We start from the raw sequence: 86,544 nt of genomic DNA, 5'->3' as shown, positions 1-86,544 counted from the left end.
GACGCCGCCGGCCCATCAGATCGACCCCATAAGTGTTCACGTGTCCGACTCCTTCTAAGCGGACAGATGTTCACTACCAGGGCGCTGTCAGATCAACATGTGTTCCCTGGCTGCTTACAGCGCACGCGCCTTTTAGTCGATGCTGCCTGTCGAGCCCCATTCCACATGAGCCAGCAGCAGCGCGTAAGCCAGGTCGAGGTCACCGTCGGTGACCGAAATCTGCTCTTCCGCGTCGGTCATCTTGCCGCCCTTGAGCGTCTGCTTCCATGCCATCAGGTGAGGGCCAGCCTTGCTCAGATGCTTGGTGAAGTACCCGTACATCGAGTCGAAGGTGGCCTTGTCGGCCATGTAGGCGGCCAGCACCATCCCGTAGCCGTGGGCTTCGGATACGGTGGAGCACGTGTTGTCATATTTGATCCAGTAACCTTCGACGAGCAGGTGGGTTGGTCATCCGCCTGGATCTCTCAGTACTCCGCCCAGCGAACCAAGGCGCTGGCACGGCGGCAGCATCACTAAAACAGCACTGTCCCTTCCGGCCTCAGCTCTCCAGGAGGCCCGTGTTCAACATTCAGCGAACAGAGTCCCAGGTTCAGTGAATTTCGACATTGACGGTCTGCCACGGCCCCTATACGCCATTCAGCGCGCTGGCCGAGGCAAGACTTTCTGCGCATTGGCCCATTCCAGATTTGCATGGATTGGGCAGGCGCCCGAGTTACCGCACCATTACACTGGTTTGACAGGTGATCCACCTCGACAGATCGCGCGCGCGTGAGGCGCGATCGGAGAAACCGGCCGTAACCAGGCCCGAAGGTTGCTCGCGAAGGCCAAGACACCTAGCGCCCACGGCATTGGGCGAGTCCCGCAGCGACTGGCGAGGAGCCAGCGCCCGCGCGAGGCTCGCCCAATTCCGTCTTCGCTTTTTGTCTTGTCTTGAAAATTGGAGCATTGCCTGTGAACCGTCCCGCCATGGAGGGGCTGCGCCTGAACGCGCCCGCGTACGTGAAAAACGCTCGCCTGATCGCCTGGGTCAGCGAAATCGCCGCCTTGACCGAAGCCGCCGACATCCATTGGTGTGACGGCTCCCAGGAAGAGTACGACCGCCTGTGCCAGCGGCTGGTCGATGCCGGCACGTTCAAGAAGTTGAACCCCGCCAAGCGCCCGGGCAGCTACCTGGCCTGGTCCGATCCGTCGGACGTGGCGCGCGTCGAAGACCGCACCTTCATCTGCAGCGCCAAGAAGGAAGATGCCGGCCCGACCAACAACTGGATGGCGCCGGCCGAGATGCGCACTCTGCTGCAGACCGGCGATCAAGCGCTGTTCAAGGGCGCGATGAAGGGCCGCACCCTGTACGTGGTGCCGTTCTCGATGGGCCCGCTGGGCTCGCCGATCGCGCACATCGGGGTCGAGCTGTCGGACAGCCCGTATGTGGCCGTCAACATGCGCACGATGACCCGCATGGGCAAGCCGGTGCTGGAGCTGCTGGGCACCGATGGTGAATTCGTTCCTTGCGTGCACACGGTCGGTGCGCCGCTGCAAGCCGGGCAGAAGGACGTGGCCTGGCCCTGCAACAAGACCAAGTACATCGTTCACTACCCCGAGACCCGCGAAATCTGGAGCTATGGCTCGGGCTACGGTGGCAACGCGCTGCTGGGCAAGAAATGCTTTGCGCTGCGCATCGCTTCGACGATGGGCCGCGACCAGGGCTGGTTGGCCGAGCACATGCTGGTGCTGGGCGTGACCTCACCCGCCGGCAAGAAGTACCACGTCGCGGCCGCCTTCCCCAGCGCCTGCGGCAAGACGAACTTCGCGATGCTGATCCCTCCGAAGGCACTCGATGGCTGGAAGATCACCACCATCGGTGACGACATCGCCTGGATCAAGCCGGGCGCCGATGGCCGCTTGCGCGCGATCAACCCCGAGGCCGGCTACTTTGGCGTGGCCCCCGGCACCAACCACGAGACCAACCCGAACTGCATGAAGAGTCTCGACCGCGACGTGATCTTCACGAACGTGGCGCTGACCGATGACGGCGATGTCTGGTGGGAAGGCATGGGCGAGGCCCCCGCCCATTGCATCGACTGGCAGGGCAAGGACTGGACGCCGGCGATCGCCAAGGAAACCGGTGCCAAGGCCGCGCATCCGAATGCCCGCTTCACCGTGGCCGCAACCAACAACCCCGCCCTCGACGCCGCTTGGGACGACGCCGCGGGTGTGGCGATCGACGCCTTCATCTTCGGCGGCCGCCGTTCGACGACCGTTCCGCTGGTCACAGAGGCCCGCAATTGGACCGAAGGCGTCTACATGGCCGCCACCATGGGCTCGGAAACCACCGCCGCTGCCGCGGGGCAGCAAGGTGTGGTTCGCCGCGACCCGTTCGCGATGCTGCCGTTCATGGGCTACAACATGAGCGATTACTTCCAGCATTGGCTGGATGTGGGCGCGAAGCTGCAGTCGCAGGGCGCCAAGCTCCCCAACATCTACTGCGTCAACTGGTTCCGCAAGGGCGCTGACGGCAAGTTCGTGTGGCCGGGCTACGGCGACAACATGCGCGTGCTGAAGTGGATGGTCGAGCGCATCGAAGGCTCGGCCCAAGGCACCGAGAGCTTCTTCGGTATCAGCCCGCGCTACGAAGACCTGGAGTGGTCCGGCCTCGAATTCAGCCGCGACAAGTTTGACTCGATCATCAGCGCCGAGCCCGCCGCCTGGGGCGAAGAGCTGAAGTTGCACGACGAACTCTTTACGCAGCTGGCCTACCACCTGCCGCAGGCGCTGAAGGACACCAAGGCGAAGTTCGAAGCGGCCTTGGCCAAGTAAGCCGCTGGTGCCCCTGGCGGGGCGCCGTTGCGGCCGAATGAAGATCGACCCGAGACGGGCCTCACCGAGCGGTGGGGCCCGTTTTGTTTGGGCTCAGGGCCTGGCGGCTGTGGTCACCGCCGGCGCGGTGCTTGCGCCGCTGCTCGCGCCGCCTGAGGCCACTGCCTGCCCAAACTGCCACAGCAAGAAAGCGTAGATGTCGCCCAGCTTGCTGATCTGCTGCTGCGCGGTGCTGCCCACGCCGTGGCCGGCCTGGCCGTCCAGGCGCAGAAGAACCGGGCGGCCGCTGCTGCTGGCGGCCTGCAGGCGTGCGCCGGCCTTGGCGCTTTGCCACACGTCGACGCGCGGGTCGTTCAGCCCGTGCACCAGCATCACGGCAGGGTAGGCCACGCCATCCTGGATCTGGTGGTAGGTGCTCATCTCCAGCAGTGCCTTGAACTCGGCCGGGTCTTTCACCGTGCCGAACTCGCTGATGTTGGTGATGCCGTTGGCCGACTCTTCCGAGCGGATGGTGTCCATCATCCCCACGTCGAAGACTGCTGCGGTGAACAGCTGCGGGGCCTCGGTCACCGCGCGGCCGACGAAGATGCCGCCGGCGCTGGTGCCCCAGATGCCCATGGTCTTCGGCGTCGCGTAGCCCTTGTCGATCAGGTACTTGGCGCTGGCGATGCCGTCCTTCCAAGTGTTAGGTTTGGTCGCCTTGAAGCCCGCGCGATGCCAGGCCTCGCCAAAAGCCCCGCTGCCACGAACGTTCGCGTAGGCCAGAACACCACCACGCTCGAGCCAGGCCACGCCGCGCGGATCGAAGAATGCCTCGATCGACAGGCCGTACGAGCCGTAGCCCACGAGCAGCGTGGGGTGGGGCTCGTCGCGTTTCAGGTCGGCGCGGTGGATGATCGCCAGCGGCACCTGCACCCCGTCGTGGCTGGGCACCATCACTTCGCTCACCGTCAGTTCAGGCGTGCCGGGCGGCACGCGGCGCTGCATCAAGCCGGTGTCTTCCACGGCCTGGCCGGGGCCGGCGGTGCGAAGGATCTTCGGCGGCTCAGTCCAGGTGCTGGTGCCAAGCCAGATGTCGCCGTAAACATGGCTGCGGTCGTCGATCGCGAAGGTGCTGCCTTTCAGGCCGGGGGCCACGTCGATGCCCGGCCGACCTTGCCCTGGAAAGTGCATCACCCGGGTGTTGAAGCCCTCGGCCACCTCGGCATACAGGCCTTGTCGACCGATCATCACGCCTTTGAGCACCCCACGTGCCGGCTCGTCGATGGCCAACTTGGCGCGTTCGATGCCGCCGCCGGCGGCCAGGTTCAAGGCCACCCAGCGGCCTCGCGGCGCACCCTTGTGGGTGCGCAGGTACAGCGTGTCGCCCTGCAGTTGCAGATCGGTCACTGCGTCATCGAAGCCCGAGATCTGCCGCCACGGGACGTTTGGCTTGCCGAGCGCCGCCACCGGTGCCACAAAGAGCTTGCCCTCCGGCACGGTGGTGTCGGTGGTCCGCGCCACCATGAATCGGCTGCTCGCATCGAAGCTGACGCCGGCCACGTCCAGGCGGTCGAGCTTCAGGGTCTTGTTGACCAGGGGGCCGAACAGGGCCTGCGCTTCGCTCTCGGGTGCGCCAGCGCGCACCACGAAAACCGTGCTGTCGAGGAAGGTTTCGGTGGGGGGCGCATCCGCGGGCAAGTCGCGGATCTGGTTGTAGGTGAGGTGCAGGTTGTCTGGCGCCCAGTTCACCAGGCTCTCGTGCACGCGCGGGATGGGTTGGCCCAGCGCCCGTCCCGTGGCCACCTCCATCACGTAGAGCGAGGCGTCTTCCGAGCCACCGGCCGACAAGCCGTAGGCCAGCCGCTTGCCGTCCCACGATGGCACGAAATAGTTGATGGCGTGCGGCACGCCCTTGGCCTTGGTCAGCTCCTCCGGGTCGACCAGCACCTGCTCGGCGCCTTTCAGGCCCACGCGGGTCACGAGCTTGTACTGCGCATGGCCGGCTTCGCGCTTCAGATAGAACAGCCGCTCGCCGGGCAGGCGGACTACGCCGCGCACGGCATCGCCCGTGGCACGCGACAGGGCGTCGACGCGGGCGGTCAGCGCCTGGCGCTCCGGCATGGTGGCCAGCATGCTTTCCGCATAGTCGCCTTGGGCCTTCAGCCAGGCTTGGGTCGCCGCGCTCTTCACGTCCTCGAGGTCGCGGTAGGGGTCGTGCACCGTGACGCCGTGCAGGACCTGGGTCACGTCGCGCACCGGGGTCGGCGGCGGGCCCGCCAGGGCGCTGAGCGAGGCCGCGATGAGGGCGGCGGCCAAAGGGATGGAGCGAAGCGGCATGGGGGTCTCCCGGGTGAGCGCCGTTGGAACATCGTGGCCGGTAGGCCAAGGGCATGGATGTTACGTGGGGCGGTCGCGCGTAGGATGTTCGCGACATCGCCCGGCACCTGATCGCAGGTGCCGCATCCCGCTCGCCCCGCCTTCCTCAACATGCCCGATACCTCTCCCACATCTCGGTCTCCCGTGGCCCCGGAAGGGCTGGCTGCGCGCATCGATGCGCTGTGGGTCTATCCCATCAAGGCATGTGCCGCGGTGGAGATGGACGAGATCCAGATTGACAGCCACGGCTTGATCGCCGGTGACCGGGAGTGGGTGGTGGTCGACGAGCATGGCCACGTCACCTGGCAGGGGGTGCACCCGACCTTGTCTCAGGTGCAGCCCGCGTGGATTGACGGCCAATGGTGGGCGGGCCTGCGGGGCACCGAGGCGCGGGCGCTGGATCCCCAAGGGCGGGACGGCATCGTGCACCTGTGGAACGACCGGGCGAAGGCGATGGAGGTATTTCCTGCCACCGACGCGGGCGACGGCGTGGCGGAGCTGCTGTTGCGAGCCACGGGCGCGCCGCTTCGTCTGGCCCGCCTGGGGCAGGAAGGGCGGAATCGATCAGGTGTGAACCCGCTGCACTTGGTGCATGCCGCGTCGATCGATGAACTCAATCAACACCTGTTGGCCCGTGGCCTGCCGTGCGCCGAGGTCCTGCGCTTCCGGCCCAACCTGTTGATCTCGGGTGTCGACGCGTCGTGCCTGCCGTTCATCGAAGACCACGCAGCCGCGCTTCGCAGTGCAGGCTGGCGGATGCCCATCACCACCCCGTGCGAGCGCTGCGTGGTGCCCGGCATCCACCCAGTCACGGGCGAACAGAGCCCGGAGCTGACGGCCGTGGTGGCCGAGCTCAGTGCCGGGCGGCGCCCCGGCGTGCCCTCATGCTTCGGTGTCTACGGCGCACCGACGCCAGGCAGCCGCCTGCGTCGTGGCGAGCACGTCTGGATCGAGCTGGCCTTTTGAGGCTGAGAGTCTGTCACCCATGCCCGCCTGGCGCGCCAAAACAAGGGACCCGTGTCGTTGCACAGGCTCGTGATAGATCGAGCTGTGGCGGTGCTTGGCGCCCAGTTCGAGGCCCGTTGGGGCTCGACCGGGTGCTTGAGGTTCGGGTGGATATGCGCCAGGCGCACAAGCACAGGCGGCAATCGTCGTTGGCGGGCCGGTCACCGTTTTCGATAATGCGAAAAACAATGAAGCGACGCCTGTTTTCGGGCCAGAAAGCGATATGAACTTCCAGCAATTGCGATCGGTCCGCGAGGCGGTGCGCCAGGGATTCAACCTGACCACCGTGGCGGAGGCGCTGCACACCTCGCAACCCGGCATCAGCCGCCAGATTCGCGAGCTGGAGGACGAACTCGGCATCGAGATCTTCGTGCGGGCGGGCAAGCGCCTCACTGGTCTCACCCCCGCCGGTGAACGTGTGCTGCCGTGGGTCGAGCGCACGCTTCTGGACATCGACAACCTGCACCGCGCGAGTGACGACTTCCGGCTGGGCGACAGCGGCGTGCTCAGCGTGGCGGCCACCCACTCGCAGGCGCGCTACGCCTTGCCTCAGACGGTGCACGACTTCCGTGCCCTGCACCCCAAAGTCCAACTGCAGATGCACCAAGGCTCGCCCCAGCAGATCGCACAGATGTTGCTGACGGGCTCGGCCGAGATCGGAATCGCGTCACATGTACTGGCCGACAACCCTGATCTGGTGGCGCTGCCGTGCTACCGGTGGACGCACTCGGTGGTGGTGCCGGTGGGCCATGCGCTGCTGAGCGGCGAGTTGACGCTCGATCGACTCGCCGAGCACCCGGTGATCACCTACGACACGGGCCTCACGGGCCGCGGCAGCATCGACGATGCCTTCACCCGCGCCGGCCTCAGCCCGCGGGTGGTGCTCACCGCGATGGATGCCGACGTGATCAAGACCTACGTCGAGTTGGGCCTGGGCGTGGGCATCATGGCCTCGATCGCCTTCGACGAAACCCGCGACTCTCACTTGCGCGCCATCGACGCGCGCCACCTGTTCTCGATCAACACCACCAGTGTGGCGGTACGCCGCGGCGGCCTGTTGCGGGGCTTCGCCTACGACTTCATCCAGACTTTTGCACCGCACCTGACCGCCGACATCGTCCAGCAGGCTCAGGCCTCGCCGGCGGGCACCCCGTCTGCGCCGCTGTGAAGCCGGTGTGAAGCCGCTGTGGCCGGGGTGACGCGCGCCGACCCGTCGCCGCGCTGGCGTGCCGCTACCCCGCCAACGCGGCCATCGCGGCCTTGGCCGCGCGAACCGAGGCCCGCGCCTGCATGCGTGTGCGGTGGGCCAGCAGCCGTGGAAATGCCGAAGGGTCGACCTCGTCACCTTCCAGCCATTCGGCGAGGGTGAACAGGTACGGGTCGGCGATGGTGTAGTCGGCCCCCATCACCCAAGGGCCGTCGTGCAGCCACTCGGTTTCGATGCGGGCGCAGCACTCGGCCATGTTGGCCGGCACCTTGCGGCGCATCGCCTCATGGGCCGCGGCGTCATCGGCCCAACGGGCGCCGCGCCGTTTGTGGGCGTGCGCCACATGCACGGTAGCGCACAGGTAGCTGTTGAACTCCTGCAGCCGGGCCAGTTGGAACGGATCGTCCCACGGTGCCAGCCTCGCCGCGGGAAAGCTCTGGGCGATGAACAGCAGCAGCGCCGGCACCTCGGTCAGCGTGCCACGGTGCGTGACCAGCGCCGGCACGCGGCCGCGGGGATTCACCGCCAGGTAGGCCGCGCCGCGTTGCTCGCCGGCAGCGAAGTCGACGCTGCGTAACTGGTGCTCGGCTCCGGCGTCGATCAAGGCGATGTGCACGGCCTGGGCGCACGTGCCCTCTGCGAGATAGAGGGTCCAAGGTGGGAATGTGGGCGTGGCCATGGACCGACTTTAGCGGCACTCACGCCGCAGCGTCTGGGGGCTTGCTGTTGCCTCAGGCCGGCACGGCAAACCGCGTGACCCGTCGCGGCTTGAGGAACACCTTCTTGCCGTTGGCCAGGCCGAGCGAATCCCGCAACTGCAGATAGGCCTCGCGTGACAGCTCGACATCGACATACGAGCCGTCTTCCTCGCGACGAAACTCGATGCGGGTGTTGGGCCCGACGGTCAGTGTCTGGGCCAGCGTGACAGCCCAGGTGCCTTCGTCGGGGTCGGCAACGATGTCCAGCTCGTGCGGGCGCACGTAACTCACCGCTTCGTCGTGCCCTGGCGCCAAGCCCACGCGGCCATGGAACAGGTTCACGTCGCCGAGGAACTTCAACACGAACGGCGTGGCGGGATGGTCGTACACCTCGTCCGGCGCGCCCACCTGCTCGATGCGGCCCTCGTTCATCACGACGATGCGGTCCGCCACTTCCATGGCCTCTTCCTGGTCGTGGGTCACGAACACCGAGGTGACATGCATCTCGTCGTGCAGGCGGCGCAACCAGCGGCGAAGCTCCTTGCGCACCTTGGCATCCAGCGCGCCGAATGGCTCGTCCAGCAGCAGCACCTTCGGCTCGACCGCCAAGGCGCGTGCCAGGGCCACACGCTGCCGCTGGCCACCTGAGAGCTGGTGCGGGTAGCGGCCCGCCAGGGCGTCCAACTGCACCAGCTTCAGCAGATCCAACACCTTCTTCCGGATCGCTTCTTCGCTCGGCCGGGTGGCGCGCGGGCGCACCCGCAGGCCGAAGGCGATGTTCTCGAAGATGCTCATGTGCCCGAACAGCGCGTAGTGCTGGAACACGAAGCCCACATTGCGTTCGCGCACATCGGCGAAGGTGGCATCTTCGCCGTGGAACAGCACCGAGCCAGAGTCGGGCGTCTCGAGGCCCGCGATCATCCGCAGCAAGGTGGTCTTGCCGGACCCCGACGGCCCGAGCAAGGCGACCAGTTCGCCTGAGGGGATGTCGAGGTTGAGGTGGTCGCACACGGCCAGCGAGCCGAAATGCTTGACGAGGTTGCGTACTTCAATGCTCATGGGAAAGCCTCTTCAATGGCTGCGGCTCAGGCGTGTTCGGATCCGGCGGCGGCCTTCTCGCGCTTGACGCGCTGCTCGACCACATACTTCAGGACGAGAGTCACCAGCGCCAGGCCTGCCAGCAACGAAGCGACGGCGAAGGCAGCGGCGAACTGGTACTCGTTGTAGAGAATCTCGATGTGCAAGGGCATGGTGTTGGTCGCACCCCGGATGTGGCCCGAGACGACCGAGACCGCACCAAACTCACCCATGGCGCGCGCATTGCACAGGATCACGCCGTACAGCAGTGCCCACTTCACGTTGGGCAGCGTCACGCGCCAGAAGATCTGCCAGCCGGAGGCGCCCAGCACGCGTGCGGCTTCCTCCTGCTCTTGACCCTGCGCCTGCATCAGCGGGATCAGCTCGCGGGCAATGAACGGGAAGGTCACGAACACGGTGGCCAGCACAATGCCCGGCACCGCGAAGACGACCTTCAGATCGTGGTCACGCAGCCATTCGCCAAACCAGCCTTGCAGGCCGAAGACGAGCATGTAGATCAGGCCGGCGATCACCGGGCTCACCGAGAACGGCAAGTCGATCAGCGTGAGCAGCAGGTTCTTGCCGCGGAAGTCGAACTTCGCGATCGCCCAGGCCGCCGAGACGCCGAACACCAGGTTCAGCGGCACCGAGATCACCGCGGCCAACAGCGTGAGCTGAATCGCGGAAACGGCGTCCGGCTCGGTGATGGCGGCAAGGTAGACATCCACGCCCTTCTTGAACGCCTCGTGGAAGACAGCGGCCAGTGGCACGAACAGGAAGAGCGTCAGGAAGAGACCGGCGATGCCGATCAGCGTCCACCGAACCCATGCCGGTTCGGTGGTGGCCGCGAGCGCCGAGCGCGCGCGGGCTTGGGCCGGCACGACGGGTGCGGAGGCCAGGGTGGTCATGGCAGCGGTCACGGGGTACTCCAACCAAAATTCAGACGCTGGTCGGCTGCGGCTGTCCAGCGTGTGCTTGTCATCTCAACGTCCCTGCCGCTTGCGGGCCCAGGCCTGCACCAGGTTGATGGCCAGCAGCAAGGCGAAGGCGATGACCAGCATCACCACCGCAATCGCCGTGGCGCCGGCGTAGTCGTATTGCTCCAGCTTGGTGATGATGAGCAGCGGTGTGATCTCACTGACCATCGGCATGTTGCCGGCGATGAAGATCACCGAGCCGTACTCGCCCAGCGCCCGTGCGAAAGCCAGCGCGAAGCCGGTGAGCAGGGCGGGCATCAGCGTCGGAAAGATCACGTGCCAGAACGTCTGCAGCCTTGACGCGCCCAGCGTCGCCGCGGCTTCCTCGAGCTCTTTCTGCAGATCCTCCAGCACCGGTTGCACCGTCCGCACCACGAATGGCAGGCCGATGAAGGTGAGCGCCACGAACACGCCCAAGGGCTTGAACGCCACCTTGAAAGGCAGGTACTGGCCGATCCAGCCGTTGGCGGCATACAGCGATGTCAGCGCGATGCCAGCGACGGCGGTCGGCAAAGCGAACGGCAGGTCGACCAGCGCATCGACGACGCGCTTGAAGGGGAACGTATAGCGCACCAACACCCAGGCCACCAGCAGCCCGAACACGGCGTTGATGAGTGCGGCGGCAAACGCCGCGCCGAAGGTGAGGCGGTACGACGCAACGACACGGTCGGAAGTCACCGTGTCCCAAAAGGCCCCCCAGGTCAGGGTGAACGTCTTCAGGAACACCGCCGACAGCGGGATGAGGACAACGAGGCACAGGTACATCAGCGCGAAGCCGAGGGCCAAGTCGAAACCTGGCAGCACACTGTGGCGTTTGAGAAGGGTGCGGGAGAGGATCACGGCAAGGGGGCGCCAACTGCTCAGGGCCTGTTCACACGATGCGAAGGGTCGCGAAGGCCCGCCGAAACGGGCCAATCTAGGCGCAGCGCGCCACCCGCACTCATGTGCGGGCCAGCGCTGCAACGACGGGTGGCCCGTTTCGGCGGGCCTTCCCGAAGGGTTGATGACCACAGAATCCGCATGCGGCGTTGCAAATCCTCGCCGGGTGTCGAACCCGGCTGCGGTTTGCGCCTTGCCTGCGGCTTTGTGGTCATCAACGCGATCCCTTCCAATCGTGTGAACAGGCCCTAGTAGCCAGACGCATGTCGATCAGCGTGCCGCGATGCTAGGCAGCGCGGGCGACCGGAGGAACGAAGCAATACGCGCTTGCTTATGCGTGAGATCGATCAGCGCGCACACGCCAGGGAGTGACGCACCAATGAAAAGCGCGCCCGAGGGCGCGCTGGCAACCATGGTCAGGTCGGGCTACTTCTTCGCGTAGATCGCGTCGAACACGCCGCCGTCGTTGAAGTGGGCCTTCTGGGCCTTGGACCAGCCGCCGAAGACCTCGTCGATCGTGAAGAGATTGACCTTCGGGAAGAGCTTGTCGAACTGGGCGGCCACCTTCGGGTCGATCGGGCGGTAGTAGTTTTCGGCGGCGATCTTCTGGCCTTCGGGTGAGTACAGGTACTCGAGATAGGCCTTGGCCACGTCGCGCGTGCCGCGCTTGTCGACCACCTTGTCCACGAAGGTCACCGGGGGTTCGGCCAGGATGCTGACCGAGGGAACGACCATCTGGAACTTGTCTGGGCCCAGTTCCTTCACCGACAGGAACGCTTCGTTCTCCCAGCTGATCAGCACGTCACCAATGCCGCGTTCGACGAAGGTCGTCGTCGAGCCGCGAGCGCCCGAGTCCAGCACCGGCACATTCTTGAACAGGGCCGTGACGAACTCCTTGGCCTTGGCTTCATTGCCGCCCGGCTGCTTCAGGGCATAGCCCCAGGCAGCCAGATAGTTCCAACGCGCGCCGCCGCTGGTCTTCGGGTTCGGGGTGATGACCTCGATGCCGGGCTTGACCAGGTCGTTCCAATCCTTGATGTTCTTCGGATTGCCCTTGCGCACCAGGAACACGATGGTCGAGGTGTACGGGCTGGAGTTGTGGCCCAGGCGCTTTTGCCAATCCTCGGGAATCAGCTTGCCCTTGGCGCTCAACTCGTCGATGTCGTAGGCCAAGGCCAGGGTGACGACGTCGGCCTCCAGTCCATCGATCACTGAGCGGGCCTGCTTGCCAGAGCCGCCGTGCGATTGCTTGACCGATACCGTATCGCCGGTCTTGGCCTTCCAGTAGGTGGCGAACGCCTTGTTGAAGTCCTGGTACAGCTCGCGCGTCGGGTCGTACGAGACGTTGAGCAGCGTGATGTCCTTGGCTTGCGCGGCCGTCGGTGCGGCGAGCGTGCTCAGGACGATGAAGCTGGCGGCAACAGCAGTCGTCAGCGATCGGTACAGCATGGTGGGGGCGTTCCTTGTGAATGACCACCTGCATGGATGCAGGCTCGGCGATCCTAGGAAACGCGCCCCTTTCGCGGAACGAATGAAATCGCGACTGCTTATGTGCTCTGCGTTGCGGCGACGAAGATCAGACGGCGAAACCCAGCGCCGGTGCCGCCGCGCGCTCGCGGGGCCGCAAGGTGGCTGCCACGCGCTGCACATGTTGACGGGCCCAGTTCCACCCATCGGGCCAGGGGCCGTAGCCCGACGAGGCGTTGATGTGCCCGGCTTCGCCGAGATCGATCACCTCGCTGCCCCATCGGCGGCCGAAGTACAGCGCATCGGCATGCTGCATCCACGGGTCGTTGGCGCTGACGACCAAGGTCGATGGGAAGGGCAGCGGGCGGCTCAGTTGCCCCTCGTCGAGGCTGAAGCGTTCGGGGGCGGCAGGCGCTGCCAGCAAGGCGCCCTGGATATTGCGACCGCCGCGCGCGGCATGGTGGGCGAGCGCCAGGCAGCCGAAGCTGTGGGCGACCGCGATCCATGCATCCGCCCGGTGGCGCTGCAAGGTGTCTTCGATGGCACTGGCCCAGCGGTCCAGGTCCGCATGGCCCCAGTCTTCCACGCGGATGCGTTCGGCGTCTGGCTCTTTGGCCTGCAGCCAGGTCTGCCAGTGGTCGGGGCCGCTGCCGTGCAGCCCGGGCACGATCAGCATCCGCACTCGCGGCGCCGTGGCGATAGAGGTCTTGACGGTGCTCAGCATGGGCGGCTCCTTTCGGTTCCTGACGGCAGCGGATGGGGAATCAGAGGGTGGCGATCGACACTTCGGTCGACTTCACCAGCGCGACGACGTCGCGACCGACGCGCAGCCCCAATTCATGAACGGAGCGGGTCGTGATGACCGAGGTGACGATCAGGCCTGACGGGGTCTCGACATCCACTTCGGAGACGACGGGGCCTTCGATGATTTCCTTGACCTTGCCGCGGAACTGGTTGCGTGCGTTGACTGCGAGGATGCTCATGGTGGTTCTTCTGAGGTGTTGGGAAAAGGGGCGCTTGGCAAGGTGCCATGCGCAGCGGTCTTGGAGGGCACCGGCCGGCAGGCGCGGCGCCGGATCACAGCGCCAGCATGAAGCTCGCGGATGAGTCGCGGGGTTCGAGGGGGGTGCTGCGGGCGGGCACCTTCACATGCACCGGTACCCGATGGCCAAATGCATCGCGGACCCAGCCGCAGCCGTTTTGCAGCAGATCGGTGGCGAGCCCCAGCGGATCGAACCGGTAGCCGGCCACCCGCAGGTGCCGGGTGAGCTCATCCAGGGCGCGCAAATCGCGGCGTTGCAGGGCCTGGCGCAGCGCCTGGCCGGTGCAGGGAAGGGCCAGCGCCTGGGTGGCGGGCGCCTCCGCGGTGGTGGGCTTGGCATCGATCATGGGCCCATGGTCGTTGTCGCGTTTGGAAATGAAAAGGAAGGAAAACGGCGATCGATATCCCGCGGCCGCATATGAGCCCGGCGCATATCGGATACGCTGGCCGGTCCATTCCCCTTCTGAGCTGTCACCACGTGTTCGCCTATTTCGAGCGCCTCGTCGATCCTTACCCCGAGGTGGTGCCCCCGCCGGCGCCCCAGCGCCTGTGGGCGTTCCTGTGGGCCAACACCACGGGCGTGCGGCGCTACGTGGTCGTGATGACGGGGCTCACGGCGCTGATTGGCGCCTTCGAGGCGTTGCTGTTCGCCTTCCTGGGGCACATCGTCGACGGCCTGTCGACCACCGAGCCGGCCCAGTGGTGGCCGCAGGAGCGCGAGCGCCTCTACCTGCTCGCCGCGGTGCTGTTGGCCAGCCCACTGCTGGTTGCCTGGCAGGCGTTGGCCAAGTACCAGACGCTGAACGGCAACTTTCCGATGCGGCTGCGCTGGAACTTCCATCGCCAGATGCTGGCGCAGAGCCTGTCGTTCTACCAGGACGAGTTTGCCGGCCGCGTGGCGACCAAGGTGATGCAGACAGCGCTGGCGGTGCGGGATGTGGTGATGACGGTCACCGACATCCTGGTCTTCATCATCATCTACTTCGTCACCATGATGGCGGTGGTGGGTGGGGTGAGCCTGAAGCTGCTGGTGCCGTTCTTCGGCTGGCTTGCCCTCTACATCGCCGCCCTCGTCTACTTCGTGCCGCGGCTCGGGCGGGTGGCCCGAGAGCAGGCCGATGCACGGGCGCTGATGGTGGGCCGAATCTCCGACGCCTACACCAACATCGCCACGGTCAAGCTGTTCTCCCACGCGGGCCGCGAATCGGGCTACGTGCGCAGCGCGATGCAGGATTTCATGGGCATCGCCTACCGCCAGATGCGCCTGGTCACCGGTCTGGAGATCGTCATCCACCTGCTCAGCATGGGCCTGGTACTCGCCACCGCAGGTGCCACGCTGTGGTTGTGGACGCAGGGGGGCGCTGGCGTCGGGGCGGTGGCGGCCGCCACGGCGATGGCCTTGCGGCTGAACGGCATCTCGCACTGGATCATGTGGGAGATGGCCACGCTGTTCGAGCAGATCGGCACCGTGGCCGACGGCCTGAACACGCTGACGCGGCACGCCTCGGTGATCGACCGGCCGGATGCGTCGGGCCTGAGCGTGCCGCGCGGTGAGGTGCGTTTCGAGGGCGTGCGTTTCGGCTACGGCCAAGCCGGCCGCGCCGTGATCGACAACTTCAGCCTCACCATCCGGCCCGGTGAAAAGATCGGCCTGGTGGGCCGCTCAGGCGCGGGCAAGTCCACGCTGGTGAACCTGCTGCTGCGCTTTTATGACGTGGAGGCCGGCCGCATCCTGGTCGATGGTCAAGACATCGCCAGCGTGAGCCAGACCAGCCTGCGGGCCCACATCGGCATGGTCACGCAGGACACGTCGCTGCTGCACCGCTCGGTGCGCGAGAACCTGGTCTATGGCCGACCCGATGCCACCGAAGCCCAGATGCTCGATGCTGCCCGCCGTGCCGAGGCCCATGCCTTCATCGAGACCCTGGTCGACCCGAAGGGCCGCACGGGCTACGACGCACATGTGGGTGAGCGCGGGGTGAAACTCTCGGGCGGCCAGCGCCAGCGCATCGCCATTGCCCGCGTGATGCTGAAGGACGCGCCCATCCTCTTGCTGGACGAAGCCACCAGTGCGCTGGACAGTGAAGTGGAGGCTGCCATCCAGCAGAGCCTGTACCGGCTGATGGAGGGCAAGACAGTGGTCGCGATCGCGCACCGCCTGTCCACCATCGCCGCGATGGATCGGCTGATCGTGATGGACGGCGGGCGCATCGTCGAGCAGGGCGATCACAAGAGCCTGCTCGCCCAAGGCGGCCTCTACGCCCGGCTGTGGGCGCACCAGAGCGGCGGCTTCCTCGGGGAAGAGTGAACCCGCCGCCAGGTGCCCCGAGCTCAGGGCACCAGTCGGACGGCCCGTCCGTTCAGCGGCTGCACGGGCCGCGCGTTCATGGTGTAGATCGCCTTGAAGGCGGCCAGTTGGGCCGGCGATATCTCGACCGGCGTCTTCAGCACGTGCCAGCGCACGCCCTCGCTGCACGGCGGCGTGGTCAACGAACCGGCGAACGCGTAGTGCGCGCGTGTGGCGGGCAGCAGGGCGGTCACGTCCAGCGGCGCCGTCAGCGCGCGACGGCCGTCCACGTCGGTGGGCAGCTTTGCGAAGACCGGTTTCAGCGCAGCGTTCTCCTGGCCCAGCTTGAACAGCACGGCCACCACGGCCAGACGCCCCTGCTCGTTGCGGTGGACGAGGTGGGCCACCAGCGGGTAGCTCTGGCCATCGATCTGCTCTTCGCTGGGCGTATGAAAGTGGAACTGCACCAATCCGTAGGCGCCGTCATCGAGCACCAGCGAGCCCGCCTGCGCCAGATCCACCTGGATCGTGTGGCCGTTGTTGACCACCGAACCCTCACTGGGGGTGTAGCCGAAGCCCAAGGGGCGGGCATCCGGCGAGGCGGTCACGCGGGAGGTCTCGATGTTGATCGGCGACTGCTCTTGCCCGATGCCGCAGGTCTGGAAGCCTGGCTCCAGCTCGGCCCAGTGCAAGGCGCTGGTGGGTCCGTCGTAGCTCCAGTGCGGCGAATGAGCCGCATGCCCAGCGGGGGCGGTGGCGTGGGGCGCCTGGGTGCTGCAGGCGACGGTCATCAGTGCGGCGGCGGCACAGGCACTGGCCGTCAGGGTCCATTTCATGAAGGCATCTCAGAAAGTGAAGACGCCGTACCCTAACGCCATTTTGTTGCTGAATGTATTCAACCCGATCGCCATCGGGGTATTCGTGGCCGTCCGTCCACGGACGTGCGGGCGATCAGAGCATCGTGCCCGCGATCAGGCCCATCCCCGCCACCCCGGCGCCCCAGACGAGTGTGCGCAGGTAGGGGATGCCGGCCCAGTACACCGCCACGAACGCCACCCGGGAGACGGCGAACACCTGTGCACCGAGTGTGACGTGCGGGTGCTGGACCTGTGCGGCATGGGCCGCCAGCACCAGCGCGGCGAACAGCAGAAAGTTCTCCAGCGTGTTGCGCGCAGCGCGATCCAGGCGTGCCGCGGCCGGTGAGGGCTCGGGCATGTCGGCCCGGTTGCCCAGCGCCAGCGACATGCCGCGAGGTGTCCAGGCGCGAGCGCGCGACAGGCTGGCGAGCATGAGCACGACCCAGGTGAACACGGTCATCCACACCAGCAGCGTCAGCGAAGGGGTCATCGAGGGGATCTCCAGTGGGGCGTTCAAGGGCGTGGCGCCCGGGTGGGTGTCGATCAGGAGGCGCTGCGCGCGTCCTCACGGATCATGTCGGCGGCTTTCTCGGCGATCATGATCGTTGGGGCGTTGGTGTTGCCGCTGACGATGCGGGGCATGATCGACGCGTCGACCACCCGCAGCCCCGGCACGCCACGCACGCGCAGGCGGCTGTCGACCACGGCGTCGGCGTCGGCGCCCATCCGGCAGGTGCCCACCGGGTGGTAGATGGTGTCGGCGTGGCCGCGGATGAACGCCTCGATCTCGCTGTCGCTGCGGGCCGCGGCCGAGGCGGCCAGTTCGCGCCCCCCGAGCGCGGCCATCGCAGGCTGCTCCAGGATGCGGCGCATGAGCTTGAAACCCCGGACCAAGCGCGCGGTGTCGTCGTCATCGGCGAGGAAGTTGGGATCGATCTGGGGTGGCGCCATCGGGTCGGCGCTGCGCAGCGTCAGCCGGCCGCGGCTCTTGGGCTGCAGCAGGCAGACGTGGCACGAGTAGCCATGTCCGAACACGGTCTTGCGGCCATGGTCGATCAGTTTGCCGATCACGAAATGCAGCTGCACATCCGGCGTGACTTCATCGGGCGCCGTGCGCAGGAACGCGCCCGCCTCAGCGAAGTTGGTGGTCAGCATGCCGGTGCGTTGCTTGCGCCATTGGCCCAGTGCACGCCACACGCTGGCCGCGCCGCTGATCGACAGGCCGAAGAAATCCTTCTGGTGCGGCGCATCGACCACTTGCACCACATCCACATGGTCGTGCAGGTTGCGGCCGACGCCTTCGAGCGCATGTTGGATGGCAATGCCGTTCCGCTTCAGCTCGTCCACCGGCCCGATGCCCGACAGCATCAGCAGTTGCGGTGACTGCAGCGCCCCGGCGGCCAGCAGCACCTCGCGCCGAGCCTTGAGCATCACGCGCTGGCCACCGCGCAGCACTTCCACACCCGTGGCGCGACCGCCCTCGAGCACCACGCGCAAGGCGTGGGCACCCGTGATCACCTCGAGGTTGGGCCGGCCGCTCGCCGGCGCGAGGTAGGCCTTGGCGGCGCTGCAGCGCTCACCGTTGCGGTGGGTCACCTGGTAGTGCCCGATGCCCTCCTGCGTGGCGCCATTGAAATCGGCGTTCAAAGGGAAGCCGGCTTGCACCCCCGCCTGTATGAAGGCCGGGGTGTGGCGATTGGGGCTGCGAAGGTCCATCACATTCAGCGGGCCGCCGGTGGCATGCCAGGCGCTGGCGCCGCGTTCGTTGTGCTCGGAGCGCAGGAAGTACGGCAGCACATCGCTGTAGGCCCAGCCGGGGTTGCCGGCATCCGCCCAATGGTCGTAGTCTTCCCGCTGACCGCGGATGTAGATCATCGCGTTGACCGAGCTCGACCCGCCCAGCACCTTGCCGCGCGGCTGGTAGCCGCGCCGGCCGTTCAGGCCGCGTTGCGGCACGGTCTCGAAGCCCCAGTTGGCTTGGCCATTCTTCGCCAGGATGGCCAGGCCGGCCGGGCAATGGATGAGCACACTCTTGTCCGCCGGGCCGGCCTCGACCAGGCCCACGCGGCAGTTCACATCCTCGCTGAGACGGCCGGCCAGCACGCTGCCCGCCGAACCGCCGCCGATCACCAGATAGTCAAATTCCATGCGTTCGAATCCCTCCGGCGGCGCCCTTGGAGATCGGGCCGCCGATCGGAAAAGATTGGATGCCCCGGTCTGACCCCCGTCCATAGGGGCGAGTCCCGGCGGAATTTAGAGAGGCGCCTCGACTGGCGCGCCCGAGCAAGACTGGGTTTGGTGGTGGTGGTGGTGGGTTCGAGGTACCGATGCCCTCGGTGCCCATGCGATCGGGCTCAGCGCAGCACCCAGGTGCCGCTCGCCCACACCCAGCCGTGGCCACCCCAGCGCCAGTGGCCGCGGATCCAGACGTGGGCGGCGCTCGGCGGTGGGCCGGGGTTCTCATCGACCAGCGGGGGCATCGGGTTGACGGCCTCGTGCACCCAGTGGCCGTGTTGCCAGTGCCAACGATGGCCCAACCACACCCAGTGGCCCGGCACCCAGCTCCATCCGGTGGGTTCGGGCGCTGCGGGCGGGCTCTCGACGATCGGCGCCGGCATCGGCCCGGCCGGGTACTCGTAGACAGCCGTGGTCGACACGACCGGCACCGGCCGCACCCGGGTCTGCACGGCGCAGCCGGTGGAGAACGCCACGGTCAGCGCCGCGGCCATTGCGAGACCGGCCGTGGCTGAACGCCGGCGTCCCAGAGATTCAATGTGCCCCATCGATCGCTCCTTTCATCGCTTGGACAAGACACGGCTCGGCAATCCACGGGCCCGCGCGGCGGGCGGCTGGGCCCCGTCAGCACGAGCCTGGAGGCACGCTCAGCATCTCTCTGGCGGGTGTACCGAAGATGTACGCCATGTCTCGCTGGCGTTGCGCGCAGCGGCCAGGCATGGACAAGCTCGCGCGGCGACCGGGGCGGGCGCGAAGGGCGCTCAGGCCTACGGCAGGCGCACGGCCTGGGGCCGGCTGGCCACCAGCCGGCTCACGGCGTGGGCGAGGCGAAGGGCGGTGGCGTCGGTCTTGGCCGGCAACTCTCCCGATTGGGCCTGCGCAAGCAATCGCTGCAACACGGCCGCGTGCGGCAGCACCGTGCCGAAGAAATGGGGCTTCCCGTCACGCACCAACAGCAGCGTGGGGAAGTTGTCGATGTCCTCGGCAGCGCCGTCGGTGTCGTCCAGGTCGTCGGCGTGATCCTCGATGTCGACCCACGCAAACCGCACACCGGGGTGCTGGCGCTGCGCGTCGGTCATCACACCTTGGTAATCGTCGCAGGTGCGACACCAACCCGCACAGAGGCAGGCCACCAGCCAGGATGAAGGGGAGGGCGAGACATCGGGCATCACGGCAGTGTGCCATTGCACCGCCGGGCGATGCAGGTCGGGCTCAATCGGCGGCCGCGACGGCCGAAAACGGCGAGATGGCCGCGGTGTCCGCGCCTGGTTCTCGCCCGCCGTTCTTTCTCCCCCTCACCGTTTTCGCCACGTTGCCGTGACCTTGCTTCATTTCCTGATTCGCGGTGCCCGTCACGCTGGCGCGTGGGCGGGGCCCGTGGCGCTGCTGGCCTGGGCCCCTGGTGCGAATGCCGTGACTGTGCAACTGCAGGCCGTGAGTCCATCGGGCCGGCCGCTGGCCGACGCGGTGCTGTTGCTGGAGCCGCAGGGCGCCAAGGCGCCGGTGCAGCCGCTGCCGCGTGTGGAGATCGTTCAACAGGGCCGCCGCTTCATCCCGGCCGTCACGGTGGTGCCGATGGGCACGAAGGTGCACTTTCCGAACCAGGACACTGTTCGCCACCATGTCTACTCGTTTTCTTCGGCCAAGAAGTTCGAGCTGAAGCTCTACGTGGGCCGACCCGAGAACCCGGTGGAGTTTGACCGCGCGGGGGTCGTGGTGCTGGGCTGCAACATCCACGACAAGATGGTCGGTTGGGTGCTGGTGGCCGACACGCCCTGGTACGCGAAGACGGCCGCCAGCGGCCACGCGACCCTGTCCGACGTGCCGCCCGGTGCGTATGTGCTGCGCAGTTGGCACCCCGATCTGCCGGCCGGCTCGACCGGCATCGAGCAGCCGGTCACGGTCGGCCAGGTGCCCATGAACCTCGTGGCCAGCCTGCCCGTGGCCGACCGCTGACGGGATCCGTCGTGACGTTGCCCACCGCGCGCGCCTGGTTGCGCAGCTTGGCCGGTCGGATCGTCACGATCTTTCTCGCCCTGCTGTTGGCCGTGCAATTGGCGGGCTTCTTCGCCATCCGGCACAGCATCGACGCCAATGCGCGAGCCCAGTTGGCCAACCAACTGGAGGTGGGTGAGCGTCTGCTGGGCCGCCTGCTCGACCAGAACGCGCAGCAGCTCGCCCAGGCCGCCACCTTGCTGGCCGCGGACTACGGTTTCCGAGAGGCGGTGCTTTCTGGTGACCGCGAGACGATTCGCTCGGCGCTGGACAACCATGGCGCACGCATCGGCGCCAGCGTGGTCGCGCTGCTCGAGCTCGACTACACCTTGCATGCCGCAGGCAGCCAGGGCTCGGAAGCGCTGCAGCCGGTGCGCCAAGGCCTGGCGAACGCGGCCGGCACGCGGCCATCCACCACGGGCCAGCTGGTGCTGGTGGGCGAACGGCCGTTCCAGTTCGTGGTGGTGCCGTTCAAGGCACCGATCGAGATGGGTTGGGTCGTGATGGGCTTCGCGGTCGACGACAAGCTGGGGCGTGATCTGCACGAGCTGTCTGGCCTGCACATGGCCTTGCTGTCGCAGCCAATCGGGGCGCCACTGCGCGTGGTGCAAAGCACGCTGGCGCCCTCGGTGAGCGACCAGTTCGTCCTCCTGCCCCACGAAGGGCTGACCGAATTCGTGGCCGGCGACGAAACGATCGATGGGCGTGTCAGCCTGCTGGCGCGGTCGCCCACCGGCGAGATCCGCGCAGTGCTGGCCCGCTCTGTTGACGAGGCGGTGGCGCCTTATCGCCGACTTCAGGCCGTGTTGCTGGCCATCACGCTGCTCGGCGCGGTGGTCTTTGCGGTGGGCAGCATCTGGACGGCGCGCCGCGTCACCCGCCCGTTGCGCGCGCTGGTCGACGCCAGCCGCCGCCTCGGCCAGGGTGACTTCGACACCCCGATCGAGCCCCCGGCGCGCGACGATGAACTCAATGAACTCGCGGTGGCCTTCGACGGGATGCGTGAGGTGACCCGCCGGCGGCTGTACCTGGACGACCTCACCGGGTTGCCCAACCGCGGCCAGTTCAGCCGGAGGCTGGGCCTGGCGCTGGAGGCAGGCCCGGTGGCGGTGTTGATGCTTGATCTGGACCGGATCAAGCAGGTCAATGACAAGCTGGGTTACCAGATGGGCAATCGCCTGTTGATCCAGGTGGCCGAACGCCTGGCCGGCCTGCAGGCCCCGGCGCTCGGCGCTGCCATGATGGTGGCGCGCCTGTCGGGCGACGAGTTCGCGGTGCTGCTGCCCGGCCTGGGGCGGGACGCGGCGGAGTCGATGGCGAAGGCCGTGCTGCACGCATTGGAGCGACCTGTTCGGCTGGGCGACAGCATGGTGGACGTGGCGGCGGGCATGGGCCTGGTGTGCGCGCCCGAGCATGGCCGCGAGCCCGATGCGTTGTTGAGCCGGGCCGAGGTGGCCATGTACGAGGCCAAGCGCCGGCGTGCGGGCTGGCTGGCGTATGACCCGCGGTTCGACCACGGAAGTGCCGCGACCCTGACGCTGCTCGGCGAGATGCGACGCGCGCTGCAGCGGCAAGAGCTGCGCTTGTTCGTCCAACCCAAGCTGCACCTGCTGGATGGCACGCTGGTGGGCGCCGAGGCGCTGGTGCGCTGGCAGCACCCCGAGCGAGGCCTGGTGCCGCCCCTCGAGTTCATCCCCTTTGCCGAAGAGACGGGCTTCATCCACGAGCTGAGCCTGTGGGTGATCGACGAAGCCGCCCGCCTGCTGGCCCGCTGGGGCCCGATCGGCTTGTTGCCCCGCTTGTCGGTCAACCTCTCGGTGCACGACCTGATGAAGGCAGACCTGGTGACGCAACTTGCCGCGCGTCTGCAGCACCACGGTGCGTCGCCTCAGGCTTTGTGCCTGGAGATCACCGAGAGCGCGATCATGAACGACCCGCAGCGTGCGCTGCAGACACTGCAGGCGCTCAAGGCCCTGGGCTGCAAGCTGTCGATCGACGATTTCGGCACGGGCTACAGCTCGTACGCCACCCTGCGCAACCTGCCGGTGGATGAGTTGAAGATCGACATGTCCTTCGTGCGTGCCATGGAGAAGGTGCCGAAGGACGCGATGATCGTGCGCTCGATCATCGAAGTCGCCCACAACCTGAACCTCAGCGTGGTGGCCGAGGGCGTGGAGAACGAGGCGATCTGGCAGCAACTGGCCACCCTGGGCTGCGATGAGGCCCAGGGGTGGCACATCGGCCGGCCCATGCCCGTGGAATCGTTCGAAGCCTGGGCACGCGAACGTGCGGCCGCAGGGCTTTCACCGGCTGCCGTGCCGGGACAACACAGGCTGCCGGCCTGAGCGCGCTGCGTTGGGCGCTACCAGCTGGCGCCTTGACCCGGCGCTAGCGAAGCTTGCCCAGCAGCGTTTGCACGTCGCTCAGCACTTCAGAGAACTGCTGCCGGCTGCGATCGGTGGCAGGCATGCGGCCGCCGAGCTCCTGTTCCATGTAGGCGACGGTGAGCTTGGCATGCGTACTGTCCAGCGCCTTGCGCACGGCGGCGAGCTGGCCGGCGATGTCGAGGCAGGACTGTCCTTCCTCGATCATGCGCTGCAGGCCGCGCAACTGGCCTTCGGCGCGACGCAGCCGGTTCAACAGCGCCTGGCGGGTCTTGTCGTCGGTGAGTGTGGCCATGACCGGCCATTCTGAACCCGCTCGCCAGCGAAAAGCGCTTCCAAATGCAAGACGCCCGCTGACCCATGGGTGGGTGAGCGGGCGTCAGCCGATACGGCCTTGCGGCCGCAGAGGATCAGAAGCGGTACGAGACGCCGGCCGTGAAGGCCCGGCCGGTCGGGTCCGTGTAGCGGCCGTCGTAGCCGACCTGGTTGCCACCCACCAGTTTGAGCGAGCGCGGCGGGGCTTCGTCAAACAGGTTGGTGATGCCGACGGTGAAGCGCAGATCGGCGCTGAACTGCCAGCGCGTCTGCCAGTCGACGAGCGTGTATGACCGAACTTTGCCGTTGTAGGCGACGCCGTCGCCCGTGGCTTCGTCGTACACGTTGCCTGATTCCGCGGTGAAGGCCTGGTCCTTGTAGCCGGACTTGTTCTTGGCAGTCAGCGTGTGCGTGAAGTCGCCGTACTGCAGGCCCAGGGTCAGGCGCATGATGTTGCGGAACACCACGTTGTTGTCGCCGCCGAACTTGCCCAGGTCGGACTGCTTGCCGCCCGGCAGCTCGTAGTCGGCCTTCAGCATGTGCGTGCCACCAAGGCTGGCCGACACCTTGCCGATCGACGTGGTCGTGCGGTAGTCGAACTCCCAATCCAGGCCTTGATAGTTGGCCTTGCCCGCATTGAACGGCTTCTGGATCAGGGCCACCGTCGGGTAGCCGGCCGGATCCTGGTACGGCGCCACGAAGAGGTCCTGCAACGAGGACGCATTGGCGAACGCGTAGCCCTCAGGCATGCCGTTCAGGATCTGGTCCTTCAGCCGCACCGACCAATAGTCCAGACCCATCGACAGGCCGGTGTCCGCCGGTTCCCAGCGGCCACCCAGTGTCCATTGGCGCGACGATTCGGCCTTCAGCCCGTTCTTGCCTTTGGCGGGGTTGCCCGCCGAGATCAGGTCCCACTGCTGGGGCCCGGTACCGTTCGCAATACAGACCGGCTCCGTCGGGAACGGGCAGACATAAGAGCCCGATGTGTTGGTCGCGAAGGCCAGCGGCGCGGCGATCTGATTGACCGAAGGCGCCTTGAAGCCAGTGCCCAGCGAGCCGCGAACCAGCACGCCGTCCACGGGCTGGAGCCGGAAGCTCAGCTTGTAGGTGGCGTGGCTGAAGGTATTCCCTTGGTCCTCGGCCGGCAGCGGCTCGAGGTTGTTGGCCACCTGGGTGAAAGGCTTGCTGTTGTGCACCCGGTCGTAGTGGTCGTATCGGACCGATGCGGTGACCTCGGTCTTCTTGGCAACCGGCATCAGCAACTCAGCGAACAGGCCGTAGTTGTTGCGGCTCGCCTCCATGGGCACGTAGCCATAGAAGCCGCCCACAGCGTAGTTCGTCTTGCCGGCCTGGCCTGGCGTGCCGTTGCCGAACTGCGCCAGGTCGCTGGTCTCCTGCTTGAGCGTCTGCTGGGCATAGTCGAAGCCCACGCCCAGCACCGAATTGCCCCCGGGCATGGCGAACATGTCTTTCGAGCCATGCAGGTTGAACACGTTCTGGGTGCTCGTGCTCTTCAGGAACGTACCGCTGAGCAGGGCGGCATCGAGGTTCTGGCCTTCTTTGGGCACGAGCGGGTCGTACTGCCCGCTGGCGATCAGGTCGACGAACTTGTTGAAATCGAGGTAGCCCCCGGCGAGCTTGTCCTGGTCGCGGTTCGACGAGAACACCACGCTGGTACCGTAGTCCCAGCCCATCAAGGTGCCTTCCATGCCCAGCACATAGTGCTGCGCTTCGGTCACGAAGTCATCGGTGCGAGGGCCCGCCTCCATGGCGCGATAGCGCATCTGGCCGCCAGTGCTGGTGTCGTTGTTGGCCGTCTGGTAGGGAACGATGTACTTGTTCCAAAGGATGTCGAGCGGCCGGCCGGGCAGGTCGTTCGATCCCAAGCCCATCGGCTGGGCGGGGGGCGCGAACGCCGCGGTCATCGTGAACTTGGAGTAGAGCGCTTCGGCGAAGAGCGTGTTGTCGTCGCCCAGCTTCATGCGTCCACTCAGATAGAAGCTGTCGCGCTCGGATTCGGGAAGGTTCTGGACCATCGCGGCGTAATTCGTCCGGCACTTGGTGCCCGCAACGAACACGTTGGGGTCTGCTCCGCAGTCGCCGTTCAGGTCGAAGTAGGGGCTGAACGAATTGCCGCTGTCCAGGTAGACGGAGCCCGGCAGCGAGTTGCTCGAGGTCTGGTCGAAAACGACTCGTTTGCCATCAAGGTTGAAGGTGATCAGGCCGCCCTTCTTGGAGAAATCACGGTCCTTGGCCCACAGCACTTCCTGCACATCGTGGCTGTAAGACGCCAGGAGATTGAAGCCGTCGCTGTCCAGGCTGCCGAAGCCCTTGCTGATGCCGGCGCTCCATTTGTTGCCGCCCTTTTCTTGCGGCGCGCTGCCGTTGAAGAACACGCCGAACTGGGTCAGGTCCTTCTTGGTGATGAAGTTCACCACGCCGGCGATCGCGTCGGAGCCGTAGAGCGCTGACGCGCCGTCTGTCAGCACTTCGACCCGCTCGACCGCGTCGAGAGGCAGGCTGGCCAGGTTCACCGCGCCGTCACCGCCCGAGGCGCCGAAACCAGCGAAGGGTGCAACCCGCCGGCCGTTCAACAGCACCAGGGTGTATTTCTGGTCGAGCGCGTGGATGGCCGCGGTGGTGTTGCCGAACCCGTTGCCGTTGACCGAGCCCGACGACTGCTGGAAGTTGCCGCCCGTCATCGCGGGCAGTGCCTGGATCAGTTCGGTGACTGAGCTGGCGCTGCTTTTTTCGATGGCGTCGCGTGAAATCACCGTGATGGGCAGCGCCCCTTCGGCCTCAATGCGGCGGATCGAAGAACCAGTGATTTCCACGCGTTGCGTGGAGGCATCTTGCGCATACGCAGGCAAGACGCCGAAAGCCAGCAGCAGGTGCGTGCAAAGCTTTTTGCGTTGAAACATGTGTCCTCCTAACGAAACTCATTGCGGCGCTCGTTCAGCCTCGTGGGCTGAAGGCGCCACCCCCCACGTCGAGAAGCGACGGCGGCAGCGTGATGCAAGAAGCCTGCCATCGACGCCGCACGCCGAGTGCCGGCCATTGTTTGGCGGTGTCAATGGGGTGGTTGCTGGGGCGAACCCGCGAGTTGGCGGTTTCGCCACAGGCGATGCGACGAACTGCGGCGGCTGGCGATGAAATGCATCGTGGCGCGGCGTCAGCGCTCTTGTTGTCTAGGCAGGCGCGATCGCTCGGTAGGGGTGCGCGCCCCAGTGCCTGGGGGCCGAGCCGCTACCATGGCGACCGATGCTCTCGATGTCTCCCGCCACGGATCCGCTCGCGCTGTTGCACGAGGTCTTTGGCTATGCCCAGTTCCGCGGCCACCAACAGGCCATCGTCGACCATGTGATTGCTGGCGGCGACGCGCTGGTGCTGATGCCCACAGGGGGCGGCAAGAGCCTGTGCTACCAGGTGCCCGCCATCGCGCGCCATCGAGCGGGGCAGGGTGTGGCGGTGGTGGTCAGCCCGCTGATCGCCTTGATGCACGATCAGGTGGGCGCGCTGGAGGAGGCGGGCGTGCATGCCGCCTTCCTCAACTCCACCCTCGACGCGGCGGGTGCCCAGGCGGTGGAGCGCGAGCTGCTGTCCGGCCGGCTGGTGATGCTGTACGCCGCGCCTGAGCGAATCACGAATCCGCGTTTCCTGGCGATGCTCGATTCGCTGCATGAGCGGGGCCGGCTGAGCCTGGTGGCGATCGACGAGGCCCACTGCGTCAGCCAATGGGGCCACGATTTCCGTGAGGAGTACCTGCAGCTCGGCCAGTTGGCCGACCGCTACCCCGGCGTGCCGCGCATTGCGTTGACGGCGACGGCGGACGAGCACACCCGCGCTGACATCCTCGATCGACTCCAACTGGGGCAGGCGCGTGCCTTTGTCTCCAGCTTCGATCGACCGAACATCCGCTACGCCATCGTCGAGAAGGACAACGCGCGGGCGCAGCTGCTGCGCTTCTTGCGCGATGAGCACGAGGGCGATGCGGGCATCGTCTATTGCCAGAGCCGGCGCAAGGTGGAAGAGACGGCCGAGTGGCTGGTCGCCGAGGGCATCAGCGCGTTGCCCTACCACGCGGGGTTGGATGCCGACGTGCGGCGGCGACACCAGGATCGCTTCCTGCGGGAGGAGGGGCTGGTGATGGTGGCCACCGTGGCGTTCGGCATGGGCATCGACAAGCCCGATGTGCGCTTCGTGGCCCACCTCGACCTGCCCAAGAACATCGAGGGCTACTACCAGGAGACCGGCCGCGCCGGCCGTGACGGCGAGCCTGCCGACGCCTGGATGACCTACGGCCTGGCCGATGTGGTGAACCAACGCAGGATGATCGACGAGAGCACGGCGGCGGATGACTTCAAGCGCCTGCAGATCGGCAAACTCGAAGCCCTGCTGGCATTGGCCGAAAGCCTGGACTGCCGCCGGCAGCGCTTGCTGGCCTACTTCGGCGAGGACATCTCTGGCGCCGGCCAGGGGGGCGGTGGGCGCTGGCGTTGCGGCAACTGCGACAACTGCCTGAATCCGCCGCAACGCTGGGATGCCACCGAAGCAGCCCGCAAGGCGCTGTCCTGTGTCTACCGCTTTTGGCAACACTCCGGCATCGGTTACGGCGCCGGGCATCTGATCGACGTGCTGCGGGGCAAGTCGACCGACAAGACACGCGAGCGCGGGCATGAGCAGTTGTCCACCTTCGGCATCGGCGCTGATTTGAGCGAGGCGCAATGGCGCGGCGTCGTGCGCCAGCTGATTGCGCTGGGCCACCTGGCCAGCGAAGGCGAATACAACACGCTGGCCTTGACCGACAGCGCCCGCGCCGTGCTGCGCGGTGAAGTGAAGATCGAGCTGCGCGAGCCCCGCGAGCCCGCGCCGCGCACCCGCAGTTCACGCAGCCGCGGCGCCCAGCCGAAGGTGCCGCGTGCGGCGTCGACCCTCGATGCCGCAGGCCAGGCGCGTTTCGCAGCGCTCAAAGCCTGGCGCAGTGATGTGGCCAAGGAGCACAACCTGCCGGCCTACATCGTTTTCAACGATGCCACGCTGGCCCAGATGGCGGCCGACGCGCCCGATTCGTTGACCGCGCTGGCCGGCATCAGCGGCGTGGGCGCCAAGAAGCTCGAGGCCTACGGCCGCGAGATCCTGAGGGTGCTGGAACAGGTGGAGATGGCGGGATGAAGCCGGCGATGACGTTACGTTCTTTTGCCAAGCCCCGGTCCCGGGCGGCCGGATTGCTGATGGCCGCGTTCGCCGGCGTGGCTTGCGCCGCGGGCGCACCGCCTGCCCCGGAACAGCCGGCGGGCCGATTGATGGCCGATTGGCCCCGCCGGTTGAGCGAAGCAGGCTGCCCGCCCTTGTCCGGGAAGCCCGACGAGCGCCGCTGCAACAGCCGCGACAGCTTCACCGTTTGCAAAGAGGCCGTCGACGCCGGCCACCTGAAGCGCTGCCACCTGGCCGATACCCGCGAAACCTATCCGGCGTCGCGCTAGCGGGGCGTGTGGGCGGGCCGCCCGGTCATCGGACGCGGCGCGGGAAGTCAGTGTTGGGGTGAAACCGCGTCGCAGGCGCCGCCAAAGGCTTTTCGAAGGCGGGCGAGCGGTCGGTGCCGTGTCGATGAACGGGTGCTGATGCGCTCAGCCAAGCGGCATGCGATGCGGTCGATCGGCGTGGCCGTCGGATGGGCGAAGCGCCGGTGGGCCGCCCTCCCGGGCGGCACCTCGATGGTGCATCAGCGCTTCTGATCCGACTTTTGCTGCCGGGCCAGGCTCTGGCGGTCGCTGCCAAAGGCCGCCGTCCAGAACGGTTCGAACTTCTGTCCCTTTTCCGGCTGCGGCAGCACATGCCGCACGTCGCGCGCATGGGAAGGACGGTTTGTAAGGGCTAACTTTTGCATGATCGTAGGCATCTTGATGACCGGACCCCCTTGAAGTAGGGGCACGGTATCAGGGTCAACGCGGGGGTCCGCGTCACGGATGACAAGCAAAAGGCACGAACGAAAAAATATGTGAACCTTCGCCGGGTGCCGGAATCAGCCCGCGCCCGGCCCGCAGGTGGTGCGCCGGTCGGCGTCCAGGGTGCCCCAAAAGATGGCGCAGGTGGCCGTGGCTGCCAACGAAACCGGCTGTCGCTATGATGGCCGGTTGCCCTCGCGAGACCCCATGTCCGATCCCCTACCGTCCGCCCTGCCTGTTGGCTCGGCCGCCGCGCGCCAGCCCGAAGCGCCGGCCATTCGCGTTCGCGGCGCCCGCACGCACAACCTGAAAAACATCGACCTCGACATCCCCAAGCACGCGCTGGTGGTGATCACCGGCCTGTCGGGGTCCGGCAAGTCGAGCCTGGCGTTCGACACTTTGTACGCGGAAGGGCAGCGGCGCTACGTGGAAAGCCTTTCGGCCTACGCCCGGCAGTTCCTGCAGCTGATGGACAAGCCGGACGTCGACGTGATCGAGGGTTTGTCGCCGGCGATCTCGATCGAGCAGAAAGCCACCAGCCACAACCCCCGCTCGACGGTGGGCACGGTGACCGAGATCCACGACTACCTGCGCCTGCTGTACGCCCGCGCCGGCACGCCGTTCTGCCCCGATCACGAGTTGCCGCTGGCCGCGCAGAGCGTGAGCCAGATGGTCGATGCCGTGCTGGCGCTGCCGGAAGACACCAAGCTGATGGTCTTGGCCCCGGTGGTGCGTGACCGCAAGGGCGAGTTCGTCGAGTCGTTCGCCGACTGGCAGGCGCAGGGGTATGTGCGCTTTCGGGTCGATGGCCAAGTGGTCGAGGCGACCGACCTGCCCAAGCTCAAGAAGACCGAGAAGCACGACATCGATGTCGTCATCGATCGCCTGAAGACCCGGCCCGACATGAAGCAGCGTCTGGCCGAGAGCTTCGAGGCGGCGCTGCGGGTGGCCGATGGCCGGGCGATCGCGCTGGAGATGGATTCGGGCGCGGAGCATCTCTTTTCGTCGCGCTTCGGATGCCCGGTCTGCAGCTATTCGCTGCCTGAACTGGAGCCGCGCCTGTTCTCGTTCAATTCGCCGGTGGGCGCCTGCCAGCACTGCGATGGCCTGGGCGTGCAGACGGTGTTCGACCCGGAGCGGGTGGTCGCCTTCCCGTCGTTGTCGATGGCCGCCGGTGCGGTCAAGGGCTGGGACCGGCGCAACGCCTACACGTTCTCGTTGTTGGAAAGCGTGGCCCGGCACTACGGGTTTGACATCGAGCTGCCCTTCGAATCGTTGCCGGCCCGTGCCCAGCAGGTGCTCTTGCAAGGCTCTGGTGAGGAAGAGATTGAATTTCTCTACGAGGCCGAAGGCAAGGGTGGCCGCACCCGGGTGGTCAAGCGTTCGCACCCGTTCGAGGGCATCCTGCCCAACTTTGAGCGCCGCTACCGCGAAACCGATTCCGTGGCGGTGCGCGAGGATCTGGCGCGCTACCAGAGCGCCAAACCCTGCGCACACTGCCACGGCACCCGGCTCAAGCGCGAGGCGCGCCACGTGTTCCTGCCAGGCACCGAAGCCGAGCGCGGCAAGCCGATCTACGAGGCCGAGCACCTGACGCTGGCCGACGCGCTGGCCTGGTTCGAGGGCCTGAAGCTCGAGGGCGCCAAAGCCGAGATCGCCGACAAGGTGGTGCGCGAGATTCGCGCGCGGCTGAAGTTCCTGAACGATGTGGGCCTGAACTACCTCAGCCTGGACCGCAGCGCAGACACCTTGTCCGGCGGCGAGGCGCAGCGCATCCGCCTGGCCAGCCAGATCGGGTCCGGCCTGACCGGTGTGATGTATGTGCTGGATGAACCTTCGATCGGCCTGCACCAGCGTGACAACGAGCGACTGATCGGCACGCTGAAGCACTTGCGTGACCTGGGCAACTCGGTGCTGGTCGTCGAGCACGATGAAGACATGATCCGTGCCGCCGACTGGTGCGTCGACATGGGGCCGGGCGCGGGTGCGCACGGCGGCCAAGTCATCGTGGCGGGCACGCCGGTGGAGGTGGCCGGACACGCCGACTCCTTGACGGGGCAGTACCTGGGCCGGGCGTTGCGCATTCACATTCCACGTCGCACGGCGCCTCAGGCCGTGGAAGGCGTGCCGTCCAAATTGACGATCGTCAATGCGCGGGGCAACAACCTCAGAGGGGTCACCGTCGAGATTCCGGTGGGGCTGTTGACCTGCGTCACGGGTGTGTCCGGCTCGGGCAAAAGCACACTGGTGAACGACACGCTCTACGCTGCCGTCGCCCGCAAGCTCTACAACAGCCATGCCGAGGCGGCGCCGCACGATGCGATCGAAGGTCTGGAGGCCTTCGACAAGGTCATCAACGTCGACCAGAGCCCCATCGGCCGCACGCCGCGCTCGAACCCGGCCACCTACACGGGCTTGTTCACCCCGATCCGCGAGTTGTTCGCCGAGGTGCCGGCGGCACGGGAGCGTGGCTACGGCGCAGGACGATTCAGCTTCAATGTCAGTGGCGGGCGTTGTGAAGCGTGCCAGGGCGACGGTGTACTGAAGGTGGAAATGCACTTCCTGCCTGATGTCTATGTGCCCTGCGACATCTGCCACGGCAAGCGCTACAACCGCGAGACGCTGGAGATCCTCTACAAGGGCCGCAACATCGCCCAGGTGCTCGACATGACCGTGGAGGACGCGCATGAATTCTTCAGCGCCGTTCCCACCATCGCCCGCAAGCTGCGCACGCTGCTCGATGTGGGGCTGGGGTACATCACGCTGGGCCAGAGTGCCACCACCTTGTCCGGCGGCGAAGCGCAGCGGGTGAAGCTGGCGCTCGAGCTCAGCAAGCGCGACACCGGCCGCACGCTCTACATCCTCGATGAGCCGACCACCGGGCTGCACTTCCATGACACCGCGCAGTTGCTGAAGGTGCTGCACCAGCTGCGCGATGCCGGCAACACCATCGTCGTCATCGAACACAACCTGGACGTGATCAAGACCGCCGATTGGCTGATCGACATGGGCCCCGAGGGCGGGGCCGGCGGCGGCATGGTGGTCGTCGAAGGCACGCCGGAAACCGTGGCGGCTTGTGCAGCCAGCCACACTGGCCGCTTTCTCGCCCCCTTACTGGAAGATTGACCGACGGGTGCCTGCGCCACAATGCATGCTTTGCTGGCGGGGCGTCCGGAAGTATGGGGCCGTGAATCGCCAGACCCTGGCGGAGTGGGACGATGGCATGGCGACCCGCGCCTGAACCGCCTGACGAGCAGCTCCGTCAGGCGGCGTTGCGCGATCTGGGCTGGTTCAGCCCACACTGCGACGGCTTGACCGAAGCCGCGCCACTGGCCGCTTTGCGCGCTCTGGCGGATGCCGCTCGACGGCTGTGCGGCTGCCCGGTGGGGTGGCTGACCCTGGTCGGGGCCGATCACGCGTGTCAGGTGAGCGCCCACGACGAAGACGTACCCGCCGTTCGCACCGTGCCGCGGGCCGAAGCGATCTGCGCTCACGCCGTGGCCGCGAACGCGTTCCTGGAGGTGCCCGACGTCCGGCTCGATCCGCGGTTTGGCGTGGCGCCGGGGCAGCTCGATCTGATGTGCTTCTACGCCGCGGTGCCGCTTCGGCTGCAGGGGCATGCGGTGGGCACCTTGTGCGTCGCCAGCCCGCATCCGCACCGAATGGACGACGCGCAGCGGCAGCAGTTGGCCCAGTTGGCGGTGGCTGCCGAAGCGCTGATCGCTACCCAGCATGCACGCGAGCACCTCGACCGCGAGCGGCGGCGTCTGTCGGACTTGGCTCGCGCCTCCGGCGATTGGCTTTGGGAGCTCGATGCCGAGCTGTGCCATCGCTGGCTCTCCGATGATTTCGAGCGGCTGGCCGGCCTGCCGGTGTCGGCGTTGATCGGCCAGCCGCTTGTCGACGAGCCGTGCGTGGATGCGGGGGGCGAACCGGTGCCCAGCGGCGCGACGTTGCTCACGCGCATGGCGGCACGCCAGCCGCTGACGCGCGTGGTCACCCGGTTCGACACGCCACACCGTGGGGCGTTGTACATCTCGCGCAGCGCGGTGCCGGTGTTCGGTGAGCAGGGCCAGTTCGAAGGGTGGCGAGGCAGCGCCCGCGATGTCTCCGCGCAGATCCTGGCCACGCGGGAAACGCGCGAGCGCGACTTGCGCATGCATAAGCTGATGGCGCAATTGCCGGGAGCCGCTTTCCAGCTGCGCCTGGAGGCGGATGGCACCGACCCCCACTACCTGTATGTCAATGACGGCGTGCGAGTGTTGCTGGGCGATGGGGGGCAGACGCCGAGCTTGCGCCGCGTTGCTGCCGAGGATCGTGCCGCGCTGGTGGAGGCCGTGCTGGAGTCGATCCGCCAACTCACGCCGATGCGCGTGGAGTTTCGATTCCAGCGCGATGGCGAGCCACGCTGGCTCGAAACCCGCGCCACGCCGGAGCGGCAGGCCGACGGCCGCATCGTGTTCCACGGCTTCACCTGGGATGTGACCGAGCGCCGTCAAGCGCAGGACGCGCTGCGCGAGCATGAAGCGCTTCGTCTGGCGCACGACAGCGCCGAACGCGCCAGCCGTGCCAAGAGCGAATTCCTTTCGCGCGTCAGCCACGAGCTTCGCACCCCCTTGAATGCCATCATCGGCTTTGCGCAGTTGATGGGTCTGGATCGAGAGCAGCCCCTGATCAGCGCCCAGCGCCACCGGCTCGACGGCGTGCGCCAGGCCGGGCAGGCGCTGTTGACGCTGGTGGACGACGTCCTGGATCTGTCGCGCATCGAGCAGGGCACGCTGACACTGCGCAACGAAGCGCTCAGCCTCACCGAGCTGCTGCGCTCGAGCATCGAGGCGGTCCAACCGCTGGCTGTGGCGCGATCGGTGTCGATCCGGCTGGTGGTGCCGGCAGGCGCACGCGTGCAGGGGGATCCCGCGGCACTGGAGCAAGTCTTGGTCAACCTGCTGTCCAATGCGATCAAGTACAACCGATCAGGGGGCCGTGTCACCGTGACACTGCAGGAATCGACCATGGCGCCTGGCGTGGCCCAGGTGACGATCTGCGACCAGGGGGAAGGCCTTCGGCCCGACCAACTGGCGCAGCTGTTCCAGCCCTTCAATCGGCTTGGCGCAGAGCGTCGGCGCATCAGCGGCACCGGGCTGGGCTTGGTCATTGCCCGGGGATTGGCCAGAGCGATGGGGGGCGACATCGAGGCGCGCAGCGAGCCGGGGCGGGGCAGTTGCTTCGCGCTGAAGTTGATGGCGTCTGCGCAGGCGGGCGGGGCTGTCGCGCCCTCGGCCGATTCACAGTCCGGCCCGCAGAGCACCGATGGCGCCACGCGCCGGGTGGTTCTCTACGTCGAGGACGAACCGCTCAACGTGCTGCTGATGGAAGAGGTCTTCCGCACCCAGCCAGGATGGACCTTGCACGTCGCGCACGACGGCGGCAGTGGCGTTGACCGCGCGACCGAGCTGCGGCCCGACCTCGCGCTCATCGACATGAATCTGCCCGACATGAACGGGCTGGAAGTGCTGCGCCGCCTTCGTGCGCAGCCCGAGACGGCGGACTTGCTGTGCGTGGCACTGTCGGCCGATGCCATGAACGATCAGATCGCTGCGGCCCTCGCAGCAGGGTTCGACGACTACTGGACCAAGCCGATCGACCTGAACCGTCTGATCGAAGAGGTGCGCCGCGTGATCGACGCGCGGCGGGCTTTCGACGGCGCCTGACGGGCACAGAGGGGCCTCTTGAGCGGCATGGGCGGGCATTGAAGGGGCATAGCCCGCATTTACGCGATCAGGTGCGCGCCCTTTGACTCGATGAGCGGCCTTCCGGCCCGACCTGATGTCGCGTCGGCCATGAAAAAAGCCGGCGCATGCCGGCCCTTCAGCGGGAGGCCGGGCGGTCGTCACCGCCCGTCTCGATATCAGCTCAGGTGGCTGTTGATCAGCTTGGTCATCTCGAACATCGACACCTGTGCCTTCTTGAAGATTTCCTTCAGCTTGGCGTCGGCGTTGATCATCGTCTTCTTGGCCTTGTCTTGCAGGCCGTTTTTCTTGATGTACTCCCAGACCTTCTTGGTCACCTCGGTGCGCGGCACGGCCTTGTCGCCGATGATGGCCGCCAGCGCAGCGCTGGGGGTCATCGCCTTCATGAACGCAGCGTTCGGGGTGCGCTTCTTGGCCGGAGCGGCCTTCTTCGCGGGAGCGGCCTTCTTGGCCGGGGCTGCCTTCTTCGCAGGCGCCGCCTTCTTGGCGGGCGCAGCGGCCTTCTTCGCAGGCGCCGCCTTCTTGGCGGGTGCAGCCTTCTTCGCCGGGGCGGCCTTCTTGGCCGGAGCGGCCTTCTTCGCAGTTGCCATGTCGATTCTCTCCATCAAGTGAGGTGTTGATGTGCCGGGCCCGGGTGGAAGCCACGTGGACTTCCATTTCTCACAAGATCCGCAGCGACCCGAATGGTACTGCGTGTACGAGGGGCTGAGAAGCTGTTTTCCCTCGTAAAACACCCTTTGGTGCCCCGGAGTGACCCGCATTTGTCGCTCCTGGGCGTCACCTGGGTGCGTTCAGATACCGTCACCCGTATTTTCACGAGGGAAGCGGAAGCATTTCGATGCATTCCTTGAACGTGGCCCCACGCCGGCCCCACTTGCGCGCGTGGGCCGTGACCGCACAATGCCGCTGCGCCGAGCCCTGCATTGGCGACGAACGACAAGACTCTTGCCCACAAGGAAACGCCCTCGATGAAGCTGCTGGTCCGCTGGTTTCTCCTCGCCGCCGCACTGTTGCTCGTGGCCCATCTCTATGGGGGCGTGACGGTGGCGAGCTTCACTTCGGCCCTGGGCGCGGCGCTGGTGCTGGGTTTGCTCAACACGCTGGTGCGACCCCTGCTGGTGCTGCTGACCTTGCCGGTCACCTTGCTCACCCTCGGTCTGTTTCTCTTCGTGATCAACGCGCTGATGTTCTGGGCGGCTGCACGCCTGCTCGACGGCTTCGAGGTCGCCGGCTTTGGTGCGGCGCTCATCGGTTCGGTCATCTACAGCGCGTGCAGCATGGTGATCGACACCGCCGTCGAGCATCTGTTTGCGCGCAACGAATAGCCGGCGTCTTTGTCGGCGTACCATCCGCCGGCGCTCGCGCATCGCCATCTCCGACCCATGCACGTCCGTCGTGCCAGCCCTGAGGAGGGCCTAGCCATTACCACCTCGACATCGATTGAACTGACCGCCGGCGAGCTGCGCCTGGCATTGCGGCCCGACCTGGGCGGTTGCATGGCCGGCCTCTGGCTCGGCGACTTGCCGGTGCTGCGCAGCACCGAGCCCGCCGGTCTCGCGACCTCCCGCCTGGCGGGCAACTATCCGCTGGCGCCCTACTCGAATCGTCTGGGCTTTCGGCGCTTTCGCTGGATGGGGCATGACTACACCACGCAGCCCAACTTCGACGACAACCCTCATTCGGTGCACGGCGTGGCCTGGCAGCGCCCGTGGGCGGTGGTCTCCAGCGACGCCCAGCGCGCCGAGCTGAGCTATGAACACCAGCCCGATGCCCACTGGCCGTTCGCGTTTGAAGTGCGCCAGGTGTTCGAGCTGACGCCCGAATCGCTGACCACGCGCCTCATCATCACCAACCGCGCCGACATCCCGCAGCCGGTGGGCCTCGGTTGGCACCCGTACTTTCCCAAGCGCACGCGCAGCCGCCTCCACATCGAGCTCACCGACCGCTGGGAGCCCGACGCCAGTGGCCTGCCGACCCGCAAGGTGCCCCAGGCGGGCATCGACGGCGACATCGCACACCTCGACTTCGACAATTGCTTCGAGGGTTGGCGCGGCGACGCCAAGATCCGTGACGAGAAGATGCGGATGAGCCTGCGTGCCTCGACGCCGTATCTGGTGGTGTTCACCCCGCAGAACAAGCCGTACTTCTGCGTTGAGCCCGTCACGCATGTCAGCAACGCGATCCACATGGCTGATCCGCAGGCGCATGGCCTGCGCAAGCTGGCACCGGGCGAAACGTTCGAGGCCTGGTTCACGCTCGACATCGCCCGGGTATGAGTGCCCCGGCCGGATCCACGACGCTGTTCCAGGCCGAGCCGCTTCCGGTGGCGCCGTCGCTGCTCGGAGAGTCGCCGTTCTGGCATCCGACCGAATCGGCGCTCTATTGGTGCGACATCCCTGGGAAACGTCTGAACCGGTTCGACCCGGCGACAGGCGGTCACCGAGAGTGGGCATTCGACTGCGAGCCTTGCAGCATGGCGCCTCTCGTTGGCGGCCACCTGCTGCTGGCCATGCGGGATGGCCTGTGGGAATTCGACCCGGCCAGTGGTCGGCGACGCCTGCTGGCACCGCCACCGTACGACCCAGCGCTTGAGCGATTCAATGACGGCAAGGCCGACCCGCAGGGGCGCTTCTGGGTGGGCACCATCTACGAGCCGCGCGAGCCGGCGCTGGCGGCGCTCTATCGGTGGAGCGGTGGTCGTCTTGATCGCATCGCGGGTGACGTCACGGTCAGCAACGGGCTGGCTTGGAGCCCGAGCGGCCGCACGCTCTATTGGAGCGACACCAAGGCGCATCGGGTGCAGGCGCTGGACATGGATCCGGCGGATGGCACGGTCTCGCAGCGCCGGGTGTTTGCGCAGTTTGCGCTGAAGCAGCCGGACCAGCCGCTGGATGGCTATGGTGGCCGTCCAGACGGTGCGGCGGTCGACAGCGAGGGCTGCTACTGGGCTGCCATGTTCGAAGGGCAGCGCCTGGTGCGCCTGTCACCCGCTGGCGAGGTGTTGGGTGAAGTGCGTTTGCCGGTTCGCTGCGCGACCATGGTTTGCTTCGGCGACGCGGACCTGCGGACGCTCTACATCACCACGTCGCGGGAAAAGCGCCCGGCTGAAGAATTGGCGGCCCAACCTTGGGCGGGGCGCGTGCTCCGCATGCGGGTGGAGGTCCCCGGCCTGCCGGTGAACTTCGCGGTGCTGTGAGTTGACCTGACCGGGGCGGCCGACCAAGCGGCCGCGGCTGGACGGCCCCGAGACAATCGGCGGCGCCCCGCAGGCGCTCTGGCCGCTTGTTTCGGGCGCTGACCGGCTGCCCCGGGGCGATGCAAGGGGGTGCCCCGTCGTCGATGCGGTCGGGTGGTATCGAGCCCTTATGCGTTCCATATCCAACCCGAAGTAGGGCGTCATGGGGCGCGACAGGCTTTGCCCGTATAATCCCGAGGCTTTGCCGACCGCAGACTCCAATTCGGCCCCGAAGTCAGGCTTCAGGGCGCATCAGTCCCCTTCGCCCGCCGCCGCTCATGTCGAGTCGGCCACGCCGCGACGGGCCCGAGCTGATCGCTGGGACGATGAAGAGGATGAGGGCGCCAAGCCGCCGTTCAAGGCCCTGACCCGGGAAGAGGCTCAGGCCCTGTCGGCGCAAAACCCCGCTGTCTCACCATGGCGGGTGGTCGCTGCGCAAGCTGCGGTCGGGAGCGTCGTGGCTGTGCTTGCATGGCTGCTGATGGGTGAATCGTCGTATTTCTGGTCGGCGCTGTATGGCGCCGGCACGGTGGTCCTGCCGAGTGCTCTGATGGCGCGAGGCATGACCAGCCGACTCTCGAGCATGGCGCCGGGCGTGTCCGCGGTCAGCTTCATGCTCTGGGAGATGGTGAAGCTAGGAGTGTCGGTCGCCCTGCTCGTCGGGGCGCCGAAACTGGTGTCTCACTTGAGCTGGCCGGCGCTGCTGGTGGCTCTGGTGGTGTGCATCAAGGTGTATTGGGTCGCGCTCTCGTGGCGCGGCCGCAAGACGACAAGTTGAACGAACACGGAACGAGATTCATGGCAGCCGAAGGTCACGCCGCAGAAGCCGCAGAACACGCCCCCACCGCGGGCGAGTACATCGTTCACCACCTGACCCACGCCCGCAACAAGGAGCTGCACGGCCCCTTCGACCTGTCGGTCGTGTCGTGGGATTCGATGTTCTTCTCGATCGTCCTGGGCGTGCTGGGATGCTTCATCCTGTGGCGCGCAGCCCGTTCGGCCACCTCGGGCGTTCCCGGCCGTTTCCAAGCCGCCGTCGAGCTGCTGGTCGAGATGGTCGAATCCCAGGCCAAGGGCATCGTCCACAATGCGAACAGCCGCAAGCTGGTCGCCCCGCTGGCGCTGACCGTGTTCCTCTGGATCTTCCTGATGAACGCGATGGACCTGCTGCCGGTCGATCTGCTGCCCTTCATCTGGGAAAAGATCGTCGGCGCCACGGGTGGCGACCCGCACCATGCCTACCTGCGCTCGGTGCCCACCGCCGATCTGTCGGTGACCATGGGCCTGTCGGTCGGCGTGCTGATCACCTGCCTGGTCTACAACGTCAAGATCAAGGGCCTGGGCGGCTGGGTGCACGAGTTGTTCGCCGCCCCGTTCGGCGACCACTGGGCGCTGTACCCCTTCAACTTCCTGATGCAGATGATCGAGTTCGTCGCCAAGACGGTCTCGCACGGCATGCGTCTGTTCGGCAACATGTATGCCGGCGAACTCATCTTCCTGCTGATTGCCCTGATGGGCGGCGCCTGGGGCTCGGTCAGCACCGGCACCGGCATCGGCTTGGCGCTGGGCCACATCATCGCCGGCTCCGCCTGGGCGATCTTCCACATCCTGATCATCACCCTGCAGGCCTTCGTGTTCATGATGCTCACGCTGGTCTACATCGGTCAGGCTCACGACGCCCACTAACCAAAGCGGTCGTCCTCTCTTTCGTTTCCTTTCCTCCAACACAACCTTCTCGACTAGGAGTCATCATGGAAGTCATCAGCTTTGTTGCCCTCGCCGCCGGCCTGATCATTGGTCTGGGTGCCGTCGGTGCTTGTATCGGCATCGGCATCATGGGCAGCAAGTACCTCGAGTCGGCCGCTCGCCAGCCCGAGCTGATGGGCGAACTGCAGACCAAGATGTTCCTGCTGGCCGGCCTGATCGACGCGGCGTTCATCATCGGTACCGGTATCGCCCTGTGGTTCGCCACGGCCAACCCGTTCCTGGGCCAGATCGCCCAGGCCGTGGCTGCTGCCGCCAAGTAAACCGACACGGTCGTGTTGAGAGGCTCTGGGCGCGGTCAATCGCACCGCGCCCTTTGCTGAAGATCCCCGCCACCGTTTGAGGCAATCAAGTGAGCATCACCGGTACCCTCATCGTCCAGATGATCGTGTTCCTGATCCTGGTCTGGTTCACGATGAAATTCGTCTGGCCGCCGATCACCGCTGCGCTGGACGAGCGCGCGACAAAGATCCAGGCTGGCCTGTCGGCTGCTGACGTTGCGACGAAACGCCTGGCCGAAGCTGAGAAGCAAATTCAGGCACAGCTTTCAGCCGCGAAGGATGACGCTGCCAAGCGCCTGGCCGACGCCGAGCGTCTGGGTCAGCAGTTGGTCGAAGAAGCCAAGGCCCGCGCCAATGAAGAAGGCGCCAAGATCGTCGCCGCTGCCAAGGCCGAGGCCGAGCAAGAGTCCGTGAAGGCCCGTGAGGCCCTGCGCGAGCAGGTTGCCCTGTTGGCCATCAAGGGCGCCGAACAGATCCTGAAGCACGAAGTCAATGCTGGCGTGCACGCCGAACTGTTGACCCGCCTGAAGACGGAGCTGTAAATCATGGCTGAGCTCGCCACCATCGCCCGCCCCTACGCGGAAGCGCTGTTCAAAGCCAGTGCAGGCGAAGATGCCCGCGCCCTGGCCGACCAGCTTCAGACGCTGGGCCAGGTCGCCGGTCACGCGCAACTGCGCCAGTTCGCCGACAGCCCCAAGGTCAGTGCGGTCCAGGTGTTCGAGCTGGTCAGCGGCGTCGCCCGCCTGCAGCTGTCACCCAAGGTCGCCAACCTGCTGCGCACCGTCATCGAAAACGGTCGCCTGAATGCGCTGTCCGAGATCGCCGCGCAGTACCGCGCGCTGGTCAACGCCAGCACGGGGGTGTCTGACGCCAAGATCACCAGCGCTTTCGCGCTCGACGCGGGCCAACTGGCCGACGTTGTCGCGGTGCTGGAAAAGCGCTTCGGCCGCAAGCTGAATGCCAGCGTCACGGTCGACTCGTCATTGATCGGCGGCATTCGCGTCGAAGTCGGCGACGAGGTGCTCGACACCTCGGTCAAGGCCCGTCTCGATCAGATGCGCGTCGCGCTGACCCACTGAGAATCATCCGCAGCCCCGCGCTCACCCGGCAACCCCCTTACGGCCTCCCGCCCATTGCCACTGGCGCCTCACGCTTTCGGAGAAAGCAATGCAACTGAATCCCGCTGAAATTTCCGAACTGATCAAGAGCCGCATCGAAGGCCTGGGCGCCTCGACGGACATCCGCAACCAAGGCACCGTGGTCTCGGTGACCGACGGTATCGTCCGCGTGCACGGCCTGTCCGATGCGATGCAGGGCGAAATGCTCGAATTCCCCGCCGGCAAGGACGGCCAGCCGTCGTTCGGCCTGGCCCTGAACCTCGAGCGCGACTCGGTCGGCGCGGTGATCCTGGGCGAGTACGAACACATCTCCGAAGGCGACACCGTCAAGTGCACGGGCCGCATCCTGGAAGTGCCGGTGGGCCCCGAGCTGATCGGTCGCGTCGTGAACGCCCTTGGCCAGCCCATCGACGGCAAGGGCCCGATCAACGCCAAGATGACGGACGTGATCGAAAAGGTGGCGCCTGGCGTGATTGCCCGTAAGTCGGTGGACCAGCCGGTGCAGACCGGCCTGAAGTCGATCGACTCGATGGTGCCGATCGGCCGTGGCCAGCGTGAGCTGATCATCGGCGACCGCCAGACCGGCAAGACCGCGGTGGCGATCGACGCGATCATCAACCAGAAGGGTCAGAACATGACCTGCATCTACGTCGCGATCGGCCAGAAGGCTTCGTCGATCAAAAACGTGGTGCGCGCGCTGGAACAAGCCGGCGCGATGGAATACACGATCGTTGTCGCTGCTTCCGCCTCGGAATCGGCCGCCATGCAATACGTGTCGGCCTACTCGGGCTGCACGATGGGCGAGTACTTCCGTGACCGTGGTCAAGACGCCCTGATCGTCTATGACGACCTGTCCAAGCAAGCGGTGGCGTATCGCCAAGTGTCGCTGCTGCTGCGCCGTCCGCCGGGCCGCGAAGCCTTCCCTGGCGACGTGTTCTATCTCCACAGCCGTCTGCTGGAGCGTGCAGCGCGTGTCAACGCCGACTACGTCGAAGCCTTCACCAAGGGTGAGGTCAAGGGCAAGACCGGTTCGCTGACGGCGCTGCCCGTGATCGAAACCCAAGCTGGTGACGTGTCCGCCTTCGTGCCGACCAACGTGATCTCGATCACCGACGGCCAGATCTTCCTGGAAACCAGCCTGTTCAACGCCGGTATTCGCCCCGCGATCAACGCCGGTATCTCGGTGTCGCGCGTTGGTGGTGCCGCTCAGACGAAGCTGATCAAGGGCCTGTCCGGCGGTATCCGTACCGACTTGGCGCAGTACCGTGAACTGGCCGCGTTCGCTCAGTTCGCCTCGGACCTGGACGAAGCCACCCGCAAGCAGCTGGATCGCGGCGCGCGAGTGACCGAGTTGTTGAAGCAGGCCCAGTACTCCCCGCTGCCGATCAGCCTGATGGCCGCGACGCTGTTCGCAGTCAACAAGGGCTTCCTGGATTCGATCGATACCAAGAAGGTCTTGGCATTCGAGCACGGCTTGCACCAGCACCTGAAGGCCAGCCACGCGGCCCTGTTGGCCAAGCTCGAAGCCGACAAGGCATTCGACAAGGAAGGCAAGCTGGAAGCTGAGCTGAGCGCTGCCATCACTGCGTTCAAGAAGTCCTTCGCCTGAAGTCAGCCAGACACCTCTGATGAAGGAGAACCGTCATGGCGGTCGGTAAGGAAATACGCGGCAAGATCAAATCGGTGGAGAACACCAAGAAGATCACCAAGGCCATGGAGATGGTCGCCGCATCAAAGATGCGAAAGGCGCAGGAACGCATGCGTTCCGCGCGCCCCTACAGCGACAAGGTCCGCAACATCGCGGCGAACCTGTCGCAGGCCAACCCCGAGTACCAGTCGCCCTACATGCGCACTGGTGGCAAGTCGGGCAGCACGGGTTTCATCGTCGTCACGACCGACAAGGGTCTGTGCGGCGGTCTGAACACCAACGTGCTGCGCGCGGTCACCACCAAGATGCGTGAAGTGCAGTCGGCCGGTGGCAAGGTGCAGGCGGTCGCGATCGGAACCAAGGGCAACGGCTTCCTGAACCGCATCGGCGCACCGGTCGTGTCGCATGCGCTCGGTCTGGGCGATGCGCCCCAGATCGAGAAGCTGATCGGCCCGGTGAAGGTCATGCTCGATGCTTTCGTAGAGGGCAAGGTCGACGCCGTCTACCTGTGCTTCACGAGGTTCATCAACACGATGAAGCAGGAGCCGGTGGTCGAGCAACTGCTGCCGCTGTCGGCGGGCCAGTTGGCCCAGACGGAGGAGGAGAAGAAGGCCTACGGGTGGGACTACCTGTACGAGCCGGACGCCGCCACCGTGATCGACGAGCTGCTGACCCGCTACATCGAGGCATTGGTCTACCAGGCCGTGGCCGAGAACATGGCGTCCGAGCAGTCGGCACGCATGGTGGCCATGAAGGCCGCGACCGACAACGCCGGCACGCTGATCGGCGAGCTGAAGCTGGTCTACAACAAGACCCGCCAAGCCGCGATCACGAAGGAACTCTCCGAAATCGTTGGTGGCGCTGCCGCCATCGGTGGTTGAGCCTCGGCCCACGTACTGCGATTGAATCGAACAAAGATTGAAGGACCAAGAAATGTCGAACATTCAAGCCCAAGGCAAGATCGTTCAGTGCATCGGCGCCGTGGTGGACGTGGAGTTCCCCCGTGACCAGATGCCCAAGGTGTACGACGCGCTCAAGATGGAAGGCTCCGCGCTGACCCTCGAAGTGCAGCAGCAGCTGGGCGACGGCATCGTGCGCACCATCGCACTGGGTTCGTCGGACGGCCTGCGCCGCGGCGTCATCGTCACCAACACCGGCAACCCCATCACCGTGCCGGTCGGCAAGGCCACGCTGGGCCGCATCATGGACGTGCTGGGCAACCCGATTGACGAGCGTGGCCCGGTCTCGCAAGACCTCACCGCCTCGATCCACCGCAAGGCCCCGGCCTACGACGAGCTGTCGCCCTCTCAAGAGCTGCTCGAAACCGGCATCAAGGTGATCGACTTGATCTGCCCGTTCGCCAAGGGCGGCAAGGTGGGTCTGTTCGGCGGCGCCGGCGTCGGCAAGACCGTGAACATGATGGAGCTGATCAACAACATCGCCAAGGCCCACTCGGGTCTGTCGGTGTTCGCCGGCGTGGGTGAGCGCACCCGCGAGGGCAACGACTTCTATCACGAGATGTCGGATTCGGGCGTGGTCAAGCAGGACAACCTGTCCGAGTCGAAGGTCGCGATGGTCTACGGCCAGATGAACGAGCCCCCGGGCAACCGTCTGCGCGTGGCCTTGACCGGCCTGACGATCGCCGAGTCGTTCCGCGACGAGGGCCGTGACGTGCTGTTCTTCGTGGACAACATCTACCGCTACACGCTGGCCGGTACCGAAGTGTCCGCACTGCTGGGCCGTATGCCTTCCGCGGTGGGCTACCAGCCGACGCTGGCCGAAGAAATGGGCCGGCTGCAAGAGCGCATCACGTCGACCAAGGTCGGCTCGATCACCTCGATCCAGGCCGTGTACGTCCCTGCGGATGACTTGACCGACCCGTCGCCCGCCACCACGTTCGCCCACTTGGACGCCACCGTCGTGTTGTCGCGTGACATCGCCGCGCTGGGTATCTACCCCGCCGTGGATCCGCTCGACTCGACCTCGCGTCAGATCGACCCGAACGTCGTCGGCGAAGAGCACTACTCGACGACCCGCGCGGTCCAGGCCACGCTGCAGCGCTACAAGGAACTGCGCGACATCATCGCGATTCTGGGCATGGACGAACTGTCGCCGGAAGACAAGCTGGCCGTGGCTCGCGCCCGGAAGATCCAGCGCTTCCTGTCGCAGCCCTTCCACGTCGCCGAAGTGTTCACCGGCACGCCGGGCAAGTACGTGCCGCTGAAGGAAACCATCCGCGGCTTCAAGATGATCGTGGCCGGCGAGTGCGATCACCTGCCCGAGCAGGCGTTCTACATGGTCGGCACGATCGACGAAGCCTTCGAGAAGGCCAAGAAGATCAACTGATGATTCGCCCCCGAAGCGCCAGCGGCGTCTTCTCTCTCAGGGGGCGCCGCCAGCGTCCCGGCCACGTTGCCCCTGGGGTGACCGCCGGGCCCGATCTGAGGCAAGCAACGGAGTACTGACATGGCAACCATTCACGTCGACGTGGTCAGCGCTGAAGAGTCGATCTTCAGCGGCGAGGCCAAGTTCGTCGCGCTGCCGGGCGAAAACGGCGAGCTCGGCATCCTGCCGCGCCACACGCCGCTGATCACCCGAATCAAGCCGGGTGCCGTGCGCATCGAGCGGGCTGACAACGGTGAGGAAGAGTTTGTCTTCGTTGCCGGTGGCATTCTGGAAGTCCAACCCGGCACGGTCACCGTGCTGGCCGACACCGCCATCCGCGGCCACGACCTCGACGAGGCCAAGGCCAACGAGGCAAAGAAGCTGGCCGAAGAGGCTCTGAAGAACGCCAAGAGCGAAATCGATACGGCGAAGATCCAAAGCGAGCTGGCGGTGATGGCGGCGCAACTGGCCGCCATTCAGAAGCTTCGCAAGGCGCGCTGAGCGAACTGCCGCGAATCTCGGCCGGGATACTTCGGCCCACCCCCAAAGCCCGCCCGGTGCACTGCACTCGGCGGGTTTTTTCATGGGCGCGTGAGATGCGGGCGGGTTCCACCACAATCGCTGCATCTGGGCCCACAGGAGCGCATCGTGGCGAAGAAGAAATCGGCGTCCCCATCGAACCCCTCCGACAAGCCCACGCCGGGCGGCAACCCGTCGAGCGATCGAAAGAAGAAGGACAAGGCCAGCGGCGAGCCCGACAAGCTGGGCAAGACCGAGTACGCCGACGCGTTGGCCGGCCTGGAAATCGAACTGAACAACATGGCCCGCTGGCTGCAGGCCAGCGGTCATCGGTTGGTGGTGGTGGTCGAGGGGCGCGACACGGCCGGCAAGGGTGGGGTCATATCCGCCATCACCGGCACGCTCAGCCCGCGCCAAGTGCGAGCCGTGGCCCTGGCCAAGCCCACCGAGCGCGAACGAACCCAGTGGTACTTCCAGCGCTATGTGCCGTGGCTGCCCGCGGCCGGAGAGATGGTCCTCTTCGATCGCAGCTGGTACAACCGAGCCGGTGTCGAGCGGGTGATGGGCTTTTGCTCCGAAGACGAGGCGAAGGTCTTCCTGAAGCAAGCGCCGGTGTTCGAGAAGATGCTGGTCGACGACGGCATCCTGCTGTTCAAGTACTGGCTCACCGTCGATCAGGCTCGGCAGGAAGAGCGTTTTGCCGAAAGGTTGGTCGACCCGCTCAAGCGTTGGAAGCTGTCACCCATCGACTTGAAGGCGAGGGCGCACTACGCGGACTATGGTCGTGCCCGTGACGCGATGCTGAAGGCCACCCACACGCCCCACGCGCCGTGGACGCTGGTGGACTTCAATGACCAGCGCCGGGGCAGGCTCACGTTGATCCGCCATTTGCTCGACCATTTGCCCGACACGAATGTGCCGCCGGAACCGATCGACTTCCCGCCGCTGGGTACCTCCCCTCAGCGTGAGCAGTTCAGGGGCCCGGTGAAGCCCTTGAAGCCTTGGCCGAAACCGTAGGCGACCGCCGCAGGGGCCAGCCGGCACCGCTTCCCGGCGGCGATCCCAACCCTCAGACGATCAAGCGGCGCCGCTGCCTTGCAGCCAGCCGCGCATCAAGTCGCGCGCCTGGTTCGATTCCCTTTCGCGCCGTTCAGCGTCGAGGCAGACGGCGCCTGGCGCAATGATGGCGAGCCACAGGGCCTGGAGCTTCAGCCGCGCCTCGGCCGGCAGCCTCACGTCGAACAGCTTCGGGTCGAGCTCCTCGTGCAGCGGCGATGCGGCCAAAGGGTGGCGTTGGCCGGCCGCGACCTGATCGGCCAGCCACCGCTCCCGGTCGGCAGGCGCGCACAGCGACAGCAAACGGCCGAACCAACGAACCCGGTCCATCAGGGCACCGGCGCGCAGGCCCAGACGCAGAGGCTCGGCGCTCTCCAGCCACGCGCGCGCGGCGGCCTGCATGCCGGCATCGACATGGGGCTCCGATCCCCAGGGCTCGCCGGTGGAGGGCTCGGGTATCGGTGCGGACAAGTAATTCAACAGCAGCATGGCACGGTCACCGAGGTCAGTGGCCCTGTCGACGGGGGGATGAGGGCTCGGCGCGGCATCGGCCTCACCGCGGGGTGGCAGGCTGTCTCGAGACAAACCGAGCTGACCCGAGCCGCCGGAGCGGCGCCGGTGCAAGCGCCGGTGGACTCGGGACTGCAGATTCATCGCGCACCCGCCAAAGGCCATGCGGCCGTGATGAGGTGCGTGATCGAGTGCATCCCGGCTTTGTAGGTTCAGTCGGCGTCCGGGACAGCCCCCCGAACTAGGGGCCTCGGCCAAGCTAGGGGGTGCCGATTGACACGGGGCACCGCGACATGGGCGGTGACCCCACGGCGTGGCTACTGAACGTGCGGCCGATCCGGCAGTTCGTTGGGGTTCGCCTCGCGGGCGCGCCCATCCAGTGGAAAGTGCGTAGACAACAAGCGATCGACTTCATCCACCGTCTGCAGCAAGCCCTGTTCGAACCGGCCGGCGCGTAGCGCGTCGCCCAGGCTCACGACCAGTGAGCGCCACTGGGCAGGATCGACGTGCCGCGCCAGTCCCCGGTCCACCACCAGCTCGATGGCATGCTCGGCCAGCAGAAGATAGATCAAGACGCCGTTGTTCGCCTCGGTGTCCCACACCCGCAGCTTGCCGAACATGGCCACGGCCCGCTCGCGAGCACTCGCGTCGCGCCACAAGTAGGACAGTGGCAGGCTCGCCTCGACGCAGACGCGGATCTCGCCGCTGTGGTGCCGCTCACTCTCGGCCACCCGGGCCTGGATACGGTCCAGTGCGGGCTCTGGCAACACGCGGCGCGCATCGGACTCATCCCACCACCGGTGCTTGAGCAGTCGCACCAGACGCGCGGGCCATGAGCGAGCGCTCTGTGACATCGCAGCCACCATCACCAGCCCCCCGAGGCGCCGCCGCCACCGAAATCGCCACCGCCGCCTGACGAGAAGCCACCGCCGCCGCGGCCGCCGCCGCCGGAACCCCAACCGCCGCCACCGCCCCAGATCACCGGCGCACCGGCAATTCCGCGAAGTCCCCGGGGTCTCCGACCCGCCGCGCCGATGCCCAGCACGCCGACCAGCACCACCGCCAGCACCCCGGCCGCGCCCGCGAGCACGGCGGGCGCCCCCCACATCCAGGCCAGGCCGCCGGCCGCGCCGCCGGTGGCGAGGCCGCCGGCCTTGCGGCCCAACACGCCGGTCAGCAAGGCGCCCATGACGGGCACGCCGATGAAGAAGAACAGCGCCAGTTGGTCCCAGCCCTGCCCACCTTGCTTCTTGGCGCGTTGCTTCGGCGGCGCTGGCAAGGCTTCGCCGCGCACGCGGGCCGAGAGCTGGTCGATGGCCGCATTCAAGCCGCCAGCGTAGTCGCCCACCTTGAAGGCGGGACGAATCGCGCCATCGATGACCTGCTTGGCCGCCAGGTCGGGCACCGCGCCCTCCAGCGCCTTGGCCACCTCGATGCGCACGCGCCGTTCATCCTTGGCCACCAGGATCAGCAGGCCGTCCCCGACGTCACGGCGCCCCACCTTCCAAGAGTCGGCCACCCGATAAGCGTAGGCGGCGATGTCTTCCGGCGCCGTACTGGCGACCAGCAGCACCACGATCTGGGAGCCCGCTTCGCGCTCGAACGTGGCCAGCTTGGTCTCGAGCGCTTGGCGCTGCGCGGCCGTGAGCGTGCCGGTCGTGTCCGTCACTCGGGCTGCCAGCGCGGGGATGGGCTGCAGCTCTTGCGCCCAAGCCGCGCTCGCGCCCACCCCGCAGAGGCCGAGGAACAAGGCCCACACCAACGCCCATCTGGCACCCAGGCCCCATGGGGAGCCGAGCAAGGTCAAGACCACTGGCCAGCGCGGCACCCGTGCGCCCTCAGTTCGAAGCGGCAGGCGTGGCGGGAGCGGCCTTGTCGAACGTCACCGTCGGTGGCGCGGCGATCGCCTTCTCGTTCTCGACCGTGAAGCTCGGCTTGACGCTGTAGCTGAACATCATCGCCGTCAAGTTCGTCGGGAAGCTGCGCGTCAACACGTTATAGCTCTGCACCGCCTTGATGTACTTGTTGCGGGCCACCGTGATGCGGTTTTCGGTGCCCTCTAGCTGCACGCGCAGGTCCTGGAAGCCTTGGTTGGCCTTGAGATCCGGATAGCGCTCGCTGACCATCATCAGCCGGCTCAACGCACCCGACAGCTCACCTTGTGCCGCCTGGAACTTCTGGAACGCGTCGGGGTTGTTGATGAGCTCGGGGGTGGCTTGGATGGACGTGGCCTTGGCGCGCGCCTCGACCACCTTGGTCAAGGTCTCCTGTTCGAAGTTGGCTTCGCCCTTGACCGTCGCCACCAGGTTGGGCACCAGGTCAGCGCGGCGCTGGTACTGGTTCAACACCTCGGACCAATCGGCCTTGACCTGTTCATCCAGGCTCTGGAACTGGTTGTAGCCGCAGCCGCTGAGGGCCAGCGTGGTCGCCAGGACCGAAGCGGCAAGCAAGGGACGCGCGAAGAGTTTCATTCGTCGAGGCTCCGTCGTGGGTGGGCCCAAGGCACGGGTACATCACCCGCGGCGTGAAGATGGGGACGGCCTGCGCGGAGTCAAGCGCCAGTGGGGGTGGGGCGGCCGATAATCGGGCCGATGTTTGCCCCGCTCCAGAACGACACCTTCCTTCGCGCCTGCCTGCGCCAGCCCACCCCGCACACGCCGATCTGGCTGATGCGACAGGCGGGCCGCTACTTGCCCGAGTATTGCGCCACCCGGGCCAAGGCGGGCAGTTTCATGGGTTTGGCGACGAACGTCCACTACGCCACCGAGGTGACGCTGCAGCCATTGGAACGTTACCCGCTGGACGCGGCGATCCTGTTCTCGGACATCCTCACCGTGCCCGACGCGATGGGCTTGGGCTTGAGTTTTGCGCAGGGCGAAGGGCCGCGGTTTGCGCACCCGCTGCGGGACGAAGCGGCGATCCGCGCCCTGCAGGCCCCCGATCTCGAAAAGCTGCGCTATGTGTTCGATGCCGTCACCTCGATCAGACGCGCGCTGAACGGCCGCGTGCCGCTCATTGGCTTTTCCGGAAGCCCCTGGACGCTGGCCTGCTACATGGTCGAGGGCGCCGGGTCGGATGACTACCGTCTGGTCAAGGGCCTGCTTTACAGCCGCCCAGACCTGATGCACCACATCCTGTCGGTCAATGCCGACGCCGTGGCCGCCTACTTGAACGCCCAGATTGACGCCGGCGCGCAGGCGGTGATGGTCTTCGACAGCTGGGGCGGCGTGCTGGCAGACGGCGCCTTCCAGGCTTTCTCGCTGGCCTACACGCGCCGTGTGCTGGCCCAGTTGCAGCGCGAGCGCGACGGTCAGCGCATCCCGGCCATCGTGTTCACCAAGGGCGGCGGTCTGTGGCTCGACGAGATTGCGGCCAGCGGTGCCGATGTGGTCGGCCTCGACTGGACGGTGAATCTGGGCCGGGCGCGCGAGCGCGTCGGCCACCAGGTGGCCCTGCAAGGCAACCTCGACCCGAACGTGTTGTTCGCCCCACCCGATGCGGTGGCCGAACAGGCCAGGCAGGTGCTGGACAGCTTCGGCGCACCCCAACGCGACGATGGCGGCTGGGACGGCCACATCTTCAACCTGGGCCATGGCATCAGCCAGTTCACGCCGCCGGAACACGTGTCGGCACTGGTTGAAGCGGTGCACAGCCACTCGATCGAGTGGCGGAAACGCTCCCATACGCCTCGGCCCCGTTGATGTGGTATGGGGGTTTCACCCGGTGAGTGATCGCTCAGGGCTTGACTTATCCCCAAAACCCAGGGTGCGACAGATCACCGCCGCAGCCGCCGTCACGAAACCGACAAAATCGCGGCGATTCGTGGCAAGTGCTTGATTAAAAAGAATTTTTGGCGTTTGCCTCAGAATCGGGCAACCCAGCCGAGACCCTGGCGGATCAAGCATTTAGCGCACCCGACCGCAGCTTTCCCACAATGTTATCCACAGGAACGGTGGGCAACTTGGAAAGAGCTTTGGAATCATGGACTTAAGCCCCACTGTTGATCTGTTGCTCTTAGATACGGATGCAAAGGGCCCGACGGGGGGCCGCGCGGCATGAATCGCTGTCGGGTGGCGGTGGACACCCCGGCCCACTCCGGTTTGGGCGACACGCTCGACTACGAGAGTGAGCAGCCGCTCGCGCCCGGCACGCTGGTGCGTGTGCCCCTGGGTCGACGTGACGTGCCCGGCATCGTGTGGCCAGCTGAAGACACTGCAGGCCCGGACGCCCCCACTGACGGCGCCAGCGCCGAGGATTTCGCCCTCAAACCCGTGGCGGAGGCCTTGGCCAGCCTGCCGCCGCTGCCCCCCGCCTGGTGCCAACTGGTGGAATTCACCGCCCGCTACTACCAGCGCTCGGTCGGCGAGGTGGCGCTGTCGGTGCTGCCGCCAGAGTTGCGAAAACTCGACGATGCCGGCCTGGCGAAGCGCATGCGTCTGCAGGACAAGCGGGCCACCAAGGCGGCAGACGGCCGCTTGGCCAGCGCGGCCGCGTCAGCCCCCGCGCTGCCCGACTTGACGCCCGAGCAGGCCACGGTGCTGGCCGCCATGGAAGGCGCTCCGCCCGCCTGCCATCTTCTGCATGGCGTCACCGGCAGCGGCAAGACGGAGGTTTACCTCCGGCTCGCCGAGGCCGCACTCGCGGCCGGCCGGCAGGCCCTCGTGCTGGTGCCCGAGATCAATCTGACGCCCCAGTTGGAAGCCCGCTTCGTGGCGCGCTTTCCCGGCCGCCGACTGGTCTCATTGCACAGCGCACTCACGCCCGCGCAGCGGCTGGCCCATTGGCTGGCGGCCCATCGTGGCCAGGCCGATCTGGTGCTGGGCACGCGGCTTGCCATCTTCTGCCCCTTGCCGAGGCTGGGGCTCATCGTGGTCGACGAAGAGCACGACCCCAGCTACAAGCAGCAAGACGGTGCCCGGTACTCCGCGCGCGACCTCGCGGTCTACCGCGGAAAGCTCGAAGGCGCCACGGTGCTGCTGGGCTCAGCGACGCCGTCGCTCGAGACCTGGCATCACGCCCAAACCGGGCGCTACCCGCGGCTCACGATGGCCGAGCGCGTCGGGCAGGGCCCATTGCCATCGGTGCATGTCATCGACATGTCGCAGCAGCCGCGGCCCGCGCCCGGCGAGCCGCCGGTGGCTCTGGCGCCCGCGTTGAAGGCGGCCATCGAGGCGCGTGTCGCACGGGGCGAGCAAAGCCTGCTGTTCCTCAACCGCCGAGGCTTTGCACCGGTGCTGCACTGCACCGCCTGCGGCTGGAAGAGCGACTGCCCGCATTGCAGCGCCTGGCGGGTCTTCCACAAACTTGATCGCACCCTGCGCTGCCACCACTGCGCCTTCACCGAACGGGTGCCGCGCGCCTGCCCCGAATGCGGCAACCTCGACATCCAGCCCGTCGGGCGCGGCACCGAAAAGCTCGAAGAGCAGGTGGGTGAACTGTTGCCGGGTGCCCGGGTCGCGCGCATCGATGCCGACACCACCCGCCTGAAGGGCTCGCTTGAACAGCAACTGGCGGCGGTGCACGCGGGCGATGTGGACGTGCTGGTCGGCACGCAAATGGTGACCAAGGGCCACGACTTTCGCCGGGTGACGCTGGTGGCCGCGGTGGACCCCGACGGCGCCTTGTTCACCGCCGATTTCCGCGCCCCTGAGCGCCTGTTCGCCACTCTGATGCAGGCCGCAGGTCGCGCCGGCCGCGCGGCCGAAGTGGCCCAGCGCAGCGAGATGTGGGTGCAGACCTACAACCCCGCGCATCCCCTGTTCGCCGCCCTCAAGGCCCACGACTACGCCCGATTTGCCGCCAGCCAGCTGCAAGAGCGTGAGATGGCCGGCCTGCCGCCGTTCGCCCATCTGGCCTTGCTGCGCGCCGAAGCACGCGATGCCGACGTGGCCGAGGGCTTCTTGCGCGCGGCGCGTGAGCAGGCGAGGACCTGGGCGGATGAACTCGGCGTGGGCGAGCAGATCAGCCTGTACGCGCCCGTGCCGCCCCATGTGGCGCGGGTCGCGGGCTACGAACGGCGCCAGATGCTGGTCGAGTCGGCGCTGCGCGGCCCGTTGCAGCGCTTGCTCGCCCAATGGGTGCATGGCCTGCCGAGCCTGCGGTCCCAGCACAAGGGCGTGGTGCGCTGGGCCATCGATGTCGATCCGCTGACGATCTGACGCGGCGACGCGCGCGCCATTCATCTTCCGCGCTCAGCCACCCAGCCGCTTGCGCATGTTGATGCCCGTGGTCTCGTAGCCCAGCGATCGGTACAGCGCTTGAGCACCCGGGTTGTTGGCGAACACATGCAGACCGATGTCTGCCAGACCCAGCTCCTGGCCAACGCGCTCGAGCGCCACAAAGGCGGCGCGGGCATGGCCCCGCCGCCGGTGGGCCGGCGACACACTCACCTCATAGACATAGCCTGAGCGCCCGGTGGGATGCTCGGTGACCGCGAGCCACAGCACGCCGACGTCTTCGCCCGCCTCGTCGTCGTGGATGGTGAACAGGTGGTGCCCAGGGGTTTGCAAGCCCTGCGGCAGCAGCTTCTCGTGCTCTTGCCGCGATCGGTCCAAGGCCCCTTCAACGGGCCAGCGGCCCGCCTCGATGTTGCTTTGGGCGTAGGTGGCCACGGCGTCTTCGTGGAAGCGCGCATAGGCCTGCGCTGACATGGGGATCAAGCAGGTTGCCATGAGGCGGATTGTGGGTGATGCAGACCAGGCGGCGTCGTGGCGATGCCCCGCCACCGACGCGGCCGCGCATCGGTGCCTACACTGCCGCCCCATGCCCATCGCCCACCTTGCCCTCGCCCTGGCCGTCGTCGCCGTGTGGGGCACCAACTTCGTGGTGATCAAGTGGGGCCTGGCCGAGCTGCCGCCTTTTCTTCTCGCCGCGCTGCGCTTCGCCTTGTCGTCGCTGCCGTTTCTCCTCTTCATTCGCCGGCCGTCGACGCCGTGGTGGCGGCTCGCCGCGTTCGGCGTGCTGCTGGGCGCTGGGCAGTTCGGCCTGCTGTTTCTGGCGATGAAGGCCGACATCTCGCCGGGCCTCGCTTCGCTGGTGGTGCAATCCCAGGTCTTCTTCACCATCATCCTGGCGGGCCAGCGTTTGAAGCTGGCTCAGTTCGGCGCCTTGGCCCTCGCCGTGGCGGGCATGGCGTGGATCGGCTGGCGCGCACACCAGGGCGGCGCGGGCATCAGCCCGGCTGGGCTGGGGATGGTCCTGGCTGCGGCGTTCTGCTGGGCTCTGGCGAATGGCATCGCACGCCAGGCGGGCAGGGTCGACGTGTTGGGCTTCATGGTCTGGTCCAGCCTGTTCGCCGTGCCGCCGCTGGTGGGCCTGTCGATGGCGTTCGACGGCGGCTTCGACGTGGCGCGCGACGCCGTCATCGCTGCCAGCCCGGCGGCCTGGGCGGCGGTGGCGTGGCAGGCCGTTGGCAACACCTTGTTCGGTTATGGTGCCTGGAACTGGCTGCTGGCGCGGCACCCGCCAGCCACCGTGACACCGGCGGCCTTGCTGGTGCCCGTGTTCGGCATGGGGGCTTCAGCGGTGGCGTTCGGCGAGGCCCTGCCTGCCTGGAAGCTCGGTGCGGCCGGGCTGGTGATGGGGGGGCTGGCCATCAACCTGTGGGCGGCGAATCGATGAACTGGGAGTGTCTGCGCTTGGCGCGTCGCAGCGAGCGCGGGGCCCGCTGCGGGTTCTATGTCGAGGGCCGACGTGCGGGCTCGATCGCCGCCGACGAGGCCCGAGCCTTGGCGGCATGGCCGCATTGGTTCCAGCCGGTCGATCACGGTGCCTGGACGATGACGGTGTCGCCCCAGCAGCGCCCGGCGGTGTTCGCCGAGGTGAACGCCGCGTTGCGCGAGCGAGGCTCGATACGCGCCTGGCGCGACGAGCCGTTCGCCCTGTGGAACGAAGACGGGGCGATGGTGGCGGTGATCGAACGCGCGTCGTCGCGCTGGTGGGGCGCGCAGACGCTGGGCGCCCACATCAACGGGTACGTGGCGGGCGACGATGGCCGCCCCGCGGGGCTGTGGATCGCTCGCCGGGCGTGGAACAAGCCGACCGACCCGGGCCGGCTGGACAATCTGGTGGGCTCAGGCGTCCCGCATGGGCAATCGCCGCGCCAGGCCGTGTGCCGTGAGGCCTGGGAAGAGGCCGGGCTGCAGATGCCCGAGCTGCAGGGCCTGACGGCCGGGCGGGTGATCGAGCTGGCCTGCGACATCCCGGAAGGCTGGCAGCACGAGTGGCTGTATGCGTATGACCTGGCCCTGCCCGCTGGACGCGTGCCGCAGAACCAGGATGGCGAAGTGGCCGAGCACCGACTGTTGCCGATCGCCGACGCCTTGCAATGCGCAGCCGGCGGTGACATGACCACCGACGCGGCATTGGCCACCCTCGACTTCGCGCTGCGGCACCAACTGCTTCCCGCCGAAGAAGCCCAGCGGCTGGGACCCGCCTTCGAGGCCTTGCTGGTCGACCCCGTCCGCGCGGCCCATTTCGACCCGCCGGGGGCCGACACCACCCTGACGCCAGCGCGGTGATTCGTCGACGGACGATTCCTCATTCAGCAAAACTGAAATGCCGCCTCAATCAGGCTGAACCGACGACCGCGGCACCGTCGACACACTTCGGACCCACGATGGACACCACTTCTTCCACCTCCACCCGCTACGGCGGCGTCGCCATCGGCTTCCACTGGCTGTTGGCGCTGATGATCATCGTCTGCTTCAGTGTCGGCCTGTACATGAGCGATCTGCCCATGTCGCCGACGCGGCTCAAGCTGTTCAACTGGCACAAGTGGGCCGGCGTGACGATCCTGGCGCTGTCGGTGCTGCGGCTGGTCTGGCGCCTCACCCACCGCCCGCCAGCAGACGCGCCGGGGCCGCGCTGGCAACAGCGTCTGGCCCACCTGACCCACTGGGCCCTGTACGCCTTGTTCTTCCTGGTGCCCTTGGCCGGCTGGGCGTACAGCTCGGCGGCCGGCTTCCCGATCGTCTGGTTCGGTGTGCTGCCGTTGCCGGACTTCGTGTCCGTCGACAAGGCGCTGGCCGAGGTCATGAAAGAGCGTCACGAGATGCTGGCGTGGATCCTCTGCCTGCTCGTCTTGCTGCACATCGGCGCCGCGCTGAAGCACCACTTCGTCGATCGCGACGGCCTGCTCAACCGCATGCGGCCGGGCCGGTGATCAACTTTTTCGAACGACCAACGAAGGCCGACATGAACCACGCCTCTTCCCGCTCTTTCTCGATGCTGTGGGCCGCCGCGCCGCTGTTGCTGGCCAGCTCGATCGCCATGGCCCAGCAGAAGGTCGTTCCCGCCCAGAGCGAGATCGGCTTCACCTCCAAGCAGATGGGCGTGCCCGTCGACGGCAAGTTCCGCAAATGGGACGCCCAGATCAACTTCGACCCGAAAAAGCCGGAGGCCGGCAGCGTCAGCTTCACCATCGACACCGGCAGCGCCAGCTTCGGCTCGCCCGAGACCGATGCCGAGGTGCCCAAGGCACCCTGGTTCAACTCGGCCAAGTTTCCTCAGGCGACCTTCCAGTCCAGCAGCCTGAAGGGCCTGGGCGGCGGCAAGTACGAAGTCGCCGGCAAGTTGACGATCAAGGGCAGCGTGAAGGACGTCGTCGTCCCGGTGTCGCTGGCGGCCGGCGCCGGTGGCGTCACCATGGCCACCGGCGCATTCACGATCAAGCGCCTCGATTTCAAAATCGGTGAAGGCGAATGGTCCGACACCTCGATGGTGGCCAACGACGTGCAGGTGAAGTTCAAGCTCGCCGTCACCGGCATGGCGCCGCTCTGATCCCGAGCGCCGCTTTCTCGCCACCCACCCGTTTCGCCCACCCATTTCGATTTCCAACCCCGTTCCTTTCCGGAGCTCCACAGATGAACACCAAGACCTCGATGATCGCCGCCGCTGCTGGCGCCCTGCTGTCGATCGCCGCTGCCGGCGCCCAAGCCCAGGCCGCCACCTACACGATCGAGCCGACGCACACCTACGTGACGTTCGAGATCTCGCACTTCGGCACGTCTACCAACCGTGGCCGCTTCGACAAGAAGGAAGGCACGGTTCAGTTCGACCGTGCAGGCAAGTCCGGCAAGGTCGACATCACGATCGACACCACCTCGATCAACTCGGGCAGCGCCGCGTTTGACAAACACCTGAAGAGCGCCGAGATCCTGAAGACCGAAGCGTTCCCGACGGCCAAGTTCGTCGGCGACAAGTTCACCTTCAACGGCGACAAGGTCAGCGAAGTGGCGGGCACGCTCACGCTGGCTGGCAAGACCAACCCGGTCACGCTGAAGGCCACCAACTTCAACTGCTACCAGAGCCCGATGCTCAAGCGTGAAGTCTGCGGCGGCGATTTCGAGACCACCATCACCCGCAGCCAGTACGACGTGAAGTACGGTCTCGACTGGGGCTTCCCCGACGCCGTGCGCCTGGTGATCCAGGTCGAGGCGGTCAAGCAGTAAGCCACCTGCCCTGGGCGGGCCCGTCAGGCGCGCAGCCGCCTGACGGGCCCGTTGCATTTGCGGGGGCAGCAGGCCCCATCAGACCGGGACATCGACGCCCAGCTGAAAGTGCTCGACCACCGGCGGGGCCGCAAAGAACGGGCCGACGATGGCGCGCCACTCGGCGAACAGCGGCGACTGGCGAAAGCCCACGGTGTGGTCTTCGAGCGTGTCCCACTCGATCAGCAGCAGATAGCGCTCGGGCTGCTCGATGCCTCGCTGTACCTTCGCCCCACGAAAGCCCTGGGCGCGGGTGATCACCGTCTTGAGGCCGCGTTGGATCGCTTCTTCAAACGCGGCCTGTTGGCCGGGGGCAATGCGGATGTCGGCATGTTCGAGGATCATCGTGGGCTTCTCCTGTGCGATCGGGTCAGTGTCCCACGCCGCCGATAATCACCGGTCCCGGCCGGCTCACCCCGGCCCACGAGACACCGGCCGCAAGGAGCAAGACCGTGAACCGACCCGATGACTGGCAACACGACCACGAGGTGGGCGGCGCTTCGCCGCTGCTGGCCGCCGACGCGCAGGTCACCCACGACTCGACACGGGTCGACGACGTGCGCATCGGTGCCGTGCGGCCGCTCATCTCTCCCGCGTTGCTGCAAGACGAGATGCCGATGCCCGAGTCGGCCCAGGCGCTGGTCGAGTCGGCGCGGCGGCAGCTCTCGGAGGTGCTCGCCGGCAGGGACGATCGCCTCATCACCGTCGTGGGGCCGTGCTCGATCCACGACCACGACCAGGCCATCGAGTACGCCAAGCGCCTGAAGGTGCTGGCCGACGAGCTGAGCGACCGTCTGCTGATCGTGATGCGCGTCTACTTCGAGAAGCCTCGCACCACGGTCGGATGGAAGGGCTTCATCAACGACCCGCGGCTCGACGGCAGCTTCCGCATCAACGAGGGCTTGCGACGCGCCCGGCAATTGCTGTTGGAGGTCGCCTCCATCGGGCTGCCCGCGGGCACCGAGTTCCTCGACCTGCTGTCACCGCAGTACATCGCCGATCTGGTGTCGTGGGGCGCCATCGGTGCGCGCACCACCGAGAGCCAGAGCCATCGCCAATTGGCTTCGGGCCTGTCGTGCCCGGTGGGCTTCAAGAACGGCACCGACGGCGGCGTGAAGGTGGCGGCCGATGCGGTGGTGGCGGCGAGTGCTTCGCACGCCTTCATGGGCATGACCAAGATGGGTCAGGCCGCGATCTTCGAGACGCGCGGCAACCAGGATTGCCACGTCATCCTGCGCGGCGGCAAGCAGCCCAACTACAGCGCCGCCGATGTCGAGAGTGCTTGTGCCGTGCTGCGGGCCTCGGGCCAGCGCGAGCAGGTCATGGTCGACTTCTCTCACGCCAACTCCAGCAAGCAGCACCGGCGGCAGATCGAGGTCGGCGCCGATGTGGCCGCCCAGATCGCGGGTGGCGAACGCCGCATCACCGGCGTGATGATCGAGAGTCACCTCCAAGATGGCCGGCAGGACCTCGTACCCGGCCAGGCCCTGAAGCCCGGTGTGTCGATCACCGACGCCTGCCTGGGCTGGCAGGACACCGAGCCCGTGCTGCGCGAGCTCGCTGCCGCCGTGAGCAAGCGACGCGCCTGAACACCCCTCGATCTAGGGGTGTTGACTTCGCCGAGAACCTCGGCAAAGTCGGACGTTCACGAGCTTGCCCGCGGCGCGACGCGCTCCGGGCAAGGGCCCATGTACGAGGGGGATGTGGATGGCCATTCCGTTGAAGAGTGTCGACGACCTGCAGGAGCACCTGCTCGGCGTGTTTCAGCGCTCGGATCATCACGCGGGCGAGGTCAACGAGGTGCTGCTGGCGATCGCCGGCGGCATCCTCTGGCGCAAGAACCCGGGTGACCATGTGCGGGTCAACGAGAAAGAAGGGGCCGGCGGCAACGTGATCTGGTTCCGCATCGGCGAGCAGCGCTTCGCCTTGCTCTACAACCACCGTGCGCGTCGCATCGAGCTGCTGATCGGCGGCCGCCGCGGCCAACTGGTGCAGAGCTTCACCAACGCCACCCCATTGGCCGAGGTGTCTCGGGTGTTCTCGACCCTGGGCATGACGGAGGAAGAGGCGGCGGCGTACCTGGCCGAACGCGCCGAGATCAAGGCGCAGTTCCCCAAGGGAGCCAAGGGCAAGGTCAAGCAGGCGGTGCTGGCCGAACGGGCATTGGCCGAGACCACGGCCGCTGCCGACGGATCCGCCCCGGCACCGGCTCGCGCGGGCGGCAAGCGCAAGAAGCGCGCAGTCGCTGGCGCCGATGCTGCCGCGGACACGCTGCTGGCGGCTTCGCCCGACGCCGCGGATGCTGGCGATCTGAAGGTGGCTCGCCCACGCCGCGGCAAGAAGGCCGCATTGGAAGTCGAAGCGCTGCAGGTGGCCTGATCGGCTGGTGCAGTGTTCGACGCTATGCGGAACATAAAACCGTGCTTTTGGCCGCCCGGCGTCGTTGCAAATCCTCGCGATGCCACCGGGCATCGCTGTGGTTTGCGCCTCGCCAGACGACCAAACCCATCGGTTTTCTTCAGTTCCGCCTAGCATCAAACACTGCACCGGTCGCGCCGGCGTCGCCTGAACCGGGGACGTAGGCCGCCTGGGGCCTGATGGGCGCCACCGGGGCCCCAAGGGTGCGGCACCGCGCCCGCGGTGCTTCGGCTCACTGCAGCGTCTGCGGCGCCGCGGCGTAGATGGAGGGCCGGAAGTCGGTGATGTGCACGCCTTCATCGCCCATGGCCCACAGCGTCAGGCGCTCGGCCGACATGGGCTTGGCGAACAAGTAGCCCTGCAGCTCGTCGCAACGCAGGGCCAGCAGCATGTCGCGCTGGGCGTCGGTTTCCACGCCCTCGGCCACCACCCGCAGCCCCAACGCGTGCGCCATCTTGACGATGGCGTCGACCACGGCCAGCGCATCCGAGCTGTGCTGGATGTCGGTGAACAGGCTGCGGTCGACCTTCAGCTGGGTCACCGGCAACTTCCGCAGCAAAGCGAAGTTGCAATAGCCGATGCCGAAATCGTCGATCGACAGCGAAACGCCCAGCTGGGCCAGCCCGGCGAAGGCGCGCACCGCTTCGTCTTCCATCAGCACCGACTCGATGATCTCGATCGTCAGCAGCGCGGGGTCGACCGTGTGTGCATGCAAGGACCGCCGGATGCGCTGCACGAGGTTCTCTTGCCGCAGTTGGTGGGCCGACATGTTGATCGACACGCGCATCCGCAGGCCCTGGTCCAGCCACACCCGCAGTTGGCGGCAGGCCTCATCGATCACCCACTGGCCCAACGCACCGATCAGGCCGAACCGCTCCGCGATCGGGATGAACACGGCCGGCGAGATCACGCCCTTGCTCGAGTGCTGCCACCGCACCAGCGCCTCGACACCCGTGATCTGACCGGAGCGGCCGTCGATCTTGGGCTGGTAGTACAGCACCAGCTCCCCGCGCTCGATGGCGCCGCGCAGGTCGTGCTGCAGCTCGAGCTGGGCGCGGCTGTCCTGCTCCATGCTCGGCTCAAAAATGGCGAAGCCCGAGCCGCCTGCACGCTTGGCCGCATACATCGCCGCATCGGCGCGTGCCAGCAACTTCTGTGAGGGGCCGTGATCGGGATACATCACGATGCCGATCGAGCCGGACAGGCGCACCTCGGCGCCGTTGGGCAGGCGGCAGGGCTGCGCGAGACACTGCAGCACGCGTTGCGCCAACTGACCCGCGGCCAGGGTGGAGCCGGGCCGCTCAGCCAGGAGCAGGAATTCATCTCCACCGACCCGGGCCACCACATCCGACTGGCGGGCCAGGCCTTGCAGACGCCGGCCGATTTCGCGCAGCACGGCGTCGCCCGCGCTGTGGCCGAACGAGTCGTTCACCGGCTTGAAGCCATCGAGGTCGATGAACATCACCGCCAGATTGCCGCCCGGCGGCGCGGAGGGGTCGTCGACCAGCTCCAGCGCGTTGGCCAGGCGCTCTTCGAACAGCAGGCGGTTCGGCAGCTTCGTGAGCGGGTCGGTCAGTGCCTGCTCGCGCAGGCGTCGATTGGCCTCGCTGAGCGATGAGGCGAGGGCGCGATTGCGGTAGGAAGCGCGGGAATCGATCAGCACGCCGAACAGGCCCAGCAGCACCGCGAAGGCGCCGGCCGCGCAGGCCCATTGCAAGGCATCGACGTCCACCAGCAGCACACCGGTCGGGCGTGGCGTTTCAACAAAGCCCAGGCCGCCGAGTGTGAGCGCCTGGGTGAGGCCGGAGGCGAGCGCGAAGCCCGTGGCCCCCAGGAACAGCCGCAGCCCGAACGGGCCCAGGGCCGACCACCGCGGGCTGAACGCCAGACCGAGGGCGGCCGTGGCCGCGACGGCCACGCCGGCCAGCGCCAGCAGCGGCCACCCTGGCCCGGCCGCGCTGGCCATGGGGGGCTCGGCCAGGCTCGCCACCGACAGGGTTTGCATCAACGCCCACAAGACCCCCAGGCCCAGCCCCTGAATCACCTGGCGGGCCGTATCGCTCCACCGCAAGCGCGCGGTCGACAGCATCGCCGCCAGGCCAAGCGCGGCGGCCAGGCCGCTGCCTGCCATGTGCCAGCCGCGAAAGTGCGGCTCCCACGGCAGACCCAGGCCCGTCAGGGCGAAAAAGTGCAGGGCCCACAAACCGGCGCCGCCGGCGGCTGCACCGGCGCCCCACCAGCCGAGCGCGGTGACGGTGTCGGTCGAGCGGATCTTGCGCAGGCCATGCCCGATGAGCCCGAACATCAGGCCTGCCAGCAGGGCCGAGCCGGCGATGGTCGGCCCCTGCAGTTCAGGGGCGGCGAGGGCGTGGACCAGTTCGGCGGCTTGTGGCGCGGGCATGCGGGGCGGGTGGCGGCGGCGGGCGGGGCGCGGGCATTATTGGCCCGAGGCACACAGGCACGTCGTCAGTGCCTGAAACATTCATGGAGTTTGCGTGAAACCCGCCGCTCTGCGGTGACGCACCTCGGGTTTCACCCGGTGCTCGCTTTCCAGCTGAGCCAGGAATTCATCGGCGGTGAAGGGGGCGCCCAGCACGTCGGCCTGGCGCTGCACTGCGGCGAAATCGCCCGGCGCCAGCTCGTCCAGGGCCGACAACCGCTGCCGTTGTTCGTCGGTGAGGGCAGCGGCGTCGCTGCCCAGCGCCTCCGCGGTGAACATCGCCAGCCGCTGCTCCTGCTGCAGCGGCCTGAATCGCATCTTGAAGGTGAAGCGCCGCAGCGCAGCCTCGTCCAGGTCTTCGAACAGGTTGGTGGTGCAGATGAAGACACCCGGAAAGCGCTCCATGCCCTGCAGCATCTCGTTGACTTCGCTGACCTCGTAGTGCCGCTCGGCGTAGCGCCGGCTGCGCAGGAAACTGTCGGCTTCGTCGAGCAGCAGCACGGCTTCTTCGTTGGCCGCCTCGTCGAACATGCGAGCCATGTTGGCCTCGGTCTCGCCGACGAACTTGCTCATGATGTCGCTGGCCTGGCGCACCATCAGCGGCCGACCCAGTGCGCTGGCGATGTGCTCGGCCAGGGCCGTCTTGCCCGTGCCCGGCGGGCCGAAGAAGCACAACGCACCATGCGGACGGCGCTGCAGCGCCGCCACCACCTGTGGCACGCCGAAGCGCGACTCGACGTTGAGCAGGCCCAGGTCGTACTGAGTCACGCTTGCGCGGGCACCCCGTTCGCGCTGGTGGGCGCTGCCCAGCGCGAGATCGGCATGCGCCAGTTGCCGCTCGATCAGGCTTTCCACCTCGTCCGGGGCTCCGGCCAGCTCGGCAAACCGCGCTGCCGTGCGGATCTGGGCTGGCGTCAACCCACGCCGGCTGGACAGCCGGGTGACGAACCCTTCGCTGACCTGCGTGCCCGCCAGGGCCCGGGCCACCAGCGCCTCGCGCGCACCGGGCGGCGGCGACTTCAGCTCGAGGTGGTACTGGAAGCGGCGGCGGAACGCCGGGTCGATCTGCTCGATGCGGTTGGTGATCCAGATCACAGGCACCGGGTTCGCCTCCAGGATCTGGTTCACCCACGCCTTGCCACTCACGCTGGCCGACGACGCGCCATCGCCCGCATCGAGCCGTGCCATCAGCTGGGCCGTGTCGCTGGGGATGGCCGGGAAGACATCTTCCACCTCGTCGAACAGCAGGGCCACCCGGACGCTGCCCTTGAGGAACACCTGGCTGATCTGCAGCGAGCGGTAGCGGTCGCGGCCGGTCAGCGAGTTGCCGTCGCGGTCGGCGTATTCCACCTCGTAGAGCTCCAGACCGGCCGCCTGGGCGCAGACCTTGGCCAGCTCGGTCTTGCCCGTGCCCGGTGGGCCGTACAGCAGCACATTCACGCCCGGCGCCTTGCGCTCAACCGCACGCTGCAGCAAAGCGCACAGCACCTTCACCTCTTCGGCCACGAACTCGAAATCACCAGGCACGAGGCCGGTGCGCGGCGCGGGGCGGGTGAACACTGCCATCAGGTCGCTCGGATCGCGGTATTCGCGCATCAGCACCGGCGGCAGCTGTTCGCTGACCTTCATCAGATCGGCCAGATCGGTGATGTTGTGCTCCGAGATCAGGTTCTCGACCATGCCGATGCGCTCGAGCCGCGAGCCGGCGCGCAGCGCCTCGGCCACTTCGCGTTCGTCCACGCCTGCCACGTGCGCCAGCATCGCGAACGCCTCCTGGGCATTGGACACCTTGAACTCCACCAGCAGGCCGCGCAGCTCGCGCTGATAGCGCGCCAGCGTGCCGTACAGCAGCAGCGCGCGCTCGGCCGGATTCAGCTGCAGCAGTTGTGCCAGCGCGTCGATGTTTTTCTCGACCAGCGTCGCCTGCTTCTTCAGGTCGCGATCGAGCCACTCGGCGGTGGTGTTCAGCGTGGCCAGCAGATCCTTGGGCGCGTCCTTGATGTACTCGTCGATGTAGAAAAAGAGCGAGCCCTCTTCGTAGGGGCCGTGCCAGGCGCCGTGCCGGGCGATGAAGGCGTCGTCGGAGAGCTTCTCGTGGCCCGCCCAGTGGCTGTTCGAGATGCAACGGCGCTGCAGGAACGCGCGCAGCCGATGCAGCACCGCCGGCGGCCAGACGAGGTGACGCCCGGTCAGGCCGATCAGCCCGCCCCAGTCACGGCGCAGGTTCAGGCGCCCGGCCTGCGCCAGGGTGAGCGTCAACACGAAATGCGTGCACAGCCGATCCAGCACTGGCGCATCAGCCAGGCCGGGAGACAGCACCACGCGTGCATCGGCTAGACGCTTGACCACTTCGGCTCCTCCACCGGCGGCGGCCGCGTGCCTGCGCCGCCGCCGTCGAAGTGCCGTCGATCTTGGCGCAGCCGCCGCAGCAGGGCAAGCCCCGCCGCGCACCGGGGCGTTCGGGGCCGGTCAGTGCAGGATCAAGGGCTGCTGGGCCAACTGGGTGTAGCCGGCGATGTAGTCATCGATGTCTTCGGTGCTGGGCTCGCCGTCACCGGCGAGCGCTTCCACCCCTTCGCGGAAGCGTTCGGCCAGGGCGCCCTTGATGAAGATGCCCTTCTTGGCCGCCTTGTCGACGATTTCGTAGCCCCCGCGAACGACTTCGGCATGGCTGGTCGACGCCCCTTCGGCGCTGCTGCTGGGCATGTCGTCGGCCTGCTCCAGCGAGATTTGAACCACGGCGAAGCTGTCGGAGTTGTAGACCAGGTTCATGCGTTGAGCTCCTTGAACGGCGGGGCGAAGCAGGCCCCATGCCAAGCACATGGAGGCCGACCCGCCCGATTCAAGCCCTGAGATCGCCTCACGGGCCTGGGCCGCCCTCAGGGCGTGGACGGCGCAGAGGCCGCCGGTGGCGGCGGTAGGGGGCTGCTCAGCCAGTAGGCTTCGCTGAAGCGGCCGGGCACCTGGGTGAAGCGGATGCCCACCGGCAGATGGCCGGCCTGCCGGGCCAGCCACAGCTCGACACGCTGGTCGAACGGGGCGGCCGGCTCGCGCTTGAGGTGCACCACCGGAATCGGGCTGCCGCCCGGCTGCACCACCTCGTCGCCCACGACCTCGAAGCTCCATTCGTCGGCCACGCCACGCAGGGTGGCCACCTGGAGGCGGATGCGTTGCCCGCTGCGCAGGCCCTCCGGCTGGGCCTGTGCGATCGCCACCAACTGAAGCAATACGCTGGTCCGGTCCTGGCTGCCGGGATAGAGCGCGATCGCACGCGTCGAGCCGGAGAAGGTGATCACCCCCTGCTCGCGCTGGAAGTTGATGGCCCGCGTCTCCACGCCGCGCTGGCGCTCCACCATGCGCTGGGGCGCGAAGCCGGCCGAGTTGAAGAAGCCGCGCGAGACGTAGTCGTGCACCACCTTGCCCTTGATCTCGGCCGAAAAGCGGGCCACGAAGACGCCGCCCGTGCGCAACTCGTAGCTCAGTTGGCCGGTGCCGGCGTCGTCGCCGCGTTCGATGCGGTAGTCCAGCTTGAACGCCTGTTCCGGCCGCTGGGTGGTGTAGATCGGCGGGCGGCCGCCGCCGTCGACGTCCTGTTGACCCGCCACGGTACCCGGCACGGGCGCGGCCGTCACCATGTCGGGCAGCTCCACCGGGGAGTCGGTGCCCGACACCGGGTCCGGCGGCGGAGGGCCTGCCGCCCAGTCGATCGGGCCATCGGTGGGCGAGGGCGCTGCCACCGGGGGCTCCGCTGCCGGTGCGGGCTCGGTGGGTGCCGGGGCCGTCTCAGGCGGTGCGGGCGCTTCCTGCGGGGGCTGGGCGGCGGGCGGTTTCGCTGGCGTGGGTGCGGGCGTGGGTGCGGACGTGGTCGCAGGTGCGGCGGATTCAGGCGCCGCCGTCCCCTCGGGTTCGATCCGCGGGGCCTGCGCTGGCGGCAGCGTGACCAGCTGGATGGTCGGTGGCTCACCCGGTGTCCGGCCGATGGGCTGCTGAATCGGCCCGATCAACCACAGGTGTGCCCCCAGCACGGCCAAAGCCAGCCCGCCAACCTGCCCACGCCGGCGCCAATGGACCGCCGAGGGGCGGGCCGGCAACTGCGAGGAAACGGGAAAACCGAAGACGGGCCAGGGCATCGGCACAATGGTGCCATCAGTTCTGGCCGCCGATCGTGCGGCACCCGATCACACCCATGAAGCTCGCCACCTACAAGGACGGTTCACGCGACGGCCAACTGGTCGTCGTTTCGCGTGACCTCGCCACCGCGCACTACGCCACCGGCATCGCCACGCGGCTGCAGCAGGTGCTGGACGACTGGAACTTCCTGTCACCCCAGTTGCAGGACCTGACGACGACGCTGAACCAGGGCAAGGCCCGCCACGCCTTCCCGTTCGACCCGGCGATGTGCATGGCCCCGCTGCCGCGGGCCTATCAGTGGGCCGATGGCTCGGCCTACCTGAACCACGTCGAGCTGGTTCGCAAGGCACGCGGCGCAGAGATGCCCGAATCGTTCCTGGGCGATCCGCTTGTCTACCAGGGCGGCAGCGACGATTTCCTCGGCCCTTGCGACGACGTGCCGGTGGCCAGTGTCGATTGGGGCATCGATTTCGAGGCCGAGATCGCCGTGATCACCGGGGATGTGCCGATGGGCGCAACGCCGTCCCAGGCGTTGGAGGGGGTTCGGCTGCTGATGCTGGCCAACGACTGGACGCTGCGCCACCTGGTGCCCGCCGAGCTGGCCAAGGGGTTCGGCTTCTTCCAGAGCAAGCCCGCCACGGCTTTCAGCCCGGTGGCCGTCACACCCGACGAACTGGGCGACGCCTGGAAGGGCGGGCGGGTCCACCTGACGCTGCAGTCGAGCTGGAACGGCCGCAAGGTGGGCGTGGTCGAGGCAGGGCCGGAGATGAACTTCCACTTCGGCCAGCTGATCGCCCACATTGTCAAGACACGCCACCTGCGCGCCGGCGCGATCGTCGGCTCTGGTACGGTGAGCAACAAGGATGCCTCGCATGGCTACAGCTGCATCGCCGAAAAGCGGGCGCTGGAAATGATCGAGCAGGGTGAAGCCAAGACGGCGTTCATGCAGTACGGCGACACCATCCGCATCGAGATGAAGGGGCGCGACGGGCACAGCGTGTTCGGCGCGATCGAGCAAACCGTGGTGGAGCCGGCATGAAACGCCTGTGGGGTTGGATCATCGCGGCGCTGGCCGCACTCGGTGCCTGTTGGGCGGTGCCGGCGCAAGCCGCCCAGAGCTGCCCGCCGCAACCGGTGCCGCTGGCGGCCGACGAGGTGCAGCGCGGCATGCAGCAGGCGGTGGACCGTGGGTTTCTGTGGCGCGTCAGCAAGGGCGGCCAGGTGTCGTGGCTGTATGGAACGCTGCACGTGGCGCGCAAGCCGTGGATGTTCCCCGGCCCGCAGGTGCGCGACGCGCTGTCGGCCGTCGACAAGGTCGCGCTGGAGATGGATATGCTGGACCCGGACATCCAGCGCCGCCTGATGGCCGTGTTGGCGGCCGGGCCCGAGCAGCGCGCCTTGCCGCCGGTACTGCAGCGCCGACTGCGCGCGCAGATGGACAAGAACTGCGCCGGGCCTGAACTGGCGGGCTTGAAACCGGAGATGCAGGCCGTCACCCTCACCGTGATGGTGGGCCGCCAGGCGGGGCTCGAGCCGGCCTACGGCATCGACGGCTTCCTCGCCGGCTACGCGCGCGTGCTGGCCAAGCCGGTGCTGTCGCTCGAATCACCCGAGAGCCAGATCGGTCTGCTGTTGCAGCCCACCGCCGCCGAGACGGAAGAATTCGTCGACCACGCGCTGGCCGAGTTGGAGAGCGGGCGTGCCTTGCCCACGCTCGAACGCCTGGCCGAAGCCTGGGCCCGCTCGGACTTCAAGGAGCTGAGCAGCTACGCCGAATGGTGCCGCTGCGTCGATACCGAAGACGACCGCGCGTTGATGCGCCGCCTGATCGACGGCCGCAACGTCGCGATGGCCGATGCCCTGCAGCGCCGCCATGAAGCCGGCGAGCGGCTGTTCCTGGCCGTGGGGGCGCTGCACATGATTGGCGACCAGGGCGTGCCGGCGTTGTTGCAGGCGCGCGGGTTCGAGGTCCGCCGCATCGAGCCGGCGGGCGTGGCTTCGGCGTCGCGCTGAAGAAACACCCCGGTCCGCATGGGTTCGACCCGTAGCGCCTTGGCGGCGCCCCGGGCGTACCATCGTCGTCATCCCAGCAAGCGAAAAGGGGCGAGTGATGGCCGATGCCGCCGGTTTCACCAAGATGGTTCCGGGCTTCGATTTCCTTCAGGGCCTGGTGAAGAACGCTGGCGCCGCCCTGCCCAACATGGGTCAGTGGATCGCGCCGACGCTCAACCCGGAAGAGCTGGAAAAGCGCATTGAAGAACTGCGCACGGTGCAGTTCTGGCTGGAGCAGAACGCCCGCATGCTCGGCGCCACCATCCAGGCGCTTGAAGTGCAGCGCATGACCCTGTCGACGCTGAAGACGATGAATGTGCAGATGGGCGAGCTGCGCGACTCGATCAAGCTGAAGGTGCCGGAGGTCGAGCCGGAGGCCGACAGCGATGCCGACGACACCCCGGCCGCCAAGCCGGCCGGCAAGAAGGCCGCCGCCAAACGCGGCGCGAAGGCGGGGGCTGCCACGGTGGCCACCCCGATGGGCACGGTCGACCCGATGCAATGGTGGGGCGCTCTCACCAAGCAGTTCACGTCGCTGGCGGCCAGCACGTTGAAGGACAGCGCCACCGACGCGGCGAAGAACCTGGCCGGCGCGATGGTCAAGCAAAGCTTCGATGCCGCGGGCGAGACGATCAAGCGGGCGGTCGAGCTGGGCACGCAGGTGCCGGTGAAGGTGGCTTCCAAGGTTGCTGCCAAGGCGGTTGAAGGGGGCGTCAAGGCGGCAGGCCGCGCGGCCCCCGCAAAGAAGGCCCCGGCGAGGAAGCGCGCCTGATTCGGCCGCACCCATTCGGTCGCAACGTTGGTCTTCAGCCCCGATTCAGTTGGGGTTGCTACAGTCGCCGCCCATGTCTGCGATGACCGATCCTTCGTCTGCGGCCGAGGCCTTGCTGCCGACCTTGGCGCGTGCTGACCGCCAGCGCCAGGTGGTGGCCGCGCTGCAGGGCGTGCTGCCGGCGCATGCGTTGTTGTGGACCGACGAGGACACCACGCCCTATGAGTGTGATGGCCTGACCGCCTACCGGCAGCGTCCGCTGGCGGTGGCGTTGCCGGAGACCGAAGCCCAGGTGAGTGCGGTGCTGCGCACCTGCGCCGCCTTGAAGGTGCCCGTGGTGGCGCGTGGCGCCGGCACCGGGCTGTCCGGCGGCGCCATGCCTCACCCGATGGGAGTGACGCTGGGGCTGGCCAAGTTCAACCGCATCCTCAAGCTCGACAAGCTCAGCCGCACGGCCGTGGTGCAGTGCGGCGTGCGCAACCTGGCCATCAGCGAGGCGGCCGCGTCGCTGGGCCTGTACTACGCGCCCGATCCCTCCAGCCAGATTGCCTGCACCATCGGCGGCAACGTGGCCGAGAACTCCGGTGGCGTGCACTGCCTGAAATACGGCCTCACGCTGCACAACGTGATGAAGGTGCGCGGCTTCACCATCGAGGGCGAGCCGGTCGAGTTCGGTGGCGACGCGCTCGATGCGCCGGGGCTCGACCTGTTGCCGCTGATCGTCGGCAGCGAGGGCCTGCTGGCGGTCATCACCGAGGTCACCGTCAAGCTCACGCCCAAGCCCACGCTGGCGCGCTGCATCATGGCGAGCTTCGAGGACATCCGGCGTGCCGGCGATGCGGTGGCCGCGATCATCGCCGCCGGCATCATCCCGGCCGGGCTGGAGATGATGGACAAGCCGATGACCGCGGCGGTGGAAGACTTCGTCCATGCCGGCTACGACCTCAGCGCGGCGGCGATCCTGCTGTGCGAGAGCGATGGCACGCCGGAAGAGGTCGAGGAAGAGATCGGCCGCATGAGCCAGGTGCTCTCGGGTTGCGGCGCCACCCGCCTCGAGGTCTCGGCCAACGAAGCGCAGCGCCTGAAGTTCTGGAGCGGCCGCAAGAACGCCTTCCCCGCCTCGGGCCGGATCAGCCCCGATTACATGTGCATGGACTCGACCATCCCGCGCAAGCGCCTGGCCGACATCCTGATGGCGATCGCCGAGATGGAGACGAAGTACGGCCTGCGCTGCTGCAACGTCTTCCACGCCGGCGATGGCAACCTGCACCCGCTGATCCTGTTCGATGCGAACGATCCCGGCCAGCTCCACCGCGCTGAGCTCTTCGGCGCCGACATCCTGGAGACCAGCGTCGCGATGGGGGGCACGGTCACTGGCGAGCACGGGGTGGGCGTCGAGAAACTGAATTCGATGTGCGTGCAGTTCAGCCCGGACGAGATCGCCCAGATGCAAGCGCTGAAATCGGCCTTTGATCCCGACGAGCTGCTCAATCCCGGCAAGCTGCTGCCCACGCTGCAGCGGTGCGCCGAGTACGGAAAGATGCATGTCCGGCGCGGGCTGCTGCCCTTCCCGGAACTGGAGCGGTTTTGATCTCGCGTAAGGCCGCACTGTCTTCGACGCGCCATGATGGGTCGGCTCCCTGGAGGACGACCCATGAAGTGCATGTTCGCTTGGATCTTTTCGGCCACGGCTGTTTCGGCCGCCGCGGCGGACTTTCAACTCACCCCGGTCCAGTTGCCCAGTGGCTTGACGATGACCGGCACGGTGACGACCGACGGCACCGTCGGGCCCCTGACGCCGGCGCAGATCGTGGGCTGGCGCATCACGCTGCGCCGCACGACCCGCTACGACTACACGCCGGCGAACGCACCGCCGCAGAATGTGCTGGGGGTGGCGGTCACGGCCGATGGGCGCAAGCTGCGTGTCGCCGCGAGAGCGGATGGGGCGGGCGGTGCCCTGAGCTTCGGCACGGTGGCGCCCGAGGTGAGCGTGCACCTGGCCAACTACGCGGCCGGCTGGCCGCCGGGCATGGGCTTTGCGCTTTACCAGTACGGCGCCGACTTCGAGTACCTGGATCTGCCGGTCGACGCGCAGGGTTGGCGGGTGGTGGCGCGGGCGGCACCGGGCAGTGCCCAGTTCAAGGTGCTGCCAATCACCTTTGCCAGCGGTGCGACCGTGGCGGGCACCATCACCACCGACGGCAGCACGGGTGCGATCGGCGCCGCCCAGCTGGTGGACTGGCATCTCACCATGCGCCGCCACGAGGACGTCGTCTACTACCGCGATGCCACCGGGGCGAACAGCGTCGTCCTGCCGGCCAGCACGGGCTTGTCCACCGATGGCAGCCAGCTTTGGGTGGCGCGGCCGGGCGGCTACCTGGGCTTCGGCGTGGTGGCAGCGCCGCCCGCCCGTGGCCGGGGCGCGGTGCCGGCCGACTTCAGCGCGGGGGCGCCGCCCCGCGGGCAGGCGGGCTATTACGACCCCTTCGGGCTGGAGTACACCAGCCTCCGGTTCACCGGCAGCCTTTATCCGGTGGCGCGCGTGCAGCCCTGACCCGGTCTTGCCGGGCCGCGAGGTCGCCGGCATGGCCATGCAACGCGGGCCCGAGGAGGCGCCATGGTTGACCAGGCCCTCCAGACGATCGTCGAGGCGGTGCGCGAAGCCTCGCAGGCGCAACGTCCGTTGCGCATCCTTGGCGGTGGCACGAAAGACTTTCTCGGTGGCGAACCGCAGGGCGAGCCCTTGGATGTGAAGCCGCTGCGCGGCATCAGCGCCTACGAGCCGTCGGAACTGGTGGTCACCGTGCGCGCCGGCACCCCGTTGGCCGAGTTGGAGGCTGCGCTGGCTGAGAAGGGCCAGTGCCTGCCTTTCGAACCGCCGCGCCTGGGCGCAGTTTTGGGACTGCCGCCCCTGGGCGTAGTGGCCGCCGCCTCGGCGAATGGCGCTTTCCCCGGCACGGTGGGCGGCATGGTGGCGTCTGGCCTGGCAGGGCCGGCGCGGTCGGCCGTGGGCGGCGTGCGCGACTATCTCTTGGGCGCCACCCTCGTCAACGGCCGCGCTCAAGTGCTGAGCTTTGGTGGCCAGGTGATGAAGAACGTCGCCGGCTACGACGTCTCGCGTGCGCTCGCGGGCTCGATGGGCCAACTTGGGGTGATCGCCGAGGTGTCGCTGAAAGTGCTGCCGGTGGCACCAGCGCGGCAGACACTGCGTTTCGACCTCGACCAGGCCACCGCGTTGCGCCGGGTCAACGAATGGGCCGGCCAGCCGCTGCCGCTGTCGGCCAGTGCCTGGTGGGATGGCGCGCTGATCGTGCGCCTGCAGGGCGCCCGGGCGGCGGTCGCCTCCGCCACCCAGCGCCTGGGTGGCGAGCTCATCCCCGAGCACCTGGCCGATGGCTTCTGGAACGGCCTTCGCGACCAGCGCGATGAATACTTCGACCAAGCCCGCCAGGCCGTGGCCTCCGGTGCGCGTCTATGGCGTCTGTCCGTGGCCCCCGCCGCACCGCGCCTGGAGCTCGGAGGCCCCTTGCTCATCGAATGGGGTGGCGGCCAACGCTGGCTCGTCACCGACGCGGCGGCGCAGCGCGTGCGCGACGTGGCGGCCGAGGCGAATGGCCATGCCATGGTCTGGCTGGGCGACAAGTCGTGCGGCGCCTGCGCGCCGGTGCCCGCTGCCGAGCGTCGCCTCCAGATGGCGCTGAAGGCGGCCTTCGACCCGCACCGCCTCTTCAACCCCGGCCGCCTGGACAACCTGTGCTGACCCCTTCATCGTCATCGCCGGGCGAAGCCACGCCAGACAGCATGGCGGCCTACTACGCCCGTCGGGCGGCCGAGTACGACGAGGTGTATGCCAAGCCGGGGCGCCAAGCCGATATCCGCCGACTGGAAGCGGCGTTGCCGACGTGGTTCGAAGGTCGAAGCGTGCTCGAGATCGCCTGCGGCACCGGCTGGTGGACACCCCATGCGGCTTTGCGTGCCCTTCGTTGGCTGGCCACCGATGTGAACCCTGAGACCCTGGCGATCGCCCGGACACGGCGAATGCCGCCGGCGGTCAGCTTGCGCCGGCTTGACGCCTACACCTTCGAAGGTTTGGCCGACAACGATCGCTTCGACGCCGCGTTCGCCGGCTTCTGGTGGTCGCACATTCCGAAGGCACGGCTGGGCCCCTGGCTGCAGACGCTGCATCAGCATCTGCAGCCCGGTGCCCGGGTGGTCTTCTGCGACAACCGCGAGGTGCCGGGCAGCACGCGCCCGATTGCGCGCCGCGATGCCGACGGCAACACCTACCAGCAGCGCCCATTGGCCGACGGCAGTTGGCACGAGGTGATGAAGAACTTTCCCTCGCGCGACGAGGCGCTGGCCGTGCTCGGGCCCCGGGCGGTGAACCCGCGCTGGATCGACAGCACCTACTACTGGACCCTGGTCTACGACCTGATCTGACATGCAGACGCACCTGGCGCCCGAGTTCCAAGGCACGCCCGACGGTGAAGCGGCCGAGGCCATCCTGCGCAGTTGCGTGCACTGCGGCTTCTGCACCGCCACCTGTCCCACCTACCAACTGCTCGGTGACGAGCTGGACGGCCCGCGCGGCCGCATCTACCTCATCAAGCAGGTGCTCGAAGGCTCGGCGCCGACTCGGCAGACCCAGTTGCACCTCGACCGTTGCCTGACCTGCCGCAACTGCGAATCCACCTGCCCGAGCGGCGTTCGCTACGGCGAGCTGGTGGAGATCGGCCGACGCGTGGTCGAGGCCAAGGTCGAGCGCCCCACCGCGGAGCGTGCTACCCGGTGGCTGCTGAAGGAAGGGCTGCCGTCTCCCGCCTTCGGGCCGGCGATGACACTGGGCCAGTGGGTGCGCCCCTTGCTGCCCGAGGCGCTGAAGGCCAAGGTGCCGCCGCCGGCCGACGCGCTGGCCCACCGTTGGCCGACGCGCACCCACGCGCGCAAGGTGCTGATGCTGCTGGGCTGCGTGCAGCCGGCGATGATGCCCAACATCAACTCCGCCACCGCGCGGGTGCTGGATGCCGCCGGCATCCAGACGCTCGTGGCCGACGATGCCGGCTGCTGCGGCGCGATCCGGGCCCACCTGAACGACCACGAGGGCGGCCTGGCCGACATGCGCCGCAACATCGATGCCTGGTGGCCGTTGGTCGAGGGGCTCACCGATGCGGGCCGGGTCGAGGCGATCGTCATGAATGCTTCGGGCTGCGGCGTGACGGTGAAGGAGTACGGTCACGCCCTGGCCCATGACCCCCACTACGCGGAGAAGGCGCGCCGCATCAGTGCGCTGACCAAAGACCTCAGCGAGCTGTTGCCCGACCTGGTGCCGGCGCTCCAGCCGCGTCTGGCGGCGAGGCGCGGCCCCGACACCGCCCCGATCCCGCTCGCCTACCACCCACCGTGCACCCTGCAGCACGGGCAGAAGCTGCGCGGCGGCGTCGAGACCCATTTGGCGGCGCTGGGCTTCGATGTGCAGACGGCGCCGATGGAATCGCACCTGTGCTGCGGTTCGGCGGGCACCTATTCGGTGCTGCAGCCGGACCTGTCCACCCAGTTGCGCGACCGCAAAGTGAAGGCGCTCGCGCCGATTGCGGCCGACACCATCGTCTCGGCGAACATCGGCTGCATCCAGCATCTGCAGTCGGCGAGCACCCGTCCGGTCAAGCACTGGGTTGAAATCCTGGATGCCGCCCTGATCTGACGCCGCTCAGGTGTCGCGGCATCTCCGCGGCACGGGAGTCGGATGTGAGAGGATTCGCGCTGCGTTCAGCAGCATCGAGCGAGCAGGAGGGCCGATGAAGGGGATGATGAGCCTGTTGGAACGGGCGGGACTGGTTCGCCAGGACGGCCCGGCCGACGACACCGCGGCGCCGGAACCGGTCGCCGAGAGCAGCCCTGCGCCCGACGCACCCGGCCTGCCTGAGAGCAGCCCACCAGGGCCTCGCGCCTCGGCCGCGGGCATCGTCGCTGCCGAAGGCCAGTCGCTGGACCAGGTCTACGCGGCGGCCAACGTGCCACCCTGCCACTACCCCGCCGAGCGTTTGCTGCGACTGGTGGCTGGGCTGAATGCGATGGACGAGGCCATGCGCCGCCAGACGATCCATGCGATCGACGCGGCCGACGAGTCCTGGACGATCGACGATCCGCTCACCGACGCGGCGGCCAAGGTCAGCGCCATCGAGCAGCATGCCTCGGGCCTGCGCGCGGGCCTGGGCGAAGCCGAGCAACAGGCGCAGGCCGAACTGGCCGCGCTGCGCCAGCGCCAGGAGGCGGCGGTGGCTGAAGTCAAGCGCCAGATCAGCGACCTTGAAGCGCTGCTCACCCGCGAGGTGACCCGCGGTGCCCAGGAGGCCGCGGCGGTCGAATCGGCGCTGCAGGCCCGCAAGGAGGCCGTCACCCAGGAACTGGCGATGCTCTCCCGCACGGCCGCCGATCTGCGCGGCCTGATTGCGCAATTCAAGAACAACCTCACCTGACAAGGAAGCGGCAGGAATGGCTTACCAGATGACCGGCCTCACCAAGGGCCTTCTTCTGATCATCGGCCTGGGCCTCGTGGGCTCGATCGGCTGGAACTTCGTGCTGAAGGACAAGCTGAAGAAAGAAGGCATCACCGTCGCGGGCACCACCCTCGGGGGCGGTGGCAATGCGGCCAATGACACAGGCGGCGGCAACGCCAACGCCGGTGGCGCGGCGCCGGCTCGCCCGGCTGCGGCCGCCGGCGGCAAGCTGGGCAGCCCGGGCAACCCGCTGAAGGTCAGCATCGTGAGCTTCCACGGTTACGCGCCGGCGCTGGTGGCCAACGGCAACAGCCTGAAGACGCAGCCTGGCTCGATCTACGCCAAGCTGGGTGTGAACGTCGAGTTCGTCATCAACGACGACATCCCGACGCTGACCACGCTGTTCGAGGCCAAGACGGCCCAGTGCGCGTGGCGCACCTCCGACTTCTGGGCGCAGGAGCAACCCAACCTGCGCAACTCGGGCCACGATGGCCGTGGCGTGATGCTGGTCGACAACACCCAGGGTGGTGACGCGGTGATCGCGCGCGACAACAGCATTCAGAAGATCGAAGACTTGGCCGGCAAGACGGTCGCGCTGCTGCAATACACGCCGTCGCACGGCATGCTGATCGACGCGATCGACAACGCGTCGCTGACGGCGCGCCAGAAGAGGCAGATCAAGACGGTGTTCATCAAGCCCGAAGAAGGCACCGCTGGCGTGCGCGCGGCCTTCACCGCGGGCAACGTCGACGCCGCCGTGCTGTGGGACCCGGACCTCTCGCTGGCGCTGCGCGAGACCAAGGGTGCCCACGTCGTCTACTCGACCAAGACGGCCACCAACCTGATCTACGACATGATGGTGTGCGACCAGCGCGAGCTGGCCAAGCCCGAGAACGAGCCGGTGTTCCAGGCCTTCGTCGACGGCTGGATGGAAGGCGTGACGGCGGCGCGAGCCAATCCGGACAATGCCGTCAAGGCGCTGGTGGAGACCGAAGAGTTCTTCAAGCTGCTGGCGGCCAAGGAGGGCACGTCGTTCATCAAGTCGCTGTTCAACAACCTGTTGTGGACCGACCTGGCCGACAACGCCCGCATCCTCGGCCTGGCGGGTGGCGTGAACCACTACGAGCGCGTCTACGCCCGCTTCGACCAGATCTACCGTGGCGAGGGGTCGCTGGCCAACCCGAAGTCGCCGGTCATCCCGCCGCAGGACAGCATCGACCTGCGCTTCATCAAGAAGGCCTTGCAGCGCAACACCCAGGCGCAGGCCGAGGCCGTCAAGCCCACCGAGACCTTCACCGAGAAGGGCCAGGCGGCGGCCTTGGCGGCGCCGGCGCAGGTGACCAAGCCGGTGTCGGTGAACTTCGCGTCGGGCTCGTTCGAGCTGTCGAAGAAGGCGCAGCAGGTGATCGACAAGGAGATGGTGCCGTTCATCGAGAACAACGGCAGCGCCTACTTCGAGGTGGGCGGCAACACCGATTCGGTCGGGTCCGCCGGGGCCAACCAGGCTTTGTCGCTGGCCCGTGCCCGCGCCGTGGCCGACTACCTGGAAAAGCAGTGGGAAGTGCCCCGCGCCCGGCTCAAGGTCACTGGTTACGGCTCTTCGCGCCCGCTGTGCGACGAGACCCGCCCGGAGGCCGCGGACATGACGCTGGATGCCTGCCGTGCGCTGAACCGCTCGACCCGCCTCGCGGTCTTCAGCAAGTAAACATGAGCCATCCGAGTTGGACCGCCCGTCGGCGCGGCCTGCAGCGCCGGCCGGCGTACGCGTTGGACGAGGGGCTCCCCCGGCGAACCGAGCGCCGGGCCGCTCCCAAGCCGGCCCGCATCCCCCCGGGGGATCGGCCGACGTACGCGTTGGACCAGGGGCTCCACCGGCGGGCCGAGCGCCGGGCCGCTCCCAAGCCGGCCTGCATTCCCGCGGGGGATCGGCCAACGTACTCGTTGGACGAGGGGCTCCCCGGGCGGGCCGAGCGCCGGGCCGCTCCCAAGCCGGCCCGCATCCCCGCGGGGGATCGGCCAACGTACTCGTTGGACGAGGGGCTCTAATGACCGACTTCTGGAACCCCTACCGCGCCCTGCCTGTGTCGCAGCAGCGGCTGCTGGGGCTGGGCAGCATCGTGGTGGTGTTGTTGATTTGGACCTTGCTCTCGGCCTCCGGCTGGCTCAGCAAGAACCAGTTGCCGTCTCCGTGGGCGGTGGCCCAGGCGCTGGCCTATCTGGGCTGGTACGAGGGCCACAGCCAGCTGGCGGCGGCCACGCTGTGGTCGGTGGGTCGGGTGGCCACGGCCTCGGCCCTGGTCATCGTGATCGGCATCCCGCTGGGCGTTTTGATGGGGGCGTCGCCTCGCATCAATGCCGTCTTCTCGCCGCTGATCGACCCGTTCCGCTCGGCACCGGTGGCGGCGCTGCTGCCCATCATGGTGATGTGGTTCGGCATCGGCGAGTTCATGAAGATCGCCTTCCTGTTCGTCGGCTCGATCGTCTACCTCACCCCGCTGGTGCGCGATGCGATCCGCGCGGTGCCCGAGGGTTACCTGGTGAGCGCGCAGGACATCGGTGCCACGCCGTGGGAGTGCATCCGCAAGGTGCTGCTGCCGCTGGCGATGCCGCGCATCATGGACGCGATCATCGTCGGCGTGTCGGTGAGCTGGACGTACATCACCGTGGCCGAGTACGTTAACGCGCAAGAGGGCCTGGGGCAGTTGATCGCCAACGCCCGCCGCCTGAGCGCGACCGACCAGGTCTTCGCCGGCATCATCGTCATCATGGCGGTGGCCTTGCTCACTTACCAGGGCCTGATGGCGCTCAAGCGCGCGCTGTACAAATGGGAGACCAAGGAATGAGCGCGGTGCCCCCCGTGGCTGCGCCCGCGGCCGTGTCGAAGGCCAAGCCCCTGCTGGCCGCGACCGACATCGTGCAGGAGTACCTGCAGCCCGATGGCAAGACGCTGCGGGTGCTCGATGGCGTGTCGCTGAGCTTCGAAGCCCCGTCGATCAACATGCTGCTGGGCGCGTCGGGCTGCGGCAAGTCCACGCTGCTGCGCATGCTGGGCGGCGTGCGCCCGTGGAACGTGAAAACACCCACCTCCGGGCGGGTCGAGATCGACGGCGTTCCCTGTGAAGGGCCGCATCCCGACACGGTGATGGTGTTCCAGCACTACGCCAACCGGCCCGATCTCACGGTGTGGCAGAACGTCATGTACCCGTTCTCGTTCGCCGAGTGGAAGCGCCGGGTGCCGGAGAAAGAAGCGCGCGAGCGGGTTGACCAGATGCTGCAAGAGGTGGGGCTGGCCGACAAGCGCGACCAGTACCCGTCGCAGCTCTCCGGCGGCCAGAACCAGCGCGTCGCACTGGCGCGGGCGTTGGTGCTGCGGCCGAAGGTGCTGCTGATGGACGAACCCTTCGGCGCGCTGGATGCGCAGACCCGCAGCAACATGCAGTCGCTGCTGTGCAAGCTGCATGCGGCGCACCCCTGCGTGGTGGTCTTCGTCACCCACGACGTCACCGAGGCTTTGCTGGTGGGCGACCGTGTCATCGTGCTGTCAAGCCAGCCGGCCCGCATCATCGAAGACATCCACATCCCGCTGCGCCAGCCGCGCAGCGCCGATTGGCTGATGAGTGCCGAGGCGCGCCAGTTGCACGAGCAGATCGTCGGCCACCTGCGCGCCACGGGTGGTCGCGGCAACCTGCGGGTGACGGTGTGAAGGGCGCCCGGGCATGAGCGACGACGCCAAGCCTTCGTACTGGAAGGCGTTTCTCTGGCACAAGCGCAACCAGGCGCTGGTGCTGGGCGTGACGGCGGCTTCGGTCCTGGCTTCGTTTCCGTTCGGCAGCGATGCGCTGGTGCTCGGCCTGCTCGGCCTGGCCGCACTCGAGATGATCGGCCTGGCCATCGTGCCCGGCTTGCCGAACTTTCAGCTCGCGGTGAACGAGCGTGAGCGCCGTGAGCAGCGCGAGGCGCGCCGGGAGACGTTGCTGCGTGAGGTGCATGCGCACGGCGGCTCGAACCACCTGCGCAGCTTCGAGCAGATGTGCCAGCGCGTGGCGTCGCTCTACCGCACCGCCAGCGACAGCAGCACCAGCTTGACGGCACGCGAAGTCGAGCAATTGGACGATCTGACGCTCGATTACCTGCGCATGTGCCTGAGCGACGCCGTGCTGCGCAACCCGCAGAGCCACGAATTCGTGTCCAGCGTGAACCGCAAGCTGCGCGCCGTTGACGAGCGCCTGGACAGCGGCCGCCTCGATCAGGAAGAGCAGGTGCAGTTGCGCCGCGCCAAGGCCGAGTATGAAGAGGCGCTCGCGCGGCAGGCGCGCATCGCGTCGCGCCGCAGCGCGCTGGAGGCTACGCTGGTGGCGATGCCGGTGCGGCTGGAAGAGGTGTACCAGATGGTGATGAGCGCGCCACGGGACGGAAACATCAGCCAGTTGCTGGAAGAGTCGGTGTCCAAGCTCAAGCTGGCCGAACAGGCCGCGCTCGACATCGAGCGCCCCTACGAGCTGGCCAGCGTGGGAGTGGCGGCGGCCGAGTACGAGGCCGCCCAGGCGGCGGCGTCCCGCCGTGCCGTGGGCCAGCGCCATTGACCCCCATGCACCCATATTGATACCCAGGTGCCGCCGGACCGGCGGCGTTGTTCAGACAAGCAGAGGAAGCGAGACCGAGACCATGGCCAACAACGCAATCATGAGCCGCCTTTGGAACCTGTGGACCGGGTTCGTGGCACTGTGGGTGACCGATATCGAGAAGGAGCACCCGGAGATCGCCTACCAGAACTCGATCGCGTCGATGACCGAGAAGTACACCAAGCTCAAGCAGGCATCGGGCCGCATCATCGCCCGCCGCCTTGATCTGGAAGGCCGGCTGCAGACGGCCAAGGCCGAGCTGTCGCAGGTGTCGACCCAGCTCAACACCGCGTTGGCGACCAACCAGGACGACCTGGCCATGGTGCTGATCCAGAAGAAGAACGCGCTGGACGAAGACATCAAGGGCCTCGAGGCCGACTTTGCTGAAGCCGACAAGGACGCCGAGGAAGCCAAGGCCTCGCTGCTCGACATGAAGGGCGAGATCGATCGCCTGAAGTCCGAGAAGGACCGCATGATCGCCAAGTTCCAGAGCGCCCAGGCCCGCATCAAGATCCAGGAATCGCTCGATGGTCTGTCGATCGACGCCGAGGTGCAGGCGCTGGCGGGCGTGCGCGAGCACATCAAGGGCCGCGTGGCCGAAGCCAAGCTCGGTTCCGAGCTGCGCGAGTCCGATCTGGACCAGCGCCTGAAGTCGCTCAACCGCAGCGCCGGCGCCGTCACCGCGCGCGCGCAGCTCGAGCAGATGAAGAAGGCGATGGAGGCGAACAACGCCGCAGGCGGCAAGAGCTTGTGAGCCCCCGCGCTCCCTTCCGGCCCAAGGAGCAGTTGAGATGCCCGAGTTGAACGCCGCCGGCGCCCGCAAGCCCGAGCTGCCCAGCTGGGCGCACGAGTTGCGCGAGAAGTACCTCGCGGGCGAGGCGTCCACCTTCGTGCTCTACCGCAACGTCTTCGACAGCTTCTTGATCGGCGGTCAGTTCGTCGACCTGAAGGCGTTCCTGACCGGCTCGTTCGTGCAGGAGACCAAGCCCACGGTGGTGGAGGTGTCGGCCGAGTTCGGAGTTCAGTGTCTGAAAGGCCTGGTCGAGCTGGACCAGGCGGGCGACCTGATGGCGCAGCTGCACAGCCTGGAGCGGCATCTGCGTCAGAACCACGGCACGGCGGTGTTCGTGCCGTATGCGGATGCGCTGATGCCGGGCGAGGAGGCGGGCTTTGTCTCGTCCGAAGACCGCAAGGTCGGCAACCTCTTCCACCGCTGGTCGCTCGATCGCCAGCTCAACACCTCGGACAACATCACCTTCATCGTGGTGGAGACGCTGGGGGCCTTGAACCAGAGCCTGCTGAACAACCCGAAGGTGGCAGCGATCGAGGTGCCGATGCCGGACGACGCGGCGCGGGTTCAGATCGTGCGGCACCTGGCCCCGAAGCTGGGTGACGCGCAGGTGCGCCGTTATGCGGAGCGCCTGGCCGGCTTGCGCGCGGTGCAGATCGAGAGCCTCATGCGCGCCAGCGGCAACAGCGCGATGGGCGAGGCTGATCGCGAGGCGCTGATCCTGCAACTGCTGGCCGGCCAGCCCGACGCCGCCGAGCGTGCCAAGCGCTTTGCCGGCATCACGGCCGGCATGACGGCCGACGAGATCGTCAAGCTGGTCGAGCCCACCCGGAGCGTGCCCTCCACCGATCTCGACGAAGACGTGCTGCGGCTGATCCACGCCCGCAAGCGCGAGCTGATCGAGAAGGAGTGCGCAGGCCTCATCGAGTTCGTCGAACCGAAGCATGGCCTGTCGGCGGTGGGCGGCTGCGCCCACATCACCGGCGAGCTGATGGAGATCGCCCGCTCGCTGCGCGAAGGTGACAGCAAGCTCACGCCGATGGGCTTGCTGGCCGTCGGCCCGATGGGCGCCGGCAAGACCTTCGTCATCAAGGCCTTCCTGAAAGAGGCCGGCTTGTCGGCGGTGGCGCTGAAGAACTTCCGCTCGAAGTGGGTCGGCTCGACCGAGAAGAACCTCGAGCGCGTGCTGGCCACCGTCAAGGCCATGGGCCCGATCGCGGTGCTGATCGACGAAGGCGACCGCAGCTTCGGCAACTCGGGCGGCGAGGGCGGCGACGAGGGCACCAGCTCACGCGTGATCGCGCGCTTGAAGGAGTTCATGTCCGACACGGAGAACCGCGGCCAGGTGCTGTTCGTCATGTTGACCAACCGTCCGGACAAGCTGGACACCGACATCAAGCGGCCCGGTCGCATGGACCGCAAGATCCCCTTCTTTTATGCCGAGACGGCGGCCGACCGCGCGGCCGTCGTGCGCGCCGTGGTGCGCCGCTACGACGCGAACCTGGCGTGTGACGAAGCGGGCACGACGGCGCTGTGCGACAGCCTGGCCGGCTACTCGAACGCCGACCTCGAGGCCCTGACCTTGCTGGGCCTCGAATTCCGCGAGCGCGAACCTTCGCTGAGCCTGCTCGAGGCCTTGCAGCGGGCGAAGGACGACTTCATGCCCCCGCAGGAGCGCGACATGATCCACTTCATGGAGCTGCTCGCTGTCTCCGAAACCTCGCGTCGGTCGCTGTTGCCGGCGCGTTTCCAAGGCCTCACCCTCGACGACATCCAGGCCCAGCTGCGCACGGCGCGCCAGCGTGCGCTGGGCCGTTGAGCCCCTTTCACGATCGCTGATTTCCAAGGAGCTGCCTGTGAGCATCCAGAACGACACCCTGACCCCCGCCCAAGTCTCGGCGCTGGCCGCCTCGATGCTGGCCGTGGCCCACGTCGACGGCGTACAGCCGGCCGAAGAGGCGCTGATTCGCAAGTTCTACAGCGAGTCCGCGGGCGCCGGCCTGCCCGCCTTCGAACAAATCGGCCACACCCATGCGCAGGCCGGTGAGTTGCTGGCGGCCGCCGGGGGCGACGCAGACTTTGCCGAGCAACTGGTGCTGATGTGCTTCATGACCGGCTACGCCGATGGGCACCTGAGCGACGCTGAGCGCGAGTTCGTGCTGGGCCTGGCTCGCCAGGCCAGCGTGAGCGAGGCGCGCGCCGGCGAACTGCTGCAGCAGGTGAAGGACACGCTGATCGGCTCGCTGGCCCACCTGCCCGATGCCGAATCGGTGGCGGCCCTGTCCAAGTCCCTTTGATCGTTGACGCAGCCGGAGCGGCCCATGACCCAGGTTTCAGATGCGGGCGCCCCGGCGGCCCTGGTCAACGAGGCCACGCTGCGCGCGCTGGTCGATTTCGAAGCGGCCCAGCAGCGTGTGCGCGATCGCTTGGCCCCGTTGGCCGACGGCGAATCACTGCTGCGCTTCTTCGTTCACTACGCGTCGTGGAACGGTCACTTCGCCAACGGCGTGTCGGCACTGTCCAGCCTTCTGGGCAGCAGCCGGCAGCTGTTCCGTGAAGCGGGCTTTCCGCGCGCGGTGGCCGATCGCAGCAACTTCATCGCCAGCTACTTCTTCGATGCGGCGCGCGACGAGTACGACGATCACATCAACCCCGCTCGCGACAGCCACCGGTGCATGGCCCAGGCGGCGCTGATCAGCATGAAGAACTTCTTCAGCCTGCCCGAAGCGATGCTGGAGGAAGACGAGCCGACGGAATTGGTGGCGGTGAACGACGGCGTGCTGGCCGGCTACACCGGACAGCCGGCGGCGGGCGACGGCCGGGCGGCCCAGGCCTTCTGGGGCATCGGCTATCACCTGGGCTCCGAACTGCTGGCCGACCAGGAGTTCTCGCTGATCGACGAGCACCTGCGCCAGCACCAGCCGGCACTCGTGCACCACCTGATGCGAAGCACCGTGCAACTGGCCGGCGGTACCCACCGCTGCTATGCCTGGGTGGGCGTGCACAGCGGCCATGGCGGCGGCGTCGAGGCCGATCACTTCGACTATGCGCTCGAAGGTGCCCACAGCGCGCTGCGCTTTCTGGTGGGCACGGATACCGCCTCGGCGGTGCAGGCCTTGCAGCGCGGCTTCCAGGCGTTCGAGCGCGACCACGCGCGCTTCTTCCGCATTGGCGCCTGAAGCATCGGCGCCCGAAGCCTTGGGGTCTGAAGTCTTAGGGCCTGAAGTCTTGAGGCCTGAGTGGCGCCGCACAGGGTGTGCCGCGTGCGGCACACCCCGGCCGCCCGTCAGGGCTTGGGCAGCGAGTCGAGATAGGCCCGGTGCTGGGTCGAGAACTCGTAGTTGTTGTAGCGATCCCAGTTGATCGACCAGGTCATCAGGCCCTTGAGTGCCAGTGAGTGGGTGCGCGGGGCATAGCTGCCGCACTGCTGCAGCTGCGTCAGGCAGTTGAACGCCGCCTGCACCTCGGACACGCTGGTGAACCCACCGCCCGCGTTGCCGCTGGCCGGCAGGCCGATCGAGACCTGGTCAGGCCGCAGCGGCGGGAAGTTGAACGACGTGCCCGACACCGTGAAGCCGGTGATCAGCATGTCGGTCATCGCGATGTGGAAGTCCGCGTTGCCCATCGTGTGGTACTGGTTGTCCAGCCCCATGATGGGTCCCGAGTTGTAGTCCTGCACGTGCAGCATCGTCAAGTCGTTGCGCAACGCATAGATCACGGGCAGGTAGGCGCCGGCACGGGTGTCGCAGCTCAGGCAGGTGCCGCCGTAGAAGCTGTAGCCCAACTGCACGAAGAAGGTCTCGGGGGCCATCGTCAGCACGAACTTGGCGCCGTACTTGGCCTTCAACTGCTTCAGCGCGCTGATGAGGTTGACCACCACCGGCGTCGTCGGGTTGGCCACGTCCTTGTCGCCGCTGTTGAGCTGCAGCGAGTGGCCCTCGAAGTCGACGTCCAGGCCGTCCAGGCCCCACCGGTCGATGATGGCCGAGACCGAGTTGACGAACGCGGTGACGGCCGAGGCGGATTCCAGCCGCACCTGGCCGTTGGCGCCGCCGATGGAGATGAGCACCTTCTTGCCCTTGGCCTGCTTGGCCTTGATGGCGGCCAGGAAGTCGGCATCGGACTCGACGTTCGGGCATTCGCTGGCCGGGCAGCGCTTGAACACCACTTCGCCTGAATTGGCCGAGGTGGGCTCGGCAAACGCCAGGTCGATGAAGTCCCAGTTGTCGCTGACATCGGCCATGCGGATGTAGCCCGAGCCATTGGCGAAGCTGGCGTGCAGGTAGCCCACCAAGGCGTGGCCGCCGCTGGGGGGCGGGGGCGGCGTGTCGCAGGCCTTGGTCTTGGTCCAGGGCTCGCCGCTGCCCTTCTTGCCGTGGTGGGTGGCAGGGTCTTCACCCTGCGTCTTGGTCAGCGCCTTGTAGCCCTGACCCGCTTCGGTCACCAGGGCGCCCTTGGCGTACTTCACCGAGGCCTGCCAGGCGTCGCACGTGCCCGGAGGTGGCGGTGGCGGGGGCGGTGGGG

The 86,544-nt window shown here is 67.3% G+C and carries 79 protein-coding genes; 49 read left to right on the top strand and 30 right to left on the bottom strand.

Going from position 1 to position 86,544, the window contains the following annotated elements:
* Window positions 1-132: 132 nt before the first annotated feature.
* Window positions 133-417, bottom strand: coding sequence for a glycosyl hydrolase family 8 (locus tag AACH06_RS26735; protein WP_341428870.1), 285 nt, complete (start codon window positions 415-417; stop codon window positions 133-135).
* A 534-nt stretch (window positions 418-951) separates the two neighbouring features.
* Between AACH06_RS26735 and AACH06_RS26730 the strand changes: the two genes are divergently transcribed.
* Window positions 952-2,814, top strand: a complete 1,863-nt coding sequence (locus AACH06_RS26730) for a phosphoenolpyruvate carboxykinase (GTP) (RefSeq protein WP_341428866.1) — start codon at window positions 952-954, stop codon at window positions 2,812-2,814.
* 93 nt (window positions 2,815-2,907) lie between these two features.
* Here the strand turns inward: AACH06_RS26730 and AACH06_RS26725 are convergent, their stop codons facing one another.
* The gene (locus tag AACH06_RS26725) at window positions 2,908-5,133 is read right to left on the bottom strand and encodes a prolyl oligopeptidase family serine peptidase (protein ID WP_341428865.1); all 2,226 of its coding nucleotides are present in this window, start codon (window positions 5,131-5,133) and stop codon (window positions 2,908-2,910) included.
* Window positions 5,134-5,283: 150 nt separating this feature from the next.
* Here AACH06_RS26725 and AACH06_RS26720 point away from each other — a divergent pair, with 150 nt between their 5' ends.
* Together AACH06_RS26720 and AACH06_RS26715 are read left to right on the top strand one after the other, a co-directional pair.
* Window positions 5,284-6,138 carry an MOSC domain-containing protein gene (locus tag AACH06_RS26720; protein ID WP_341428864.1) on the top strand — a complete coding sequence of 285 codons (855 nt, stop codon included), beginning with the start codon at window positions 5,284-5,286 and terminating at the stop codon, window positions 6,136-6,138.
* A gap of 262 nt (window positions 6,139-6,400) precedes the next feature.
* Window positions 6,401-7,345, top strand: a complete 945-nt coding sequence (locus AACH06_RS26715) for a CysB family HTH-type transcriptional regulator (protein ID WP_341428863.1) — start codon at window positions 6,401-6,403, stop codon at window positions 7,343-7,345.
* A 64-nt stretch (window positions 7,346-7,409) separates the two neighbouring features.
* Here the strand turns inward: AACH06_RS26715 and AACH06_RS26710 are convergent, their stop codons facing one another.
* From AACH06_RS26710 to AACH06_RS26675, 8 genes are all read right to left on the bottom strand, one after another.
* Window positions 7,410-8,063 carry a glutathione S-transferase family protein gene (locus AACH06_RS26710; RefSeq protein WP_341428862.1) on the bottom strand — a complete coding sequence of 218 codons (654 nt, stop codon included), beginning with the start codon at window positions 8,061-8,063 and terminating at the stop codon, window positions 7,410-7,412.
* A gap of 52 nt (window positions 8,064-8,115) precedes the next feature.
* The gene (locus AACH06_RS26705; RefSeq protein ID WP_341428861.1) at window positions 8,116-9,141 is read right to left on the bottom strand and encodes a sulfate/molybdate ABC transporter ATP-binding protein; all 1,026 of its coding nucleotides are present in this window, start codon (window positions 9,139-9,141) and stop codon (window positions 8,116-8,118) included.
* 26 nt (window positions 9,142-9,167) lie between these two features.
* Window positions 9,168-10,067, bottom strand: a complete 900-nt coding sequence (cysW, locus tag AACH06_RS26700) for a sulfate ABC transporter permease subunit CysW (protein WP_341428869.1) — start codon at window positions 10,065-10,067, stop codon at window positions 9,168-9,170.
* A 75-nt stretch (window positions 10,068-10,142) separates the two neighbouring features.
* Window positions 10,143-10,976: a sulfate ABC transporter permease subunit CysT gene (gene cysT / locus AACH06_RS26695; RefSeq protein ID WP_341428860.1), complete on the bottom strand. Its 834-nt coding sequence runs from the start codon at window positions 10,974-10,976 to the stop codon at window positions 10,143-10,145.
* 465 nt (window positions 10,977-11,441) lie between these two features.
* Window positions 11,442-12,464, bottom strand: a complete 1,023-nt coding sequence (locus AACH06_RS26690) for a sulfate ABC transporter substrate-binding protein (protein ID WP_341428859.1) — start codon at window positions 12,462-12,464, stop codon at window positions 11,442-11,444.
* A 127-nt stretch (window positions 12,465-12,591) separates the two neighbouring features.
* Window positions 12,592-13,206: an RBBP9/YdeN family alpha/beta hydrolase gene (locus tag AACH06_RS26685; protein WP_341428858.1), complete on the bottom strand. Its 615-nt coding sequence runs from the start codon at window positions 13,204-13,206 to the stop codon at window positions 12,592-12,594.
* A gap of 40 nt (window positions 13,207-13,246) precedes the next feature.
* A complete protein-coding gene (locus AACH06_RS26680; protein WP_341428857.1) occupies window positions 13,247-13,465 on the bottom strand; it encodes a TOBE domain-containing protein in 219 nt (72 codons plus the stop codon).
* Between the two features lie 94 nt (window positions 13,466-13,559).
* Window positions 13,560-13,871 carry a hypothetical protein gene (locus tag AACH06_RS26675; RefSeq protein WP_341428856.1) on the bottom strand — a complete coding sequence of 104 codons (312 nt, stop codon included), beginning with the start codon at window positions 13,869-13,871 and terminating at the stop codon, window positions 13,560-13,562.
* Between the two features lie 131 nt (window positions 13,872-14,002).
* On the opposite strand from AACH06_RS26675, the gene AACH06_RS26670 reads away from it, so the two are divergent.
* Entirely contained in the window at window positions 14,003-15,832 is a 1,830-nt protein-coding gene (locus AACH06_RS26670) for an ABC transporter ATP-binding protein (RefSeq protein ID WP_341428855.1), read from the top strand.
* 23 nt (window positions 15,833-15,855) lie between these two features.
* Here AACH06_RS26670 and AACH06_RS26665 read toward each other — a convergent pair whose 3' ends face one another.
* The 5 genes from AACH06_RS26665 to AACH06_RS26645 form a co-directional block, all read right to left on the bottom strand.
* Window positions 15,856-16,602, bottom strand: a complete 747-nt coding sequence (locus AACH06_RS26665; RefSeq protein WP_423222091.1) for a carbonic anhydrase — start codon at window positions 16,600-16,602, stop codon at window positions 15,856-15,858.
* Between the two features lie 160 nt (window positions 16,603-16,762).
* Window positions 16,763-17,158, bottom strand: coding sequence for an MAPEG family protein (locus tag AACH06_RS26660; RefSeq protein ID WP_341428853.1), 396 nt, complete (start codon window positions 17,156-17,158; stop codon window positions 16,763-16,765).
* 53 nt (window positions 17,159-17,211) lie between these two features.
* The gene (locus AACH06_RS26655; protein WP_341428852.1) at window positions 17,212-18,816 is read right to left on the bottom strand and encodes a GMC family oxidoreductase; all 1,605 of its coding nucleotides are present in this window, start codon (window positions 18,814-18,816) and stop codon (window positions 17,212-17,214) included.
* A 206-nt stretch (window positions 18,817-19,022) separates the two neighbouring features.
* A complete protein-coding gene (locus tag AACH06_RS26650; RefSeq protein WP_341428851.1) occupies window positions 19,023-19,451 on the bottom strand; it encodes a hypothetical protein in 429 nt (142 codons plus the stop codon).
* A gap of 219 nt (window positions 19,452-19,670) precedes the next feature.
* Window positions 19,671-19,982, bottom strand: a complete 312-nt coding sequence (locus AACH06_RS26645; RefSeq protein ID WP_479723922.1) for a thioredoxin — start codon at window positions 19,980-19,982, stop codon at window positions 19,671-19,673.
* A 238-nt stretch (window positions 19,983-20,220) separates the two neighbouring features.
* On the opposite strand from AACH06_RS26645, the gene AACH06_RS26640 reads away from it, so the two are divergent.
* Together AACH06_RS26640 and AACH06_RS26635 are read left to right on the top strand one after the other, a co-directional pair.
* Complete coding sequence (locus AACH06_RS26640) at window positions 20,221-20,859, top strand: methylamine utilization protein (protein WP_341428849.1); 639 nt, start codon at window positions 20,221-20,223, stop codon at window positions 20,857-20,859.
* 11 nt (window positions 20,860-20,870) lie between these two features.
* Entirely contained in the window at window positions 20,871-23,243 is a 2,373-nt protein-coding gene (locus AACH06_RS26635; RefSeq protein ID WP_341428848.1) for a putative bifunctional diguanylate cyclase/phosphodiesterase, read from the top strand.
* Window positions 23,244-23,286: 43 nt separating this feature from the next.
* Here the strand turns inward: AACH06_RS26635 and AACH06_RS26630 are convergent, their stop codons facing one another.
* Window positions 23,287-23,577: a metal-sensitive transcriptional regulator gene (locus AACH06_RS26630; RefSeq protein ID WP_341428847.1), complete on the bottom strand. Its 291-nt coding sequence runs from the start codon at window positions 23,575-23,577 to the stop codon at window positions 23,287-23,289.
* A 115-nt stretch (window positions 23,578-23,692) separates the two neighbouring features.
* Window positions 23,693-26,518, bottom strand: a complete 2,826-nt coding sequence (locus tag AACH06_RS26625; protein WP_341428846.1) for a TonB-dependent receptor — start codon at window positions 26,516-26,518, stop codon at window positions 23,693-23,695.
* Between the two features lie 349 nt (window positions 26,519-26,867).
* Here AACH06_RS26625 and recQ point away from each other — a divergent pair, with 349 nt between their 5' ends.
* Both recQ and AACH06_RS26615 read left to right on the top strand, forming a co-directional pair.
* Window positions 26,868-28,769: a DNA helicase RecQ gene (gene recQ, locus AACH06_RS26620; protein ID WP_341428845.1), complete on the top strand. Its 1,902-nt coding sequence runs from the start codon at window positions 26,868-26,870 to the stop codon at window positions 28,767-28,769.
* Between the two features lie 8 nt (window positions 28,770-28,777).
* Window positions 28,778-29,080, top strand: a complete 303-nt coding sequence (locus tag AACH06_RS26615; RefSeq protein WP_341428844.1) for a hypothetical protein — start codon at window positions 28,778-28,780, stop codon at window positions 29,078-29,080.
* A 239-nt stretch (window positions 29,081-29,319) separates the two neighbouring features.
* Here the strand turns inward: AACH06_RS26615 and AACH06_RS26610 are convergent, their stop codons facing one another.
* The gene (locus AACH06_RS26610; protein ID WP_341428843.1) at window positions 29,320-29,496 is read right to left on the bottom strand and encodes a hypothetical protein; all 177 of its coding nucleotides are present in this window, start codon (window positions 29,494-29,496) and stop codon (window positions 29,320-29,322) included.
* A gap of 253 nt (window positions 29,497-29,749) precedes the next feature.
* Between AACH06_RS26610 and uvrA the strand changes: the two genes are divergently transcribed.
* Both uvrA and AACH06_RS26600 read left to right on the top strand, forming a co-directional pair.
* Window positions 29,750-32,668: an excinuclease ABC subunit UvrA gene (uvrA, locus tag AACH06_RS26605; protein WP_341428842.1), complete on the top strand. Its 2,919-nt coding sequence runs from the start codon at window positions 29,750-29,752 to the stop codon at window positions 32,666-32,668.
* Between the two features lie 92 nt (window positions 32,669-32,760).
* Complete coding sequence (locus AACH06_RS26600) at window positions 32,761-35,253, top strand: ATP-binding protein (RefSeq protein ID WP_341428841.1); 2,493 nt, start codon at window positions 32,761-32,763, stop codon at window positions 35,251-35,253.
* Window positions 35,254-35,450: 197 nt separating this feature from the next.
* Here the strand turns inward: AACH06_RS26600 and AACH06_RS26595 are convergent, their stop codons facing one another.
* Window positions 35,451-35,882 (bottom strand): SWIB/MDM2 domain-containing protein, encoded by a 432-nt coding sequence (locus tag AACH06_RS26595; protein ID WP_341428840.1) that lies wholly within the window; start codon window positions 35,880-35,882, stop codon window positions 35,451-35,453.
* A gap of 378 nt (window positions 35,883-36,260) precedes the next feature.
* Here AACH06_RS26595 and AACH06_RS26590 point away from each other — a divergent pair, with 378 nt between their 5' ends.
* From AACH06_RS26590 to ppk2, 13 genes are all read left to right on the top strand, one after another.
* Window positions 36,261-36,617, top strand: coding sequence for a phage holin family protein (locus AACH06_RS26590; protein WP_341428839.1), 357 nt, complete (start codon window positions 36,261-36,263; stop codon window positions 36,615-36,617).
* 57 nt (window positions 36,618-36,674) lie between these two features.
* On the top strand, window positions 36,675-37,568 hold the full coding sequence (locus tag AACH06_RS26585; protein WP_341428838.1) for an aldose 1-epimerase: 894 nt from the start codon (window positions 36,675-36,677) through the stop codon (window positions 37,566-37,568).
* On the top strand, window positions 37,565-38,488 hold the full coding sequence (locus AACH06_RS26580) for an SMP-30/gluconolactonase/LRE family protein (protein ID WP_341428837.1): 924 nt from the start codon (window positions 37,565-37,567) through the stop codon (window positions 38,486-38,488). Before AACH06_RS26585 ends, AACH06_RS26580 begins: the two co-directional genes overlap by 4 nt.
* Window positions 38,489-38,690: 202 nt before the next feature.
* Complete coding sequence (locus AACH06_RS26575; protein ID WP_341428836.1) at window positions 38,691-39,305, top strand: ATP synthase subunit I; 615 nt, start codon at window positions 38,691-38,693, stop codon at window positions 39,303-39,305.
* A 20-nt stretch (window positions 39,306-39,325) separates the two neighbouring features.
* Complete coding sequence (gene atpB, locus AACH06_RS26570) at window positions 39,326-40,213, top strand: F0F1 ATP synthase subunit A (RefSeq protein WP_341428835.1); 888 nt, start codon at window positions 39,326-39,328, stop codon at window positions 40,211-40,213.
* Window positions 40,214-40,278: 65 nt separating this feature from the next.
* The gene (gene atpE, locus AACH06_RS26565; protein WP_423222090.1) at window positions 40,279-40,554 is read left to right on the top strand and encodes a F0F1 ATP synthase subunit C; all 276 of its coding nucleotides are present in this window, start codon (window positions 40,279-40,281) and stop codon (window positions 40,552-40,554) included.
* Window positions 40,555-40,643: 89 nt separating this feature from the next.
* Window positions 40,644-41,114 carry a F0F1 ATP synthase subunit B gene (locus tag AACH06_RS26560; protein ID WP_341428834.1) on the top strand — a complete coding sequence of 157 codons (471 nt, stop codon included), beginning with the start codon at window positions 40,644-40,646 and terminating at the stop codon, window positions 41,112-41,114.
* A gap of 3 nt (window positions 41,115-41,117) precedes the next feature.
* Window positions 41,118-41,651 carry a F0F1 ATP synthase subunit delta gene (locus tag AACH06_RS26555; RefSeq protein ID WP_341428833.1) on the top strand — a complete coding sequence of 178 codons (534 nt, stop codon included), beginning with the start codon at window positions 41,118-41,120 and terminating at the stop codon, window positions 41,649-41,651.
* Window positions 41,652-41,739: 88 nt separating this feature from the next.
* Window positions 41,740-43,299 carry a F0F1 ATP synthase subunit alpha gene (gene atpA / locus AACH06_RS26550; RefSeq protein ID WP_341428832.1) on the top strand — a complete coding sequence of 520 codons (1,560 nt, stop codon included), beginning with the start codon at window positions 41,740-41,742 and terminating at the stop codon, window positions 43,297-43,299.
* A gap of 35 nt (window positions 43,300-43,334) precedes the next feature.
* Complete coding sequence (gene atpG / locus AACH06_RS26545) at window positions 43,335-44,219, top strand: F0F1 ATP synthase subunit gamma (RefSeq protein ID WP_341428831.1); 885 nt, start codon at window positions 43,335-43,337, stop codon at window positions 44,217-44,219.
* A gap of 52 nt (window positions 44,220-44,271) precedes the next feature.
* Window positions 44,272-45,684, top strand: coding sequence for a F0F1 ATP synthase subunit beta (atpD, locus tag AACH06_RS26540; protein WP_341428830.1), 1,413 nt, complete (start codon window positions 44,272-44,274; stop codon window positions 45,682-45,684).
* A gap of 120 nt (window positions 45,685-45,804) precedes the next feature.
* Entirely contained in the window at window positions 45,805-46,224 is a 420-nt protein-coding gene (locus tag AACH06_RS26535) for a F0F1 ATP synthase subunit epsilon (protein ID WP_341428829.1), read from the top strand.
* A gap of 147 nt (window positions 46,225-46,371) precedes the next feature.
* Window positions 46,372-47,259: a polyphosphate kinase 2 gene (gene ppk2 / locus AACH06_RS26530; RefSeq protein WP_341428828.1), complete on the top strand. Its 888-nt coding sequence runs from the start codon at window positions 46,372-46,374 to the stop codon at window positions 47,257-47,259.
* 60 nt (window positions 47,260-47,319) lie between these two features.
* On the opposite strand, the gene AACH06_RS26525 is transcribed toward ppk2, so the two are convergent.
* The 4 genes from AACH06_RS26525 to AACH06_RS26510 all read right to left on the bottom strand — a co-directional run bounded on the left by AACH06_RS26525 (window position 47,320) and on the right by AACH06_RS26510 (window position 50,279).
* Window positions 47,320-47,787 carry a hypothetical protein gene (locus AACH06_RS26525; RefSeq protein ID WP_341428827.1) on the bottom strand — a complete coding sequence of 156 codons (468 nt, stop codon included), beginning with the start codon at window positions 47,785-47,787 and terminating at the stop codon, window positions 47,320-47,322.
* Between the two features lie 338 nt (window positions 47,788-48,125).
* Window positions 48,126-48,662 (bottom strand): TPM domain-containing protein, encoded by a 537-nt coding sequence (locus AACH06_RS26520; protein WP_341428826.1) that lies wholly within the window; start codon window positions 48,660-48,662, stop codon window positions 48,126-48,128.
* A gap of 11 nt (window positions 48,663-48,673) precedes the next feature.
* Window positions 48,674-49,636 (bottom strand): TPM domain-containing protein, encoded by a 963-nt coding sequence (locus tag AACH06_RS26515; protein WP_341428825.1) that lies wholly within the window; start codon window positions 49,634-49,636, stop codon window positions 48,674-48,676.
* A 10-nt stretch (window positions 49,637-49,646) separates the two neighbouring features.
* Window positions 49,647-50,279: a LemA family protein gene (locus tag AACH06_RS26510; protein WP_341428824.1), complete on the bottom strand. Its 633-nt coding sequence runs from the start codon at window positions 50,277-50,279 to the stop codon at window positions 49,647-49,649.
* A 120-nt stretch (window positions 50,280-50,399) separates the two neighbouring features.
* Here AACH06_RS26510 and hemE point away from each other — a divergent pair, with 120 nt between their 5' ends.
* Window positions 50,400-51,509 (top strand): uroporphyrinogen decarboxylase, encoded by a 1,110-nt coding sequence (hemE, locus tag AACH06_RS26505; RefSeq protein WP_341428823.1) that lies wholly within the window; start codon window positions 50,400-50,402, stop codon window positions 51,507-51,509.
* 354 nt (window positions 51,510-51,863) lie between these two features.
* Complete coding sequence (gene priA, locus AACH06_RS26500) at window positions 51,864-53,966, top strand: replication restart helicase PriA (RefSeq protein WP_341428822.1); 2,103 nt, start codon at window positions 51,864-51,866, stop codon at window positions 53,964-53,966.
* Between the two features lie 33 nt (window positions 53,967-53,999).
* Here priA and AACH06_RS26495 read toward each other — a convergent pair whose 3' ends face one another.
* Window positions 54,000-54,479, bottom strand: a complete 480-nt coding sequence (locus tag AACH06_RS26495; protein WP_341428821.1) for a GNAT family N-acetyltransferase — start codon at window positions 54,477-54,479, stop codon at window positions 54,000-54,002.
* A gap of 91 nt (window positions 54,480-54,570) precedes the next feature.
* Here AACH06_RS26495 and AACH06_RS26490 point away from each other — a divergent pair, with 91 nt between their 5' ends.
* The 5 genes from AACH06_RS26490 (at window position 54,571) to AACH06_RS26470 (ending at window position 58,259) form a co-directional block, all read left to right on the top strand.
* A complete protein-coding gene (locus AACH06_RS26490; protein WP_341428820.1) occupies window positions 54,571-55,428 on the top strand; it encodes an EamA family transporter in 858 nt (285 codons plus the stop codon).
* Complete coding sequence (locus tag AACH06_RS26485; protein ID WP_341428819.1) at window positions 55,425-56,327, top strand: NUDIX hydrolase; 903 nt, start codon at window positions 55,425-55,427, stop codon at window positions 56,325-56,327. Before AACH06_RS26490 ends, AACH06_RS26485 begins: the two co-directional genes overlap by 4 nt.
* 98 nt (window positions 56,328-56,425) lie before the next feature.
* Window positions 56,426-56,971, top strand: coding sequence for a cytochrome b (locus tag AACH06_RS26480; RefSeq protein ID WP_341428818.1), 546 nt, complete (start codon window positions 56,426-56,428; stop codon window positions 56,969-56,971).
* 32 nt (window positions 56,972-57,003) lie between these two features.
* The gene (locus AACH06_RS26475) at window positions 57,004-57,588 is read left to right on the top strand and encodes a YceI family protein (RefSeq protein WP_341428817.1); all 585 of its coding nucleotides are present in this window, start codon (window positions 57,004-57,006) and stop codon (window positions 57,586-57,588) included.
* An 83-nt stretch (window positions 57,589-57,671) separates the two neighbouring features.
* Window positions 57,672-58,259, top strand: a complete 588-nt coding sequence (locus AACH06_RS26470) for a YceI family protein (RefSeq protein WP_341428816.1) — start codon at window positions 57,672-57,674, stop codon at window positions 58,257-58,259.
* Window positions 58,260-58,337: 78 nt separating this feature from the next.
* Here AACH06_RS26470 and AACH06_RS26465 read toward each other — a convergent pair whose 3' ends face one another.
* On the bottom strand, window positions 58,338-58,643 hold the full coding sequence (locus AACH06_RS26465) for an antibiotic biosynthesis monooxygenase family protein (protein ID WP_341428815.1): 306 nt from the start codon (window positions 58,641-58,643) through the stop codon (window positions 58,338-58,340).
* A 107-nt stretch (window positions 58,644-58,750) separates the two neighbouring features.
* Here AACH06_RS26465 and AACH06_RS26460 point away from each other — a divergent pair, with 107 nt between their 5' ends.
* Together AACH06_RS26460 and AACH06_RS26455 are read left to right on the top strand one after the other, a co-directional pair.
* On the top strand, window positions 58,751-59,887 hold the full coding sequence (locus tag AACH06_RS26460; protein ID WP_423222089.1) for a 3-deoxy-7-phosphoheptulonate synthase: 1,137 nt from the start codon (window positions 58,751-58,753) through the stop codon (window positions 59,885-59,887).
* Between the two features lie 118 nt (window positions 59,888-60,005).
* A complete protein-coding gene (locus AACH06_RS26455; protein WP_341428814.1) occupies window positions 60,006-60,677 on the top strand; it encodes a hypothetical protein in 672 nt (223 codons plus the stop codon).
* A 271-nt stretch (window positions 60,678-60,948) separates the two neighbouring features.
* Here AACH06_RS26455 and AACH06_RS26450 read toward each other — a convergent pair whose 3' ends face one another.
* The 4 genes from AACH06_RS26450 to AACH06_RS26435 form a co-directional block, all read right to left on the bottom strand.
* The gene (locus tag AACH06_RS26450; RefSeq protein WP_341428813.1) at window positions 60,949-63,117 is read right to left on the bottom strand and encodes a putative bifunctional diguanylate cyclase/phosphodiesterase; all 2,169 of its coding nucleotides are present in this window, start codon (window positions 63,115-63,117) and stop codon (window positions 60,949-60,951) included.
* A gap of 81 nt (window positions 63,118-63,198) precedes the next feature.
* Window positions 63,199-65,505 (bottom strand): ATP-binding protein, encoded by a 2,307-nt coding sequence (locus AACH06_RS26445; RefSeq protein ID WP_341428812.1) that lies wholly within the window; start codon window positions 65,503-65,505, stop codon window positions 63,199-63,201.
* A gap of 120 nt (window positions 65,506-65,625) precedes the next feature.
* Window positions 65,626-65,928 (bottom strand): BTH_I0359 family protein, encoded by a 303-nt coding sequence (locus AACH06_RS26440; protein WP_341428811.1) that lies wholly within the window; start codon window positions 65,926-65,928, stop codon window positions 65,626-65,628.
* A 107-nt stretch (window positions 65,929-66,035) separates the two neighbouring features.
* Window positions 66,036-67,286, bottom strand: a complete 1,251-nt coding sequence (locus tag AACH06_RS26435) for a DUF3108 domain-containing protein (RefSeq protein ID WP_341428810.1) — start codon at window positions 67,284-67,286, stop codon at window positions 66,036-66,038.
* A gap of 56 nt (window positions 67,287-67,342) precedes the next feature.
* Between AACH06_RS26435 and AACH06_RS26430 the strand changes: the two genes are divergently transcribed.
* The 17 genes from AACH06_RS26430 to AACH06_RS26350 all read left to right on the top strand — a co-directional run bounded on the left by AACH06_RS26430 (window position 67,343) and on the right by AACH06_RS26350 (window position 85,199).
* Window positions 67,343-68,326, top strand: a complete 984-nt coding sequence (locus AACH06_RS26430) for a fumarylacetoacetate hydrolase family protein (protein WP_341428809.1) — start codon at window positions 67,343-67,345, stop codon at window positions 68,324-68,326.
* Complete coding sequence (locus AACH06_RS26425) at window positions 68,323-69,300, top strand: TraB/GumN family protein (protein ID WP_341428808.1); 978 nt, start codon at window positions 68,323-68,325, stop codon at window positions 69,298-69,300. The genes AACH06_RS26430 and AACH06_RS26425 overlap by 4 nt, the downstream gene beginning before the upstream one ends.
* A gap of 97 nt (window positions 69,301-69,397) precedes the next feature.
* Window positions 69,398-70,111: a PhaM family polyhydroxyalkanoate granule multifunctional regulatory protein gene (locus AACH06_RS26420; protein ID WP_341428807.1), complete on the top strand. Its 714-nt coding sequence runs from the start codon at window positions 69,398-69,400 to the stop codon at window positions 70,109-70,111.
* A gap of 82 nt (window positions 70,112-70,193) precedes the next feature.
* The gene (locus AACH06_RS26415; RefSeq protein ID WP_423222088.1) at window positions 70,194-71,702 is read left to right on the top strand and encodes an FAD-linked oxidase C-terminal domain-containing protein; all 1,509 of its coding nucleotides are present in this window, start codon (window positions 70,194-70,196) and stop codon (window positions 71,700-71,702) included.
* A gap of 63 nt (window positions 71,703-71,765) precedes the next feature.
* Window positions 71,766-72,665 (top strand): hypothetical protein, encoded by a 900-nt coding sequence (locus AACH06_RS26410; RefSeq protein WP_341428805.1) that lies wholly within the window; start codon window positions 71,766-71,768, stop codon window positions 72,663-72,665.
* Window positions 72,666-72,728: 63 nt separating this feature from the next.
* Window positions 72,729-73,871, top strand: coding sequence for a glycolate oxidase subunit GlcE (glcE, locus tag AACH06_RS26405; RefSeq protein ID WP_341428804.1), 1,143 nt, complete (start codon window positions 72,729-72,731; stop codon window positions 73,869-73,871).
* On the top strand, window positions 73,865-74,551 hold the full coding sequence (locus AACH06_RS26400; protein WP_341428803.1) for a class I SAM-dependent methyltransferase: 687 nt from the start codon (window positions 73,865-73,867) through the stop codon (window positions 74,549-74,551). Before glcE ends, AACH06_RS26400 begins: the two co-directional genes overlap by 7 nt.
* 1 nt (window position 74,552) lies before the next feature.
* Entirely contained in the window at window positions 74,553-75,812 is a 1,260-nt protein-coding gene (gene glcF, locus AACH06_RS26395; RefSeq protein ID WP_341428802.1) for a glycolate oxidase subunit GlcF, read from the top strand.
* A gap of 106 nt (window positions 75,813-75,918) precedes the next feature.
* Window positions 75,919-76,587, top strand: coding sequence for a methyl-accepting chemotaxis protein (locus AACH06_RS26390; protein WP_341428801.1), 669 nt, complete (start codon window positions 75,919-75,921; stop codon window positions 76,585-76,587).
* Window positions 76,588-76,603: 16 nt separating this feature from the next.
* Entirely contained in the window at window positions 76,604-78,313 is a 1,710-nt protein-coding gene (locus tag AACH06_RS26385) for an OmpA family protein (RefSeq protein WP_341428800.1), read from the top strand.
* Between the two features lie 340 nt (window positions 78,314-78,653).
* The gene (locus AACH06_RS26380; RefSeq protein ID WP_341428799.1) at window positions 78,654-79,451 is read left to right on the top strand and encodes an ABC transporter permease; all 798 of its coding nucleotides are present in this window, start codon (window positions 78,654-78,656) and stop codon (window positions 79,449-79,451) included.
* Window positions 79,448-80,311, top strand: a complete 864-nt coding sequence (locus tag AACH06_RS26375; protein ID WP_341428798.1) for an ABC transporter ATP-binding protein — start codon at window positions 79,448-79,450, stop codon at window positions 80,309-80,311. The genes AACH06_RS26380 and AACH06_RS26375 overlap by 4 nt, the downstream gene beginning before the upstream one ends.
* A 13-nt stretch (window positions 80,312-80,324) precedes the next feature.
* Window positions 80,325-81,191 carry a hypothetical protein gene (locus AACH06_RS26370; RefSeq protein WP_341428797.1) on the top strand — a complete coding sequence of 289 codons (867 nt, stop codon included), beginning with the start codon at window positions 80,325-80,327 and terminating at the stop codon, window positions 81,189-81,191.
* 100 nt (window positions 81,192-81,291) lie between these two features.
* Window positions 81,292-81,984, top strand: a complete 693-nt coding sequence (locus AACH06_RS26365) for a PspA/IM30 family protein (protein ID WP_341428796.1) — start codon at window positions 81,292-81,294, stop codon at window positions 81,982-81,984.
* 37 nt (window positions 81,985-82,021) lie between these two features.
* The gene (locus AACH06_RS26360) at window positions 82,022-83,839 is read left to right on the top strand and encodes an AAA family ATPase (RefSeq protein ID WP_341428795.1); all 1,818 of its coding nucleotides are present in this window, start codon (window positions 82,022-82,024) and stop codon (window positions 83,837-83,839) included.
* Between the two features lie 37 nt (window positions 83,840-83,876).
* Window positions 83,877-84,317 (top strand): tellurite resistance TerB family protein, encoded by a 441-nt coding sequence (locus AACH06_RS26355; RefSeq protein WP_341428794.1) that lies wholly within the window; start codon window positions 83,877-83,879, stop codon window positions 84,315-84,317.
* A 24-nt stretch (window positions 84,318-84,341) separates the two neighbouring features.
* Entirely contained in the window at window positions 84,342-85,199 is an 858-nt protein-coding gene (locus AACH06_RS26350; RefSeq protein ID WP_341428793.1) for a hypothetical protein, read from the top strand.
* A gap of 107 nt (window positions 85,200-85,306) precedes the next feature.
* On the opposite strand, the gene AACH06_RS26345 is transcribed toward AACH06_RS26350, so the two are convergent.
* The coding region (locus tag AACH06_RS26345) for a glycosyl hydrolase family 18 protein (protein WP_341428792.1) at window positions 85,307-86,544 on the bottom strand (1,238 nt) is incomplete at its 5' end.

This window comes from Ideonella lacteola, from assembly GCF_038066555.1.
GTDB classification, from domain to species: domain Bacteria; phylum Pseudomonadota; class Gammaproteobacteria; order Burkholderiales; family Burkholderiaceae_C; genus Ideonella; species Ideonella lacteola.
Note: the sequence above shows the minus strand (reverse complement) of the source record. Positions and strands in the feature narration are given on the sequence as shown.

Excerpts from the sequence above, each read along its gene's own strand:
- AACH06_RS26725 (WP_341428865.1), bottom strand. The coding sequence starts at position 5,133 with ATGCCGCTTCGCTCCATCCCTTTGGCCGCCGCCCTCATCGCGGCCTCG.
- AACH06_RS26720 (WP_341428864.1), top strand. The coding sequence starts at position 5,284 with ATGCCCGATACCTCTCCCACATCTCGGTCTCCCGTGGCCCCGGAAGGG.
- AACH06_RS26715 (WP_341428863.1), top strand. The coding sequence starts at position 6,401 with ATGAACTTCCAGCAATTGCGATCGGTCCGCGAGGCGGTGCGCCAGGGA.
- AACH06_RS26710 (WP_341428862.1), bottom strand. The coding sequence starts at position 8,063 with ATGGCCACGCCCACATTCCCACCTTGGACCCTCTATCTCGCAGAGGGC.
- AACH06_RS26705 (WP_341428861.1), bottom strand. The coding sequence starts at position 9,141 with ATGAGCATTGAAGTACGCAACCTCGTCAAGCATTTCGGCTCGCTGGCC.
- cysW (WP_341428869.1), bottom strand. The coding sequence starts at position 10,067 with ATGACCACCCTGGCCTCCGCACCCGTCGTGCCGGCCCAAGCCCGCGCG.
- AACH06_RS26690 (WP_341428859.1), bottom strand. The coding sequence starts at position 12,464 with ATGCTGTACCGATCGCTGACGACTGCTGTTGCCGCCAGCTTCATCGTC.
- AACH06_RS26685 (WP_341428858.1), bottom strand. The coding sequence starts at position 13,206 with ATGCTGAGCACCGTCAAGACCTCTATCGCCACGGCGCCGCGAGTGCGG.
- AACH06_RS26680 (WP_341428857.1), bottom strand. The coding sequence starts at position 13,465 with ATGAGCATCCTCGCAGTCAACGCACGCAACCAGTTCCGCGGCAAGGTC.
- AACH06_RS26675 (WP_341428856.1), bottom strand. The coding sequence starts at position 13,871 with ATGATCGATGCCAAGCCCACCACCGCGGAGGCGCCCGCCACCCAGGCG.
- AACH06_RS26665 (WP_423222091.1), bottom strand. The coding sequence starts at position 16,602 with ATGACCGTCGCCTGCAGCACCCAGGCGCCCCACGCCACCGCCCCCGCT.
- AACH06_RS26660 (WP_341428853.1), bottom strand. The coding sequence starts at position 17,158 with ATGACCCCTTCGCTGACGCTGCTGGTGTGGATGACCGTGTTCACCTGG.
- AACH06_RS26655 (WP_341428852.1), bottom strand. The coding sequence starts at position 18,816 with ATGGAATTTGACTATCTGGTGATCGGCGGCGGTTCGGCGGGCAGCGTG.
- AACH06_RS26650 (WP_341428851.1), bottom strand. The coding sequence starts at position 19,451 with ATGGGGCACATTGAATCTCTGGGACGCCGGCGTTCAGCCACGGCCGGT.
- AACH06_RS26645 (WP_479723922.1), bottom strand. The coding sequence starts at position 19,982 with ATGACCGACGCGCAGCGCCAGCACCCCGGTGTGCGGTTTGCGTGGGTC.
- AACH06_RS26630 (WP_341428847.1), bottom strand. The coding sequence starts at position 23,577 with ATGGCCACACTCACCGACGACAAGACCCGCCAGGCGCTGTTGAACCGG.
- AACH06_RS26625 (WP_341428846.1), bottom strand. The coding sequence starts at position 26,518 with ATGTTTCAACGCAAAAAGCTTTGCACGCACCTGCTGCTGGCTTTCGGC.
- recQ (WP_341428845.1), top strand. The coding sequence starts at position 26,868 with ATGTCTCCCGCCACGGATCCGCTCGCGCTGTTGCACGAGGTCTTTGGC.
- AACH06_RS26615 (WP_341428844.1), top strand. The coding sequence starts at position 28,778 with ATGACGTTACGTTCTTTTGCCAAGCCCCGGTCCCGGGCGGCCGGATTG.
- AACH06_RS26610 (WP_341428843.1), bottom strand. The coding sequence starts at position 29,496 with ATGCCTACGATCATGCAAAAGTTAGCCCTTACAAACCGTCCTTCCCAT.
- uvrA (WP_341428842.1), top strand. The coding sequence starts at position 29,750 with ATGTCCGATCCCCTACCGTCCGCCCTGCCTGTTGGCTCGGCCGCCGCG.
- AACH06_RS26600 (WP_341428841.1), top strand. The coding sequence starts at position 32,761 with ATGGCATGGCGACCCGCGCCTGAACCGCCTGACGAGCAGCTCCGTCAG.
- AACH06_RS26595 (WP_341428840.1), bottom strand. The coding sequence starts at position 35,882 with ATGGCAACTGCGAAGAAGGCCGCTCCGGCCAAGAAGGCCGCCCCGGCG.
- AACH06_RS26590 (WP_341428839.1), top strand. The coding sequence starts at position 36,261 with ATGAAGCTGCTGGTCCGCTGGTTTCTCCTCGCCGCCGCACTGTTGCTC.
- AACH06_RS26585 (WP_341428838.1), top strand. The coding sequence starts at position 36,675 with ATGCACGTCCGTCGTGCCAGCCCTGAGGAGGGCCTAGCCATTACCACC.
- AACH06_RS26580 (WP_341428837.1), top strand. The coding sequence starts at position 37,565 with ATGAGTGCCCCGGCCGGATCCACGACGCTGTTCCAGGCCGAGCCGCTT.
- AACH06_RS26575 (WP_341428836.1), top strand. The coding sequence starts at position 38,691 with ATGGGGCGCGACAGGCTTTGCCCGTATAATCCCGAGGCTTTGCCGACC.
- atpB (WP_341428835.1), top strand. The coding sequence starts at position 39,326 with ATGGCAGCCGAAGGTCACGCCGCAGAAGCCGCAGAACACGCCCCCACC.
- atpE (WP_423222090.1), top strand. The coding sequence starts at position 40,279 with ATGGAAGTCATCAGCTTTGTTGCCCTCGCCGCCGGCCTGATCATTGGT.
- AACH06_RS26555 (WP_341428833.1), top strand. The coding sequence starts at position 41,118 with ATGGCTGAGCTCGCCACCATCGCCCGCCCCTACGCGGAAGCGCTGTTC.
- atpA (WP_341428832.1), top strand. The coding sequence starts at position 41,740 with ATGCAACTGAATCCCGCTGAAATTTCCGAACTGATCAAGAGCCGCATC.
- atpG (WP_341428831.1), top strand. The coding sequence starts at position 43,335 with ATGGCGGTCGGTAAGGAAATACGCGGCAAGATCAAATCGGTGGAGAAC.
- atpD (WP_341428830.1), top strand. The coding sequence starts at position 44,272 with ATGTCGAACATTCAAGCCCAAGGCAAGATCGTTCAGTGCATCGGCGCC.
- AACH06_RS26535 (WP_341428829.1), top strand. The coding sequence starts at position 45,805 with ATGGCAACCATTCACGTCGACGTGGTCAGCGCTGAAGAGTCGATCTTC.
- AACH06_RS26525 (WP_341428827.1), bottom strand. The coding sequence starts at position 47,787 with ATGCTGCTGTTGAATTACTTGTCCGCACCGATACCCGAGCCCTCCACC.
- AACH06_RS26520 (WP_341428826.1), bottom strand. The coding sequence starts at position 48,662 with ATGTCACAGAGCGCTCGCTCATGGCCCGCGCGTCTGGTGCGACTGCTC.
- AACH06_RS26510 (WP_341428824.1), bottom strand. The coding sequence starts at position 50,279 with ATGAAACTCTTCGCGCGTCCCTTGCTTGCCGCTTCGGTCCTGGCGACC.
- hemE (WP_341428823.1), top strand. The coding sequence starts at position 50,400 with ATGTTTGCCCCGCTCCAGAACGACACCTTCCTTCGCGCCTGCCTGCGC.
- priA (WP_341428822.1), top strand. The coding sequence starts at position 51,864 with ATGAATCGCTGTCGGGTGGCGGTGGACACCCCGGCCCACTCCGGTTTG.
- AACH06_RS26495 (WP_341428821.1), bottom strand. The coding sequence starts at position 54,479 with ATGGCAACCTGCTTGATCCCCATGTCAGCGCAGGCCTATGCGCGCTTC.
- AACH06_RS26490 (WP_341428820.1), top strand. The coding sequence starts at position 54,571 with ATGCCCATCGCCCACCTTGCCCTCGCCCTGGCCGTCGTCGCCGTGTGG.
- AACH06_RS26485 (WP_341428819.1), top strand. The coding sequence starts at position 55,425 with ATGAACTGGGAGTGTCTGCGCTTGGCGCGTCGCAGCGAGCGCGGGGCC.
- AACH06_RS26480 (WP_341428818.1), top strand. The coding sequence starts at position 56,426 with ATGGACACCACTTCTTCCACCTCCACCCGCTACGGCGGCGTCGCCATC.
- AACH06_RS26475 (WP_341428817.1), top strand. The coding sequence starts at position 57,004 with ATGAACCACGCCTCTTCCCGCTCTTTCTCGATGCTGTGGGCCGCCGCG.
- AACH06_RS26470 (WP_341428816.1), top strand. The coding sequence starts at position 57,672 with ATGAACACCAAGACCTCGATGATCGCCGCCGCTGCTGGCGCCCTGCTG.
- AACH06_RS26465 (WP_341428815.1), bottom strand. The coding sequence starts at position 58,643 with ATGATCCTCGAACATGCCGACATCCGCATTGCCCCCGGCCAACAGGCC.
- AACH06_RS26455 (WP_341428814.1), top strand. The coding sequence starts at position 60,006 with ATGGCCATTCCGTTGAAGAGTGTCGACGACCTGCAGGAGCACCTGCTC.
- AACH06_RS26450 (WP_341428813.1), bottom strand. The coding sequence starts at position 63,117 with ATGCCCGCGCCACAAGCCGCCGAACTGGTCCACGCCCTCGCCGCCCCT.
- AACH06_RS26440 (WP_341428811.1), bottom strand. The coding sequence starts at position 65,928 with ATGAACCTGGTCTACAACTCCGACAGCTTCGCCGTGGTTCAAATCTCG.
- AACH06_RS26435 (WP_341428810.1), bottom strand. The coding sequence starts at position 67,286 with ATGCCCTGGCCCGTCTTCGGTTTTCCCGTTTCCTCGCAGTTGCCGGCC.
- AACH06_RS26430 (WP_341428809.1), top strand. The coding sequence starts at position 67,343 with ATGAAGCTCGCCACCTACAAGGACGGTTCACGCGACGGCCAACTGGTC.
- AACH06_RS26425 (WP_341428808.1), top strand. The coding sequence starts at position 68,323 with ATGAAACGCCTGTGGGGTTGGATCATCGCGGCGCTGGCCGCACTCGGT.
- AACH06_RS26420 (WP_341428807.1), top strand. The coding sequence starts at position 69,398 with ATGGCCGATGCCGCCGGTTTCACCAAGATGGTTCCGGGCTTCGATTTC.
- AACH06_RS26415 (WP_423222088.1), top strand. The coding sequence starts at position 70,194 with ATGACCGATCCTTCGTCTGCGGCCGAGGCCTTGCTGCCGACCTTGGCG.
- AACH06_RS26410 (WP_341428805.1), top strand. The coding sequence starts at position 71,766 with ATGAAGTGCATGTTCGCTTGGATCTTTTCGGCCACGGCTGTTTCGGCC.
- glcE (WP_341428804.1), top strand. The coding sequence starts at position 72,729 with ATGGTTGACCAGGCCCTCCAGACGATCGTCGAGGCGGTGCGCGAAGCC.
- glcF (WP_341428802.1), top strand. The coding sequence starts at position 74,553 with ATGCAGACGCACCTGGCGCCCGAGTTCCAAGGCACGCCCGACGGTGAA.
- AACH06_RS26390 (WP_341428801.1), top strand. The coding sequence starts at position 75,919 with ATGAGCCTGTTGGAACGGGCGGGACTGGTTCGCCAGGACGGCCCGGCC.
- AACH06_RS26385 (WP_341428800.1), top strand. The coding sequence starts at position 76,604 with ATGGCTTACCAGATGACCGGCCTCACCAAGGGCCTTCTTCTGATCATC.
- AACH06_RS26380 (WP_341428799.1), top strand. The coding sequence starts at position 78,654 with ATGACCGACTTCTGGAACCCCTACCGCGCCCTGCCTGTGTCGCAGCAG.
- AACH06_RS26375 (WP_341428798.1), top strand. The coding sequence starts at position 79,448 with ATGAGCGCGGTGCCCCCCGTGGCTGCGCCCGCGGCCGTGTCGAAGGCC.
- AACH06_RS26370 (WP_341428797.1), top strand. The coding sequence starts at position 80,325 with ATGAGCGACGACGCCAAGCCTTCGTACTGGAAGGCGTTTCTCTGGCAC.
- AACH06_RS26365 (WP_341428796.1), top strand. The coding sequence starts at position 81,292 with ATGAGCCGCCTTTGGAACCTGTGGACCGGGTTCGTGGCACTGTGGGTG.
- AACH06_RS26360 (WP_341428795.1), top strand. The coding sequence starts at position 82,022 with ATGCCCGAGTTGAACGCCGCCGGCGCCCGCAAGCCCGAGCTGCCCAGC.
- AACH06_RS26350 (WP_341428793.1), top strand. The coding sequence starts at position 84,342 with ATGACCCAGGTTTCAGATGCGGGCGCCCCGGCGGCCCTGGTCAACGAG.